General features: G+C 62.2%; 107 protein-coding genes, 2 tRNA genes and 3 pseudogenes (1 of these 112 cut by a window edge). 66 read left to right on the top strand and 46 right to left on the bottom strand.

Annotation, left to right across the window (positions count from 1 at the left end):
• On the top strand, positions 1–985 hold the 3' portion of the coding sequence (locus F758_RS0121360) for an ABC transporter substrate-binding protein (RefSeq protein WP_024509785.1). Its footprint begins 251 nt before the window's first position; only the last 985 of its 1,236 coding nucleotides appear in the window; the start codon falls outside the window, past its left edge; its stop codon occupies positions 983–985.
• On the opposite strand, the gene F758_RS0121355 is transcribed toward F758_RS0121360, so the two are convergent.
• The 5 genes from F758_RS0121355 to F758_RS49705 are packed head-to-tail and all read right to left on the bottom strand — an operon-like array spanning position 951 to position 6,580.
• On the bottom strand, positions 951–2,294 hold the full coding sequence (locus tag F758_RS0121355) for an O-antigen ligase family protein (protein WP_024509784.1): 1,344 nt from the start codon (positions 2,292–2,294) through the stop codon (positions 951–953). The genes F758_RS0121360 and F758_RS0121355 overlap by 35 nt on opposite strands.
• A gap of 23 nt (positions 2,295–2,317) precedes the next feature.
• Positions 2,318–3,745: a glycosyltransferase family 4 protein gene (locus F758_RS0121350; protein WP_024509783.1), complete on the bottom strand. Its 1,428-nt coding sequence runs from the start codon at positions 3,743–3,745 to the stop codon at positions 2,318–2,320.
• Positions 3,742–4,482 carry an ABC transporter ATP-binding protein gene (locus F758_RS0121345; protein WP_024509782.1) on the bottom strand — a complete coding sequence of 247 codons (741 nt, stop codon included), beginning with the start codon at positions 4,480–4,482 and terminating at the stop codon, positions 3,742–3,744. The genes F758_RS0121350 and F758_RS0121345 overlap by 4 nt, the downstream gene beginning before the upstream one ends.
• A 2-nt stretch (positions 4,483–4,484) precedes the next feature.
• On the bottom strand, positions 4,485–6,404 hold the full coding sequence (locus tag F758_RS0121340; protein WP_245286542.1) for a glycosyltransferase: 1,920 nt from the start codon (positions 6,402–6,404) through the stop codon (positions 4,485–4,487).
• Between the two features lie 17 nt (positions 6,405–6,421).
• On the bottom strand, positions 6,422–6,580 hold the full coding sequence (locus F758_RS49705) for a hypothetical protein (RefSeq protein WP_157450093.1): 159 nt from the start codon (positions 6,578–6,580) through the stop codon (positions 6,422–6,424).
• Positions 6,581–6,696: 116 nt separating this feature from the next.
• Here F758_RS49705 and F758_RS0121330 point away from each other — a divergent pair, with 116 nt between their 5' ends.
• Positions 6,697–7,569 (top strand): DUF6502 family protein, encoded by an 873-nt coding sequence (locus F758_RS0121330; protein ID WP_024509780.1) that lies wholly within the window; start codon positions 6,697–6,699, stop codon positions 7,567–7,569.
• Positions 7,566–8,804, top strand: a complete 1,239-nt coding sequence (locus tag F758_RS49700; protein WP_024509779.1) for a DUF5666 domain-containing protein — start codon at positions 7,566–7,568, stop codon at positions 8,802–8,804. The genes F758_RS0121330 and F758_RS49700 overlap by 4 nt, the downstream gene beginning before the upstream one ends.
• 61 nt (positions 8,805–8,865) lie before the next feature.
• On the opposite strand, the gene F758_RS0121320 is transcribed toward F758_RS49700, so the two are convergent.
• Both F758_RS0121320 and bcp read right to left on the bottom strand, forming a co-directional pair.
• Positions 8,866–10,227: a M23 family metallopeptidase gene (locus tag F758_RS0121320; RefSeq protein WP_024509778.1), complete on the bottom strand. Its 1,362-nt coding sequence runs from the start codon at positions 10,225–10,227 to the stop codon at positions 8,866–8,868.
• Between the two features lie 100 nt (positions 10,228–10,327).
• Positions 10,328–11,026, bottom strand: a complete 699-nt coding sequence (gene bcp / locus F758_RS44285) for a thioredoxin-dependent thiol peroxidase (protein ID WP_024509777.1) — start codon at positions 11,024–11,026, stop codon at positions 10,328–10,330.
• A 203-nt stretch (positions 11,027–11,229) separates the two neighbouring features.
• On the opposite strand from bcp, the gene F758_RS0121310 reads away from it, so the two are divergent.
• On the top strand, positions 11,230–14,949 hold the full coding sequence (locus tag F758_RS0121310) for a YhdP family protein (protein WP_024509776.1): 3,720 nt from the start codon (positions 11,230–11,232) through the stop codon (positions 14,947–14,949).
• Positions 14,950–15,177: 228 nt separating this feature from the next.
• Entirely contained in the window at positions 15,178–15,993 is an 816-nt protein-coding gene (locus tag F758_RS0121300) for a hypothetical protein (RefSeq protein WP_024509775.1), read from the top strand.
• A 111-nt stretch (positions 15,994–16,104) separates the two neighbouring features.
• Here F758_RS0121300 and F758_RS0121295 read toward each other — a convergent pair whose 3' ends face one another.
• The 3 genes from F758_RS0121295 to tyrS form a co-directional block, all read right to left on the bottom strand.
• Positions 16,105–17,799: a methyl-accepting chemotaxis protein gene (locus tag F758_RS0121295; RefSeq protein ID WP_024509774.1), complete on the bottom strand. Its 1,695-nt coding sequence runs from the start codon at positions 17,797–17,799 to the stop codon at positions 16,105–16,107.
• Between the two features lie 111 nt (positions 17,800–17,910).
• Positions 17,911–19,158 (bottom strand): MFS transporter, encoded by a 1,248-nt coding sequence (locus F758_RS0121290; RefSeq protein WP_024509773.1) that lies wholly within the window; start codon positions 19,156–19,158, stop codon positions 17,911–17,913.
• Between the two features lie 55 nt (positions 19,159–19,213).
• On the bottom strand, positions 19,214–20,467 hold the full coding sequence (gene tyrS, locus F758_RS0121285; RefSeq protein WP_024509772.1) for a tyrosine--tRNA ligase: 1,254 nt from the start codon (positions 20,465–20,467) through the stop codon (positions 19,214–19,216).
• A gap of 161 nt (positions 20,468–20,628) precedes the next feature.
• On the opposite strand from tyrS, the gene F758_RS0121280 reads away from it, so the two are divergent.
• The 3 genes from F758_RS0121280 to F758_RS0121270 are packed head-to-tail and all read left to right on the top strand — an operon-like array spanning position 20,629 to position 22,805.
• Positions 20,629–21,732 (top strand): anhydro-N-acetylmuramic acid kinase, encoded by a 1,104-nt coding sequence (locus F758_RS0121280; protein ID WP_024509771.1) that lies wholly within the window; start codon positions 20,629–20,631, stop codon positions 21,730–21,732.
• 58 nt (positions 21,733–21,790) lie between these two features.
• Positions 21,791–22,468 (top strand): glutathione S-transferase family protein, encoded by a 678-nt coding sequence (locus tag F758_RS0121275; RefSeq protein WP_024509770.1) that lies wholly within the window; start codon positions 21,791–21,793, stop codon positions 22,466–22,468.
• A gap of 7 nt (positions 22,469–22,475) precedes the next feature.
• Positions 22,476–22,805: a DMT family transporter gene (locus tag F758_RS0121270; RefSeq protein ID WP_024509769.1), complete on the top strand. Its 330-nt coding sequence runs from the start codon at positions 22,476–22,478 to the stop codon at positions 22,803–22,805.
• 18 nt (positions 22,806–22,823) lie between these two features.
• Here the strand turns inward: F758_RS0121270 and F758_RS0121265 are convergent, their stop codons facing one another.
• Positions 22,824–23,336 (bottom strand): DUF1697 domain-containing protein, encoded by a 513-nt coding sequence (locus F758_RS0121265; RefSeq protein ID WP_024509768.1) that lies wholly within the window; start codon positions 23,334–23,336, stop codon positions 22,824–22,826.
• A 16-nt stretch (positions 23,337–23,352) separates the two neighbouring features.
• Positions 23,353–24,000, bottom strand: coding sequence for an alpha/beta hydrolase (locus F758_RS0121260; RefSeq protein ID WP_006614822.1), 648 nt, complete (start codon positions 23,998–24,000; stop codon positions 23,353–23,355).
• Positions 24,001–24,314: 314 nt separating this feature from the next.
• Here F758_RS0121260 and F758_RS0121255 point away from each other — a divergent pair, with 314 nt between their 5' ends.
• The 8 genes from F758_RS0121255 to F758_RS0121220 all read left to right on the top strand — a co-directional run bounded on the left by F758_RS0121255 (position 24,315) and on the right by F758_RS0121220 (position 31,930).
• Complete coding sequence (locus F758_RS0121255; protein ID WP_024509767.1) at positions 24,315–25,481, top strand: cysteine desulfurase family protein; 1,167 nt, start codon at positions 24,315–24,317, stop codon at positions 25,479–25,481.
• Between the two features lie 84 nt (positions 25,482–25,565).
• A complete protein-coding gene (gene sufB, locus F758_RS0121250; protein ID WP_024509766.1) occupies positions 25,566–27,062 on the top strand; it encodes a Fe-S cluster assembly protein SufB in 1,497 nt (498 codons plus the stop codon).
• 72 nt (positions 27,063–27,134) lie between these two features.
• Positions 27,135–27,887 carry a Fe-S cluster assembly ATPase SufC gene (gene sufC / locus F758_RS0121245; RefSeq protein WP_024509765.1) on the top strand — a complete coding sequence of 251 codons (753 nt, stop codon included), beginning with the start codon at positions 27,135–27,137 and terminating at the stop codon, positions 27,885–27,887.
• A gap of 17 nt (positions 27,888–27,904) precedes the next feature.
• Complete coding sequence (gene sufD / locus F758_RS0121240; RefSeq protein WP_024509764.1) at positions 27,905–29,227, top strand: Fe-S cluster assembly protein SufD; 1,323 nt, start codon at positions 27,905–27,907, stop codon at positions 29,225–29,227.
• The gene (locus tag F758_RS0121235; RefSeq protein ID WP_024509763.1) at positions 29,224–30,471 is read left to right on the top strand and encodes a cysteine desulfurase; all 1,248 of its coding nucleotides are present in this window, start codon (positions 29,224–29,226) and stop codon (positions 30,469–30,471) included. Before sufD ends, F758_RS0121235 begins: the two co-directional genes overlap by 4 nt.
• Positions 30,468–30,848, top strand: coding sequence for an SUF system Fe-S cluster assembly protein (locus F758_RS0121230; protein ID WP_024509762.1), 381 nt, complete (start codon positions 30,468–30,470; stop codon positions 30,846–30,848). The genes F758_RS0121235 and F758_RS0121230 overlap by 4 nt, the downstream gene beginning before the upstream one ends.
• 76 nt (positions 30,849–30,924) lie before the next feature.
• A complete protein-coding gene (locus F758_RS0121225) occupies positions 30,925–31,320 on the top strand; it encodes a HesB/IscA family protein (protein WP_024509761.1) in 396 nt (131 codons plus the stop codon).
• Positions 31,321–31,465: 145 nt separating this feature from the next.
• Entirely contained in the window at positions 31,466–31,930 is a 465-nt protein-coding gene (locus tag F758_RS0121220; protein ID WP_024509760.1) for a TfoX/Sxy family protein, read from the top strand.
• Between the two features lie 67 nt (positions 31,931–31,997).
• Here F758_RS0121220 and F758_RS0121215 read toward each other — a convergent pair whose 3' ends face one another.
• A complete protein-coding gene (locus tag F758_RS0121215; RefSeq protein ID WP_024509759.1) occupies positions 31,998–33,065 on the bottom strand; it encodes a GGDEF domain-containing protein in 1,068 nt (355 codons plus the stop codon).
• Between the two features lie 106 nt (positions 33,066–33,171).
• On the bottom strand, positions 33,172–34,569 hold the full coding sequence (locus tag F758_RS0121210; protein WP_024509758.1) for a DEAD/DEAH box helicase: 1,398 nt from the start codon (positions 34,567–34,569) through the stop codon (positions 33,172–33,174).
• Positions 34,570–34,996: 427 nt separating this feature from the next.
• Between F758_RS0121210 and F758_RS49690 the strand changes: the two genes are divergently transcribed.
• The 3 genes and pseudogenes from F758_RS49690 to F758_RS0121195 all read left to right on the top strand — a co-directional run bounded on the left by F758_RS49690 (position 34,997) and on the right by F758_RS0121195 (position 36,334).
• Positions 34,997–35,146, top strand: a complete 150-nt coding sequence (locus F758_RS49690; RefSeq protein WP_157450091.1) for a hypothetical protein — start codon at positions 34,997–34,999, stop codon at positions 35,144–35,146.
• Positions 35,140–35,393: pseudogene (locus F758_RS51940) on the top strand (caspase family protein); the annotation flags it as partial. The gene F758_RS49690 and the pseudogene F758_RS51940, both read left to right, overlap by 7 nt.
• 167 nt (positions 35,394–35,560) lie before the next feature.
• A complete protein-coding gene (locus F758_RS0121195) occupies positions 35,561–36,334 on the top strand; it encodes an outer membrane protein (RefSeq protein WP_024509756.1) in 774 nt (257 codons plus the stop codon).
• Positions 36,335–36,414: 80 nt separating this feature from the next.
• On the opposite strand, the gene F758_RS0121190 is transcribed toward F758_RS0121195, so the two are convergent.
• From F758_RS0121190 to parE, 4 genes are all read right to left on the bottom strand, one after another.
• Entirely contained in the window at positions 36,415–37,185 is a 771-nt protein-coding gene (locus tag F758_RS0121190; RefSeq protein ID WP_024509755.1) for an SDR family NAD(P)-dependent oxidoreductase, read from the bottom strand.
• Between the two features lie 22 nt (positions 37,186–37,207).
• On the bottom strand, positions 37,208–37,393 hold the full coding sequence (locus F758_RS0121185) for a hypothetical protein (RefSeq protein ID WP_024509754.1): 186 nt from the start codon (positions 37,391–37,393) through the stop codon (positions 37,208–37,210).
• A 275-nt stretch (positions 37,394–37,668) separates the two neighbouring features.
• A complete protein-coding gene (locus tag F758_RS0121180; protein WP_024509753.1) occupies positions 37,669–38,457 on the bottom strand; it encodes an outer membrane protein in 789 nt (262 codons plus the stop codon).
• 248 nt (positions 38,458–38,705) lie between these two features.
• Positions 38,706–40,763: a DNA topoisomerase IV subunit B gene (parE, locus tag F758_RS0121175; protein ID WP_024509752.1), complete on the bottom strand. Its 2,058-nt coding sequence runs from the start codon at positions 40,761–40,763 to the stop codon at positions 38,706–38,708.
• 223 nt (positions 40,764–40,986) lie between these two features.
• Here parE and F758_RS0121170 point away from each other — a divergent pair, with 223 nt between their 5' ends.
• From F758_RS0121170 to F758_RS0121145, 5 genes are all read left to right on the top strand, one after another.
• Positions 40,987–41,517, top strand: coding sequence for a DedA family protein (locus F758_RS0121170; RefSeq protein WP_024509751.1), 531 nt, complete (start codon positions 40,987–40,989; stop codon positions 41,515–41,517).
• 141 nt (positions 41,518–41,658) lie between these two features.
• Entirely contained in the window at positions 41,659–42,645 is a 987-nt protein-coding gene (locus tag F758_RS0121165) for an MBL fold metallo-hydrolase (protein ID WP_024509750.1), read from the top strand.
• A 327-nt stretch (positions 42,646–42,972) separates the two neighbouring features.
• Positions 42,973–43,641 carry an FMN-binding negative transcriptional regulator gene (locus F758_RS0121155; protein WP_024509748.1) on the top strand — a complete coding sequence of 223 codons (669 nt, stop codon included), beginning with the start codon at positions 42,973–42,975 and terminating at the stop codon, positions 43,639–43,641.
• Entirely contained in the window at positions 43,638–44,687 is a 1,050-nt protein-coding gene (gene argC / locus F758_RS0121150) for an N-acetyl-gamma-glutamyl-phosphate reductase (RefSeq protein WP_024509747.1), read from the top strand. Before F758_RS0121155 ends, argC begins: the two co-directional genes overlap by 4 nt.
• A gap of 117 nt (positions 44,688–44,804) precedes the next feature.
• Positions 44,805–46,049, top strand: a complete 1,245-nt coding sequence (locus F758_RS0121145; RefSeq protein WP_024509746.1) for a threonine ammonia-lyase — start codon at positions 44,805–44,807, stop codon at positions 46,047–46,049.
• Positions 46,050–46,058: 9 nt separating this feature from the next.
• On the opposite strand, the gene F758_RS0121140 is transcribed toward F758_RS0121145, so the two are convergent.
• The gene (locus tag F758_RS0121140) at positions 46,059–46,457 is read right to left on the bottom strand and encodes an MAPEG family protein (protein WP_024509745.1); all 399 of its coding nucleotides are present in this window, start codon (positions 46,455–46,457) and stop codon (positions 46,059–46,061) included.
• A 97-nt stretch (positions 46,458–46,554) separates the two neighbouring features.
• Positions 46,555–48,360, bottom strand: coding sequence for a PHA/PHB synthase family protein (locus tag F758_RS0121135; RefSeq protein ID WP_024509744.1), 1,806 nt, complete (start codon positions 48,358–48,360; stop codon positions 46,555–46,557).
• 238 nt (positions 48,361–48,598) lie between these two features.
• Between F758_RS0121135 and F758_RS0121130 the strand changes: the two genes are divergently transcribed.
• The 5 genes from F758_RS0121130 (at position 48,599) to F758_RS0121110 (ending at position 53,629) form a co-directional block, all read left to right on the top strand.
• Positions 48,599–48,886 carry a hypothetical protein gene (locus F758_RS0121130; protein ID WP_024509743.1) on the top strand — a complete coding sequence of 96 codons (288 nt, stop codon included), beginning with the start codon at positions 48,599–48,601 and terminating at the stop codon, positions 48,884–48,886.
• Between the two features lie 195 nt (positions 48,887–49,081).
• Positions 49,082–50,302 carry an LL-diaminopimelate aminotransferase gene (locus F758_RS0121125; RefSeq protein WP_024509742.1) on the top strand — a complete coding sequence of 407 codons (1,221 nt, stop codon included), beginning with the start codon at positions 49,082–49,084 and terminating at the stop codon, positions 50,300–50,302.
• A gap of 79 nt (positions 50,303–50,381) precedes the next feature.
• The gene (locus F758_RS0121120; RefSeq protein ID WP_024509741.1) at positions 50,382–51,701 is read left to right on the top strand and encodes a homoserine dehydrogenase; all 1,320 of its coding nucleotides are present in this window, start codon (positions 50,382–50,384) and stop codon (positions 51,699–51,701) included.
• Between the two features lie 81 nt (positions 51,702–51,782).
• On the top strand, positions 51,783–52,784 hold the full coding sequence (glpX, locus tag F758_RS0121115) for a class II fructose-bisphosphatase (RefSeq protein WP_024509740.1): 1,002 nt from the start codon (positions 51,783–51,785) through the stop codon (positions 52,782–52,784).
• 125 nt (positions 52,785–52,909) lie between these two features.
• On the top strand, positions 52,910–53,629 hold the full coding sequence (locus tag F758_RS0121110; protein WP_024509739.1) for a haloacid dehalogenase type II: 720 nt from the start codon (positions 52,910–52,912) through the stop codon (positions 53,627–53,629).
• Positions 53,630–53,638: 9 nt separating this feature from the next.
• Here the strand turns inward: F758_RS0121110 and F758_RS0121105 are convergent, their stop codons facing one another.
• Positions 53,639–54,739: a methyl-accepting chemotaxis protein gene (locus tag F758_RS0121105; RefSeq protein ID WP_024509738.1), complete on the bottom strand. Its 1,101-nt coding sequence runs from the start codon at positions 54,737–54,739 to the stop codon at positions 53,639–53,641.
• 312 nt (positions 54,740–55,051) lie between these two features.
• Between F758_RS0121105 and recJ the strand changes: the two genes are divergently transcribed.
• Both recJ and F758_RS0121095 read left to right on the top strand, forming a co-directional pair.
• Positions 55,052–56,893: a single-stranded-DNA-specific exonuclease RecJ gene (recJ, locus tag F758_RS0121100; RefSeq protein ID WP_024509737.1), complete on the top strand. Its 1,842-nt coding sequence runs from the start codon at positions 55,052–55,054 to the stop codon at positions 56,891–56,893.
• 138 nt (positions 56,894–57,031) lie between these two features.
• Complete coding sequence (locus F758_RS0121095; RefSeq protein ID WP_024509736.1) at positions 57,032–57,844, top strand: SDR family NAD(P)-dependent oxidoreductase; 813 nt, start codon at positions 57,032–57,034, stop codon at positions 57,842–57,844.
• Between the two features lie 117 nt (positions 57,845–57,961).
• Here the strand turns inward: F758_RS0121095 and F758_RS0121090 are convergent, their stop codons facing one another.
• A complete protein-coding gene (locus F758_RS0121090) occupies positions 57,962–58,654 on the bottom strand; it encodes an AraC family transcriptional regulator (RefSeq protein ID WP_245286543.1) in 693 nt (230 codons plus the stop codon).
• On the opposite strand from F758_RS0121090, the gene F758_RS51935 reads away from it, so the two are divergent.
• Entirely contained in the window at positions 58,556–58,837 is a 282-nt protein-coding gene (locus F758_RS51935; protein ID WP_245286544.1) for a hypothetical protein, read from the top strand. The genes F758_RS0121090 and F758_RS51935 overlap by 99 nt on opposite strands.
• Before the next feature lie 188 nt (positions 58,838–59,025).
• A complete protein-coding gene (locus F758_RS0121085; RefSeq protein ID WP_024509734.1) occupies positions 59,026–59,655 on the top strand; it encodes an MSMEG_1061 family FMN-dependent PPOX-type flavoprotein in 630 nt (209 codons plus the stop codon).
• A gap of 4 nt (positions 59,656–59,659) precedes the next feature.
• On the opposite strand, the gene F758_RS0121080 is transcribed toward F758_RS0121085, so the two are convergent.
• The gene (locus F758_RS0121080; RefSeq protein WP_024509733.1) at positions 59,660–60,889 is read right to left on the bottom strand and encodes a lytic murein transglycosylase; all 1,230 of its coding nucleotides are present in this window, start codon (positions 60,887–60,889) and stop codon (positions 59,660–59,662) included.
• Positions 60,890–61,182: 293 nt separating this feature from the next.
• Between F758_RS0121080 and F758_RS47945 the strand changes: the two genes are divergently transcribed.
• On the top strand, positions 61,183–63,834 hold the full coding sequence (locus F758_RS47945) for an AMP-binding protein (RefSeq protein WP_084305543.1): 2,652 nt from the start codon (positions 61,183–61,185) through the stop codon (positions 63,832–63,834).
• Positions 63,835–63,972: 138 nt separating this feature from the next.
• Here the strand turns inward: F758_RS47945 and F758_RS0121070 are convergent, their stop codons facing one another.
• The gene (locus F758_RS0121070; RefSeq protein WP_024509731.1) at positions 63,973–64,569 is read right to left on the bottom strand and encodes a MarR family winged helix-turn-helix transcriptional regulator; all 597 of its coding nucleotides are present in this window, start codon (positions 64,567–64,569) and stop codon (positions 63,973–63,975) included.
• A gap of 53 nt (positions 64,570–64,622) precedes the next feature.
• Here F758_RS0121070 and F758_RS0121065 point away from each other — a divergent pair, with 53 nt between their 5' ends.
• From F758_RS0121065 to F758_RS0121055, 3 genes are all read left to right on the top strand, one after another.
• On the top strand, positions 64,623–65,096 hold the full coding sequence (locus F758_RS0121065) for a carboxymuconolactone decarboxylase family protein (protein ID WP_024509730.1): 474 nt from the start codon (positions 64,623–64,625) through the stop codon (positions 65,094–65,096).
• A 40-nt stretch (positions 65,097–65,136) separates the two neighbouring features.
• Positions 65,137–65,649, top strand: a complete 513-nt coding sequence (locus F758_RS0121060) for a cupin domain-containing protein (RefSeq protein ID WP_024509729.1) — start codon at positions 65,137–65,139, stop codon at positions 65,647–65,649.
• 154 nt (positions 65,650–65,803) lie between these two features.
• Positions 65,804–66,190, top strand: a complete 387-nt coding sequence (locus F758_RS0121055) for a YidH family protein (RefSeq protein ID WP_024509728.1) — start codon at positions 65,804–65,806, stop codon at positions 66,188–66,190.
• 340 nt (positions 66,191–66,530) lie between these two features.
• On the opposite strand, the gene efp is transcribed toward F758_RS0121055, so the two are convergent.
• A complete protein-coding gene (efp, locus tag F758_RS0121045) occupies positions 66,531–67,097 on the bottom strand; it encodes an elongation factor P (protein WP_024509726.1) in 567 nt (188 codons plus the stop codon).
• A gap of 138 nt (positions 67,098–67,235) precedes the next feature.
• Here efp and epmA point away from each other — a divergent pair, with 138 nt between their 5' ends.
• The 3 genes from epmA to F758_RS0121030 are packed head-to-tail and all read left to right on the top strand — an operon-like array spanning position 67,236 to position 69,683.
• Positions 67,236–68,288, top strand: a complete 1,053-nt coding sequence (gene epmA / locus F758_RS0121040) for an EF-P lysine aminoacylase EpmA (RefSeq protein WP_024509725.1) — start codon at positions 67,236–67,238, stop codon at positions 68,286–68,288.
• Positions 68,285–69,385 carry a lysine-2,3-aminomutase-like protein gene (locus F758_RS0121035; protein WP_024509724.1) on the top strand — a complete coding sequence of 367 codons (1,101 nt, stop codon included), beginning with the start codon at positions 68,285–68,287 and terminating at the stop codon, positions 69,383–69,385. The genes epmA and F758_RS0121035 overlap by 4 nt, the downstream gene beginning before the upstream one ends.
• Before the next feature lie 34 nt (positions 69,386–69,419).
• A complete protein-coding gene (locus tag F758_RS0121030) occupies positions 69,420–69,683 on the top strand; it encodes a hypothetical protein (protein WP_024509723.1) in 264 nt (87 codons plus the stop codon).
• A gap of 310 nt (positions 69,684–69,993) precedes the next feature.
• Here the strand turns inward: F758_RS0121030 and F758_RS0121020 are convergent.
• Positions 69,994–70,299, bottom strand: a pseudogene (locus F758_RS0121020) (zinc-binding dehydrogenase); the annotation flags it as partial.
• Between the two features lies 1 nt (position 70,300).
• Between F758_RS0121020 and F758_RS51930 the strand changes: the two are divergent.
• Positions 70,301–70,399, top strand: a pseudogene (locus F758_RS51930) (LysR family transcriptional regulator); the annotation flags it as partial.
• Between the two features lie 11 nt (positions 70,400–70,410).
• Here the strand turns inward: F758_RS51930 and F758_RS0121015 are convergent.
• Together F758_RS0121015 and F758_RS0121010 are read right to left on the bottom strand one after the other, a co-directional pair.
• Positions 70,411–71,496 carry a 3-deoxy-7-phosphoheptulonate synthase gene (locus F758_RS0121015; RefSeq protein ID WP_024509721.1) on the bottom strand — a complete coding sequence of 362 codons (1,086 nt, stop codon included), beginning with the start codon at positions 71,494–71,496 and terminating at the stop codon, positions 70,411–70,413.
• A 269-nt stretch (positions 71,497–71,765) separates the two neighbouring features.
• Positions 71,766–72,350, bottom strand: a complete 585-nt coding sequence (locus tag F758_RS0121010; protein WP_024509720.1) for an HdeD family acid-resistance protein — start codon at positions 72,348–72,350, stop codon at positions 71,766–71,768.
• A gap of 239 nt (positions 72,351–72,589) precedes the next feature.
• Between F758_RS0121010 and F758_RS0121005 the strand changes: the two genes are divergently transcribed.
• The 4 genes from F758_RS0121005 (at position 72,590) to F758_RS0120990 (ending at position 76,848) form a co-directional block, all read left to right on the top strand.
• Entirely contained in the window at positions 72,590–73,627 is a 1,038-nt protein-coding gene (locus F758_RS0121005; protein ID WP_024509719.1) for a 2-keto-3-deoxygluconate permease, read from the top strand.
• 29 nt (positions 73,628–73,656) lie between these two features.
• Complete coding sequence (locus F758_RS0121000) at positions 73,657–74,937, top strand: four-carbon acid sugar kinase family protein (RefSeq protein WP_024509718.1); 1,281 nt, start codon at positions 73,657–73,659, stop codon at positions 74,935–74,937.
• Positions 74,934–75,932, top strand: coding sequence for a 4-hydroxythreonine-4-phosphate dehydrogenase PdxA (gene pdxA, locus F758_RS0120995; protein ID WP_024509717.1), 999 nt, complete (start codon positions 74,934–74,936; stop codon positions 75,930–75,932). The genes F758_RS0121000 and pdxA overlap by 4 nt, the downstream gene beginning before the upstream one ends.
• 148 nt (positions 75,933–76,080) lie before the next feature.
• Entirely contained in the window at positions 76,081–76,848 is a 768-nt protein-coding gene (locus F758_RS0120990) for a DeoR/GlpR family DNA-binding transcription regulator (RefSeq protein WP_051386988.1), read from the top strand.
• 77 nt (positions 76,849–76,925) lie between these two features.
• On the opposite strand, the gene F758_RS0120985 is transcribed toward F758_RS0120990, so the two are convergent.
• Both F758_RS0120985 and F758_RS0120980 read right to left on the bottom strand, forming a co-directional pair.
• Positions 76,926–77,933, bottom strand: coding sequence for a PrsW family glutamic-type intramembrane protease (locus F758_RS0120985; protein WP_024509715.1), 1,008 nt, complete (start codon positions 77,931–77,933; stop codon positions 76,926–76,928).
• Between the two features lie 95 nt (positions 77,934–78,028).
• Positions 78,029–78,301, bottom strand: coding sequence for a hypothetical protein (locus F758_RS0120980; RefSeq protein ID WP_024509714.1), 273 nt, complete (start codon positions 78,299–78,301; stop codon positions 78,029–78,031).
• Between the two features lie 318 nt (positions 78,302–78,619).
• Between F758_RS0120980 and F758_RS0120975 the strand changes: the two genes are divergently transcribed.
• Complete coding sequence (locus tag F758_RS0120975) at positions 78,620–79,489, top strand: sulfite exporter TauE/SafE family protein (RefSeq protein WP_024509713.1); 870 nt, start codon at positions 78,620–78,622, stop codon at positions 79,487–79,489.
• Between the two features lie 182 nt (positions 79,490–79,671).
• On the opposite strand, the gene F758_RS0120970 is transcribed toward F758_RS0120975, so the two are convergent.
• Positions 79,672–79,950 (bottom strand): hypothetical protein, encoded by a 279-nt coding sequence (locus tag F758_RS0120970; protein WP_024509712.1) that lies wholly within the window; start codon positions 79,948–79,950, stop codon positions 79,672–79,674.
• Positions 79,951–80,146: 196 nt separating this feature from the next.
• On the opposite strand from F758_RS0120970, the gene F758_RS0120965 reads away from it, so the two are divergent.
• Positions 80,147–80,440 (top strand): hypothetical protein, encoded by a 294-nt coding sequence (locus F758_RS0120965; protein ID WP_024509711.1) that lies wholly within the window; start codon positions 80,147–80,149, stop codon positions 80,438–80,440.
• 28 nt (positions 80,441–80,468) lie between these two features.
• On the opposite strand, the gene F758_RS0120960 is transcribed toward F758_RS0120965, so the two are convergent.
• The 4 genes from F758_RS0120960 to F758_RS51925 form a co-directional block, all read right to left on the bottom strand.
• Positions 80,469–81,218, bottom strand: coding sequence for a hypothetical protein (locus F758_RS0120960; RefSeq protein ID WP_024509710.1), 750 nt, complete (start codon positions 81,216–81,218; stop codon positions 80,469–80,471).
• 256 nt (positions 81,219–81,474) lie between these two features.
• A complete protein-coding gene (locus tag F758_RS0120955; RefSeq protein ID WP_024509709.1) occupies positions 81,475–82,707 on the bottom strand; it encodes a Zn-dependent hydrolase in 1,233 nt (410 codons plus the stop codon).
• 100 nt (positions 82,708–82,807) lie between these two features.
• Positions 82,808–83,074, bottom strand: coding sequence for a DUF3551 domain-containing protein (locus F758_RS0120950; protein WP_024509708.1), 267 nt, complete (start codon positions 83,072–83,074; stop codon positions 82,808–82,810).
• Positions 83,075–83,173: 99 nt separating this feature from the next.
• The gene (locus tag F758_RS51925) at positions 83,174–83,335 is read right to left on the bottom strand and encodes a hypothetical protein (RefSeq protein ID WP_245286541.1); all 162 of its coding nucleotides are present in this window, start codon (positions 83,333–83,335) and stop codon (positions 83,174–83,176) included.
• A 612-nt stretch (positions 83,336–83,947) separates the two neighbouring features.
• Here F758_RS51925 and F758_RS0120940 point away from each other — a divergent pair.
• Positions 83,948–85,093 carry a fructose-1,6-bisphosphatase gene (locus F758_RS0120940; RefSeq protein WP_024509706.1) on the top strand — a complete coding sequence of 382 codons (1,146 nt, stop codon included), beginning with the start codon at positions 83,948–83,950 and terminating at the stop codon, positions 85,091–85,093.
• A gap of 253 nt (positions 85,094–85,346) precedes the next feature.
• Here the strand turns inward: F758_RS0120940 and F758_RS0120935 are convergent, their stop codons facing one another.
• Positions 85,347–86,264, bottom strand: a complete 918-nt coding sequence (locus F758_RS0120935; RefSeq protein ID WP_024509705.1) for a DUF2189 domain-containing protein — start codon at positions 86,262–86,264, stop codon at positions 85,347–85,349.
• Positions 86,265–86,822: 558 nt separating this feature from the next.
• Here F758_RS0120935 and F758_RS0120925 point away from each other — a divergent pair.
• The 6 genes from F758_RS0120925 to F758_RS0120900 all read left to right on the top strand — a co-directional run bounded on the left by F758_RS0120925 (position 86,823) and on the right by F758_RS0120900 (position 92,611).
• Positions 86,823–87,656, top strand: coding sequence for a cytochrome c oxidase subunit II (locus tag F758_RS0120925; protein WP_024509703.1), 834 nt, complete (start codon positions 86,823–86,825; stop codon positions 87,654–87,656).
• Positions 87,657–87,730: 74 nt separating this feature from the next.
• Positions 87,731–89,509: a cytochrome c oxidase subunit I gene (locus F758_RS0120920; RefSeq protein ID WP_024509702.1), complete on the top strand. Its 1,779-nt coding sequence runs from the start codon at positions 87,731–87,733 to the stop codon at positions 89,507–89,509.
• The gene (locus F758_RS0120915; protein ID WP_024509701.1) at positions 89,506–90,210 is read left to right on the top strand and encodes a cytochrome c oxidase subunit 3; all 705 of its coding nucleotides are present in this window, start codon (positions 89,506–89,508) and stop codon (positions 90,208–90,210) included. The genes F758_RS0120920 and F758_RS0120915 overlap by 4 nt, the downstream gene beginning before the upstream one ends.
• Before the next feature lie 16 nt (positions 90,211–90,226).
• Positions 90,227–90,949, top strand: a complete 723-nt coding sequence (locus F758_RS0120910) for a heme-copper oxidase subunit III family protein (RefSeq protein ID WP_024509700.1) — start codon at positions 90,227–90,229, stop codon at positions 90,947–90,949.
• A gap of 9 nt (positions 90,950–90,958) precedes the next feature.
• A complete protein-coding gene (locus tag F758_RS0120905) occupies positions 90,959–91,357 on the top strand; it encodes a cytochrome C oxidase subunit IV family protein (RefSeq protein WP_024509699.1) in 399 nt (132 codons plus the stop codon).
• A 66-nt stretch (positions 91,358–91,423) separates the two neighbouring features.
• On the top strand, positions 91,424–92,611 hold the full coding sequence (locus F758_RS0120900) for a 6-phosphofructokinase (RefSeq protein ID WP_024509698.1): 1,188 nt from the start codon (positions 91,424–91,426) through the stop codon (positions 92,609–92,611).
• Between the two features lie 252 nt (positions 92,612–92,863).
• Here the strand turns inward: F758_RS0120900 and F758_RS0120895 are convergent, their stop codons facing one another.
• Genes F758_RS0120895 through F758_RS0120885 form a run of 3 tightly spaced genes read right to left on the bottom strand, consistent with a single transcriptional unit; the run spans position 92,864 to position 94,842 of the window.
• Entirely contained in the window at positions 92,864–93,298 is a 435-nt protein-coding gene (locus F758_RS0120895; RefSeq protein WP_024509697.1) for a hypothetical protein, read from the bottom strand.
• Positions 93,285–94,094, bottom strand: coding sequence for a hypothetical protein (locus F758_RS0120890; RefSeq protein WP_157450090.1), 810 nt, complete (start codon positions 94,092–94,094; stop codon positions 93,285–93,287). Before F758_RS0120890 ends, F758_RS0120895 begins: the two co-directional genes overlap by 14 nt.
• A gap of 1 nt (position 94,095) precedes the next feature.
• A complete protein-coding gene (locus F758_RS0120885) occupies positions 94,096–94,842 on the bottom strand; it encodes a hypothetical protein (protein WP_024509695.1) in 747 nt (248 codons plus the stop codon).
• A gap of 158 nt (positions 94,843–95,000) precedes the next feature.
• On the opposite strand from F758_RS0120885, the gene F758_RS0120880 reads away from it, so the two are divergent.
• Positions 95,001–95,666 carry a recombinase family protein gene (locus tag F758_RS0120880; RefSeq protein WP_024509694.1) on the top strand — a complete coding sequence of 222 codons (666 nt, stop codon included), beginning with the start codon at positions 95,001–95,003 and terminating at the stop codon, positions 95,664–95,666.
• 68 nt (positions 95,667–95,734) lie between these two features.
• Here the strand turns inward: F758_RS0120880 and F758_RS0120875 are convergent, their stop codons facing one another.
• Positions 95,735–95,983, bottom strand: coding sequence for a porin (locus tag F758_RS0120875; protein ID WP_024509693.1), 249 nt, complete (start codon positions 95,981–95,983; stop codon positions 95,735–95,737).
• Positions 95,984–97,451: 1,468 nt separating this feature from the next.
• Between F758_RS0120875 and F758_RS0120860 the strand changes: the two genes are divergently transcribed.
• From F758_RS0120860 to F758_RS0120845, 4 genes are all read left to right on the top strand, one after another.
• Positions 97,452–98,279 (top strand): tail fiber protein, encoded by an 828-nt coding sequence (locus F758_RS0120860; RefSeq protein WP_024509691.1) that lies wholly within the window; start codon positions 97,452–97,454, stop codon positions 98,277–98,279.
• Positions 98,279–98,434, top strand: a complete 156-nt coding sequence (locus F758_RS49675) for a hypothetical protein (protein WP_157450089.1) — start codon at positions 98,279–98,281, stop codon at positions 98,432–98,434. Before F758_RS0120860 ends, F758_RS49675 begins: the two co-directional genes overlap by 1 nt.
• 320 nt (positions 98,435–98,754) lie before the next feature.
• Entirely contained in the window at positions 98,755–99,039 is a 285-nt protein-coding gene (locus F758_RS0120850) for a helix-turn-helix domain-containing protein (RefSeq protein WP_157450088.1), read from the top strand.
• A gap of 741 nt (positions 99,040–99,780) precedes the next feature.
• The gene (locus F758_RS0120845; protein ID WP_024509689.1) at positions 99,781–101,715 is read left to right on the top strand and encodes a DEAD/DEAH box helicase family protein; all 1,935 of its coding nucleotides are present in this window, start codon (positions 99,781–99,783) and stop codon (positions 101,713–101,715) included.
• 355 nt (positions 101,716–102,070) lie between these two features.
• On the opposite strand, the gene F758_RS0120835 is transcribed toward F758_RS0120845, so the two are convergent.
• The 3 genes from F758_RS0120835 to F758_RS0120825 all read right to left on the bottom strand — a co-directional run bounded on the left by F758_RS0120835 (position 102,071) and on the right by F758_RS0120825 (position 104,383).
• The gene (locus F758_RS0120835) at positions 102,071–102,337 is read right to left on the bottom strand and encodes a hypothetical protein (RefSeq protein WP_035722622.1); all 267 of its coding nucleotides are present in this window, start codon (positions 102,335–102,337) and stop codon (positions 102,071–102,073) included.
• 37 nt (positions 102,338–102,374) lie between these two features.
• Entirely contained in the window at positions 102,375–104,207 is a 1,833-nt protein-coding gene (locus tag F758_RS0120830) for a site-specific integrase (RefSeq protein ID WP_024509686.1), read from the bottom strand.
• 101 nt (positions 104,208–104,308) lie between these two features.
• Positions 104,309–104,383 (bottom strand) — tRNA-Glu (locus F758_RS0120825).
• 280 nt (positions 104,384–104,663) lie between these two features.
• Between F758_RS0120825 and F758_RS0120820 the strand changes: the two genes are divergently transcribed.
• On the top strand, positions 104,664–104,918 hold the full coding sequence (locus F758_RS0120820; protein WP_024509685.1) for a PilZ domain-containing protein: 255 nt from the start codon (positions 104,664–104,666) through the stop codon (positions 104,916–104,918).
• Between the two features lie 109 nt (positions 104,919–105,027).
• Here F758_RS0120820 and F758_RS0120815 read toward each other — a convergent pair whose 3' ends face one another.
• Complete coding sequence (locus F758_RS0120815; RefSeq protein ID WP_024509684.1) at positions 105,028–105,663, bottom strand: glutathione S-transferase family protein; 636 nt, start codon at positions 105,661–105,663, stop codon at positions 105,028–105,030.
• Between the two features lie 175 nt (positions 105,664–105,838).
• Positions 105,839–106,291 (bottom strand): VOC family protein, encoded by a 453-nt coding sequence (locus F758_RS0120810; protein WP_024509683.1) that lies wholly within the window; start codon positions 106,289–106,291, stop codon positions 105,839–105,841.
• Between the two features lie 1,113 nt (positions 106,292–107,404).
• On the opposite strand from F758_RS0120810, the gene F758_RS0120800 reads away from it, so the two are divergent.
• Both F758_RS0120800 and F758_RS0120790 read left to right on the top strand, forming a co-directional pair.
• Positions 107,405–107,752, top strand: a complete 348-nt coding sequence (locus F758_RS0120800) for a hypothetical protein (RefSeq protein ID WP_024509682.1) — start codon at positions 107,405–107,407, stop codon at positions 107,750–107,752.
• Between the two features lie 473 nt (positions 107,753–108,225).
• A complete protein-coding gene (locus F758_RS0120790; RefSeq protein WP_024509681.1) occupies positions 108,226–108,501 on the top strand; it encodes a hypothetical protein in 276 nt (91 codons plus the stop codon).
• 98 nt (positions 108,502–108,599) lie between these two features.
• On the opposite strand, the gene F758_RS50890 is transcribed toward F758_RS0120790, so the two are convergent.
• Complete coding sequence (locus tag F758_RS50890) at positions 108,600–108,764, bottom strand: hypothetical protein (RefSeq protein WP_198026534.1); 165 nt, start codon at positions 108,762–108,764, stop codon at positions 108,600–108,602.
• Between the two features lie 419 nt (positions 108,765–109,183).
• Here F758_RS50890 and F758_RS44275 point away from each other — a divergent pair, with 419 nt between their 5' ends.
• The 4 genes from F758_RS44275 to F758_RS0120765 all read left to right on the top strand — a co-directional run bounded on the left by F758_RS44275 (position 109,184) and on the right by F758_RS0120765 (position 111,680).
• Positions 109,184–109,447 (top strand): hypothetical protein, encoded by a 264-nt coding sequence (locus F758_RS44275; RefSeq protein ID WP_024509680.1) that lies wholly within the window; start codon positions 109,184–109,186, stop codon positions 109,445–109,447.
• A 132-nt stretch (positions 109,448–109,579) separates the two neighbouring features.
• Positions 109,580–110,338, top strand: a complete 759-nt coding sequence (locus tag F758_RS0120775) for an SIR2 family NAD-dependent protein deacylase (RefSeq protein WP_024509679.1) — start codon at positions 109,580–109,582, stop codon at positions 110,336–110,338.
• A 249-nt stretch (positions 110,339–110,587) separates the two neighbouring features.
• Positions 110,588–111,253 carry a cold-shock protein gene (locus tag F758_RS0120770; protein WP_024509678.1) on the top strand — a complete coding sequence of 222 codons (666 nt, stop codon included), beginning with the start codon at positions 110,588–110,590 and terminating at the stop codon, positions 111,251–111,253.
• Positions 111,254–111,603: 350 nt separating this feature from the next.
• Positions 111,604–111,680: transfer RNA gene (locus F758_RS0120765), tRNA-Pro, on the top strand.
• Positions 111,681–113,062 lie beyond the last annotated feature (1,382 nt).

The raw sequence follows: 113,062 nt of genomic DNA, 5'->3' as shown, positions 1-113,062 counted from the left end.
TGACGACGCCTACAGCCCGCCGAAGGCGATCGAGCAGGCGCGCAAGCTGGTCGAGAGCGACGAAGTCCTGCTGATCTTTCAGTCGCTGGGCACGCCCTCGAACTCGGCCATCATGAAATACATGAACGCCAAGAAGGTGCCGCAGCTCTTCGTCGCGTCCGGTGCAACCAAATTCGGCGATCCCAAGAATTTTCCCTGGACCATGGGTTTTCAGCCCAATTACCAGAGCGAGGGCCGGATCTACGCCAAGTACATCCGAGAGCATTATCCCGACAGCAAGATCGCCGTGTTCTGGCAGAACGATGATGCAGGGCGGGATCAGTTCAAGGGCCTCAAGGATGGACTCGGCGACAAGATCGACATGATCATCGCCGACAAGTCCTACGAGGTGAGCGATCCCTCGATCGACTCCCAGATCGTGGCGCTGCACGATTCCGGCGCGGATATTTTCTTCTCCTGGGCGGCGCCGAAGGGCTCGGCACAGGCGATCCGCAAGGTCGGCGAGCTCGGCTGGAAACCGAAATTCTTTCTTGCCAACACCGCAACCACCATTGCTTCCGTCCTAAAGCCGGCGGGCCTCGAATATTCCAAGGGGATCATTTCGACGGCCTATGTGAAGGACCCCACCGACCCGCGCTGGAAGGACGATCCCGGCGTGCAGAAATGGCGGGATTTTATGGACAAGTATTATCCGGATGGCGACAAGGCCAACGCCAATAACGCCTATGCCTATGTGGAATCACAGGCGATGGTGCAGGTTTTGAAACAATGCGGCGATAATCTCACGCGTGAGAACGTGATGAAGCAGGCCGCCGATTTGAAGAATTTCACCAGCGACATGCTGCTGCCGGGGATCACGATCAACACCTCGCCGGACGATTATTTTCCGATCGAACAGATGCAACTGATGCGCTTCAACGGCGAGAGTTGGGAACTGTTTGGTGACGTCATCACCGGTGAGGTCGGGCACGCGGCGAGCCATTGACTTCGGAATGCGTCGACCTTGCACTGAGATTTGGCTGGCTGGTGTAGCTGCGGTCCCGCAGCGATAAGCCGCCGGCGATGCCGACGCCCAGGACGTACATCCAGCCCTCGTGAAAATCGAACAAATGCGAGTTGAGCAGCGAGCTCACGAGATTCTGCACCACGACCACGAGCCCGATCCATGTCGCCAGATCTCGCCCGGAAAACAGCAGGAGATGGCTCAGCCACATCGCGTAGAGGACGATAACGCCGAGCAGCCCCCATTGCACCGCGGCGTTGAGGGTCTGATTGTGCGGATTGTTCACCACATCCGCGCGCAAGCCGGTCTTTCCGATCGCGTCCTGCTCGAACAGGTACCCGATCGAGCCGGTACCGTGGCCGAGCAGCGGGGCGCGGGCAATGAATCCGATGGATTTGCGCCAATAGGTCAGCCGTTGCGCCGTCGACGCCAGGGTGTTGGTCTCGTAGGCCTGATATTCGATCGTGATATCGCCGATCCGCTTGCGCAAGTAGGGCGACGTCGTCCAGACCAGCAGGCCGGCAGCGATGATCGCGGCGAGCAGTGCGTGAGCCGTGCGCCGATCGAGGTACCGCGCGGCAAACATCACCAGAAGCACTGGCATATAGATCAACGCGGTCCGGGCCGAAACGACGAACAGCATGTTGGCGAGAAAGGCCAGGATCAGCACGAGATGGCCGAGCAGAGTCGGTAAGCGTCGCTCGCGCGCGGCGACCAAGGCCGGATAAGCCAGGGCAAAGATGCAGAGCGCGAACTCCTGGCTTTGGTCGATGTAGTTCTTCACTGGAACACCATCCGACACGGTCGCTGCGATCTTCAGCGCCGGATCGAACAGCACGATCCAGGATAGAAGCAGCAAGAGGGCGCAGGAGGCGAGAAAGGCGATGAGGATCCAGAGGCCGCGGCGCGACCGCTGAAAAAAGTACAGCAGGAAAGGAATGAGCAGGAGCTTGGAAACCGGGTTGATGCCGTGCAGGCGTGCAGCCCATGCGGCGTCCGACCAGAGAGTGCCGATCGTGGCGAGCGCGAAGAATGCAAGTGGCAGGGCAGCGGTGGGATGCAGCAGGCTGCCGCCGAACGCCTTCCAATCCATGAGGGGAAGGACGAGGAACAGCCAGAGCAAAATGAAAACGGTTGGCGCAGTCGTCGACCACGGCAGCGAGGCCGCCGTCAGCACGACCAGCATATCGGTTGCGTAGAGATAGGTCGCCGAGCAGCGCCAAGCGCCGAACTGCTCAAGCCAGTGAGCCGGCGGGGCAGCGGCGCGCGACGGTCCAGGTTCGACGGTCATGGGCAGCCAGCGTCTCGGAAACCTCAAGTCCCATGCGTGGCGAGATCGTCGAGCGCGGCAGATGGCGCGGAGGTCTTGGCCAGAGCAATCACGTTTTCGGGGCCGGCGTGGTGTGCGAGGAAATCGCGGGCCTGGGTCTGGTAGCCGAAGCGCTGGGCCAGCTCCTCGCGCCGTGCCCGGATCTTGTTTCGCCATTCCGTCTGCTGCGCCAGGACCCGCGTGACGGATGCGCAGATCGATTCGGTCGAGAAGGGGTCGAAGTAGTCCGCGAGCTCGCCCGCCACTTCGCGAAACACCGGAATGTCCGAGCACAACACCGGCGTATTTGCGGCCAGAGCTTCGATGATCGGCACACCAAATCCCTCCGCGAAGCTCGGCATGATCAGGCCATGCGCCTCGGCGATCAACGCCGCTTTGTCCTGTTCGTCGACATAGCCTGCAAGCCGCACGTTCGGCGGCAAATTCCGGATCGGTTGTGGGGCACCGGTATAGCCGATCACGACTAGGTCGGCGTGCGGCAACTTCCGAAAGGCACGGATCACCGAGTTCAGGTTCTTGCGGGGCTCCGCCGACACGATGATGACGAAGGTAGGCTGCGCGGAGCGGGCTGCGGCCGGCATAGGCTGCATCGGGTCCGATGCATCAAAGCGCGTGCGCGGATAGACCACGCGGGCGGGTAGGTGCGCGAATTGCGGAAGCAGCTCCCTGAACCGGTTCATGCTGTAGTTCGAGACGAATGCCAGTTCGTCCGCCTGGTGCAGGCTGGTCAGCAGGCGCGACAAAAAGAGGCGCGTCGCGACGTCGCTCAGTCTGAGATCGGTCAGAGGCAAGAGATCATGGACGACGCAGATGACCCGGGTATCGGGATCGTGTGTGATCGCAACTCGCGTGGGCGTGTCCACCAGAACGATGTCGTAGCCGCGCGCATCGATCCGTGGCGCAGGCAGCCGCAGCAGCGCCGACATATCCTGATAGCTGTAAAATCCGGGCTCGAGCAGGAAATCCCGGAACCATTTGAGATGGCGCAGATCGGTCGGGATGTATTCGAGGCCGATGGTGTTGTTCTCGATCAGTCTGGCGCGCAGGCCCGACAGCCCGATGGCCCGCAGGAAGCAGGAGGCGAATTCCCAGGAGGTGGCGAGATGAATCCGCTGCCTGAACCAGGCGATCGTGCGGCGCAGGGTGCTCCGCATCATCGGCTCGGTCATGTTGGTCTCGTCCAGAAAGCGGTAGAGCGCCAACAGCTCGATCGCGCGCGAGTCCGCCGGAAAGAGCGGTGTTCGCCGCTGCCGCCGTCGCAGCCGGCGATAGCGGCGCGTGGTTTCGACCAGCAGGGTGAGCTCGTGGCCCTCGGCGGCCAGCGACCGGACCAGCTCGCGGGTGAAGTGAAAGATGCCGCGCTTGTGGTTCGGCTCGCCGAGCGCTTCGCTGACGACCAGTATCTTCTTCATGCGCGCTTCTCTCGCAGGTCTTTCTGGCGGGCGGGATTTTGATCGATCGGGATGGTGCTGACGATATGGCCGTGATCGAGCTTGATGATGCTGGTGCAAGTGCGCTGCAGCAGTCCCTGGTCATGGGAGGCGATGATCACGATGGCGGCCATCGAGACGAGTTTCAGGAGCCTCTGTTCGGCTTTGGCCGAAAAGTTCTCGTCGACCACGCTGAGCCACTCGTCGAGCAGGAGGATGTCGGCCGGAAACGCCGTGGCCGTGGCGAACAGAACGCGCATCAGCATGCCCGAAGAGAACATGCGCAGCGGCAATTGCCGCATGCGTTCTTCGAGCTCGGTGAAGGCCCATATCTCGTCGACGATCGCCGGTGTCGGCTTTCGCCCGCCGATGCGCAGCAGCAGGCTGATATTGTCCGCCGCGACGAAGTCCAGATTGGCGCCTGCGTTCAGACCGAGCAATGGCATGACGCTGCCGGTAACCTCGACCTGGCCGCTGGTCGCCGGGTAGACGCCGGCGATCAGCCTCAGCAGCGTCGATTTGCCGGAGCCGTTGGGGCCGAACAGGCCGATGCGCGCGCCGGCTGTCGCTTCGAGCGACAGATCGTCGATGGCGCGGATCGTTCGCGCGGTGCTTGTCTCCCCAATCAGCGGCGCGAGGAGGCGGCGCTTGAGCGAGAAGTCGTAGGCGCCATAGAGCGGGTAATCGAGACAGACGTTGCGCAAACGGATGCCGGGCATGGTCAGATCCAGAACGCGGCTCTGCGCAGGTGGACAACGGTGAGCCAGCCCGCGAGCGCAAGCGCGGCAAGGCACACCAGCACATAGGCGATGCTGATCATCGGAACATGGCTGTTCGCCAAGGGCTCGCGCCAGACAGCGAACAGGTGCGTCAGCGGATTGAGGCGCATGATGGAGGAACCCTGATTGACCATCGCCGGCGACCAGATGACCGGCGAGGACAGGAAGGCCAGCGTCAACGTCGATTCGGTAATCGGCTTCAGATCGCGGAAGCGCGTGGCCACGGCACCGACGACAAGGCTCAGTCCGAACGTACAGGCGACGAAAAGTACAAATCCTGGAAGGGCGGCGAGCACCGCTTTGAGATCCATCGGGCTCAGGACCAGCCAGAGGAGCAACGGCACGGAGAGATTGTGCAGGGCGAACAATGCCTGCCGGAAGCAGCACTGCAGCAGGAAAATGACCGGTGACAAGGCCCGATCCCTGATCAGGCTCGCCGAGTCCTGCAGCGCCGTGGTGGAATCGAGCACGACACTGTTGAGGAAATTCCAGGCGGTCAGGCTGAGCGCGAGCATGGGCAGGCGCGAGATGGTACTGCCGGCCGAGAAATGGCCGATCACCGATCCCAGCACCGCGACCATGATCGCCATCTGGATCGACATCCAGAACGGACCGAGCAGCGAGCGCACATAGCGGTGACGCATGTCGGACCAGGCCAGCGCCGCCGCGATCCGCATCGCGCCGAGCAAGCCGGTCGTCGGCGATCGCAAAGTGCGGGCCGGTTGCCGTGAGGCTATCGCTTGCCGATAAACCTCCTCGATCCCCTCTTGGAACGCAGCGGTGGAATATTTCGTCGCGGCGCGATGCCGTGCGGCATCGCCCATGCGGCGTCGGCGTTCCGGATCGGCGATCAAGCTGTTGATCGCCTCCGCAAGTCTCGTTGGATCGCGCGGCGGCACGGTGATCGCCTCGATGCCGTCGCGGGCGACATGCGGTACGGCGGTATCAAGCGAGGTATTGATGATCGGACGGCCTGCGGCCATCGCTTCGAGCTGCACCAGTCCGAAGGTTTCGGCATCAGTGACTGACGGCATAACGAACACATCCGCGATGCACATGAACTTTGCGAGTTCGTCATCCGGAACGGAGCCGAGCAGGCGCACACGGTCCTGAACACCGAGTTCGCGGATCAGCCGTTCGAGGCGCTCGCGCTCGCGACCTTCGCCGACAATCCACACCTCGAAACTCTGGTTGACCGCCGAACGCACCAGCACGTCAAAACCCTTGTAGGGAACGAGCCGGCCGCAGGCGAGCACAAGGCGTCCGCGACCATTGACGTGAGGAGGCCGCCGCGGTGGCCACTCATATTTGGAGATATCGATGCCGAACGGCACGACGTGGCATTTGTCGGCAAATTCGCGCAGCAGCGGCGTGCCGCTTGCCAGCGCGCGATCGGACACGATGATCGCGTTCGCCCGCTGCAGCGTTCGCCGCATCAACGGCTGCACCAGCCACCGCAGCGAGGAATGAGAGACGATGTCGGCATGCCAATGAACGACCAGAGGCCGCTTCCGCGCAAATCCCAGCGCGAAGACGAGATCGGCGAGCGGAAACGGCGCATGCAGCGCCAGTAGATCATGCTCTGCGATGCGGCGCCACAGGCGCAACGGATAGGTGGGAGCCAGAGGAAGCGACAGCACATCCCCGAACGAGCGCACGCGCTCGACCGGCACCTCGTTCACGATTAGCCGCCGTTGTCCGCCTGACTTGGAGCAGACGAGCACGTTGGCTGCGAATTTGTGCTTCAAACCCGCGCAGATAGCCCGGATGACGGAAAGCGTTCCACCAAACAGGTCGGGGTAATAGACCTTGAAGATGTGGAGCACCGACGGGCGGCGGGACAAATGGCGAAAGGTGATCACGATAGAGCTCGCGCCGCTCAACCGATCAGACAGCCGGCAAGATAGGGCAGGGCAAGCGCGAACATCAGAAGCGCGCCGAGCACGATGATGGAGAGCATGACCTCGACGACCGTGCCGCGTCGGGTGGAACCACTTTCTGCTGCTTTGGGAGAGTGAGCGGTGTCGTGACGAGGCATGCGTCGGGTTCCCCGTGGTTGATGGGCATCGTATATGTGGGAAAAATTCACACGTCAACCAAGTTCGCGAAAAAAGTGGGATTGTATCCCACGAAAGGGATCGCTACAGTTTCGCCATGAATGCCAAATCCCGGATCTCGAAGCCGGCCTCGCATCAACCGATCGCCGCGTCGAAGCTGCACGCACCGCTCGCGCGCCTGCTGCGTCCCTTGGTCCGGCTCTGCATTCGCAGCGGCATGACGTTTCCGGCGCTGGCGCAGCTCTTGCGTGAGCTGTTCGTCAACGTCGCCGAGCACGATTTTGCGCTCGAGGGAAAGGAGCAGACCGACAGCCGCGTCAGCCTGCTCACCGGCATTCACCGCAAGGAGGTCGCGCGGCTGCGCGGGGCCGGCGCGCCGGTGAACGAGACGCCGGCAACGCTGTCACGCACCAGCGCGATCATCGCGCGCTGGCTCGCGGCACCCGAGTTCACCGATGCCAAGGGCGAGCCGCTGCCGTTGCCGCGCACGGCGGCGGGCGATGCGCCGTCATTCGAATCGCTGGTCGGTTCGATCACCAAGGATGTGCGTCCGCGCGCGGTGCTTGATGAATGGCTGGACCGCAAGCTCGTCACCATCAACGACAATGACGAGATCGTCTTGGTAGAGACCGCTTTCGTGCCGCGCGGCGAGGACGATCGCAAGTGGCATTATCTTGGCCGCAACCTGCATGACCATATCGCGGCGGCCGCGGAGAACGTTTCGTCCGCGGCGCCGCCCTTCATGGAGCGTGCGGTGCACTATGACGGTCTTTCGCCCAAGCTGGCGAAACGGCTGGAAGCGCGCTCGCGCGAGCTTGCGATGGAGGCGCTGAAGACCGCCAACCGGGAAGCCAATCGCGCCCTCGCCAAGGACAAGGGCGGCAACAGCCGCTGGAATTTCGGCGTCTACGTCTATCGCGAAGATCCGGATGGCGGCGGCGAAGAGCCGGGCGAAGGCGACCAGTCGTGACGAAATGGCCGGTCATTTCGCGCAGGTCTCTGCTCGCGGGACTTTGGCTCGCAGGATCGTCGTCCGCTTGGGCGCAGAACCGTCGCGGCGGCGACCATGGCATCGGCGGGACCGGCATCAATGGAGATCACGGGATCGGCGGCACCGGAATAACCGGCGGTGATCATGGCATCGGTGGCACCGGCATCGTCGGCGTGATCCAGCGTTTCGGGAGCATTTACGTCAATGGCGAGCGCATCAGCTACGATCCCAACGTGCCGGTGCGGATCGATGGGGCGGCGGCATCTGCGAAGGCGCTGCGGATCGGACAGGTCGCGCGCGTGGTCGCCCAACGCAGGGCCGATGGCACGTTGACCACGCGCGGCATCGACGCAGTCAGCGAGGTCGTTGGACCGATCGAGAATGTGAGAGCCGGCGAATTGACGGTGCTCGGCCAGCGGGTGATCTCGGCCGGCAGTGAAAGCTGGCGTCGGGCCGGGACGCATGTCGCGGTCTTCGGGCTGCGCCGCACCGACGGGGCGGTTGTCGCAAGCCTGATCGAACCGCGCCGCGATAACGCGACACGCGTCGCGGGCCTGCTTGAACGGGAGCGCGGGGAACTGCGGATTGGCGGACTGCGCGTGAACGGCGTGAACGCCGCGCTGGTTGGGCGGCGCGTTCAGGCCGAGGGCCATCTCGCGCAGGGTGTCATGCAGGTCTCTCGCGCGCGTGCGGATGATCTTTCCGATCTCGCCGGAGCCAGCCGCCTGCTGATCGAGGCCTATGTCCGGCGCTCGGGCTCGGATCTGGAATTGGGCTCGGGCTATGTGGCGCGGGACGTGTCGCGCTTTTCGCCGACGTCGGGCGAAGCGCGCGTCGTCGTGAGCGCCGTACGCGACAGTTCGGGCGGCCTGCGGGTCGAATCCGTCCAGTCTGTCAGCAGTTTCCCGGGAGCGTCGATGCAAGGCCCGCGCGGTCCCGGCGGCGTTCAGGGTCCGATGTCCGGTCCTGGCGGTGGGCCCCACGGCTCCGGCTATCCGCCTGGCGGTCCCGGGGGCCCGGGTGGTCATGGGCAAGCCATCGGGCCGGGTGGCCCGTCTGGTCCTGGTCCTGCTCCTGCTCCTGGCGGTATGCCGCCGGGGCCGGGAGATTTAGGGCCTCCCGGCGGCGGCCCGGGTGGTCCGCTTCCCGGTGGGGGCCCCGGTCCCGGCGGATTCGGAGGCGGCCCCGGTGGATTTGGCGGCGGCCGGCATTAGCCGGTGCCGCGACCCCACGGCACTGGCCGCGATCCGATCGAGACTAGATGTGAAGGTGGCGTCAGCCTGCCGCGAGCCGCACGCCGGCGCGCAGGAATTTCTGCGGGTCGACAGCTTCTCCGTCGATCCGTGTTTCATAATGCAGATGCGGACCGGTCGAGCGGCCGGTCGAGCCCACTTCGCCGATCACCTCTCCAATCTTCACGTATTGGCCGACCTTGACGTTGATTTCCGACAGGTGGCCGTAGCGGGTGGACAGTCCGTTGCCATGATCGATCTCGACCATGCGGCCATAGCCGCCGGCCCAGCCGGCCGAGACCACTTTGCCGTTGGCGGTGGCGCGCACCGGATCGCCCATCTGGGCCCGGAAGTCGAGGCCGGTGTGCATCGCGGGCCGGCCCAGGAACGGATCGACGCGTACACCGAAGCCTGAGGTGAATTCGACCTCGCCGATGACAGGCTTCCGATAGGGCACGAGCGACAACGTCCGGGTCAGCCGTTCCATCTGCGCGCGGCCGATATTGATGCGATAGAGCTGGCGCTCGAAAACGCCGGCATTGGGCGAAAGCTTGACGGGAACGAAGGGCCCGCCCATCGGGGCGCGCGGGGCTGCAGCCTCGAGCTGCGCCATGTTGAGTCCGAGATCGGTGATGACGCCGCGCATGCGGCGCAGGCGCGATTCGATGCTGTCTTGATAAGTATCGAGCGCCGCCATCTGCCGGTTCTCCACCCGGTCAAGCGATTGCTCCAGGCGGACCAGCACATTGTCCACGCCCTGGACTTTCGCAAACTGGCTTGGCGGAGAGCTCGCGGCGACCGGCGCGCGCGATTCCAGCCGCGCTTCGCGGTCCGGCGGCGCCACGAAAATCACAGTATCGCTGATCGGCGACGGCTTGGGCGTCCCGGTGCCCGTCTCGGCGGGGAGGCCGGCACGCGCCGGCGGCTTGATCGAGCCGGTAACATCGGGGATGGCGCCGAGCGCGGTTGCACGCGCCTCAAGGGCCGTCTGCCGACGCATGATCTGATCGAGCTTCCGGTCGAATTGTTCCTGATCCAGCAATTGCCGGCTGGTGGTGCGGTCGACCTTGGCGCGCAGTTCGGCGATGCGGTCCTCATAGGCGTTCTGCATCTCGGTCTGACGCGCGATCAGCCGCGTGAGGACGTCGTCGCGAAAGGCGAAATACGTCGCGGTTGCGGCCGACCATAGGCCGAGCAGGGTGATGGTGCCGACCACGATCCAGAACGCGACGGGCCCGAACCGCACTTGCTTGCCGGCGTGCAGGATGGTGTAGCCGTTTTCGCTGTCCCGTTTCGAGGCCGGCGACGGCGCACCGCCAGGCGATGGCCGGCGGACGAAGCTCCGGCCATGGTCATGAGGATGGTGTTGGGGATACCCGGAATATTGACCTGACCGGTACGTCATCAGCACTCCCGCGCCGGTCGGAAGGCGATTCCGTACGGCTAAACTTGCAGGAGCGATTTGACCTGGCCATGGTTAATTTTTGGGAAATGGGTTCCGGCCGCTAAGCGGCGCGCGCGGCCGCAAGCACCTCGTCGGCGTGGCCGTCGACCTTCACGTGACGCCAGATCCGTTTGATGCGCCCATCGCCGCCGATCAGAACGGTGGTGCGGATGATTCCCATGAACGTCCGCCCGTACAGGGATTTTTCGCCCCAGGCCCCATAGGCCTCCAGCATCTCGTGCTTCTCATCGGAGATGAGCGGAACATTCAGCTTATGCTTGTCGCGGAACGCCTCTTGCGCCTTGGGTTTGTCTGCCGAGACCCCAAGCACCGCGGTTCCGCTCTCGGCAAAGGCTTGCGACAGCCGCGTGAAATCGATGGCCTCCTTGGTGCAGCCCGGAGTGTTAGCGCGCGGATAGAAGAACAGCACCAGCTTCTGCCCCGCGAAGTCGGAGAGGGACACCACCTCACCGCCGTCGCGCGGCAGGCGGAAGGGAGGAGCCTTGGCACCTTCCGCCAGTTGCGGCGATTTGCCTGCCGCCGATTCGGCTTTTGCAACCGCTGGGGTGTTGGCCTTTGGAGCGCTTGATGGTTTCGATGCGGACTTCGGCGATGGTCCGGAGACTGCGTTCTTCGTTGATTTCGCGGCCGGAAGGCTCCGTGTTTTCCCGGACTTTGCTCTCGCTGGGGCCGACCTTTTCGTGCCCGTCTTGGCTCGGGTCGACGATTTGAGGGATTTCTTGCGCGATTTCTTGGACATACGCCTTCCTTTCGTCGCTTTCGGCGGATCAATCATACGTCATTACGGGTCTTGCCCGGCGAACCGGAATCGCGCCTTTGGCTGGGCAAGTCTGACGGCCCCGGAGTATGGTTACAAGGAATTCGAGGCATCCACCGTCTGCTTGTTGCTGAGCCGATTGGCCCCTGATGACGAGCAACCGGATTAATCGAGGATTGGCGGCCATGCCGGCACAGGAGCGCTCGTTACCTGTCGACGGGTGCCGTGCCGGCGATCAATCCTCCAGTGAACGCCGCTACCGAGAGGCAATGGCAAGGAATACGTCGCCCCAGGGGCCTCACCAAGGCTCCAGTCCGCCTGCCGCTGCCGTGCAACAGGTGCATTGGGACGAGCAGGATTGGAATCAGGAGCACGAGGAGGCAGCCGGCCACCGTGCGCGGCGGCTGCTGTCCCGTTCCCGCCCGGGGTTCCACCGTCTGGCTGCAGTCCGGCGCTGGCTTGCCGGCGAACGTTGGGTGCGACGGCTCGCGATCACCATCGCGTCGCTGATCGTCATTTTTGCCGGATGCTTCGGCGCCCTGTGGTGGCGGCTCGGGGCGGGACCGATCAATCTCGACATGGCGACGCCGTGGCTTGCTGCGGCGATCGAGGACAATATCGGCAACGGCAACACGGTCGAAGTCGGCGGCACGCAGATCGAGCGGGCGGGACGGGTACGGATCGCCGTGCGAATCCGCGATATCATCGTCCGCGATCGCGACCATGCGGTCGTGGCGAGCGCGCCGAAAGCGGAGGTCAAGTTGTCCGGCGCAGCGCTGCTGATGGGGCAACTTCGCGCCGAGAGCCTCAATCTGGTCGATGCCGTGCTTTCGGTGCGCATCACGCCGGATGGTTATGTCACCGTCTCTGCCGGCGACACTGCAAAGCCGCTCGCGACCGGCGTTACAGCGCGGCCCAAAGACGGGGCGGGATTGGCGGTGCAGCCATCTTCATCTCTCGCCGCGCCGCCCACCGGCACTCCGGCGCCCGCGGCATCGTCGCCCCCACCATCGGCCGCCGCGCCCTCAAGCAATAGCGGTTTGCTCGCCGGCCTCGATTGGCTCGACAGCCTCAGCCTCACGGGGCTGGACGGCCAAAACCTCAACGAGATTGGCTTGAAGAACGGCAGCCTGGTGGTCGACGACCAGCAGCGCGGCAACAAGTGGAATTTCGAGAACATCAGCCTGAGCCTGCGGCGGCCAAGCGGTGGTGGCGTGGCCCTCAGCCTCGGCGAGGGGGGCGCGCATCCATGGTCGCTGGGTGTCACCGTCGGCGCTGCCGAGAATGGTGTGCGCAGCGTCGACATCCGCGCCGACAAGGTCTCGACCAGCAACATCCTTCTGGCGCTGCGCCTGAAAGACCTGACCTACAACGCGGACTTGCCGCTCAGCGGCGAGCTGAAGGGCGAACTGGGACGAGATGGCCTGCCGACCTATTTCCGGGGCAAGATCGTCGTCGGCAGCGGCACCATCATCGACACCGACACGCCCGATTATCCGATGGCGATCGACTCGGCGGAAATGAGCGTCGAGTGGGACGCCGGGCGGCGCGTGCTGGTCGCACCGCTCAAGATCGTTGCCGGCGAGAACCGGATTACCCTTTTGGCGCATCTGGAGCCGCCCAACGGCAACGACAACGACTGGCAGCTCGGCCTTTCCGGCGGCACCATCCTGCTCGGCGGTATCGACAGCGAACCGCCGCTGATCTTCAACCGCATCTCGATCGGATTTCGCTTCGATACCGAAAGGAAGCAGGTGTTGCTGACCCAGGCCGATCTCAGCAACGGGGAGATCGGCATCGCCGGCAGCGGCAGTATCGACTATTCCGGCGAGCCGCTGCTCAAGCTCGGCTTCGCCGCGACGCCGATGTCGGCTTCCGCCTTGAAGCGCATCTGGCCGGCGCTGATCGTGCCGGAGGTGCGCGAATGGGTGATCGAGCGCATCGAGCGCGGCTCGGTTCAGCGCATCGAGATCGGCGTCAACACCTTGGTGAAAAACCTGCCACGCAAGGGGCCGCCGATTCCCGACGACGGCCTCTCCATCAACATCGTGGCGAGCGGCGTGACCGTACATCCGGTGGACGGGTTGCCGTCGGTGCATGATGCCGATTTGAAGGCGCGTGTGACCGGCCGCACAGCGACCGTGACGATCGGACAGGCGAGCGCCGACACGCCGGGCGGCCGAAGGATCAACATTTCTGATTTTGTCTTCGAGGTCCCCGACACGCATCCGAAGCCGCCGCCGGCGCGAGTCAGAATGAAGGTAGACGGACCGGTTCCTGCTGCGGCCGAGATTCTCGCCTCCGATCGGCTCAGCGACCTGTCCGCAACACAGGTAGATCCGAATGCCAGCAAGGGAACGTTCTCCGCGCTCATCAATTTAGGCATGCCGGTGAAGGGTGAACTGACGGCCGACGACACGACCTATGCCGTGAGCGCCGATTTGAACGGATTTGCCGCCGACAAGCTGGTGATGGGCCAGAAGCTGGAGGCCAACACACTGAAGATCGTCGCCAACAACCAGGGCTATCAGGTCAAGGGCGACGTCAAGATCAACGGCCAGGCGGCGACGCTGGACTACCGCAAGCCGATCGACGGCGACGCAGATATCAAATTGCAGGCGACGTTGGATGATGCGAGCCGCACGCGGCTGGGTCTCGACCTCGGTCCTGGTGTGAGCGGCGCCGTCCCGATCAAGCTGACAGGCAAGATCGGCGGTCCCGACCATGACAGCAAGCTCGCGGTTGAGGCCGATCTCACTGCGCTGAAACTCGACAACGTGCTGCCGGGCTGGGTCAAGGCGACCGGAAAATCCGGCAAGGCCACCTTCAACGTGATCCCGAAGTCCCAATCGACTCGTTTCGAGGACATCGAGATCGCAGCCGGTGGCGCCTCGATCAAGGGATCGCTGGAAGTGGACCAGAACGGCGATCTGGTGAACGCCAACTTCCCGACCTATTCGCCCTCCGAGGGCGACAAGACCTCGCTGCGCGCCGAGCGCGGTCCGGACGGCGTCGTGAAGGTGACCATGCGCGGCGATGTATTCGATGGCCGCGGCTTCCTGAAATCGGCGATCTCGGGCACGACCAAGGAAGAGAGCAAGAGCAAGCTCAAGAGCATCGACCTTGACGTCGATCTCAAGCTCGGTGCGGTTGCAGGCTATAACGGCGAGGCGATGCGCAACATCGACCTGAAGTTCTCCCGGCGGAACGGTCTGATCAAGAGTTTTGCGCTGAGCGGCAAGATCGGCCGCGACACTCCTTTGAGCGCCGAGCTGAAGCCGCGTGGGCAGGGCGTTGGACGCGACGTCATCTACCTCGAGACCAACGATGCCGGCGCCTTCTTCCGCTTCAGCGACGTCTATTCCAAGATGATCGGTGGGCAGCTCGCGCTGGCCATGGATCCGCCGACGGTCGAACCATCCGCCAGGGAAGGCCTGATGAATGTTCGCGACTTCACGGTGAAGGGTGAGGCCGCGCTTGATCGCGTCGTGGCCGGCGGTCCCGGCGTGCAGAACGGCGTGTCGTTCTCGCGGCTGCGTGCGGAGTTTACGCGACACAACGGACAGCTCAGCGTGCGCGAAGGCGTGGTAAAGGGGCCGACGGTGGGTGCAACCATCGAAGGCAGCATCGACTACGTCGCCAATCAGGTCCGTATGAGCGGCACGTTCGTGCCACTCTATGGGCTGAACAACATGTTCGGTCAGATTCCGGTGCTCGGTCTCTTTCTCGGCGGCGGCAGCAATGAGGGGCTGTTCGGCGTCACCTATGAGGTCGTCGGCACGCCGGGCGCGCCGGTGGTACGCATCAACCCGATCTCGGCGATCTTTCCGGGCGTGACGCGCAAGATCATGGAATTCAACACCGGCAAGCAGCAGAACTCGATCGAGCTCCCGCCGAACAACTGATCGGCGATCGCTCGCGCGATGATCTAAATCCTTCCCATTCCTTCGGAACCGGCCGCCGCAGCGCGGCATCGCATTGCTTCCGACAGGAACCTTCCGAACAACTTGCGATTATCAGGCCGGAGAGGACTGGAGGAGGGTCAAATGAATCAATTGATCTATCTCATCGGCCTGATCGTCGTGATCATGGCCATACTTTCGTTTTTCGGTTTGCGCTAAAGGGCTTCGCACATGACAATCGAAGCCGGCACGCTTGTCGAAGACGAAGCGCTCACGCTTCCCGACGACAAGGCCTATCTGCACTGGACGCCCGTAGTTGCGGGCGCTTTTGCAGCCGCAGCATTTTCCTTCATCCTGGTGATGTTCGGCGTCACGATCGGACTCGGCGTAAGCTCGACGTCGCCGACGTGGCGCGATGCATCGGCCGCGCTATCGCTTCTGTCGGGCCTCTACCTGATCCTGCAGGCCATCGTCAGTTTCGGTATTGGCGGCTACATCGCGGGCCATCTCCGCCGCCGCTATGACGTGGCCGGCACGCCGGAGGCCGAAACGCGCGACGGCTTTCATGGCCTCGCGGCGTGGGCGCTCGCCGTCCTCCTCGGCGCGGCGCTGACGGCGGTGATCGGCGCGGCGACCGTACATGGCTCGTCATCGGCGTTGACCGCCAAAGACACGACCTCGGCCGAACCGCTGCTGAGCTACGAGCTGGACCGGCTGTTCCGCGCGCCGCGGCCGACGACAAATGTGGCTATGGGCGCCGAGCGAGCAGAAGCGGGCCGGATACTTATGACGTCGTCGAGCCATAACGGCGTGAACGGCGATGACCGCACCCATCTCATCCAGCAGGTCGCCACTACGACGGGACTCTCGGCAGGCGACGCCGAACGGCGGGTCGATCAGGCTATTGCCGCTTCAAGAACAGCCATTGCGCATTCGCGCCGCAGCACGATCATCCTGGCGTTTTCGATCGCCGCCGCCACCTTGCTCGGAGCGGTGAGCGCATGGGCGGCCGCCGCTTCCGGCGACCGCATGGGCACATGGCAATGAGCGCGTCAGGGGGTTTTGTAGAGCACGATCTCCGCGCAAACGCCTCGCAGTTGTCGCAAGGAAAACCGGCTTCCCTTGCGCTGAGGCGACCCTTCGGGTCGGGATCATGCTCTATGCCGCGCGCACTCCGGCGAGGAACGTGCTGACCTCGCCGGACAGTTGTTCGGCCTGCTTGGAGAGGTTGGAGGCGGCGGCGAGCACAAGGCCGGCGGCATTGCCGGTTTCGTTGGCGGCGCTGCTGACGCCGCCGATGTTGCTCGTCACGTCCTTGGTCGCCTGCGCCGTCTGCGTCACGTTGCGCGCGATCTCCGAAGTCGCCGCACCCTGTTGCTCGATCGCGGAGCCGATCGCGGTTGCGATGACGCTGACTTCCTCGATGGTCGCGGTGATGCCGCCGATGGCCTCGACCGCTTCCTTGGTGGCACCCTGGATCTGGCTGATGCGGGTGCCGATCTCCTTGGTGGCGTCTGCCGTCTGGCTTGCCAGCGTCTTCACTTCGGCCGCGACGACCGCAAAACCCCGGCCGGCCTCGCCAGCGCGCGCGGCTTCGATGGTGGCATTCAGCGCTAGCAGATTGGTCTGCTCGGCGATGCTGGAAATCAGCTCGGCGACATGCTCGATCTGCTTGGCGCCATCCGCAAGCGCCCGCACGATGGTGTCGGTGCGGCGCGCGCTTTCGACGGCACGGTTGGTGATGGCGGCGGATTGCGCGACCTGACGGCTGATCTCGGTGATGGACGAGGACAATTCCTCGGCGGCCGCGGCGACCGTCTGCACCCGCGTGCTGGCCTCGGTGGCGGCCGAGCTGACCACGGAGGCGCGATGATTAGTGTGTTCCGCCGTCGACGTCATGGATTGCGCGGTCGCTTCCAGCTCGTGTGATCCGGACGCCATCAGCCCGACGAGCTGACCCACCGATGCGTCGAACCGATCGGCAAGCGCGATCAAGGCGTCGCGCTTCTCTTTTTCGCTGCGCTGCTTGGTCGCGACCTGCTCGGCTTCCAGCGTGCGCGCCGTCATGGCAGTCTGGCGCAGCACTTCCAATGTTTCCGCCATGCGTCCGACTTCGTCGCCGCGCTCGGTCTCCTCGACCGGCTGATCCAGCGCGCCGCCGGCAATGGCCTGCATCCTGTCCTTCAGGCGGCCCAGCGCTCCCGCGACATCGTTCGAAATCAGCCAGGACAACAGTCCAAGCAGCAAGGTGAGACCGCCGCCGATGACGCCGAGACGCAGCATCAATGAGTTCACGTCCGCATCGATGTCGTCGACGTAGAGGCCATAGGTCACATAGATGTCCCACGGCTCGAAGCGGCGGGCGTAAGCCATCTTGCGAACTGCGACCGTCTGACCAGGGCGCGGGAACGTATAGCTCGCGACGCCGCCTTCGGGTCGTTCGCGCGCGGCCGTCATCTGGATATCGGCAATGACAAGGCCCGTGGCGTCCTTTGCGCCGGACGCGCGGCCCTCAACCTGAGGGTTGGCGATGTTCAAGAGGCTCGTCGTATCGGCATTGTAGACGATGGCGTAGCCCTGGCCGTTGTTGAAGGTCATCCGCCGCCCGCGCAGACGGAATTGGTTCTTCGCTTCGGCAAGCGTCATTTTGCCTGCGGCGACCTCGTCCTGCAGCGTCTGCGCCATGCCGGTCATCAGGTCGACCGCGGTGCGCATCTGCGCGACGCGATCTTCCAGCATGCGTTCTTTGCTGAGCCAGGCCGATAACGCGACGATCGCGAAGACTGTCAAGGCTGCGAGAATGAGGATGCTTGCGAGTTTGGTGCGGATCTTCAATCGGCTGAGCAGCATCATCGCGGCCTCTTCTAGGGGATTGTCACCACCGCGATACCAGCAAGCACCTTACCAATGGTGAATAGAGGCGGGACAAATCGGCATGAGGCTATGCGATTGCAAAGACGAGGCTTAGTGCCGCAGGGCGGGTACAACCAAGAAGGGAATCATCCCAAGCACCACAGCGATCAGGGCAAATACAATCAGCGGATTGTAGCTATGGGTGAGGTCGTGGATCAGGCCGCCGCTCCAGGAGCCGACCGCCGAGCCTAACCCGCTGCCGATGGAGATGCTGCCATAGATCGTGCCGACCCGATTGCCGCGAAAGATCTTCATCGCTGTAGCCGAGAGCAGCGGGCCGCGCGAACCGATCATACTGCCGAAGCAGACGACAAAGCCGGTGAGCAACCAGAAGTTCGGGTACCATTGCAGCGCCCACAGCATCACGATGCCGATGATGGACAGCGCGTAGCTGAACAGCACCGATGGTCTGCGGCCGATCAGCCCATCCAGCGAGGAGACACCCAACATTCCGAACAGCAATACGACGCCGGAAAAGCCCCAGGCGGTCGCTGCCTGCAGCGGCGGGAAGCCGGCTTCAACCAGATAGGCCACCACCTGTGGGGCGATGGCGTACATGCCGATCGCGGTGAAGAAGAACGTCGCGAACAACGCCCAGAAAGCGTGATGGCGCATCGCGCTCGCGAGCGTCCAGCCTTCGCCTTCAAAACTCTCGGCAGCTTTCTTGACCACATGCGGCGAGCCGCGGGAAAATAGCCGCCACGGCAACAGCAGCAACGGAATGAGCAGGATGAGCACGAGCGCGCCAAAAATCTCATAGGCGCCACGCCAGCCGAAGCGATCGATCAGGAGCTGCGAGGCGGGCAGCAGGATCAGCACGCCCGCGCCGGTCGCGGAATAGACCACCGCCATCGCGGTCGGCAATTTGGGACCGAACCAGCGGCCGAGCAGGATAGAGTTGGGCACATTGCCGATGAAGGCGATGCCGATGCCGACGCACAGCCCGACACTGAGTTGGAACTGCCAAAGATGAGTGGCGAAGGCGGCAGACAGGAACGCGCCGCCGAGCAGCGCGAGCCCCAGCGTATAGACCGTGCGCGGTCCCGACCGGTCGAATAGCCGTCCGATCAAGGGCGCCGCCAGGCCGCCAGCCAGAGCGCACAGTGAATAGACCGAGACCACTTCGGCGCGGTCCCAGCCAAAGCTTTCCGAGATTGGCTTGAGAAAGACCGTGAAGCTCTCGCCGAGGCCGCGGCCAAGCACGGAGAGCGCAAAGCACAGTGCGAGGACAACGAGCGCTACGCGCGCCGGCTTGGCCGGCGCAGTCAAGATGTCCTCCCGCGGCGCGTTCTGATCCATTGGTGACAGGGAGCGCGCTTTGGTGCGCTTGAGCAAGCGCGTTTCGCGAATACGCCTATGCAGGCCTGAGCAGGACGTGGCGCTTCCTGCCGAGCGAAAGCTTGATCACGCCCTCCGGCGCGAGATTCGCCGATGTCAGCATCATGCGCTCGTCGGTAACGGGCGCGTCGTTGACGCGCAGGCCGCCGCCTTTGATCTGCCGCCGCGCTTCGCCGTTTGAGGTGACGAGGCCCGCCTTCACGAACGCAGCCAGCACCCCGAACCCCGCCTGAAGTTCGCTTTGCGGAATTTCCACCGTCGGCAGATTTTCCGCGATCGCGCCTTCCTCAAATGTCCGTCGCGCCGTTTCCGCAGCTTGCCGCGCGGCCTCCGGCCCATGGAGCAAGGTCGTCGCGGCATCCGCAAGCGCCTTCTTGGCATCGTTGATCTCGGCGCCCTTCAGCGCGGCGAGTTTCTCGATCTCGCCGAGCGGCAGCGTGGTGAACAGTTTGAGGAAGCGCTCGACATCGGCATCTTCGGTGTTGCGCCAGAACTGCCAGTATTCGTACGGGCTCTTCATGTCGGCGTTGAGCCACACCGCGCCGCTCGCGGTCTTGCCCATCTTCTCGCCCGACGCGGTCGTGATCAGAGGGGTGGTCAGCGCATGCAGTTGCGGCGTACCCAAACGGCGTCCGAGATCGATGCCGTTGACGATGTTGCCCCACTGGTCGGAACCACCCATTTGCAGCCGACAATCGTAGCGCTGGTTGAGCACGACATAATCGTAGGCCTGCAGGATCATGTAGTTGAACTCGATGAAGCTCATCTCCTGATCGCGCTCGAGCCGGAGCTTGACCGAATCCATCGCCAACATGCGGTTGACCGAGAAATGCCGGCCGATGTCGCGCAACATTTCGATCCAGTTCAGCTTGGTCAGCCATTCCGCGTTGTCGGGCATGATCGCGTCACTCTTGCCCTCGCCGAAGCGCAAGAAATGCGAGAAGACCTGCTTGATGCCATCCTTGTTGCGCTCGATCTCCTCGATGGACAGAATCTTGCGGGTCTCATCCTTGCCGGAGGGATCGCCGACGCGCGTGGTGCCGCCGCCCATCAGGGCGATCGGCTTGTTGCCGGTCTGCTGCAACCAGTAGAGGCACATGATCTGCACCATCGAGCCGACATGGAGCGAGGGCGCGGTGCAGTCGAAGCCGATATAGGCGACGAGCTCGCGCCTGGCGGCCAGCGCATCCAGCGATTCGGGGTCCGAAATCTGATGAATGAAGCCGCGGTCCTGCAGCACATTCAGAAAATCAGATTTAAAAGCAGTCATTTGTCTGGGACTCTGATCATTCTTGTTTTACGGTAGTTGCAGCAAATTGCGGAACCGTGACCGGACAGGCTGCCGCGTCTGCAGGCGCTGTGGCATTATAAGATGTGCCCGTTTGGCACAAGCTGGGCGTCCGGGGTAGGACTCGTGAGGCTCGCTAAAGCATGATGTTGACGGCGATCGGTCTGATGAGCGGCACCTCGCTCGACGGGGTGGACGTCGCCATGATCGAGACCGACGGCAGACGGATCCAGGCCTTCGGGCCTTCCGGCTACCGGGCTTATACCGATCCGGAGCGAAAGCTGCTGCGGGAGGCGCTCGCAGGGGCCGTTCACCTGGCTGAGCGCGATGCGCGGCCTGGTGTGCTGTCCGAGGCCGAACGTGTCGTCACCTTGGCCCATGCGGAAGCGGTGAAGACCTTTACCGCCCAGCACCGGATTGCGCCCGAGGAGATCGACATTGTCGGCTTCCATGGCCAGACCGTGCTGCACCGGCCCGAACGCAAGCTGACCGTGCAGATCGGCGACGCTGCGGCGCTGGCCAAAGCCATCCATATCCCGGTGATGTCTGATTTCCGTGCGGCCGATGTCGCGGCCGGGGGGCAGGGCGCGCCATTCGTGCCGGTCTATCACCGCGCGCTGGTGCAGTCGCTGGAACGACAAGGGCCGATCGTTGTGGTGAATATCGGCGGCGTTTCCAATATTACCTATATCGATGGCGCCGATACGCTGATCGCCTGCGACACCGGGCCCGGCAATGCGCTGCTCGACGATTTCATGCAGCGGACGACCGGGCAGAGCTTTGATTGCGACGGCCGGATGGCGGCGCAAGGAACGGCGGATGAGACCTGGATTGCACGGGTGCTTGATCATCCGTTCTTTGCCAGGCGGCCGCCGAAATCGCTCGATCGCAACGATTTCGCGCATTTCAAGCTGGGCGAGATGGCACCGGCCGATGGCGCTGCCACGCTGACCGGGCTCACCGCGGCGGCGATCGCGCGGATCGTGCCGCTGCTGCCGAAGCCGCCGCAAGGTTGGATCATCTCCGGCGGCGGCGCACGCAATCTCACCATGATGCGGATGCTGCGCGAACGCCTCGCGCCGGCGCGCGTCGAAGCCGCCAATGCGCTCGGCTGGTCGGCGGATGCGATCGAAGCGCAAGCCTTCGGCTTCCTCGCCGTCCGGGGATTGAAGGGCCTGCCGCTAAGCTATCCAGCGACCACGGGTGTGCCAATGCCGATGACCGGTGGGGTGATTGCGCGACCTTGACAGGTTAATGCATTTGCATGTAATTAGATGCGAATGCATGAAAACTGCGAGGTTCGGGATGGCTGCCCCGCTGAAGCTGATCAGTCACAAACTTTGTCCCTACGTCCAGCGCGCGGTGATCGCGCTGTCCGAGAAGGGTGTGCCGTTCGAGCGGATCGATATCGATCTCGCCGAGAAGCCGGAGTGGTTTCTCAATATTTCCCCGCTCGGCAAAGTCCCCGTGCTCGTCGTCGCCTCGGATGATGGTGAGGTGGCGCTGTTCGAGAGCAACGTCATTTGCGAGTACATCGAGGATAGCCAGCAGGGAACCAGGCTGCATCCGCAGGATGCGCTGACGCGCGCCCAGCACCGCGCCTGGATGGAATTCGGCTCCGCCATCCTGGCAGACCTGTGGGGACTCGAGACCACCACGGATCCCGCGACGTTCGCGAATAAGCGGGCGGCGATTGCCGCGAAGTTTGCGCGCGTCGAAGGGGCGTTGGGCTTGGGCCCGTTTTTCGCAGGCGAAAGTTTCAGCCTCGTGGATGCGGTGTTTGCGCCGATATTTCGCTACTTCGATGTGTTCGATGAAATCGTTGACCTCAGTGTCTTCGATGAAACGCCGAAAGTCCGTCGCTGGCGCGTTGAGCTCGCGCGCCGGCCGAGCGTTCGCTCCGCCGTCGGATCCGATTATGCGAAATTGCTGCGCGACTTTCTGCTCCGTCACGACGCGCATCTGTTGAAGCTTGCCGCGTGATGGCGTCATGTCGAGTTCGCTTGCCTGGATGGCACTGATACTCGCGGGGCTTCTCGATATCGGCTGGGCTATCTCGATGAAGTATGCCGAGGGCTACACGCGAATGGGCTGGAGCCTGATCTCGCTCGCTCTACTTGCGGCATTCGTCTTCCTGCTTGGGCGAGCCCTGCAGGCGCTGGACCTTGGGCTTGCCTACGCGGTTTGGACCGGGATCGGTGCGGTCGGGACCGTGGTCATGGGCGTGTTGCTGTTTGGCGAGGCGCTGAGTCTCACCAAGGTCGCAGGGATCGGGCTCGTGATGATCGGCATCGTCGCGTTGAAGCTTGCCCCGGGATAGCCGTGCCTGATGCTCGGCCTATGAACCGCCGGCCATGCGGGCCAAGGTGGCAACCGTGTTCATGTTGCGCGCGGTACCCGTCTCTGCCGCGGCAATGGCGAGCTTCGATCTTCCCATACCTTGCGGATAATGGACGTAGATCTCGCGGAGTCCGAGGCGGATCTCTTCATCCTGCCGCCCGCGCACACTTGCGAGCGCATCGGCCGGCGGCGCATGATCGAGGAAGATGGCGACCGTGTAGTTTGGCTTGGCCTTCGGAAATGGATTGTCGGCGGCGACCCGCGCCATCTCCGCACCGCTGCGCACCAGCACGCCGACGGGCTTGCCGGCGTAGGTTTCGAGCCGCTTCTCAAGCGCGGCCTTGATCGCGGCTTCCGACTTGCGGGTTTCGAACACGACATTGCCGCTCGCGATATAGGTGCGCACGGCGGCGAAGCCGAGTTCTTCGCACATGGCCTTGAGTTCGCTCATCGGCAATTTGCCGGTGCCGCCGACATTGACGGCACGCAGTAGGCCGATGAACGCACCCATCGCCGAACCTCGCGCGTCAACGCACGTTGGCGAGCCGCATGTCGAGATAGGCCGTGATCGTCTCCATCAGCGGCTCGAGCTTGCCGTCGAAGAAGTGATTGGCGCCTGGGATGACCTGCTGGTCGATCACGATGCCCTTCTGTGTCTTCAGCTTCTCGACCAGCGTGTTGACATCCTTCGGCGGGACCACCGCATCCTTCTCGCCGTGCACGATCAGGCCCGACGAGGGGCAGGGGGCGAGGAAGGAGAAGTCATAGAGATTGGCGGGCGGCGCGATCGAAATAAAACCTTCGACCTCGGGGCGGCGCATCAGAAGCTGCATGCCAATCCAAGCGCCGAAGGAGAAGCCGGCGACCCAGCAAGCCCGCGCCTCGGGATTGATCGTCTGCGCCCAGTCGAGCGCGGAGGCAGCGTCCGACAGCTCGCCGGTGCCGTGGTCAAAGGAACCCTGGCTGCGGCCGACCCCGCGGAAGTTGAAACGCAGCACCGAGAAGCCGCGATGCGCAAAGGCGTAATAGCACTGGTAGACGATCTGGTGATTCATCGTGCCATGGAACTGCGGATGCGGATGCAGGATCATCGCGATCGGCGCGTTCTTCTGCTTGGCCGGGTGGTAACGGCCTTCAAGGCGGCCAGCCGGGCCGTTGAAAATAACTTCAGGCATCAGTGAACCCTTGGGTGAAGGTCAGCCAACTTCGTGCTTGCTTCATCTGGTCCCCGCAGACGAAACCTCGCAGTGAAAGTGGTTGATCGGGCGTCGGGCGATGCGCGGACGACGCTTTTGTGAACCGGAGGCGGCGTTCTAACATAAGGCGAGGGGCAAAAAGCAAGCATCTTGAACATCCGCCAATGCGTTCCAGACGTTGAAGTTTTATTGGTTGCCGGCGGGGCCCGAGATCACCAGTTTGCATCTGGTGCGAGGACACGGCAGACGTTCGCCTCGGCTTTCAATAGCTATTTAGGTATAATGGCACCTTAATGTCCGACCGGGTCTACCTCGACTGGAACGCGACAACGCCGCTTCGGCCGGAGGCGGTCGAGGCGATGGCTGCGGCTTGGCGGCTTCCCGGCAACCCGTCTTCGGTCCATGCCGAAGGCAGGCAGGCCCGCCGGCTGGTGGAGGACGCCCGGGCGGCCGTTGCCAAGGCCGTTGGGGCCGTGCCGCGAAACGTGGTGTTCACCTCCAGCGGAACGGAGGCGAATGCGCTGGCACTCAGCCCTGGCCTGCACCGCGGGACGGGAGCACCGGTGCAGCGGCTGCTGGTTTCCGCCGTGGAGCACGCCTCGGTTCTGGCGGGAGGCCGATTTTCGGCCGACGCAATGACGAAGATTTCGGTAACGCGGAACGGCGTCGTGGACCTAGATCACCTGCGGCGGCTTCTTGCCGAAAGCCCGCCGGCGCTGGTCTCGATCATGGCGGCCAACAATGAAACCGGGGCGCTGCAACCGGTCCGAGAGGTGGCCGAAATCGTCCATGCCGCCGGTGGTCTGCTGCACGTCGACGCGATTCAGGCGCTTGGAAAAATATGTTTTGATATCAATGCAATAGACGCGGACCTCGCCACGTTCTCTGCACACAAGATCGGCGGACCCAAGGGTGTGGGTGCGTTGGTGCTGGCGGAGGGCGTGAGCGGACTGGAGCCGCTCTTGCGCGGTGGTGGCCAGGAACTGGGGCGCCGGGCCGGGACCGAGAACGTGGCCGGCATCGCCGGTTTCGGCGCCGCCGTCAGGGCGGCGATGGCCGCGCGCGAGGCCGAGTCGGCACGGGTGCAGGGCTTGCGGAATCGACTGGAAAGGGGGCTTCGCCAGTCCGAGGGGCTGGCGGTGTTTTCGGAACACGTGCCCCGGCTGCCCAACACGACACTTTTTACGGCACCAGGGCTGAAAGCGGAAACCGCGGTAATTGGTTTTGACCTCGCCGGCGTGGCAGTGTCCTCCGGTTCGGCCTGCTCCTCGGGCAAGGTGCAGGCTTCGCATGTGCTGCAAGCTATGGGAATTGCTGAACAATTCGCTCAGGGCGCGGTGCGCCTGAGTCTGGGCTGGTCCACGTCGGAAGCAGATATTGATCGCTGCCTGGAGGCTTGGCGAAAGCTCTCAAGTACCCTACTTAAAGGGAGCGACGAAACACGGCTTGAACGTTTCTAAGCAGGTGATTTCCTCGCGAAAGCATCGTAATAGTCTTTCGAGACTAGTCCACCGCGGTCCTTGAAACCGCGAGCGGAGGATGGAATGCCAGCCGTACAGGAGACGGTCGACCGCGTCAGGCGGATCGACGTCGATCAATATCGATATGGGTTTGAGACGCTGATCGAATCCGAGAAGGCCCCAAAGGGTCTTTCGGAAGATACCGTCCGCTTCATTTCCGCCAAGAAGAACGAGCCGGAATGGATGCTGCAGTGGCGGCTGGAGGCCTACCGCCGCTGGTTGACCATGCGTGAGCCGACCTGGGCGCGCGTCGACTACCCCAAGATCGACTACCAAGAGATCTATTACTACGCGGCGCCCAAGCCGAAGAAGCAGGTCAACTCGCTCGACGAGATCGATCCGGAGATTCTCAAGACTTATGAGAAGCTCGGCATCCCCCTGCGCGAGGTGGCGATGCTGGAAGGCATCGAGCCGCGCGTCGGCGAGACCGATCCGGTCAAGAGCAAGATCGCGGTTGACGCGGTGTTCGACTCGGTGTCGGTGGCGACCACCTTCAAGGAAGAGCTGAAGAAGGCCGGCGTGATCTTCATGCCGATCTCGGAAGCGATCCGCGAGCATCCTGAACTCGTGCAGAAGTATCTGGGTTCGGTGGTGCCAACCTCGGACAACTTCTTCGCCACCCTGAACTCGGCGGTGTTCTCCGACGGCTCGTTCGTCTACGTGCCGCCGGGTGTGCGCTGCCCGATGGAGCTGTCGACCTATTTCCGCATCAACGAGCGCAACACCGGCCAGTTCGAGCGCACCCTGATCATCGCCGACAAGGGCTCTTACGTCTCTTATCTCGAAGGCTGCACCGCGCCGCAGCGCGACGAGAACCAGCTACACGCCGCCGTGGTCGAGCTGGTCGCGCTGGACGATGCCGAGATCAAATATTCGACGGTGCAGAACTGGTATCCCGGCAATTCGGAAGGGCTGGGCGGCATCTATAATTTCGTCACCAAGCGCGGCGATTGCCGCGGCAGGAACTCCAAGATCTCCTGGACGCAGGTGGAAACCGGTTCGGCGATCACCTGGAAATATCCGAGCTGCATTCTGCGCGGCGACAATTCGCGAGGCGAGTTCTACTCGATCGCGATCTCCAACGGTTTCCAGCAGGTCGATTCCGGCACCAAGATGCTTCACCTCGGCAAGAACACGTCGAGCCGGATCATCTCCAAGGGCATCGCCGCCGGGAAGTCGCAGAACACCTATCGCGGTCTTGTCACCGCGCACCGTAAAGCGACAGGGGCACGCAACTTCACCGCCTGCGACTCGCTGCTGATCGGCGACAAATGTGGTGCGCACACCGTGCCCTACATCGAGGCCAAGAACTCCTCGGCCACGTTCGAGCACGAGGCGACGACCTCGAAGATCTCCGAGGACGTGCTGTTCTACTGCACGCAACGCGGCCTGTCGGAGGAGGAGGCGGTCGGCCTCGTTGTCAACGGCTTCGTCAAGGACGTACTGCAGCAGTTGCCGATGGAGTTCGCGGTCGAGGCGCAGAAGCTGATCTCGATCTCGCTCGAAGGATCGGTCGGATAATGGTCGTCCCGCGAGCCCTCGACCGACGCGGCTTGCATCACACTGGACGGCATTTTTCAGGGATTAAGACGAATGGCGTTACTTGAAGTCAGAGATTTGCATGTCCGGGTCGAGGATCGCGAAATCCTCCACGGGCTCGACCTCACCGTGAATGCGGGCGAGGTGCACGCGATCATGGGGCCGAACGGCTCCGGAAAATCCACGCTCTCGCATGTGATCGCCGGCAAGCCCGGCTATGAAGTCACCGACGGTCAGATCCTGTTCAAGGGCGAGGACCTGCTCGCCATGGAGCCCGACGAGCGCGCCGCCAAGGGCGTGTTTCTCGCCTTCCAATATCCGGTCGAAATTCCCGGCGTCGCCACCATGAACTTCTTGCGCACCGCGTTGAACGCGCAGCGCAAGGCCCGTGGCGAGGACGAATATTCGACGCCGGACTTCCTGAAAAAGGTCCGCGAGGTCGCAAAATCGCTGAACATTCCGCAGGACATGCTCAAGCGTGGCGTCAATGTCGGCTTCTCCGGCGGTGAGAAGAAGCGCAACGAGGTTTTGCAGATGGCGCTATTCGAGCCGAGCCTGTGCATTCTCGACGAGATGGACTCCGGCCTCGACATCGACGCGCTGCGGATTGCTGCCGACGGTGTCAATGCGCTGCGTTCGCCGGATCGCGCGATGGTCGTCATCACTCACTACCAGCGGCTGCTGAACTATATCGTCCCGGACTTCGTCCACGTGATGTCCAGGGGCCGCGTGGTGAAGAGCGGCGACAAGCAGCTCGCGCTTGAGCTCGAAGCTTCCGGCTATGCGCAATTCGAGGATGCGGCCTGAGCCTTAAGGAATTTCCAATGAACTTGGTTCTGGCCAAAACCGATACCGAACGCGCGGTGAGCAATGTGTTTGCGACCGCGCGAGACCGGCTGCCCGGCGCAGGTGAGGTCGCGGAGGCGCGCCGCCGAGCCTTCGAGGCTTATGAGCGTGCGGGCCTGCCGCACCGGCGCATCGAGGAATGGAAATATACCGATCTGCGCGCGCTGATGCGCGAGGTGGCGCCGCTGGCGGGCCGGCCGGATGCGGCCGCGATCACGCGGGCGAAGGCTGCGCTCGAGCTCGTTGCGGTTGATGGCGCCGCCAAGCTGGTGCTGGTCGATGGCGTGTTCGTGCCCGAACTCTCCGGCATTGCCGAGCTCGGCGCCGGCATCAGCGTGCGGACGCTGCGCGAAATTCTTGAGAACGGCGCCAATGATGCGAGGAGCGATCTGCTGCTCACGTCGACCACGGATGCTGTGATCTCGCTCAATACCGCGATGGTGACCGACGGCGTCGTGATCAGCGTCGCTGACGGCACGGCGCTCTCCCGTCCGATCCAGATCGTGCATGTCGCGACGGCGTCCTCCGCATCGGCGTTCACGCGCTCGCACGTCAAGCTCGGCAAGGCTGCGCGTGCAACCTTCATCGAGAGCTTCGTGGCCGCTGAGGGCGCAAGCGCCTATCAGGCCAATGATGCGGTGATTCTCTGGGTCGGAGATGGGGCCGAGCTCTCGCATCTTCGCGTCGTGGCGGATGCTGCGGATGCCGTCAACATCTCCTCAGGGATCGTTACCGTCGGGGCGAAGGCAAAACTCAACCTGTTCAACATGACCCGGGGCGGCGCGGTCAGCCGCTACCAGGTTTTCATCACGCTGGCGGGCGAGGGTTCGGACCTTTCCGTCAACGGCATCAACTTGCTCAAGGACAAGCAGCACGGCGACACCACGCTGGTGGTCGACCATGCGGTGCCCCATTGTACCAGCCGCGAGAATTTCCGCGCAGTGGTCGACGACCGCGGGCATTCGGTGTTCCAGGGGCGCATCATCGTCCGCCCCGATGCGCAGAAGACCGACGGCAAGATGATGACGCGGGCGCTGCTCTTGTCCGATGAGGCCGAGGCCGACAACAAGCCGGAACTGGAAATCTTCGCCGACGACGTCACCTGCGGCCATGGCGCGACCTCGGGCGCCCTGGACGAGAGCCTGTTGTTCTATCTGCGAGCGCGCGGCCTTTGCGAAAAGGACGCGCAGGCGCTCTTGATCCAGGCGTTCCTGGGCGAGGCGATCGAGGAGATTGCCGACGAGAGCCTGCGTGAGTTCGTGATGGCGCAAGCCGAGCGCTGGCTGGAGGTACGGCGATGAGCACGCATCCGGCCGTCCTCAACGGAGCCTATGACGTTGCTCGCGTGCGCGAGGATTTTCCGGCGCTGGCGATGCAGATCTACGGCAAGCCGCTGGTCTATCTCGACAACGCGGCTTCCGCGCAGAAGCCGAAGGCGGTGCTCGACCGCGTGATGCAGGCCTACACCAGCGAGTACGCCAACGTCCATCGCGGCCTGCACTATCTCGCCAACGCGGCGACCGAAGCCTATGAGGGCGCCCGCACCAAGGTGGCGCAGTTCCTCAACGCGCGGCGGCCCGAGGAGATCATCTTCACCCGCAACGTCACCGAGGCGATCAACCTGGTCGCCTCCTCATGGGGCGAGCCGAATATCGGCGAGGGCGACGAGATCGTGCTCTCCATCATGGAGCACCATTCCAACATCGTCCCCTGGCATTTCCTCAGGGAGCGGCACGGTGCCGTGATTAAATGGGCGCCGGTGGACGACGACGGCAATTTCCTCATCGAAGAGTTCGAGAAACTGCTGACGTCCCGCACCAAGCTGGTCGCTATCACGCAGATGTCGAATGCGCTCGGCACGGTGGTACCGGTCAAGGACGTAGTCAGACTTGCGCATGCCCGCGGCATCAAGGTGCTGGTCGATGGCGCGCAAGGGGCGGTGCATCTTCCGGTCGACGTGCAGGCTATCGACTGCGATTTCTACGCTTTCACCGGCCACAAGCTCTATGGGCCGACCGGCATCGGCGCGCTTTACGCCAAGCATGATCTGCTGGTGGAGATGCGGCCCTATAACGGTGGCGGCGAGATGATCCGTGAGGTGGCAAAGGATTGGGTCACCTATGGCGATCCCCCGCACAAATTCGAAGCAGGTACGCCGCCGATCGTCCAGGCGATCGGGCTGGGTGCCGCGATCGACTATGTCAACTCGATCGGCAAGGAGCGCATTGCCGCGCATGAGCACGACCTCGTCGCTTACGCGGAGGACCGTCTGCGCGAAATCAACTCGCTGCGCCTGATCGGAACGGCGAAAGGCAAGGGGCCGCTGATTTCTTTTGAGATGACAGGCGCGCATCCCCACGATGTCGCGACCGTCATCGACCGACAGGGCATCGCGGTTCGTGCCGGCACCCATTGCGTGATGCCGCTTTTAGAGCGGTTCAACGTGACGGCCACCTGCCGCGCATCCTTTGCGATGTATAATACGCGTGAAGAAGTGGACCATCTGGCACGAGCGCTGATCAAGGCGCGGGAATTGTTCGCATGACCGATACGACCGACACGGCCGAAGCCCAGTTGAGCCACATGGAGACACAATCGGCGCTGCCGCCGGAAGAAACCGAGCGGCTGACCAAGGACATCATCGCGGCGCTGAAGACGGTGTTCGATCCCGAAATCCCGGCCGACATCTACGAGCTCGGCCTGATCTACAAGGTCGACATCAAGGACGACCGCTCTGTCGACGTGGTGATGACGCTGACGACCCCGAATTGTCCGGCCGCCGGCGAGCTGCCGACGATGGTGGAGAATGCGATCGCGAGCGTTCCCGGGGTCGGTATGGTCAATGTCAGCGTGGTCTGGGAACCGGTCTGGTCGCCGGAGCGGATGAGCGACGAGGCGCGACTCGTCCTGAATATGTGGTGAGGCGTTTCGCAAGAGTAAGGCCAACTGCAGCATGATCCGGCATTGATTTGCCGATGGGACTGACCACATGACTAATATGACACAGGCTTCTCCCAACCCAGCTTCCAAGCCGAAGGCGCGGCCGCGTCCGCAGGTTATGAAACTGACCGATGCCGCGGCGCAGCGCGTACTGGAGCTGACCAGGCGTGCCGATTCCGAAATCGTCGGCTTGCGTGTCGGCGTCAAGAATGGTGGCTGTGCCGGACAGTCGTACACAGTGGAATACGCCCACGAAATCCGCTCGACCGATGAGGTCGTCGAGGACAAGGGCGTGAAGATCCTGGTCGATCCCAAAGCTGTCTTGTTCCTCCTGGGGACCGAGATGGATTACAAGGTCGACAAGATGCAGGCGCAGTTCGTCTTTAACAATCCCAACCAGGTTTCCGCCTGCGGCTGCGGTGAATCCGTTCAGCTAAAGCCTGCGCAGGTTTAGCTTCGCCGAGCCCGAGCATGCTAGCCTCATGCTGAGGCGCCGCCCTGTGCGGCGTCTCGAAGTATGGCCGCGAGTGGGGGGCTTCATGGTTCGAGACGCACTTCGCGCTCCTCACCATGAGGGTTGACGTCGGGGTGAGGCGCCAATGGACCGCGATTTCCTGATCGATCTGTTCGTCGATTTCGGTCCTGTCACCATCCGGCGAATGTTTTCCGGCTTCGGTATCTCCGCTGATGGGACCAACTTCGCGCTGGCGCTGCGTAGTGGGCTTTATTTCCGGGCCGACGAAATCACGATCCCGCAATTCGAAGCCGAGGGCTCGCGGCCGTTTCAATACCAGACCCGTACCAAGACCGTGACGGTTGGCTCCTACTGGCAGTTGCCGGCGCGGCTGTTCGATGATTCCGAAGAACTCGCCGAGTGGGCGAGGGCGGCGCTGGCCGCAGCCCAGCGTGCGGCAATGAGGAAACGAGCGAAGGTGCGGAAGGCATCGGCCAAGAAGCCCGTGAAGAAGAAGGTCACGAAGAGCGCGCAGCGTAGGATAGGCAAAGCGATGCGTCCGCCGAAGCTCGGAGAGCGAAGGCGGAAGCGTGCCCACCGTTCGGGGTAACGGGCTGGAGAAGTGGTGGACACGGCGCTGTGCGGGCCTTTGCCCCCTTTCAGCGGCTGCGCCGATTTCACGCCACTTGGCCCCGCATCTCGGCGGTATATTCCGGATCGACTTCGCAGACCACGCGGTTGCGGCCGGCGCGCTTGGCGGCATAGAGACAGGCGTCCGCGCGCTCGATCAGGGAGTCCGTGTCGTCGTCCGGCTTGAGCATGGAGACACCGACCGAGATGGTTACGCGGCCGAGAATCTCGCCAGTCGACTTCTTCTTCAATTCCTTGGCCATGATCGCGCGGCGGATGTGATCGGCAACCGTCAGCGCCTGGCGCAACGCGGTATTGGGCAGCACGACCGCAAACTCCTCGCCGCCGTAGCGCGCGGTGATGTCCTGGCCCTTGATGGTCTGCTTCAGTGACATGCCGACCAGCCGCAGCACCTGATCTCCAGTGAGATGGCCGTAGGAATCGTTGAACGACTTGAAATGATCGATGTCGAACATGAGCAGCGACAGCGGCTGATTGTTCGCCAGCGCGTTCTGTACCTCGGTCTCGATCATGCGGTCGAAATATTTGCGATTTCCAAGTCCCGTCAGCGGGTCGGTCAGGCTTTCCGCCCGGATCGCCTCGAGACTCTGCTGCAGATTGCTGATCTCGGTTCGCGACAAGGTGAGCCGCTGTTCGAGCGCCATGTTGGTCTCGCGCATCTCGCGCGTCGACTTCAGCAGCATTTCCACGATCGGCTTGACCTGCGCGGCCGTACGCGCGGTCGAAAGTTTTTGCGCCGCACCGTCGAGGCAGACCTCATAGCTTTCGGACATGCCGAGGGCATCGGTGAGGAGCTTTAAGACCTCATCGATTTCCCCGATGACGCGCGCGCCGACCTTGTCGATGCGGTCGGTGGTTTTGATGTGGGAGAGATAGGTGTCGTAGATCTGCTCGAGATCGGCCTCGGTCAGCTTGCCATTGCGCGCTAGCGTCTCATTGATGATCTTGTTGAGCGGCGCGTTGTATCCGGTCGCGTAGACGTACCAGATTTCATAGTTGCGAGGGATGGCTGTCTGGCGGAGAGACCTGATCTGCCCAAGGGCGACTTCGGCAAACGCCATCGTGCGTTCGTGTTCGTCGAGCACCTTGACCACTGTTATGCCCCCATAGCAGGGCCGCGCCGCCCGCTTGCAGCAATCGCTCAAATTATAGCGGGCACGTTAATAGACGATCGTGAACGAGCGGTAAATAGGTGCTTCTTCAGACGCGGGCGCGCACCGGCCGCAGCAGGAAGGCCGGAAGATGGGAGTGGTCGGCCGGCTCGGAATCAATGTCGCGCGCGCGCCGCGGCTCGCCGCGTTGCGTGATCGACGGTGTGCGCTGTGCGGCCGGCGATTGTTGTCCCGGCGCACCGTGGTGGCGCCCGCCACCATGGCGCGTCTCGCGCTCTCGGCCACCCTTGCGTCCGCGGCGCGACGATTCGTGTGACCTGTGCTCGCGAGGATGCTCACTCTCTTCGGCGGTTTCGCTGGAGAAATCGCCTTCGGCGCGGGGAATGCTTTGCCCGATCAGCTTTTCGATCGCCGCGACCGACTTCTGGTCCACCGGCGTGACGATGGAAATCGCCGTTCCACTGCGGCCCGCGCGCCCCGTGCGGCCGATGCGGTGGACATAATCGTCGGGATGATGAGGGACGTCGAAATTGAAGACGTGACTGACTTCGGGAATATCGAGGCCGCGTGCAGCGACATCGGAGGCGACAAGCAGCGGCAGTTCACCCTTGCGGAATTGATCGAGCGCTGCCATGCGCGCCGGTTGATCCATGTCGCCATGTAGGGCGCCAACGGAAAAGCCATGCTTCTGCAGCGACTTGTGAAGGATAGCGACCTCGCGCTTGCGATTGCAGAAGATGATCGCGTTCTTGAGGTCCTTGGCTCCGCGCAACAGGCGACGCAGTAGCTCGCGCTTTTGGTGCGGTTCGCTGCTGGCGGGCACCTGCGATTGCGTGACCGTGGAGGCGGTGGTCGCGGGCCTGGAGACCTCGACCTTGACGGGATTGTGCAGGAAGGCCTCAGTGACGCGCCGAATCTCCGGCGGCATCGTCGCGGTAAAGAACAGGGTCTGGCGAGTAAACGGAACGAGCTTGCAGATGCGCTCGATGTCGGGGATGAAGCCCATGTCGAGCATGCGGTCGGCTTCGTCGATCACCAGGAGCTCGACCCCGGTGAGAAGCAGCCCGCCGCGCTCGGTGTGGTCGAGCAGCCGGCCGGGAGTTGCGATCAGAACGTCGACGCCCCTGGTCAATTTGGAGTCCTGATCGCCGAACGAGACGCCGCCGATCAGGAGCGCGACGTTGAGCTTCTGGCCCGCACCATAGCGATCAAAATTCTCTTTGACCTGGGCGGCCAGCTCGCGCGTTGGTTCCAGGATCAGGGTGCGCGGCATGCGGGCCCGGGCGCGACCTTTCTCCAGGATGGTGAGCATGGGAAGCACGAAGGCTGCGGTCTTGCCAGTGCCGGTCTGGGCGATGCCGAGGACGTCTCGACGGGCCAACACGTGCGGAATTGCCTGATCTTGGATAGGCGTGGGGTTGGTGTAGCCGGTGGCCGCAACGGCCGCTAACACCTTGTCGGATAGACCGAGATGGGAAAAAGACATTGAGCCTCTAGTCGAAACCGCCGTTTGGTATCGAGGGGGTAAAAGGCTGTCGCGTGCAACCCCGAAACGGCGCGCTTTCAAAAGCTGGGGGCGCTGACTTACGCTGACGGCGGCACTTCAGCGGAATCGCTTGTTCGATTACCTGCCGCTTCAAGCCGGAACATAGGGTGGAATCGCTGGAAGTCAATGGAGCAGGCGCGGGAAGCGCCGAAAAAACCTAACGTTTTCGCCTAAATACCTGTCAGCCCTGCGCTGCCACGATGGTTTCCAAAGCCTATCCTGGAGGTCGCGGCTCCGGGCAGGATGACGACGCGCTTCGCCACGCCGCACCGAGCGAGCGGGTAAGGAGGCTATCGCGGTTGGCGCGCCGAACTGCCGGTATCGCTGCATCGACTATCGTCAGGGTGATCCGAGACAGGGAATTTTCATGACGTGGATGTCGGAGGCGGTGCTGGGCTGCGCTGTTGCGGGCTGGCTGACGGTGCCGGCCGCGCCGGCGCAAGGGGAGAAGCGCATTGCGCTTGTGATCGGTAACAACGACGACAAGAACGTGTCGAAGCTGCGGAAGGCGATGTGACCGCGACGAGCTGGCATCGTTCCGCTGATTCAACGGGCTTGCTGGTCCATTGCACGCACTTGATGTCGTATCGCCGCGCGATCCGCGAGGTGCGCGTCGGCATCGATAGCGCGGTGCCGGATCGCCTGCTGAAGATGCCGCGCCCTGCGGATCTGAAGGATCCAGAGCTTGTGCCATTGGTTCAGTTCGCCTCGAGCCGACCTATCGCGATGGCAGCGTGTCGGAGATCAGGCGTTTTCGCGCATAATGCGACAGCACTATTGCCATTTCCGCGCGTATTTTGTTGCTCATATGCAACTTACGCGGTCAAAGTGACGCCGGTGGTCCGCCAAGCCAGGGTTCCATGTCGCTCGCCTTAAGCGTGTAGCGTACTATCACTCAACAATCTGCTCGCTGTGCTTTGGAGGGGCTTCCATGAAACGGCATCTTGGTTGGGTTTTCGCGTCTGTTATTTCGATCGCAGGCTTTGACGGCGCTTCGGCGGCCGATCTCGCGGCACGGCCTTACACCAAGGCGCCGCCGGCCCCCGCGCCCGTCCTCTACGACTGGAGCGGCTTCTACATCGGCGTCAACGGCGGCGGTGGCTCGTCGCGCAATTGCTGGGACCTTGTAGCGGATATCTTTGCCACTCTGCCCGGGCCGGAAGGTTGCCATAACGCAACCGGCGGCACGGCTGGTGGTCAAATCGGCTATCGCTGGCAGACAGCCAGTTGGGTGTTCGGTCTCGAAGGGCAGGGCAACTGGGCTGATTTCAGAGGCAGTAATACCAGCCTTCTCTTCCCGCCCGACTTCAACCGTTCGCGACTCGATGCTTTTGGGTTGCTCACCGGGCAGGTTGGCTACGCCTGGAACAATGTCCTGCTCTACGTCAAGGGCGGTGCAGCCGTAGTCGGCAATAGGTATGACGCGTTCAGTGGGACCGGCGCGTTGCTGGCCAGGGCGGACGAAACCCGTTGGGGCGGCACGGTCGGCGCCGGTCTGGAGTTTGGCTTCGCGCCAAACTGGTCAATCGGTGTCGAGTACGACCATCTGTTCATGGGCAGCCGCAACGTCAATCTCACGGATGCGGCCGGCGCGTTCTTCGAGACGGAGCATATCCGTCAGGAGGTCGACATTGGCCTGGTTCGCCTGAACTGGCGCTTCGGCGGCTTTGGCGGCTTGGGCGCTCCGGTCGCTGCCCGTTATTAATTTCGGTAGTCCGCAACCAGTTCAAGCCCCGGTCTTGGCCGGGGCTTGTCGTTTGGGCACGGGAACACCGGCGATCGCTTTTAGCCGGTGATGGAGTAGCCGCCGTCGACGGGTACCGCGGTGCCGGTGACGAAGTCGGAAGCGGACGAGGCGAGAAACACTGCAATTCCCGCGAAGTCGTCGATCGCACCCCAGCGTGCCGCGGGCGTACGTGCCAGCACGCGCTCATGCAGGCCGCCGATCTCGGCGCGGGCGCGTTTTGTGAGGTCGGTGTCGATCCAACCCGGCAGAATCGCATTGACCTGGATATTGTCGGCGGCCCAGGCGCAAGCGCATGAACGCGTGAACTGCACGATGCCGCCCTTGCTCGCAGCATAGGCCGGCGCGAAGCTCGCGCCGAAGATCGACATCATCGAGCCGATGTTGATGATCTTGCCGCCGCCGGCTTCCTTCATGGCGGGATGTACAGCTTTCGAACAAACAAAAGCGCTGGTGAGGTTGGTGTCGATCACCCGCTCCCATTCATCGAGCTCGAGTGCGTGCGGCGGCTTGCGGATATTGATACCGGCGTTGTTGACGAGAATATCGATGCGGCCGAACTCCCTTCCGACGCGCTCAACCATCTTGGCAACCGCGTTCCCGTCGGTGACGTCGGCGACAACAGAAATTGCCTTGGCGCCGCGGGCTGCGATCTCCGCTACCGCTTGCTCCGATTTCTCCGCATTGCGTCCGACGATAGCGAGCCTCGCGCCAGCATCGGCAAGTCCACGCGCCATGCCTAATCCAATGCCGCCATTGCCGCCGGTGACGATTGCGACCTTGTCGCCGAGATCGAACAGTTCGGATTTCATTGTGGATCTACTCCAAAAGATTTCAGCCCTTGGCTTGCCAGATGAAGATCAACCCGAGGGCGGCCAAGGCGACGCCATAGCCTGCCCATTGGATTTCATCGACCATGAAGCTTTCAGGCGGCCACCTGATAACGCCGGTGCCTTGGCCGATCCAGAGTAGGCCAACGGCAAGTGCCAATAGGCCAACGATCAGAAGCGCCCTGCGCATGGTGTTTCCTCCCAAGACGTTTTGAGGGCGGTCTCTTGTCGACATTCAGCCTTCGTCCGGCCGCGCAACGCTTCGGCGGCGACGAGGGAAACTTCCGCGAGCCTAAACACAGTCCAGGGGCGTGACCACCCGCGAGCGGTTCGAATCCGCCATGGGATATGGCGCGCAACAAGGCGAGCTTCACCCGATACGGCGCTTGTCCACCTGTTGTGGAATGCAGGAATCAAAAAGCCCCGGACTAGGCCGGGGCTTCTAGGTTTGACGTCAGAAAGCGATCAGTACTTCGCGACCACCGGGCCGGTCCAGTTGAAGCGGTAGACCAGCGAGGTGCTGACGGTCTGCACCAGGGGCTTGAAGGTGACTGAATCGCCGAACAGGACGTTGGTACCGTCGAAGCGCTCGTCGACAGCCTTCTTGTCGTAATAGGCTGCGCGGTATTCGGTCTTCATGAACCAGCCGGGCGCCGTGAGGCCAAAGATGTTCAGGCTGTTTTCGACACCGCCGCCGACGAACCAGCCATTGCGGTTGAAGCTGTCGGTGTGAAGGCCGACCGGGAGGCCGCTGAAATTATCGACCAGCGTCGAGCCCGACCAGTGCGAACCGGAGTAACCGCCATTGACATAGGAGAAGACGTTCGGCGCAACGAGATAGCCGAAGCGCACGCCGGCGGCCCAAGAGTCCTGCAGCTTGATCCGGCCGGTGATGCCGTTGAAGGCATCCGAGAGGCTGCCGCGCAGACTGCCGAACTGGCCGTCAGCGAACACGCCAACCACCCAGCTATTGTTGAACTGCCAGTCGTAGCCGAGACCGACGGTGCCGAACCAACCATCGCCGCCCTGGCGCTGATCAATCGTCAGCGGCACGGCGCCCACGGTCGTCTGCGTGTGCTGGTCGGCATCCCAGATGCCGCCGCCGCCACCGCCGAAGATGTAGAAGCCGGTCCAGTTATAAGCGGGCGCGACCGGCGGAGGAGCCTTGGTGTAAGGCCGCGCCGCGAGATCGGCCGCGTTGGCCGAGCCGGTGATCGCTGCCACAGCGGACAGAGCGAGCAGGAGCTTTTTCATTGTCATTCCTTCAGGTCTTTGAGCGTTCGAACTGACCGCGTTGAAATTCCAGGCGGGGCCTCGTCCCCAATTCGCAAACAATATAGCCGGTTCGACCCAAAATGCTGTTGCAGGGTAGGCACAGTCGCACCGAAAACTATCGCATAAGCACGGGAGAGCGGATTCTCTAAACGGTTGAAAATCAAAGAAAATCGCCTCCGGTCCGACCGGAGGCGATTTTCTTCGGCGCAACGGACGGTTGTAATCGCCTAAACGTCCAGCAGGTCTTCCCCGGCGAATTCGGCCTTTTCGGAGATGAAGGCGAATCGCGCCTCGGCCTTGGTGCCCATCAGGCGCTCGACCGAATCGGCGGTACCTTCGCGATCATCGGCGAGCAGCACCACGCGAAGCAGGGTACGCTTGGCCGGGTCCATGGTGGTTTCCTTGAGCTGCGCCGGCATCATTTCGCCGAGGCCCTTGAAGCGGCCGATATCGACCTTGGCGTTGGCGTTGAACTCGCTCTTCAGCTTCTTCGCCTTATCGGCATCGTCCCTGGCATAGACCGTCTTGCTACCGTGGGTGAGTTTGTAGAGCGGCGGCACCGCCAGATAGAGGTGGCCCTCATCGATCAGGCGCGGCATCTGCCGGTAGAAGAAGGTAATCAGGAGCGAGGCGATATGCGCGCCGTCGACGTCGGCGTCGGTCATGATGATGATGCGCGCGTAGCGTAAATCCTCTTCGCGATAATGCGCGCCGGTGCCGCAGCCGAGCGCCTGCACGAGATCGGCGAGCTGGGCATTGGCCATCAGCTTGTCCTTGCCGGCGGAGGCGACGTTCAGAATCTTGCCGCGCAAGGGCAGCACGGCCTGAGTCTTGCGATCGCGCGCAACCTTTGCGGTGCCGCCTGCGGAGTCGCCTTCGACGATGAAGATCTCCGAGCCTTCCTGCGCGCTATCGGTGCAGTCGGCGAGCTTGCCGGGCAGCCGCGCTTTCTTGGTCGCCGTCTTGCGCGCGACCTCCTTCTCCTGGCGGCGGCGGATGCGTTCGTCCGCCCGCTCGATCACGAAGTCGAGCAGCTTGTTGGCCTGTACGGGATTGGCCGACAGCCAGTGGTCGAACGGATCCTTCACCGCCTGTTCGACGATGCGCTGCGCCTCGGCCGTCGCGAGCCGGTCCTTGGTCTGGCCCTGAAATTCGGGCTCGCGCACGAACACCGAGAGCATGACGGCAGCACCGGCCATCACGTCTTCGGACGTGACATTGGCGGCGCGCTTGCTCTGGCCGACGCGTTCGGCGTGATCCTTCAGCCCGCGCAATAACGCGCTGCGGATGCCCGATTCGTGGGTGCCGCCGTCGCCGGTCGGGATCGTGTTGCAGTAGGAGGACATGAAGCCGTCGGCATCCGCGGTCCAGGCCACCGCCCATTCGCAACCGCCATGGCCGCCGACGCGCCCCGACTTGCCAGAGAAAATATCCGGATGCACCAACGTGTCGGCATGGATCGCGGCGGCGAGATAATCCTTCAGGCCGCCGGGGAAGTGGAAGGTCGCTTCCGCCGGCACGTCCTCGACGGCCTTGAGCAGCTCGGGCGCGCAACGCCAGCGAATTTCGACGCCGCCAAACAGATACGCCTTGGAGCGCGCCATCTTGAATAGCCGCTGCGGCTTGAACGCGACCTTGGCGCCAAAAATCTCCGGATCGGGCTTGAAACGAATCTTGGTGCCGCGGCGATTGCTGATCTTGCCCAGGTCCTCGAGCTTGCCCTTGGGATGGCCGCGTTCGAACGCCATGCGATACAGCTTTTGGCCGCGCGCGACCTCGACCTCGAGCCGTGTCGACAACGCATTCACCACGGAGATGCCGACGCCATGCAGACCACCGGAGGTCTCATAGACCTTGGAGTCGAACTTGCCGCCCGCGTGCAACGTGCACATGATGATTTCGAGCGCGGACTTCTTCGGGAATTTCGGATGCGGGTCGACAGGAATGCCGCGGCCGTTGTCGGTCACGGTGAGGAAGCCGTCTGCGGAGAGCTCCACCTCAATGAATGTGGCGTGGCCTGCCAAGGCCTCGTCCATCGAGTTGTCGATGACTTCGGCAAACAGGTGGTGCAGCGCCTTTTCGTCCGTGCCGCCGATATACATGCCCGGACGTCGGCGTACCGGTTCCAGACCCTCGAGGACTTCGATGTCGCGCGCGGTGTAGCCGTCTTCGGCGCCGGCGGCGCGCGCGGCTGTCTTGGCGGCGGGGCGGCGTTTTGAGTCCTCAGCCCCAAACAGGTCGTTGGGCGCTTTGGTTTTGGCAAGAGCTTTCAAAGGTTTGGCCATAGATCTTCATATAATACGCGCAAGTTCGCGCGGCGAATCAGGGTTCAGGTGACTATGCCACGGTCGGGCTTAAAAAGTGACGGCCGGCTCCGCAAGGGGGATTACCGCGCCCCATGCCTTTGTGACTTGAAGTCGCGCAAGCGGCCGGCTTACGTGTTTTCAGGCGTCTGGGCGCTAACTGGGTTCCGGGATTGGAACGGGGCGAGAAGGGCTTTTTTGGGACATGGAAGAGTTTGCGCGCGCCGTGGTCAGTTTCGTGCGCGACCATCAGGCCTGGGCTGCCCCAATCGTGTTTCTGCTGGCGTTCGGTGAATCGCTTGCGTTTTTCTCGCTATTGATCCCGGCCTGGGGCGCGCTGGTCGCGATCGGCGCGCTGATCGGGGTAAGTGGTATCAGTTTCCTCCCGGTGTGGATTGCTGGCGGTATCGGCGCGGCGCTGGGGGACTGGGTCTCCTATTGGTTCGGCTTTCGTTACAAGGAGCAGGTTGCGCAGATCTGGCCGCTCTCGCGCTATCCCGACATCCTGCCCCGGGGCGAAGCTTTCGTTCGGCGCTGGGGCGTCCCCAGCATCTTCATCGGTCGCTTCTTCGGCCCCTTGCGCGCGTCGGTGCCGCTCGTGGCCGGCATTTTCGAAATGCCCTACTGGGAGTTTCAAGTCGCCAACTTCGTTTCCGCCCTGATCTGGGCCGCCGTCCTGCTCTTGTTTGGCGACGTGATCGCGCGGGTGATGGAATGGCTCTGGCGCGCGGTTTAGCCGGAATAAACGCGAGATGGTGGGGGTTAGCGACCGGGACACCTGTCCTGTTCGCGCGGGAAACGCGATCCTGCTACGATCAACGCAAGACAGGCGAGGAGCGAACAACTCGGAATTCATTCTGTCGGTGGGAGGACAGCGATGCAACTATCACGACGGCAAGCACTCACGTCCGCCGCGGCGATCGCGGCTGCACCGTTGCTCGGATCGGCGCCGGCGAGTGCCGCTGCTACGCCGGCGGATAAACAGGCGCCGAGCTTCTATCGCTACAGGATCGGCGACATCGAGGTCACCGTGGTGTCCGACGGCAGGTTCACCTTTCCGCTGGAGGATTCCTTCATCACCAATGCCAAGAAGGAGGACGTCAGCGCGGCGCTCCAACGGGCGTTCCTGCCTGGCGATACAATGACGATCTATTTCGCCCCTCTCGTTATCACCACCGGCGGCAAGGTTGTGGTGATTGATACCGGCAACGGGTCATTGGCGCGGGAGAAGAACAAGACCAACGGACTGTTCGCGGAGAACATGGCGGCCGCGGGCTTCGATCCCAAGGCCGTCGACATGGTCGTGATTTCTCACTTTCACACCGACCACGTGAACGGATTGCTGACCGCCGAAGGCACGCCCGCCTTTCCGAATGCCGAAGTGCTGGTGCCGGCGGTCGAATGGAAGTTCTGGATGGACGATGGCGAGATGAGCCGCGCGCCCGCGGGTCGCATGCAGAGCCTGTTCAAGAACAACCGCAACATCTTCGAGGCCGGCCTAAAGCGAAAGGTGACGCCATACGAGTGGGGCAAGGAAATCGCGCCCGGCCTGCTTGCGGTCGAGACCGTCGGGCACACGCCTGGGCATACGTCCTACGTGCTGTCATCCGGTTCGGGGAAGGTGTTCATCCAATCGGACGTGACCAACAATCCCAATCCGTTCGCGACACATCCGGGGTGGCATGCCTTTTTCGATCAGGACGCGGATGTTGCGGAAAAGACGCGCCGCCGCATCTATGACATGGTGGTAACGGAGAGGCTGCTGCTTCAGGCATTCCATTATCCGTTCCCCGGACTCGCCCATCTCGAAAAGGACGGCGACGGCTATCGGGTCATTCCGATGCCGTGGAATCCGGCGATCTGAGATGGAGCGTCATTCCGGGGCGCGCGCCTCGAGCGCGCGAACCCGGAATCTGGAGGTTGCGGCGCGAGATTCCGGGTTCGCTTGCGTTGCAAGCGCCCCGGAATGACACCGTCGCATCTTGACCGCGCACAGGCGCCGGCTTATAGGCCCGCGCATGATCAGCGTCGCGACCATCCGCATCGCTCGCCGCCGCCGCGCCTGCGCGGCATGGGCGGTTGTCGGCGTTTGAGATCATCGCCTCTGCCGCCGGATTGGATCCTGCGGCATTCTCCTCAAAAGAAAACGCGCATCCGGTTCGGCGGCTCCTGGCTCAAATAGGAGTGAGACATGTACACGCCCCCGATGTTCAAAGCCGATCGCGCGGCCTGCCTGAAATTTGCCGAAGCGCGCGGATTTGGACTCATCTGCGCTTTCGACGGCGGCAAGCCGATCGCCTCCGCACTGCCGTTCTATCTGTCATACGCTGAGGACGGCACGCCGCGCGCGGCGTTTCATGTCGCCCGTCACAATCCGCTGGTAAAGCTCTCAGGAGGGACATCGTCGTGGCTCCTGGCCGTCACCGGCGCCGACGCCTATGTCTCGGCGGATTACTACGTCTCGCCCGACCAGGTGCCGACCTGGCTCTATCAGGCCGTGCATCTGACCGGTCCGGTGCGGGTGCTGACGGATGACGAACTCTCGGTGCAGGTCGATACGCTGAGTGCCAAGTTCGAGGAGCGGCTCTTGCCCAAGAGGCCCTGGACATCGGCGAAAATGACGGCGGGACGGTTTGAGGCGATGAAGAAGTTGATCGTCGGCCTGGTGATGACGGTTGAGGAGATCGAAGGCAGCTTCAAGCTCAACCAGCACAAGACCGAGGCGGATTACCGCGCAGTGAGTGCCGCGTTGGCCGCGAGGCCCGATGCGAACGCACAACAGATTTCGCATCTGATGCGTGAGGCCAGGCCTGCGGCATTTGCAAACGAAGCGGCGGGCAATGATGGGAGCGAGACATGAGCAGCAAGAAGAAAATCGGTGTCCTCGGCGCTTCCGGTTACACCGGCGCGGATGCGGTCCGCCTGCTGGCGCGGCATCCGCATGCCGAGATCACGACCTTGACCGCCAACACCCATGCCGGCCGGGCAATGGAGGACGTGTTCCCGCATTTCTTCATGCTGGACCTGCCCAAGCTTGTGGAATGGGAGAAGGTCGATTGGGAGCAGCTCGATGCCGTGTTCTGTGGCCTGCCGCACGGCACGACTCAGGAGATCATCGCCGCGGTCCTGAAAGCCAATCCGGCCATCAAGGTCCTGGATATGTCCGCGGATTTTCGGCTGCGCGACAGGGAGGTCTATGCGAAATGGTACGGACACGAGCACCGCGCGCCGGAACTGCAGGGTGAAGCCGTCTACGGCCTGACCGAATTCTATCGGAAGAAAATTGCATCAAGCCGGCTGGTGGCCTGCCCCGGCTGCTATCCGACGGCGTCGTTGCTGGCCCTGGTGCCGCTCGCCAAGGCCAAGCTGATCGACGTGCATGACATTCTCATCGATGCCAAGTCCGGTGTGACCGGGGCCGGGCGCGGGCTGAAGCAGAACACACTGTTCTCGGAGGCGGGCGAGGGGCTGTCGCCCTATTCCGTCGGCACGCATCGTCATGCGCCCGAGATCGAGCAGGAGATCGGCGCCGCCGCCGGTAGTGCCGTGACCGTGAATTTCACGCCGCACCTGATTCCGATGGCGCGCGGCGAACTTTGCACGTGCTATGTCAGACTCGATGGCGCGAGCGTCGATGATTTGCGCGATGCGCTCTCGAACGCCTATCGCAACGAGCCGTTCGTCCATGTTGCGAAAAAGGGCGTGATGCCACAGACCCAGAATGTACGCGGGTCCAACTATGTGCAGATCGGGGTGTTTCCCGATCGCATCAAGAACCGGGCCATCGTGATCTCGGTGCTGGACAATCTGGTGAAGGGATCGGCCGGGCAGGCGATCCAGAACATGAACCTGATGTTCGGCTTTCCGGAAACCGCCGGACTGGAGCAGATCGCGCTGTTCCCGTAAGTTCATTCACGCCGTCATTCCGGGGCGGCTCGCAGAGCCGAACCCGGAATCTCGAGATTCCGGGTTCGATGCTAACGCATCGCCCCGGAATGACGGCGCCAAAATTGGCCGCCGAAGATGCCGACCGATTCTAATAACAAGCGCGCAGACACGCCCAACTTGCCAGTCACGCCCGCCGACATCAACGCTGCAGCGACTGCCATCCGTGGTGCGGTGCTGGTCACCGCATGCGAGGAAAGCCGGACGCTGGGCGAGATGTGCGGCTGTCGGATCTGGCTCAAATTCGAGAATCTGCAGTTCACGTCCTCCTTCAAGGAGCGCGGCGCGTTGAACCGCCTTTTGGCCCTTTCACCCGAACAATGCGGGCGCGGCGTGATCGCGATGTCGGCGGGCAATCACGCGCAGGGCGTCGCCTATCATGCCAAGCGTCTCGGCATCCCCACCACCATCGTGATGCCCATCGGCACGCCGATGGTGAAGATCGAAAACACGCGGCGGCATGGCGCGGCGGTGATGATCTCCGGCGCCACGCTGGAAGAGGCGGGTGAATTCGCGCTCGCACATGCCAAGGCCCACGGCATGACGCTGATCCACCCTTACGACGATCCGTTGATCATCGCGGGGCAGGGGACCGTCGCGCCTGAAATGCTCGAAGCGGTGCCGTTTCTGGACACGCTTGTGGTTCCGATCGGCGGCGGCGGGCTGATCTCCGGCATCGCGATCGCGGCGCGCGCCGTGCGGCCGGATTTGCGGATCCTCGGCGTTCAGGCCGAGCTTTACCCGTCGATGTACAATGCGATCTACGACCAGGCGCTGCCGATGCGCGGCGATACCCTTGCCGAGGGCATCGCGGTCAAATCGCCCGGAAGGATCACGACGCAGATCATCCGCGGTCTGGTCGACGACGTCGTGCTCGTCAGCGAGGATCAGATCGAGCGGGCGGTGGCGAGTTTGATCTCGATCGAAAAGACAGTGGTGGAAGGCGCCGGCGCTGCTGGGCTCGCCGCGGTGATATCGAACCCTGAACGCTTTGCGGGTCGCAATGTCGGTCTCATCCTGACAGGCGGAAACATCGATACCAGGCTGATTGCTTCCGTCTTGACCCGCGAACTCGCGCGCGAGGGACGGCTGACTCAGCTTGCGATCGATCTTGTCGACCGGCCGGGGCAGCTTGCCGCGGTGTCAATCCTGCTGGCCGAGGCTGGCGCCAACATTATCGAAGTCTCGCATCAGCGCACCTTTTCCGATCTACCGGCCAAGGCGACCTTGCTCGAACTCGTCATCGAAACGCGCGACCGGGCACATCTGGATGACGTGATGGCGCGGCTCAGCGCGGCGGGGTTCATCGCGCGCTGTATGTGAGCGGCGAACTCAGAAAATCCCGAAGATCGCCAGCGCCAGCACCGCCTGGGCCAGAAAACCGACGGTGAAGGCGAGCGTGCGGAACACCGCCAGCCCCAGCGTGTAGACGATCAGATGCGCGACGCGGGACCAGAAATAGACCGCGCTGGCGTAGACGGTCCATTTGGTCGAGTAGTCGATCTCGTTGAGGATCAGCACCAGGGGTGCAAAGATCACCAGATTCTCAACCGCGTTGTCGTGGGCGAACATCAGCCGTGTCGCCCATGGCGCATGTGGCTTGGCGTCGCGGGCCGGATTGGCCATCGTGCCGGACAGTCCGCGCACCTGGGCACGGTTGACGATGTAGGGGATCCACAAGATGCCCGTCAAAATGACGGTCAAGGTCAGCCAGAACAACTCGGGTGTCAGCAATCCGGATGCCATCGTCTCCCCCTCTTACGCGCTTTCGAGATCAGTGTTGCTGGTGTGCTTATACCCGAGCGCAAGAAGCTTCGCCAAACCTTCGCTATGAGCGGACCCGGACGTAACTTCCGGGTGCGTCCTCGATGGGCGGCAAGGCATCGCTGCCGACGCTGCGTGCCGGCACTTCCTCCGCATCGATGCTGGCAAGCCATTCGCGCCAGTCCGGCCACCAGGAGCCCTTGTGTTCCTGCGCGGCGTTCAACCAGTCCTGCAGCGAGATGTCGCGAATCTCGTCATTGGTCCAGTACTGGTACTTGCTCGCCGCCGGCGGATTGACGACACCGGCGATATGACCGGAGCCGGAGAGCACGAATTTCACCGGCCCGCCAAAGAATTGCGAGCCGTAAAGCACGGAATCGGCCGGCGCGATGTGATCCTCGCGGGTCGCCAGATTATAGACCGGCACCTTGACCTTGGAGAGATCGAGCAAGGTGTTGTCGAGCACCATCGTGCCTGAGGACAGCCGGTTCTCCAAATAGCAGTTGCGCAGGTAATAGGAGTGGTTGGCCGCGGGCATGCGCGTTGCATCCGAATTCCAGTGTAGCAGATCGAACGCGGCCGGCGGCTGCCCCTTCAAGTAATTGCTGACCACGTAGGACCAGATCAGGTCGTTCGAGCGCAGCATGTTGAAGGCCATCGCCATCCTGGCGCCTTCCAGCACGCCGGCCTCCTGCATGTCGCGCTCCAGCGCCGAAATCTGGCCCTCATCGACGAACACGAGCAAATCGCCGGCATGGGTGAAGTCGACCTGCGCCGCCAGCAAGGTCGCCGAGGTCGTGCGCACGCGCCGCTTTTCCGCAAGCCAGGCCAGCGTGGTGGCGAGCAGGGTGCCGCCGACGCAATACCCCAGCGTATGCACCTTCATTTCGCCGGTGGCCTTTTCGATCGCGTCCATCGCCGCGAGCGGGCCTTCCTTCATGTAGTCCTCCCAGGTCTTGGCGCCCAAGCTCCTGTCGGGATTGACCCAGGAAATCACGAAAACCGTGATGCCCTGGTCGACGCACCATTTGATGAAGGATTTCTCTGGGCGCAGGTCCAGGATGTAGAATTTGTTGATCCAGGGCGGCACGATCAGAAGCGGCGTACGCAGCACCTTCTCCGTCGTCGGCTCGTACTGGATGAGCTGCATCAGCTCGTTCTGATAGATTACCTTGCCGGGCGTGACCGCCATGTTGACGCCGAGCTGGAGATTGGCGGGATCGGACTGACGGATTTTGAGGATACCCTTACCGGCCTCGATGTCTTCCGCCAGCATCTGCATGCCGCGCACCAGATTGTCGCCGCTGGAAGCCAGCGTCTCGCGCAACACTTCCGGATTTGTGAACACGAAGTTCGAAGGCGCCAGCGCATTGACGATCTGCTGGACGTAGAATTCGGCCTTCTTGCGCGTCTGCGGATCGAGCCCTTCCGCATTGCGCACGAGATCGTGGGCCCATTGTGCGCTCAGCAGATAAAGCTGCATCACGAAATCAAAGAAGTGATTCGATTTCCATTCCGGGTCGGCAAAGCGCTTGTCGCGCGGCGAGGGGGCGATCGCCGGCGCTGCCTCTTGCCCCGCGAGCCGCCGTACCGCCGAGCCCCAGAGGTCGAGGTATCCCTTGGCGATCCTGGTCTGCAGGTCGGAGGCGCGCTCATTGTCGGCCAGCCAATATTCGGCGACCGCGGTCATCGTCCTGATCACCTCGGCAAGCTCAGTGGGCGGATTGTCTTTGATTTCGCCGCTTTCGCGCGGCTTCAGATAGGCAGCCAGCGCCTTGCCGCCGCTCTCCATCGCGCGGGCCAGATTCATCGCAAAGGCCTCGGCGTCGAATGTCTTGGTTGGCCCGGTATCGATCTTCACGTCGTTCATGAGAAAGACACTACCGATTCATTTCGCTTGCGTCACCGCGAGATAGCGCTAGCAGTTTTCAAGTTAACTTTTGCGGCACGGTGCGTGTTGCACTGCGACAATCAATCTTGGTTCCGTCACATTGCAGCCCTATCGCTCCCGTCTACTGTTTCTGGCTCTAATCGTTTCGGGCGACAATGGTTTGAGCTGCGGCAGATTGGGCGCTGCTTAAATCGGCGAAATGGGATTGGCCAAAGCGATGTCGGTCGGACGGCACACAAGCGTGCTTGCATTGGGTATATTGGCGTTGTCGGCTTTTGTCCTGGCCGGCTGCTCCAGCCCCATTGCCGATCTGCCTTCGCTCGGCGCGCCGGCGGACGCCTCGGCGCACGCCAAGGACCCCGGCACCTATCTGCCTGTCCATGACCTGCCGCCGGACCGGGACGAGGCAGTGATCCCGCCGGACCAGCGCGCCAAGATTGAAGCTGAATTGATCAAAGCGCGAGACCGTCAGGCTTCGACCACCCAAAATTCCAACGCGAAGTGAGCGCTGGCGCGGGCGTCGGTCCGTGCTAAAAGAACTGTGCTCAACCGCAAATCAGGGCAACCGTTTAGAATTTTGCCGCTGAATTCGTGCTAGGTCGTTGATTCGGCACGATTTTCGGGCAAGTCGGATTTCCGTTTCGCAAATCCCCAATGGGATTGCGATTCTGCCCATGCCGGTTGCCGGAGTTAAGGAGCCATGGAAGAATTTTACCGCATCCGCCGTTTGCCGCCTTACGTTTTTGAGCAAGTGAACCGGGCCAAGGCGGCCGCGCGGAATGCCGGCGCCGATATCATCGACCTTGGCATGGGCAATCCCGACCTGCCGGCGCCACCCCATGTCCTGGACAAATTGAAGGAGACGCTGGGCAAGCCGCGGACCGACCGCTACTCGGCCTCCCGCGGCATTCCCGGCCTGCGCAAGGCCCAGGCGGCTTATTATGCGCGGCGCTTCGGGGTGAAGCTCAATCCGGAGACGCAGATCGTCGCGACGCTCGGCTCCAAGGAAGGCTTTGCCAATGTCGCCCAGGCGATCACCGCGCCCGGTGACGTCATCCTGTGCCCGAACCCGAGCTATCCGATCCACGCCTTTGGCTTTCTGATGGCGGGCGGGGTGATCCGCTCGGTGCCGTCCGAGCCGACCCCGCAATTCTTCGAAGCGGTCGAGCGCGCCATCGTTCATTCCATCCCGAAGCCGATCGCGCTCGTGGTCTGCTATCCCTCCAATCCGACGGCCTATGTCGCCAGTCTCGACTTTTATCGGGACCTCGTGGCGTTTGCGAAACGTCACGAAATCTTCATCCTCTCGGACCTCGCTTATGCGGAGGTCTATTTCGACGATCGCAACCCGCCGCCGTCCGTGCTGCAGGTGCCCGGCGCGATCGACGTCACCGTCGAGTTCACCTCGATGTCGAAGACCTTCTCCATGGCTGGCTGGCGTATGGGCTTTGCCGTCGGCAATGAGCGGATCATCGCGGCCTTGGCGCGCGTCAAATCATATCTCGATTACGGCGCGTTCACGCCGATTCAGGTGGCGGCGACCGCCGCGCTGAACGGTCCGGAGGACTGCATTCGTGAGATGCGCGATACCTATCGCAAGCGGCGCGATGCGCTGGTCGAATCGTTCGGTCGCGCGGGCTGGGAGATTCCACCGCCCGAAGCCTCGATGTTCGCCTGGGCGCCGCTGCCCGAAGCATTCAAGACGCTAGGCAGCATGCAGTTCGCGACCCTCATGGTGGAAAAGTCCGGCGTCGTGGTCTCACCCGGCGTCGGTTTCGGCGAGCATGGCGAAGGCTATGTGCGCATCGCCATGGTGGAAAACGAGCAGCGTATCCGCCAGGCCGCCCGCGGCGTGCGCCGCTTCCTTGAAAGCGGCATCGAAACGTTGCACAACGTGGTTCCTCTCGCCAACCGGCGGTAGGCATGATCCCGAAAAGTGGAATCCGGTTTTCGGATCAGATCATGCCTGCAGCATAAAGTCTTTCCAGGTCTTGTCTGTTATGGTCGCACCCCTGAGAGTGGGTATAGCGGGGCTCGGCACCGTGGGTGCTGAGGTCGTCCGTCTGATCGAGAGCCAGGGCACTAGCTTGGCGTCGCGTTGTGGGCGCCCCGTACGTGTGGTCGCCGTCACCGCGCGCTCAAAGGCGAAAAAGCGCGGCGTCGATCTGCGCGGCATCGCCTGGGCGAAGGATCCACAGGCGCTTGCGGAAAATCCTGAGGTCGATTGTCTGGTGGAACTGATCGGGGGGGCCGGCGAGCCGGCGCTCTCCGCAATCGAGACCGCGCTGAAAGCCGGCAAATCAGTGGTGACCGCCAACAAGGCGCTGATCGCCAAACACGGCCTGCGGCTCGCCAAGGCCGCCGAGGCGCACGGGGCGGCGCTGAATTTCGAAGCGGCCGTCGGTGCCGCGATCCCGGTCGTGAAGACCTTGCGCGAGGGGCTTGCGGGCACCGCGATCAACCGCGTCTACGGTATCCTCAACGGCACCTGCAATTACATCCTGACGCGGATGGAGCAGGAGGGCCTGTCTTTCGAAGAATGCCTGAAGGATGCGCAGCGGCTCGGCTATGCGGAAGCCGATCCGTCCTTCGATATCGATGGCCACGACACCGCGCAAAAGCTCGCCATCCTGGCGAGCCTCGCCTTCGGCACCAAGGTGGCCGAGAGCGCTATTTATGTCGAGGGCATTTCGTCGATTACGCCGGAAGACCTGCGCGCGGCGAGTGACCTCGGCTATCGCGTCAAGCTGTTGGGCGTCGCGGTGCGCACGGCCAAGGGCATCGAGCAGCGCGTGCATCCGACCATGGTGCCCAAATCTTCATCGATCGCGCAGGTAATGGGCGTGACCAATGCGGCGACGATCGACGGCGAAGGCATCCCGCCACTGACCCTGGTGGGGCCGGGCGCGGGTGGTGCCGCGACCGCGTCCGCCGTGGTCGCAGACATTGCCGATGTCGCCCGCGGTGCGCGGGTAAGCCCGTTCGGCCGCCCGGTCGACCGGCTCCGCGCGACCGAAAAGGCGCCGATGGAGCGGCATGAGGGCGGCTATTACATCCGCCTGATGGCGCGCGATTTCCCGGGCACCGCCGCCGCCATCGCCACCCGGCTCGCCGAGCAGAAGATCTCCCTGGAATCGATCGTGCAGCGCCACACCAACGGCGTTGACCTCGCGCGCACGGGAGGCAAGGCTTCGCAAGTGCCCGTTATTTTGATTACCTATGCTACCCATGAGGACGCGGTCTACCGAGCCTTGAAGGCGGTCCAGCGCGACAAGGTGATCAGCGGCCGGCCGCAGGTCATAAGGATCGAAAAGAATTGACGCCAAATCGAACCGATTACGCGTTAGGTGATTGACGGCGGGCCCAAGGGCCCGTGAGATAGTTTTCTAAGGAGTGCGCCGATGTCGACCCATATTTCCGTTCCGCCGCAGATGTTGCTCGAGCGCATCCTGACGCTCGAACTTGTGCGGGTGACGGAACGCGCCGCGGTCTCGGCCGCGCGGCTGCGCGGCCATGGCAACGAGAAGGCGGCGGACCAGGCCGCGGTCGACGCCATGCGGCGCGAACTCAACAAGCTGCCGATCGAAGGTACGATCGTGATCGGCGAGGGCGAGCGCGACGAGGCGCCGATGCTGTTTATCGGCGAGAAGGTCGGGCTCAATGCCGGCCCGCAGGTCGACATCGCGGTAGACCCGCTCGAGGGCACCACGCTGTGCGCCAAGAACATGCCGGGCGCAATCGCCACCATGGCGATAGCCGATGGCGGCACGCTGTTGCATGCGCCCGACGTCTATATGCAGAAACTCGCGATCGGCCCCGGCTATCCGAAAGGCCTGGTCGAGCTCGATGCCTCTCCTGCCGATAACGTCAAGCGGCTGGCTAAGGCGAAAGGCGTCGACGCTTCCGCTATCACGGTTCTGGTTCTGGATCGTCCGCGCCATGCCGACATCATCCAGAGCGTGCGCTCGACGGGAGCTGCGGTGCGTCTCATCACCGACGGCGACGTTGCCGGCGTGATCCATTGCGCCGACCCCGACAATACCGGCGTCGACATGTATATCGGTACCGGCGGTGCGCCGGAGGGCGTGCTGGCCGCGGTGGCTCTGCGCTGCATCGGTGGCCAGATGCAATGCCGTCTCGTGCTCGACAGCGATGAGAAGCGGGAGCGCGCCCACAAGATGGGCATCACCGATCCCAAGATGATCTACGGCATCGAGGACATGGCAAGGGGCGACTGCCTGTTCGCTGCCACCGGCGTTACCACCGGCTCGCTGTTGACTGGCGCCAAGTTCCGCAAGGACGGTGTGATCGAGACGGAGACCGTGGTGATGCGCTCGGTCACCGGCACCGTGCGCTACATCAAGGCCGAGCACCGCCAGCTCGAGAAGTTCCACCTGGACTGACCCCACGCACCGTCATTCCGGCGTGCAAAGCGGGAGCCTGGAATCCAGAAATTGCGGCGCGAGATTCCGGGTTCGATGCTTGCGCATCGCCCGGAATGACGAGAACAAGAAAAGGGGAAACGACCGTGTCAGATCTTTCGGCCGTCAAAGCGCTGGTGTTCGATGTGTTCGGCACCGTCGTCGACTGGCGCACCAGCCTGATCAACGACTTCACCAGGTGGGGCGAAACGCGCGGCCTCAAGGCGGATTGGGTCGCGTTGGTGGACGGCTGGCGCGCGGTCTACACTGCCTCGATGGACGAGGTGCGCAAGCATCCCGAGCGCGGCTATGTGATCCTCGACGTGCTGCATCGGCGCTCCCTGGAAACGCTGGTCGCCCAGCTCGGTATCTCCGGACTCACGGATGCCGATCTGCATCACCTCACCATGGGATGGCATCGCCTGTCTCCCTGGCCGGACAGCGTGCCCGGGCTCACGCGGCTCAAGAAGAAATACATCATCTCGCCGCTCTCCAACGGCAACGTGGCGCTGCTCACCAACATGGCGAAGTTTGCAGGCCTGCCCTGGGACCTCATCATGTCCGCGGAGTTGTTCGAGCACTACAAGCCCGACCCCGAAACCTATCTCGGCGCAGTCAAGCTGCTTTGCCTGCAGCCGGGTGAGGTGATGATGGTGGCGGCCCACAATTACGATCTGAAGAACGCGCAGAAGCACGGCCTGAAGACCGCCTTCGTGGCACGCCCGACCGAGTACGGTCCGTTGCAGAAGATAGACTTCGAGGCCACCGGCAATTGGGACATCATCGCCAAGGATTTCGGCGGCATCGCCGACCGGCTGGGGTGCTGAACCTCTGGCCTATCCCGCCCCGCTGATGATCACGCCAAACCAGCCGAGCCCCTTATAGGTCTCATAGCCCGGCGTGGCGTGGAAGGCGACCAGCGCGCCGGAGCGGTCGTGATAGAAGCCGCTGCGCCGGCCCTCGAGCGACAACGTTACGCGTTCGGTGAGCAGGCCCTGGCCGTCGGAGGCCGCGATTACCCGAAAATTGGAGTCGACCAGCAGCACGCGTGCCTTGTCATCGGCGCCGACGCGCACACCCTGCACGATGGCGCGGGCTTGCGGCTCCCAATCGAAGTGAATGGCGAGCACGCCGATCGGCTTGCCATGGGCCTTGCCGTCGGCGCGCACGCTCGCGCAATAGGTCGCGACCTGGGCATTGCCGAGCAGGGGCTGGCACTCGACATCGCCGGCGACGTAGTCGTCGCCCGAGGCGAGCCCGCGCGCTTGCGCAAACCATTTTGTGGCAGCGACATTCTGGCCTTTGACGCTGAAACGGTTGGGCCGTCCACTGGCGATCACGTTGCCATCGAGGTCGCAGAGCCAGAGGTCGAGATAGACGGTATAGGCCGACAGGATCACGCCGAGCCGCTCCGAAACGTGTGCGACCGCGGCCGCTTCGGGCGCCGCCGCGCATTCGACGACGGCCGAGTCGGTGGCCCACCAGCGCACGTCGCAGGTCCGCTCGTACAGATTGCGGTCGATCAGTTCGATGGCGTTGAGCGACAGGTCGACCAGGCGCTCGCCGCGCGAGCGCTCGACCATGCGCTGGATCGAGGTCATGAGATTGGCGGTGCGCTTGGTGAGCTGGGTTTCCAGTTCGCGCGCTATCGCCTCGACCTGCTGGCCGACGCCGCGCACCTCCTGCGCGACCACCCCGAACCCGGCGCCTTGCGCGCCCGCACGCGAACTCTCGATCAGCGCGTTCAGCGCCAGCATCTTCATCTGGTTGGTGATCTGCTGGATCGATTTGGTCTTGTCGATGGCGATCTGATTGACCTCGGCCGTGAGCCGGCCGATCAGCGCGGAAATGTCGGAATCGTCGTCTTCTGCAGCGCCAGGCTTGGCCTGTGTGTTGGCAAATGGTTTGGCTCGGTTCTGTTGAAGTGCAACAGACATTGGCGAATGTCCTCGTACCGCTGGTCCCCGCAATTACAACCAGGGCGGGAATCGGGATCAAACAGCTTTTGAGTTAAATCGTCCGCGCATGGTCGCGGATGAGAGCTAACGCGCATTTAATTTCGCGGTGCTCTCGCCCCGCTTTAGGTGTCGGAAACTGCACGTTTATTCGGCAGTTCGCTGCTTTTTTCGGCGATTCGGGATAAGACCACGGAACCTGTGTGATTCGCAGCTCCGGCCGGTGCACGCCAAAACGCAGTCCATTACACTTCCGCGTTGCGCGACCCGCGTGCTTGTTTCCGATCTCGCATCATGACCCTTCCCGCAATCGTACTGCCCATCGAATCGCCGCCGGCCTTTCTCGGCGTGAGCCAATCGCTGACCGGAAAGTTTTGGCGCGACCGCCTGGACGCTCGCGGCGCGGCGCGCGCGCTTGCGATCGCGCAGCGCCATGACCTGCCGGAACTGCTGGCGCGCGTTCTCGCCGGGCGCGATATCGATATCGACGCGGTGCCGGATTTCCTGGATCCGACTATCCGCAAATTGATGCCCGACCCCTTCACGGTGACGCAGATGGAAGCGGCGGCCAAGCGCATCGCCGAGGCTGCCGCGCGTGGTGAAAAGGTGGCTATCTTCGGCGACTATGATGTCGACGGCGCGACCTCGGCCGCGCTGCTCGCCTGGCACTTGCGCCATTGCGGGCTCGATCCCTTGATCCACATTCCGGACCGGCTGTTCGAGGGCTATGGCCCCAACACCGAAGCGGTGCGCATGCTGGCGGGCAAGGGCGCGACGCTCCTGGTCACGGTCGATTGCGGCACCACCAGCATCGAGCCGTTGGCGGAGGCCAAGCGCCTCGGCATGTCCGTCGTCGTCATCGACCATCATCAATGCGGCACGGAATTGCCCGAGGTGGATGCGCTGGTGAACCCGAACCGGCCAGATGATCTCTCCGGGCTCGGCTACCTCGCGGCCGTCGGCTTGACGCTGGTTACGCTGGTGGCGGTCAACCGCGAATTGCGTAAGCGCGGCTTCTGGACCAGCGAAATGCCGGAGCCTGATCTGCTCAGCATGCTGCATCACGTGGCGCTCGGCACGGTTGCGGACGTCGCGCCACTGATCGGGCTCAACCGCGCGCTGGTCGCCAAGGGGCTGATCGCGATGCGCCGGCGCGATCATGTCGGTCACACCGCATTGATGGATGTCTCCAGGCTCAACGGTCCGCCGGAGGCCTGGCATCTCGGTTTTCTGCTCGGGCCGCGCATCAATGCCGGCGGGCGCATCGGACGCGCCGATCTCGGCGTGCGGCTGTTGCTCGAGGGCGATGTATCTGAAGCCGCGCGGATCGCAGTCGAACTCGACCGGCTCAATACCGAGCGGCGGCAGATCGAGCAGGATGCCGAAGCGCAGGCCGAAGCGGAGGCGCTCGCCTCGCTCGGCCTCGAGGATAAGGGTTCGGTGATTGTCACCGCATCCGAGGGCTGGCATCCCGGCGTCGTCGGCCTCGTCGCGGCGCGGCTGAAGGAAAAATTTGCGCGGCCCGTTTTCGCGGTTGCGCTCGAACCCGGCGGTATCGGCACCGGTTCAGGTCGCTCCATTCCCGGCGTCGATCTCGGCAAGGCGGTGCGCCAGGCCGTCACTGACGGCTTGCTCATCAAGGGAGGCGGCCACGCGATGGCCGCGGGCGTCACGCTGCGCAAGGAAAAGCTTGCGGAGTTTCGCGCCTATCTGGAAAGCGCGTTGGCCCACGACGTCGCGCAGGCGCGGCATGTCAACGAGCTGTTGATAGACGGCGCGATCTCGGCACGCGGCGTTACGGCAGAGCTCGCGAAAACCCTCGATCGCGCCGGCCCGTTCGGCAGCGGCAATCCCGAGCCGCTGCTGGCGCTGCCGTCGCATCAGTTGATCTATGCGGATGAAGTGGGACAGGCGCATCTGCGGCTGCGCTTCAAATCCGGCGACGGCGCGATCGTCAACGCCATGGCGTTCCGCTCGGTTGGACAAAAGCTCGGCAACGCGCTGACACAGAATCGCGGACAGCCACTGCATGTCGCCGGCTCGCTTGCCATCGACCGTTTCCAGGGAACGGAGCGCGTGCAATTGCGCGTGCTCGACGTCGCGCTGCCCGATCAGGGGCCGGCCGTGATCAGATAGAGCATGATCCGGAAAAGTGTGCAGCGGTTTTCCGAAAAGATCATGCTTAAAAGAACTTAGAGCGCGATGACGATTCAACCTGATCTCATCGCGCTCTAGGCTGTTCAAACCAACGAAGAACAAGCGATGGGAGAGAAAATGGCAGGGCAGGTTGCAGGCAAGGTCGCCTTGGTCACGGGCGGTGCGTCGGGCATTGGGCAAGCGATTGCCGAGTTGCTGGCGCAGGAGGGCGCGTCCGTCGTCGTCACGGACATCGATGAGCTGAAGGGACCGGAGGTTGTGGCCGGCATTCGCAAGTCAGGCGGCGAGCAGGCGATATTTCTCCAGCAGGACGTGACCAGCGAACCGCGTTGGGCGGAAATCGTGGTCGAAATCGAGCAGCGCTTCGGCCGGCTGGATGTGCTTGTTTCCAACGCAGGCATCGGGATAGGCGTGCCCTCCATTGTCGAGATGTCGCTGGCCGATTGGCGGCGGCAGACCGCGATAAATCTCGACGGTGTGTTCCTGTCGGTGAAGCACTGCCTGCCTCTGATGCGCAAGGGCGGCCGCGGCGGCTCCATTATTATGATGTCGTCGCTCGCTGGTCTGCGGGGATCGGCGACGCTGGCGGGCTATTCCGCAACCAAAGGCGGCGTGCGCCTGTTCGCCAAATCGATTGCGATGGAGTGCGCCTCGTTCGGCGACGGCATCCGCGTCAACTCGGTGCATCCCGGAATCATCGACACCCCGATTTGGGGGAAGATTCCGCCGGGAGCGTCCAGCGGCCAGAATGCGCCGATCGATCCGCAGGAACTCGCACGCCTCGCGACTCCATTGGGGCGCGCCGGCGAGGCGCAGGAGATCGCCCAAGGCGTGCTGTACCTGGCCTCCGACGCATCGAGCTATATGACCGGGACCGAACTCGTCATTGATGGCGGTATGTTCGCGGGGACCGCGGTTCGCCGGTCATGAGGGAGGGCTGGCTGCCTTGGCGCAATCGCGCCGGCGGTCCTGCAATCAGTGTGGGCGATCGCCGTCCTCAACAGGCCCTTGTGATTGCACGACTGCGAGCCCGCGTTACCGATAGTATCAGTCCGGTCTCGTCGACTTGGCTGCGAGCCCGCCCAGCTTTGCCCAGTCACGCAGATACTCGCCGGGCGTGATGCCAAAGGTCCGTCGAAACAGGGATATGAAAGCGCTGATGCTGCTGTAGCCGAGGTCGAAGGCCACCGTGGTCACGGGTACATCCGCCGCCAGCATGTCGAGCGATCGCATTAATCGGGCGCGCTGTCGCCATGCGGTGAAGGTAAACCCAGTCTCCGCGACGAAGCGGCGGCTCAATGTGCGCGGGCTGATCGCCGCCCAATCGGCCCAGTCGTGCAGATGACGCCGGTTCGCAGGCTCATTGAGCAGTGCGCGCGCGATCATCTGCAGGCGAGGGTCCCTTGGGTGGGGAAGCCCGAACGGCTCGACCGGCAGACTGCGGATCTCGTCGAGGATGACCGAGGCAAGCCGCAGATCGCGCGCATTGAGCGGCCCGACGTGCCATTCGGCGGCGCGCCGCATCGCGGCGTGCAGCAAGTCGGAGGTTCGCAGCGTGCACGGCCGTTTCGGCAAATCTCGGCAGGCGTGCTCGGCGATGTACGCGCTCCAGCCTTGAAATGGGCCATGCGAACGGGCCGAATGGACATGATGGGGCGGCAACCACACCGCATGGATTGCAGGCACAACCCAAATCCCGTCCTCAACGCCGACCGACAACAGCCCGCGCGTCGACGCCAGCAGTTGACCGCGCGCGTGCCGATGGGGCGCCGCAACGCGCTCGTCGCGGTCACGTCCCGCAGCGACGATAAGCAACGCTCCGTTCGGGCGGTCTATCGCGGAAGGATCGAGCGAGAAGTCGGCCATGGCGTCATCGAGCAACTGAATGGCGCCGACAGCTTAGCGAGGCAAAATCTGCGCTGATAACATTCTGTCCGTTGTAGCGGAGTTTGAGATGCGCGAAGGGGAAATTGTTCCAGACCGTTTGACCGGAGGCCGGCGGCATGTCGGGATCCGACGCTACACTATAGACGCTCCACGGAAGCCCGGGGCGCTGGAATTATTAGAAGCTTTCGAGATTCAGAAGTCCTCGCCGCGAACGGAGTGCGCTGATGCCATCTGATCCGCCCAATGTCGTCGCCTCTTCCGACACGCTTGACCAGCTCTATGCGGCGCCGTCCGAGCATGTGCAGAAGGCGGTCACGCGTGAACTGTTGGGATTTCACAAGGCTTATCTCGCGGCAGCTTCGTTTTTTTGCCTTGCGACCGCCAGCTCCCGCGGTCTCGATGCCACACCGCGTGGCGGTCCGCCGGGCTTTGTTCGCGTCATCGATCAGCGGACTCTGGTTTTCGCCGATTGGCCGGGAAATAACCGCATCGAGTCGTTCCGCAATTTGCTCGACGACGACCGGGTCGCACTGCTGTTTCTGTTTCCCGGCCTGGAAGTATTCCTGCGCATCAATGGACGCGCAAAGATATCGACCACGCCATTGCTTCTTGCTGAGCTTGCGGAGGCAGGACGCACACCAAAGGCCGCGACGGTCGTCACAGTCGAGGAAGTGTTGTTCCACTGCGGCAAAGCCATCAACCGGGCGAGGCTTTGGCAAGCTTCGGCCCAGCTTGACCGCACGAAGCTACCTAGCGTCGGAGCTATGATGGTTGCACTTGCAGGCATAAACAACGCATCCGCCGACGAGTTGGATGCGCACTACGATCACGCGGTCAAGACCGAGCTCTATTGAGGCGTTATCCACCTTGTCGCAAGCGCGCCAGCACCTTCAACCCGCCATAACCGTCCGCGGGCAGGATACCCATCTTGAGCTGGTAATCGCGGACCGCCTTCATGGTATCGTTGCCGACGCGGCCGTCGGTGCCGCCGGTGTCAAAACCGGCCTTGGTCAGCCGTGTCTGCATCTCCTGCACCTCGGCTAGCGTGAGCGCGCGCTCCGAGCCCGGGAAGGGCTGGATGAAGGGGCCGGCGCCGAGAATGCGGTCGCCGAGATGACAGATCGCGAGTGCGTAATTCATCGAGGGATTGTAGCTGCGCACCGCATAGAAATTCGGCCCCAGGAGGAAGGCCGGCCCGCCCGGCACCGGCACCCACATCTGCGCCGACGCATTGGGCTGCGGGAACGGCTGGCCGTCGGCGCGGGTAACGCCGGCACCGGCCCAGGCCGCATAGCTGCGGCTGCCGCTCATCGCGCCATCGGGGCTTTTCACCTCGTAACCCCAATGTTCGCCGCGATGATATTTGCCGCGGTTGACCAGGAATTTTGCGGTCGAGCCCAGCGCATCATCCGGCTTGCCGAAGGGCGAGATCTTGCCGTCGCCGTCATAGTCGATGCCGACATGCAGCCAGACTTCCGGCATCCATTGCGTATGTCCCATGGCGCCGGCCCATGATCCTCGCATCTCCTCCGGCGTGCTCCAGCCCCGATCGACGATCCGCAGCGCGTTGAGGAGCTCGCCTTCCCAATAGGCCTTGCGGCGCGGTTCGTTCCAGGCGAGCGCAGCCAGCGAAGGGAATACGGGACGCATGTGGTTCTTTTGCACGATCGGATCGCCATAAGCGGATTCGACGCCCCACAGCGCGAGCAGCGTGCCGCGCTCGACGCCGAAATCTCGCTCGATCCGCCCGAACAGCGCCGCGTTTGCTGCGAGCGCCTCCTTGCCGTGGATGATGCGCCACTCGGAAACGCGGCGATTGACGTATTGCCAGATCTGCTCGTTGAACTCCGGCTGGTTGCGGATCTCCTTGAACACGGTCATATCGGGCTCGACATGCGCCATCGCGCGATCCCAGGTCGCCTGCGAAATGCCCGCCGCGAGCGCGCGCCGGTGGAAATTCTCGCGCCACTGCTCGAAGCCGGGCGGGGCCGCGAGCACCCTGGCGGGCAAGACCAGGGCGACGGCGGACACGACGGCGCGCAGCAGGGCGCGCCGTGTTGGCAGGTTCCAGGAATCAGGCTGTCTCATCGGCCTAATCTAGTGTGCCGCGCGGTATCGGCTTTTGGACGTGGAAGAGAAGTCATTTGCTGTATCCGAGCCTTACCGGTTGTGACCCAAAGGCGACCTCCCGACGGGGAAATAACCTAAGGTAAGATTTACTGCCATTCCGAGGTACTCATTATTGCCAGTTGCCCGGTTTGGAGGGAAGCGGGCGTAATGTTTCCGATCGGCAATTGCGGTGGCTTTGTCTAGCCGCCTGAGGTGAGAGGGGCTTCTGTGACGAATTCGCTCCGAGAGATCGCGAAGTCGCCTCGCGTAATCTGCTCCAAAAAAACTCGTTCGCCCCCGATCGTGCAGAGTCCAAAGCGCAACGCACACTGGGCCAAGTCATAGGTCGAACTGCGAGCCGTTTCCCGCACCAGCCTGCGATCGTCTCCAGCATGTTTGCGCCGCTGAGGTACTGCGATCTCCAGCGCCGGTTGGACGACATCCGCGGGCAGTTGCGTTTGGGTGGGTTCGATTGCAGCGCCCGGATCGGCGTGCTCATGCCGTACGGTCCGGAGGCGGTTCTCGCCATCGTGGCAGTAGCCTGCTGCAGCATCGCAGTTCCTCTTGATCCGCGGCTGTCCCCAGCGGAGATCAATCAGCGCCTCGACATGCTACGCCTAAACGCTCTTCTCGTGCCGCAAGGCAGTGGTTCTGAAGCTCGGCAAGCCGCTGAGCGGAGCGGGATTGCCATCATCGAAGCCGTTCCGGTCGGACACGGCCAGCTTGGATTCGATGCCGCCGTGCGGGCCGACTTCGCTGCGATCGACGCTGAACCTGATCCACACTCGCCCGCCTTCATCCTGCAGACGTCGGGCACGACCGCGCAGCCAAAGCTCATTCCGTTCAGCCACAGCAATATGCTGGCGGCGGCCGCACGTCTTCAGGACTGGTTCGGCCTCACGCCCCAGGATCGCTGCTTGAGCGTGTCGCCCCCTTTCTATTCTCATGGGCTCAAAGTAACGGTCTTCACACCGCTGCTGACCGGCGGCAGCATTGCTGTCCCGGCGAACAATGCCATCCTGGCGCTGGATGAGTGGCTCGATGTCCTTCGGCCGACTTGGTACTCGGCAGGGCCCGCGTTTCACGCTGCAGTGCTGGACAAAGCACGACGTCTCGATGATGCGCGGGCGGCGCACACTTTGCGGTTTGTCGTATCGGGCGGCGCACCGCTGCCTACAGACGTACAGGATGACCTGCAGCGAATTTTGGGCGTGCCTGTGCTGGAGCATTACGGCTCCAGCGAAGCCGCGCAGATCGCCGCCAATTTGCCGCCGCCCGGCCCGAATAAGCCAGGGACCTGCGGCCAACCTTGGCCTGATACTCTGGCCATCGTTGGTGAGGATAGACACCTCCTATCAGCCGGCGAGCGCGGTGAAATTTGGATTCGTGGCCCGACCGTGTTCTCCGGCTATCTCGACGCGCCGGAACTCAATCAAGCTGCTTTCATAGATGGTTGGTTTCGCACGGGCGATATCGGCAGCCTCGACGAAGACGGCTTTCTTTCGCTGCATGGCCGCCTAAGCGAATTGATCAATCGGGGCGGTGAGAAGATTGCCCCCGCGGAGATCGAATCCGCGCTACTGCGCCATCCGGCTGTAGCCGAGGCTGCCGCCTTTGCCATCTCTCATCCACGTCTTGGCGAGGACGTCGCGGCCGCAATCATTGCCGCTCCTGGGGCGCAGACGACACCTCGGGAGCTTCGCGAGTTTTTGCAAGGTGAGTTGGCATCCTTCAAGGTTCCGCGGCGCATCGTCATCCTCGACCAACTGCCAAAGGGCGCGACGGGAAAAGTTCAACGCCGACGACTGCGCGAGTCGCTCGACGGCCTATCGGATGATCAGAAGGCGATGCCTGTGCCTGTTGTGCGCAAAGGGTCGCTGGACCTGGAAGGCGAATTGCTGACGCTATGGCGGAGGCTGCTCAAGTCCGACGCCGTGACGCTAGACGATGATTTCTTTGCGAGCGGAGGTGACTCGCTGCTGGCAACGGAGATGCTGATTCAGCTCGAACAGCTTGTCGGCCAATCCATACCGGCAACGATCCTCTTCGGCGCGGAAACCATCCGGCAACTCGTCCAAAAGATTGACGCGCAAATCGACACACAAGCGACGCCGTTAGTCCAGTTTCACCCTGACGGCAATCGGCCTCCACTGTACTTTTTCAATGGAGACCTTAGAAGCGGCCACACGGGCGTGCGGCGGATCGTTGAACTTCTCGGTCCCGATTATCCAATAATTTCCATCAATCCCCACGGTCTTCGTGGAGAGCCGATCCCGCCCTCGATCGAGCAAATGGCCGCTGATCGCCTGCCGCTTATCCTGGAACGGCAGGCCAGCGGCCCTTTCTTCCTAGGCGGCAAATGCAACGGCGCCATGGTGGCGTTCGAAGCCGCCCGCCAGCTGATGGCTGCTGGACACAAGGTTCACATGGTAGCGATGGTCGACCCGCCGACCGTCAACGCCCGTCCGGTGACGCGGGCGATCGTCGGGTTGATGAAATCCGTGGTTCCATCTAACCTCTTGCGCCAGACGTTTGAACGAATGGCACAGTGGGAGCGGTACGCCAAGCGTTCGGCGAGCGAGCCGATTGTGATCGCCAACTCCGAAATCCCACGGTTCTTGTGGGACGCTTATTCAATCGCAATGGCGCGATATCTTCCGGCACCGCTCGAGGTCTCCGTCGTTTTTTACGCGGCCCAACACGAGGGTCGCGGATGGCGGCATCTCTGTTCTCAACTGGAAGTCGTCCAGGTGCCTTGGGGACATGATGGCTGCCTCGCAATCGGCGCGGAACGTCTGGTTGATCATCTGCGGCAAAGAATCGACACTCTGGCTGACGGCGGGCCCTCTGCCATTGAACCGCACACGTCGCCAATTTTCTCTCAAGGAGAGCAAATCGGCGGCCCTATGAGGATCGAAACTTGAGTCGGACGTCCACATCACGAAAGGTTCGCCGCCGAACGGCTCAATCAGATATCTCGCGGACTTCCGGTATGTGCCCGACTCCGACTTCCGGTGACGTCTGCCTTCGCGCCGCCGCAAAACCGGCTTTGCCAGGGAGCTCTAGCTCTCCTGCTGCAGCCTCACGGCGATGTTGGCAAGCCACTCCCGGATGATGCGCTCGTCTTTGGCCGTCAGGCCCGCCGCAAGCCGCTGTTCCAACGCCATCGCCCGCTTGCGGCATTGCTCGAGCAGGGTAATGCCGTGCGCCGTTAGCGTCCATTGCAGCATCCGCCCATGCACTGGATGCGGCGTCTTTCTGATCGCGCCGTCACGCTCGAGATTGCGGATGATGACGCCGATCGTTTGCGGCGTGAGCAAAGCGACGCGGGCGAGATCGGCGCCGGATAGGCCCGGATAGGCCTTGAGCATGGTGAGCACGATGAATTGCGGCACCGTTGCACCAAATTCGGCAAGCGAGCGCTCCAAGGCGAGGCGCGATGCCGCCTGGGCTTGGCGCAGTAGATAGCCGAGATGGCCGCTTTCGCCGCGCTTGCCCTCGCCCACCGGCGGCGGCCGCACGGGGACGGGCAGCCTCGTGACGGCGACACCTTCCTTGCTGGGAAGTGATGTTTTCGAGCGCGCCTTCGGACGTGGTTTTCGAACTCTGCCCGGCTCCTCGTGCCGCGGCTCTCGCGGCTTCATATCCAACTTGCGCATGAGATAAGAGCTCTTATAATCGATCAGAGCTCTTATATCACGAGGTGATCGACATGTCACACGCCCGCAAGGACTATCCGGATTTTAGGGCGCTCGCGCCCGACATCTACGAGCGTGTAGCGGCGCTGAGTCAGCTCGCCGGCAACGCCGGCCTGGAGAAGGAGCTGTTGGAGCTGGTGAAGATTCGCGCCTCCCAGATCAACGGCTGCGCCTTCTGCGTGCAGTTTCATCTCTTCGAGGCGGAGCGGCTCGGCATGTCGATCGACAAGCTCAATCTCCTGGTGGTCTGGCGCGAGGCGCCGCAGTTCTCAGCCCGAGAGCGCGCCGCATTGGCGTGGACGGAGGCACTGACCTTGCTGCCAAACGGCGTGAGCGATGAGGTCTACGGGCAAGCCAGCGCGCAATTTTCGGAGAAAGAGCTGGTCTATCTCAGCTCGGCTGTCGCGGTGATCAATGTCTGGAACCGGTTCGGCGTCGCCTTCCGCTGGACGCCGCCGGCGCGACAGGCCACGCGCGCCACAAGCTGAGGCGGAGGGCAGGGGAGGGACAACAATCCAGGAGAGAAACATGATATCGATCCCAGCAATATTCGCTTTCGCGCCGGTGCGGTCCGCTGCGCGGCCGATCTCGCTGTCCGTGTTTGCGGGCTTGGCCTGCGCGCTCGCTCTTGGAAAGGCGCTGCCTGTGACGATGGATGCAATGTCCGGTCTCGTGGCGCCGATTTGCGGCAGCGCCGCCGCTGCGGGATCGCCGCTCGACAAGGTCGAGCCGATCGCCTCGTATCCGCTGCCTAACGTGCCGGGCAAGCGCGTCACCATCGTACGCGTCTTCTACGGTCCCGGCGGCTTCTCGCGTGCGCATCGGCATGCCGGTTCGGTGACCGCCTACATCACCAGGGGCGAAATCCGCTCCCAACTCGGCGGCGGTTCGCTTGAGACATTCAAGGTCGGCCAATCCTTCTTCGAGCCGCCCGGTTCGACGCATCTTGTTTCGGCCAATGCGAGCAATACCGAACCGGCCGAGTTGATTGCCGTGTTCGTGGCCGACGAGGGCGCGCAACTCACCACCTTCATCGAGTGAGGCAAACCAAAACGGGCCTTTAGGGAGCGGCGGTCGTAGAACTCCGCGGTCAGGGATCGGGCGCGGAGCAAGCAGGTTGTGGCGCCGTGCATTGCTCACCAGCTACAATCTCCTCGCCCCGCAAGTCCCGTTTTTGTCCGCTCATGAGGTCTCAATGATAGAGCGATATTCAGATCACGCCGCGAACGAGCGCACCTTTCTCGCTTGGGTGCGCACCGGCATCGCGGTTATCGCGTTCGGCTTTGTGGTCGAAAAGTTCAATCTGTTTGTGCGGACGATGGCGGAGGCGAACGCGTTCGGCACTTCGAAGAATTTGCGCCTGGAAGCGCTGTCCGGCGCCTTCAGCCATTACGACGGACTGGCGCTGACCCTCGTCGGCATCGCCATTATCGCCACCTCGCTGCTCCGCTTCGTTCGCACGAGTCGGTGGATCGACGACCAGCAATCGCATTCGGCGCGCGGCGTCAGGGCCGAGCTCATTCTGTCGGTGGTACTGGCGCTGATCGTGATAACGATGATCGCTTACTTTGCGCTCTATTGAGAATTTCCCCGCCTGGCGTTGGGTCGGACGCTGCACCTCGTCCGGGCGCGCATGCGCCACTGGGCATTCCGCGATCCGCGGTCAGATACCGTGGCCGCGGCCGCGGATCAGGCGCTCATAGGGATTGACCCAGATCCAGCCGCAGCCACGCAGGCACGAGGCGACGTAAGCCACGCCGAAACCAGCTGAAGGCTGCACTGAGATAGTCGGCGTCCGGAACTCCACGGCAGAAAGGCCTAAGCCGCCGACGGGAACCAAGGCGAGAGCTGCCGGCGAGCCTGCGACAAACCGGACAGCCTTTCGGCCCAACCTGTGGTCCCGGAGCGAAATCGCTCCGATGTCAGTCCTTCGCGCGCTCGGCGTAAGAGCCGTCTTCGGTCATCACCACGATCCGGGTGCCGACGGTGATGTGTGGGGGCACCTGGGTGCGCACGCCGTTGGAGAGCACGGCGGGCTTATAGGAGGAAGAAGCGGTCTGGCCCTTGGTGACCGGCTCGGTTTCCACCACTTCCAGCGTTACCCGCTGCGGTAGCTGCATGGCCACGGGGGTGGTGTCGTGCATCAACAGCTTGACGGTCATGCTTTCCTGCAAATACGGGGCCGAACTGCCGACGATCTCCTTGGGCACCTGGACCTGGTCATAGGTCTCGGGGTTCATGAAATGGTAGCCGTCGGCGTCTTCATAGAGGTAGGTGAAGTTGCGCTCCTCAACGGTCGCCTTTTCCACCTGGTCGGTGGTCTTGTAGCGCTCCGAGACCTTCACGCCGTCGCTGATTCGGCGCATTTCGATCTGGCTGACCGGGGTTCCCTTGCCGGGATGGATGTTCTCGGCGCTCAGAACGACATAGAGCTTGCCGTCTTGCTCGATGACGTTGCCTTTGCGAATAGAGCTGGCGATGACTCTCAAAGCTGCTTTTCCTGATATTTTGGCCCGAAACGGCGACAAATGCCGGTTTGGGGGTACGAACGGTGCGGTTTCGGGCCGCAACATACTGATTTTGTCGCGGGATGCCAGCGTTTTGCCGCCACAAGGATGGCAAGCCTGATGGCCGAAAACGTCCCGTCTTCGCCTTGGTGGTCGGCCTCACGCCACGCCGATGCGCGGCCGTTCCTGGCCGCGCGCGTTGCGGTCACCCGCGCGTTGCGGGCGTGGTTCGAGGCTCAGGGATTTACCGAGGTGGAGACCGGGATTTTGCAGGTCTCGCCGGGAAATGAGACCCACCTGCACGCGCCGCGGACCGAAGTGACCCGCAGCAGTGGCGAGCGGCTGACGCGGTTCTTGCGCACCTCGCCCGAATTTGCCTGCAAGAAGCTGCTGGCCGCGGGCGAAGACAAGATCGTGGAATTCGCCCGGGTGTTCCGCGACCGCGAGCGCGGCGATCTGCACCTGCCGGAATTTACCATGCTGGAATGGTACCGCGCCAACGCGCCTTACGATGTGGTGATAGGCGATTGTGCCGCGGTGATTGTAGAGGCCGCGAGGGCCACCGGGATCCGGCAATTCTCCTTCCGCGGCAGGGCTGCCGATCCCTTCGCCGCACCGGAATTCTTGACGGTGGCGGCGGCCTTCGAGCGCTATGCAGGGATTGACCTGCTCATGACGATCAATGGCGCCGAGGGCGATCGTGCGCAGCTCGCGGCCGCGGCGGGGCAGAAGGTGCGCGTCGCCGACGATGACACCTGGTCCGATATTTTCAGCAAAATCCTGGTGGAGCATATAGAACCCCATCTGGGGCAGGGACGTTTGACGGTCTTGTTCGAATACCCGGCGCCGGAAGCCGCGCTGGCGCGCGTGAAACCTGCCGACCCCCGCGTTGCGGAACGCTTCGAGGTTTATGCCTGCGGCGTCGAGCTCGCCAACGGGTTCGGCGAATTGACCGACGCGAACGAGCAGCGCCGCCGTTTTGGGCTTGCGATGGACGAGAAGCAGCGCCGCTATGGCGAGCGCTATCCGCTGGACGAGGAGTTTTTAGCCGCTCTGGCCCGGATGCCGCCGGCGAGCGGGGTTGCGCTCGGCTTCGACCGGCTGGTGATGCTGGCGAGCGGGGCCTTGCGCATCGACCAGGTGGTGTGGACGCCGGCGGCCTTTGACAGATGAGCAGAATGAATTTTGCAACCACCCTCCGCGATGCCGGCGAACTCGTCGCACACGGCCTTGCGCCGGAATCCGATCTTGCCGAGCTGCAAAAGGTTGCGGCGCGCTATGCGATCGCCGTGACGCCCGATATTGCCGCGCTGATCGACGCCAATGATCCCGCCGATCCGATTGCGCGCCAATTCATCCCGAGCCGGCAGGAGCTGTCGGTCACCGCGGGCGAGAATGTCGATCCGATCGGCGATGATACACATTCGCCGGTCGCCGGCATCGTGCACCGCTATCCCGACCGGGTGCTCTTGAAGCTGGTTCATGTCTGCGCGGTCTATTGCCGCTTCTGCTTTCGCCGGGAGATGGTCGGTCCCGGCAAGGAGAGCGCCTTATCCGATGCGGCCTATGCGGGAGCGCTCGACTATATTCGCGCCCACAGCGAAATCTGGGAAGTCATCCTGACCGGCGGCGATCCGCTGATGCTGTCGCCGCGGCGGCTTGCGCAGGTCATGACCGATCTCGCTCAGATCGACCACGTCAAGATCCTCCGGATTCATACCCGGGTGCCGGTCGCCGATCCCTTACGGATCAGCGAGGATCTCGTGAGCGCGCTGAAAGTGCCGGGCGCCACGGTCTGGCTGGCGCTGCATGCCAATCATGCCAGGGAATTGACGGATAGGGCGCGCGCCTCTGTCGCGCGGCTGATCGACGCGGGCATTCCGATGGTGAGCCAGTCGGTGCTTTTGCGCGGCGTCAATGACAACCCCGCCGCTTTGGAGGAATTGATGCGAGCCTTCGTTGAATGCCGCATCAAGCCCTATTACCTGCATCATGGTGACCTCGCGCCCGGGACGGCGCATCTGCGTACCACGCTGGCTGAGGGACAGGCGCTGATGAAAGGCTTGCGAGGGCGGGTGTCCGGATTGTGTCAGCCGGACTATGTGCTGGACATTCCGGGTGGTGCCGGTAAATCGCCGGTTGGACCGAACTATCTCGCGAGCGAAGATTCTTCTGTGAGTGAACGTGATGCAAATAGGGAAACGCGCTATCGTATCGTCGACTATTGTGGCGAAGTGCATCTCTACCCGCCCGAGCCGCGATCACGATAGCTTGCATTTCTCAATTCTTCGACGGAGGAGCAACATGAAGGAAAAGATTGGTTTGGTAGCGCTCATGATTCTCCTCAGTGGGACCGCCGCTGTTGCGCAGAGCGGCAACAAGGGATCATCGTCACCGTCGGTAGGCCAGACGATCCACGGTGGCATACCGGAGGCGCCAGTCGGTCATCGTCAGCCGCGGGCCGGCGACGTGCCCAGCGAACAGAATTTGAGCAATCCGAACGATCCCGCGAACAAGGAAGACGCAGCGCTCGACAAGAAGATCAAAAGCATCTGCCGCGGCTGCTGATCACCAGCGCTCGGCGGAGAACCTTGCCGCGAGCGGGAATGCCCCTGTTTGCGCTTGCCGGTGCGGGCGGTGCTGTCGTCGCGCCGATCGCCGGCCGCGCTGGCGATCGCGGCTGATCGGCGCTGTGGGGATTCGCATGCGCGAGCCACGGCGGTTCGATGGTTTGCCTGCTCGCGCTGCTGTTTGCCGGCGCGGCTTTACGTCTCGGCCTGTGGGATGGCACCGTATCGACCAAGAACTCGGAGTTGCTGGCTGAAACGAATTGTTAGCCGTGCTGAACGGCGCCGCGAAGTAAGCATCGCATAATCGGTCAAATCGTCACGACGACCTTGCCGAATTGCTGGTTCGATTCGAGAAAGCGATGCGCTTCGACGATCTGCTCGAATCGAAAGGTCTTGGCGATGACCGGCCGGAGCGCACCCGATTCCAATCCCTCGAGAATGAACGCTTTCGCAACCTCCAGCCGCGTCGGATCTCCGGTAATCTCGTGGACGAGGTAGCCGCGCAGCGTCAGGCATTTGCTCAGCACCGTGAACAGCGGAAAAGGCGTCGGCTCCGGGCTCAAGCCGCCATATTCGATCAGGATGCCGCCGCGCGCCATCGCGGCGGTCAGGGGAGCGCTATGGCTGCAGACGCCGCGCTTGCCGGGGAAAGTTCGCGTCGCCGTGGACGCGCTGGCGGCTGCATTGCCAAAGTTGATGACCACGTCAAGCTGACGCCGAAGTCTCTAGGCCGAACACTCCCGCACGTCGCCGCGCTGGCTCTGCCGTCGCGCCGCGACCGCGTCGGCCAGGAGGTTGAGGGCCGGCACCGTGGTCTCCCAGTCGATGCAGCCGTCGGTGATGCTCTGACCATAGGCGAGCGCCGCACCAGGCCGCACGTCCTGCCGCCCCGCGAGCAGATTGCTCTCGATCATGACGCCCAGGATGCGGCGCTCGCCTTCGGAGAGCTGGCGAGCGATATCGGCGACGACTTGCGGCTGATTCTCCGGTTTCTTGTTGCTGTTGGCATGGCTGGTGTCGATCATCAGACGCGGTGCCACGCCTGATCGCGCGAGCTCGGCCGCGGCCGCCTCGACGCTGGCAGAATCGTAATTGGGCGCGCGGCCGCCCCGCAGGATGATATGGCAGTCGTGGTTGCCGCTGGTCGCCGCGATCGCCGAGCGTCCGCCCTTGGTGACCGCCATGAAATGGTGGGGATGCGAGGCCGCCATCACCGCTTCAGCCGCGATGCGGACGTTGCCGTCCGTGCCGTTCTTGAAGCCGACCGGGCAGGAGAGGCCGGAGGCGAGCTGGCGGTGAATCTGGCTTTCCGTGGTCCGCGCGCCGATCGCAGCCCACGACACCAGGTCGGCAATGTATTGCGGCGTGGTCACATCGAGGAATTCGGTCCCGGCCGGCAGGCCGAGATTGTTGATCGCAGAGAGGACGGAGCGCGCCAGCCGCAGGCCCTTGTTGATGTTGAAGCTGCCGTCGAGGTCGGGATCATTGATCAGTCCTTTCCAGCCGACCGTCGTTCGCGGCTTCTCGAAATAGACCCGCATGACGATCTCGAGCCTGTCGGAAAGCTGTTCACGCATGGCGGCGAGCCGTTCGGCATAGTCGATTGCAGCCGCGGGATCGTGGATCGAGCAGGGGCCCACGATCACCAGAAGTCGATCATCTGTGCCATTGAGGATGCCGTGAATGGCATTGCGCGCGGCCATGACGACGCGTGTCGCAGTCAGGGTGCGCGGGACTTCGCGCATCACCTCTTCCGGCGTACTCAGCTCCTTGATTTCCTTGATCCGAAGATCGTCTGTCGTACTCAACACGGCGGGCTCCTGTGACTCTTGATTGAGCATGATCTTCTCGGAAAACCGGTATCCACCTTTCCGGACCATGCTCTTAAGGACCTGCCGGCAACAAAAAAGCCGCCAGGTCTGGCGGCTGTTCGGACGTCTGCTGCAATTCTTCAGATTGAGCGCGATCCTCCCGCCGCCAGCGAGCTGTCGTAGCTAAAGTACCAAAAATAGCTGGTGGCGAAGGTGATCATGGCCGCCCTCTTAGCGCAGCAGTTGCCCCTTGTCATCCAAAAAAAGCATCAGGCCTGCCGGGCGGCCAGCGCCATTCCAATCAGCGTGGTCCCGCCGAAGACAAGGTTAATGCCGACCAAAATCCCGATCGCCCATACCGCTGATCCCGGCAGGCCCGAGATGATGATGAAGGCAATCACGATATCGACGAGACCGGCGACAAGCAGCCAGCCCCAGCGCTCCGACAATTCGCGTCGATGCTCCAGCGCATACATGATGGTGGCGACACCCTCGGCCAGGAAATAGACGCCGATGACCAGAGTGAGGGCATAGGTACCCTGCGCGGGCTGCGCCAGCAGGATGACACCGGCGATGATGGCGAGGATCGCCGAGACCAGCGACCACCAGAAGCCTGGCATGGCGCGGGCCCAAAAGGTCAGCACCAGGCCGGCGATGCCGCTGATCAAGAACATCCAGCCGAGAAAGATCGTGACCGCAAGGCTGGCGAGAGGCGGAACGATGATGGCGGCAAGGCCCAGGATCACCAGCAGAATGCCTTCGATCAAGAAGGCCTTCCAATGGTCGCGGACCGCGGCCCTCATTTCGGATTGCAGCCGACGGATGTCTTCGCTGGTGTCTCGAGGAAGGGTCATCTCGGGTCTCCGGACCGACATTGCAGGCCAATCTCTGGCGTTCCTATCTCGCAATCAATCGCATTCTGAGCGAGTCCCATTTTTGGTCGTTGATTGCCCATACAACTTTATTGCGTAGAATGCGCAGAAAATCTTGAATATCGCGCGATTAGCGCATAAATGAGCGGCGTTTGCTCGTTTTTTTTGGCAGAAATGCGCAAATTGGTTGAATGTGCGCGGTGCGCGGGAGGAAAACAGAAATGCAGCTTCCAATTAAGCGAGCAATCGAGAAGGTGCCTGGCGGGATGATGGTGGTCCCGCTGTTGGTTGGGGCGCTTATTGCGACCTTCTTTCCCGATACCCCGAAGTTTTTTGGCTCCTTCACCGGCGCACTGTTCTCTGGCGCACTGACAATCCTCGCCGTGTTTTACGTTTGCATGGGCGCAAGCATCGACTTCCGCGCGACCCCCTACATCATGAAGAAGGGCGGCACCCTGCTGATCGTGAAGGTTGGCGCTGCCGTTGTCCTCGGCCTGATCTTCGGCCGCATTTTGGGAGAAGCGCCGGTCGCAGCCGGGATGTTCGCGGGTGTCTCGACGCTCGCGATCGTCGCGGCCATGAACGACACCAATGGCGGTCTCTATATGGCGTTGATGGGCCAATATGGACGTCCGCGTGACGTCGGCGCCTATACCATCATGTCGCTGGAGAGCGGTCCTTTCCTCACCATGATTACCTTGGGCGTCGCTGGCCTCTCGGCATTTCCATGGCAGACCCTCGTGGGCGCTATCTTGCCTCTGGTGCTGGGCATGATCATCGGCAATCTCGATCGCGAGATGCGCGAGTTCCTGGGCCGCGCAGTGCCTGTGATGATCCCGTTCTTCGCCTTCGCGCTCGGCGCCGGCCTCGATCTGTCGAAGGTCTGGCAGGCCGGTCTACTCGGCCTCGGCATGGGGGTGGGCGTGGTCGTTGTGACCGGCATCCCACTGTTCTTCGCCGATCGCATCACCGGCGGGAATGGCGTCGCAGGTGTTGCGGCGGCCTCGACGGCTGGCAATGCGGCGGCCGTCCCGGCGATTGTCGCCGCGGCCAATCCGGCCTATGCGGACGCGGCACGGCCTGCGACGATCCTCGTCGCGGCGTGCGTCGTGGTTACCGCAATCCTCGTGCCGATCGTCACCGCCTGGATGGCCCGCGTCGTTGGTGGCGACGTCGAGCAGCCTGCAGAAGAGAACGTGGCTTCTGCCGGCAAGATGATCCCCGCAGCGCGCTCGGCCGTTACCGAGGCAGGTCACTGAAGATGGCCCCTAAAGCGTTTTCGAGCGAAGTGAGTATCAGTTCGCGTCAAGAAAATGCGTCAAGCCAGAGCTGGCTGATCGTCGCTGACGATCTCACCGGTGCCGCGGACTGTGCAATCGCCTTCGGTAGAAGGGGGCGCGCGGCTGCGGTGACGTGGGGTGAGGTGACCGACGCGTCGGGTTACGAGCTGCCCGTCCTGGCATACGATGCAGCGAGTCGCGGCCTTTCGGCCGAGGCCGCTGCAGCGCGCCATGCCGACGTGCTGGCGCGCCTGTGCGAACCCGGACGTATTCTTTTCAAAAAAATTGACTCGACGCTGCGGGGGCAACCTGCGGCCGAGACTGCCGCCGCGCTCGCGCATCTCAAGTCACGGTCGGGGCCGGCCCTCGGCGTGTTTGCGCCGGCCTTTCCGGCCACCGGCCGCACTACCATTGACGGGCGCATCCTGGTCAAAGGCCGCCCTCTCGAGGAGGCCGAGGTCTGGCGGCGCGACCACACCTATCCGAATGCCGATCTCGTCGAGGTTCTCGCGACCGGGGCCATTCGCGGTGAGAAGGTCAAGCTCGCTGCCGTGCGCGGTGGCGATCTCAAAGCCACGTTCGCGAGGCTCGCCGGGGAGGGCGATGTGGTCGCGGCTTGCGACGCCGAGACTGACCACGATCTGCATTTGATTGCGGAGGCGAGCCTGCATGCATCGCCCGCAACCTTCTTCATCGGCAGCGCCGGCCTCGCGCATGCGCTGGCCGGCCTCGAAGTCAGACATGCCGTCGAGCCGCCGCGCATTCCGACGAGCGCATCCGGCACCCTGATCGTAGTGGGCTCGCTCGCCGGCGCATCTCGCGTCGCCGCGCGCGAGCTGGAGGCGACCGGCACCGTGGCGCATTTCCCGATCGCGCCGGAGACGCTGCTCAACGATAGTGCCGGCCGGGCGGCGCTCGCCGCGGACGTGATGAAACGACTTGCCGGCGGCGGCGATGCATTGGTTGAGATCATGATGGATGATCACCCCGACATGTCGCTGGGCCCGGAGCTCGCTAAGGCTCTCGCCCACGCTCTGGAGGCCGTCGCACCCATGATCGGCGCCTTTGCTGCGACCGGCGGCGAAACCGCCGCGGCGATGCTGTCGCGCTTCGGCGTCAACGGCATCCGCCTTGCCGACGAAATCGAGCCGGGCGTGTCGCTCGGCCTCACCCTTGGCCGATTGTCCGTTCCGATCGCCACCAAAGCGGGCGCGTTCGGTGACGAGCAAAGCCTCATCCACATCAGCGAGCGCCTTCGCGCCGTCCGAACCAGAGGAAGTTTCATATGACTCGTCCCACCATTGCGATCACCATGGGAGATCCGGCCGGTATCGGGCCCGAGGTGATCATGAAGGCGCTGGCGCAGCCGGAGGTGCACGCGATCTGCAATGCGCTGGTGATCGGCGATGCCAACCGTCTTCGAAACGCCGGTCAGATCGTCGGCGTGTCGCTTAAGGTCGGTGCGTTGAGCGACGCGAAGGAGGCGAATTTTGCGTCGAAGGCCGTGCAGTGCGTTGACCTGAAGCTGGTACCGGACGATCTGCCGTTCGGCAAGGTGTCGGCGACGGCAGGTGAGGCGGCCTATCGCTATATCGAAAAAGCCGTGCAGGTGGTGCAGGCAGGGCTCGCGCAGGGCATCTGCACCGCGCCGCTCTCGAAGGAAGCGCTGCATGCGGCCGGCCACAAATATCCCGGCCATACCGAGCTCTTGGCGCATCTGACCGGCACGCCGGAAGTGTCGATGATGCTGGTGTCGCCGAAACTCCGCGTCATTCACGTGACCACGCATATCGGCCTGCTCGATGCGATCGAGAAGATCGAGCCCGGTCTCGTCGAGCGTGTCATCGCACGCGGACATGACGTGCTGACGCGCGCCGGCATCGCCAATCCGAAGATCGGCGTCTGCGCCATCAATCCGCATGCCGGCGAGAACGGGTTGTTCGGTCGCGGCGAGGAAGCCGCGAAGATCACGCCGGCCGTGGAAGCCTGTCAGCGCAAGGGCTGGGATGTGCGGGGCCCCCTCCCTGCCGACACGCTGTTCTTCCTGGCTGGCCGCGGCGACTACGACATGGTGGTCGCGATGTATCACGATCAGGGCCATGGACCCATCAAGGTGCTCGGGCTGGAAGCCGGCGTGAACATCACCGTTGGCCTGCCTGTGATCCGCACCTCGGTCGATCACGGGACCGCCTTCGACATTGCGGGGAAGGGTATCGCTGACGAGCGCAGTCTGATCGAGGCGCTGCGGCAGGCGGTCGATCTCGCGCCGAAGAAGGCGGCTTGAGGGGGACACCCGCCATGCGGGCTCCTCAGGACGAGGGGCGAGATGTGAGTTAAGTGCTTATATGGCACGGCCGATGCATCGTGATATCCATCGGCCGTGCCGCGAGGCCGAGTTCGGCTGACGGCAATGAATCTGGGGCTGAGGTTCGATGTCGATGCGCAGCAAGGAGCGTCACGCTCGTCTGTTGGAAGCACTGAACGCGGGAGAGATCGACGTCGACGATCTCGCGCGGCGCTTCGACGTCTCCGCCTCCACCGTGCGGCGGGACCTGCAGCACCTCTCCAAGAACAATGCTGTGCGCCGTACCTATGGCGGCGCCATCCTCACCGCCCACGCGAACGAGACGACGCTCGAGCAGCGCCTTGCGGTTCAGGGCAAACAGAAGCAGGCGATCGCGCGCGCGGCGATCGATCTGATCGAGGACGGCGACACCCTGATTCTCGATGCCGGCTCGACGGTCGCAGCCTTCGGCCGACTGCTGCTGCAGCGGCGGCTGCGCATCATCACCAACAACCTTGCGCTGCTGCCCTTCCTCGCGAAGGCTCCGACCATAGAGCTTGTTGTGCTGGGCGGCGCGCTGCGCACCAACAGCATGAGCACCATGGGGCCGCTCGCCAATGAGGCGTTGCGGCGCATGACCGCGGATCGCGCCATCATGAGCGCCGACGGCGTGGTGAATGGCCGTGGCCTGTGCGAGGCGGATCTCGAGCAGGTCGCACTGAAGTCGTTGATGATGCAGCAGTCGAAAGAAGTCCTCGTTCTCGCCGACGCCAGCAAGCTCGGCCGAGCCGAACAAATGGCCTGGGCGCCGCTGCCGCAGCGCTGGACTCTCGTGACCGATGTCGGCGCATCTGAGGAGCAGTGCAAGCGTCTCGCCGATGCGGGAGCGCGCGTGATTGTTGCTGGCGTCCGCTGAGCCGGCATCGCAATCTTCCTCGTGATCGGAGAAAACATCCGACCGAGGTGGGGGGCGCGGTAAAAAGAATCGCTGATTTAGATGGTGGTGCGCAGCCGGCTGCGGCCGAGAAGATAGATCGCGGTCGTGACAACCAAAAGCATGCTGCCGAGCAGGATGGAGGTGAACCCGACGGGAACGAGCACGATCGTCATATTGCGCTCGGGGTTGAGCAGCCAGTGGTGCACCGAGGTCAGCACGAAAGCGAGCCCGGCAAATCCGGCGCCCCCGCCGATCATTAGCAGCGCCCACATCCGCCGCAATTGGCTCAAACGCTCCCGTGCGACTTTGGTCCGGGGTGCATGATGACGGGCAACCCGCCGCACGAGGCGCGCGGCGAACGCAATCGATGAAAACCCGATCAGCATGCTCGTTGCGCCAAACCATAGCCTCGCCGGCGGGGCGAGATCCGGATATTTCTGCAGCATAAGCAGCGGGAAATCGAAGGCGGCGTGCAGCGCGAGCGGTCCGATCAGCATCAGGATCCAGCTCGACATCCGCGCCCAATCACGATGGTAGCGGTGGGCACCGAGCGCGGTGCCGGTGCGTGCGATCGCGAGATAGGCGCCGGCGATAATGCCGAGCGCGCCATGGAAGGGCACCGTGAGCACGCTGCGCAATGCCGCGAGCGACCGCCACATCTCCGCGTGCTGGACGAGATAGGCGAGGTTTTCATAGGCCGCAAAGCCCAGTCCCGCGGCCGCACCGTACACCACCGTATCCATGGGATCATCGAGCGGCCGGCGTCGCGCCGAGACGGCGAAGATGACCAGGATCTTGACCGTTTCCTCCGGCAGCGCGACGCCGAACAGCGAATGCACGATCTGCGCGAGCCAAGGGTTGTCGGGCGCTATGACAAGATCCCGAAACGGCGCACGCAGGATACCCAATAGCGAAATGCTGCCTGCGCCAAGCAGAAAGGCGCCCCACACTTTGGCAGGCGACCCCGGGCGCTCGCCGGCGGCGATCACAAGCCACAGGATCAGGAGCGCGGGCGCGACCGCAGCGGTACCGATGGACGTGGGGAGCGAGGCAAGTAGGTTCATATGGGTGGCAAAATAGGCCATATTTTCGGGTTAGCTACCCCGGTGGTGCGACCTTATGCCTCCGTCGGGCTGTACGGGTGCCCGTCAGGCCGCCCTTAGCAACCGCGGCAAATATTGCGCAGTTGCGCCCTGACCTGCGCATCATCGTCATTTTGCGGGTCGCCATAGCCTGTCGCGTCGGGGCTGCTGGTCGAAATCGGGCGCGATGGTTTCGGTAACGGAATGGGGTAGGTGGCGATCGGCGGGTTGATTTTGTCGTAACAGGTGAGTCGCAAGGCCGGATCTGTAATAGTCTTGCAGTCCTGCGTCGCGGCCTGCGCGGCCTGTGACAACGCGCAAAGCGCGATCAGCGCGGTTGGAAATCTCATCAGCGGACCTTCCTTCGGCGTCAGGCGTGCCGGCTGGTCGCCAAATCCTGATTAGCCAGTCAAATCAATGATTTTGGAGATTGTTTGAAGAACAAAATGCATGACTTCGCGCGTTCTGTCTATAAGTGAATTCTTGGGAAGGCGGAACCGCGGCTCGCAGATTCGCTTTGAGCATCTTCCGAATGGCCGCGCGGAACGGACGAGTTCGAGACGTTCGTTGGTAGCGTTGAGCTGAACCCGATATGGATCGACGCCGGCTGATGGACGTGCGAGCAACATCGATGCGAACGACGGCTCGCCGCTGATTGGAAAACGACGATGCATTCCCTCGACACTGCCGTCATCGTCCTGGCCGGGGTCGCGCTGTTTGCGGCCTTCGTCAATGGCGCGATCGGTTACGGGTTTTCATCGCTCACGGTCCCGCTTGCGCTTATGTTCTACACAAATCGCATCCTCAATCCGGCCGTTGTCGTCGTGGAGGTGCTGATCAATTTCTATGTGCTTTTGATCAACCTGAAGGGTGTGCCGAGCGTCTGGAGACGGGTGTTTCCGATTCTGGCGGGGCTCTTGCCCGGCATTGCCGTCGGCTCCATCGCGCTTGCCTCACTGCAGCCCGGCTGGGTCAAATTCGCGACCTACACGATCTTCCTGCCGCTGATCTTGATCCAGGCCGCAGGCTGGCGCCGCCCCATTCAATCGACCTGGCTGGTCGGTTTGCCGTTCGGCGCAATGTTGGGCGTGCTGTATTCGGTCACGACCATCTCAGGGCCGCCGCTGGCGATCCTGTTCAACAATCAAGGCCTGGTCAAAAACGAGTTTCGGGCCGGCCTGGCCCTGGTCCGCGCCGCCGAGTCGAGCGTAACCGCGATCGCCTATTACAAGCTCGGCCTCTTCATCACCGAGAGCGCGCAACTGCTCTACGTGTTCATTCCGAGTGTTGCAGTCGGCATCCCGCTGGGCGCCCTTCTGATGCGACGGGTTGATCCCGAGACCTTTCGCCGGATCTGCATGAGCTTTGACGCCTGGGTGGTCGGATTTGGTCTTTCGCGGACTCTGATCGAGCTCAACTTGATGCAGAGCCCGTGGGCTTACGGCGTCATGTTGGCGACGATCCTGATCGACGCCTGGTTGTTGTACCTGTTCTTCGCCAGGCGGGCCGCCGCCAGGAGGGCACAGGACAAGCTGTAAGCCTTCGCGTACCCGGAACGCTCGTCGCGAGCCTGGTGTTGTGTCTCTGACATCTGATTCACTCGGTGTCATTCCGGGGCTCGCGAAGCGAGAACCCGGATCTCGCGCCACAACCTCTGGATTTCGGGTTCAGCCCTGCGGGCTGACCCGGAATGACGGAATGGATTGTCAGAGCCACAACACTAGTTGTGGGCCGCGCCGGCCTTGGCGTTCGCCTTCGACGACTTGGCCGTAGCGGTCTTTGGGGCATCAGTCGTACGCACCGTGCCCCAAGGATCGCTTGGACCCCGGTCTGGGATATTGCCGAGAGATCGCTGATAGGCGCGATCAGCTTCTTTTTCGGCCTCGATATCGGACTGCGATCTCTCCTTGTCCGTTTCCCCATAGCGCGGAACGTGCTGCTGGGCGAAGGCCGACGTGGCCGATAGCGCGATCATCGCGGCGGCAATAAACATGCGCATGAATGGCTCCCCCGATCCTGACCAACTCAAGGCTAGACAGGGGTTGTGTCTAAAGCACGATCACGCCAGCAGCGAAATCCCCAAAACCACGGCCGTGCTCGCCGCGGCAATTGTGCGCTGCATACAACCCTGCGTGATGCCCGGAACCCCTTGTTAAACTGGCCGTTGCCCCGTCTGAAACAGGAGGGATCCTGCCATGAACAAGTTTTCCATCCTTTGCATCGTGCTTTGCGTAAGCCTTATGGGCGCGGCTGCGTCCGCGCGCGGGCAGGGTGGTGGTATGGGCATGCACACTTCTTCCACGTCCGGCGGTGTGTTCGGCAGCAGCGCGGCTGCGCCCGGCACCAACTCGCTGGGCACGGCGCTACCGTCATCCGGTCGCGGCAACGGTCGGATGAAGGGGCCAGCCCTCGGGACCGGCAATCCGGCCGTCGATCGCGAAGACGCCAGGGTCTCCAAGATGGTGGAATCGATCTGCCGCGGCTGCTGACGAACGGCTTGTTGAGAAGCCCGGTTTCTCAGAAACCGACGTGTTCGTTGATATAGAAGGTGTTGAGGATCGTGATGCGCGGCTGGTCGGTCTGGATGGTCGGACGGCCGTGCCAGCTCATTTTCTTCAATGTGTGATAGGCCTTCAGCACCACGAAGGCGTATCCGACATTGGGCAGGAACGGGATCGTCTTCACTGGCTCCAGGCAATAGGAGTCGGGGTGCAGCAGGCCTTTCAGCGAGGCCCGGTACAGCGTTGTCCCCAGCGCCTGTTGGCTCGCATCGGTCGGACAATAAAGCTGCATCGTCACGACCTTCTTGCGCGTGTCCGGGTGCGGCTTGATCTGGTAGCCGTCCCGGTCCCTGTAGACGACCGGCTTTGCCACCAGCTTCAGCTCGTCGGGACCGGCGACCTTGTCGCCGCGGGCGCGAATTTCGAGCCCGTCATGAAGCCTGGCGCGGATCGCGTTCTCGACCTCTTTCGAGGTCAGCATGGTGGAGACCGCAGCCCAGGCCTCGCGCAGTTCGGGATCGATCTTGTCGACATTGTCGCCATAGAGCCGCAGCGCCATGCGCGTGCCGGTCCCGGTGATCGGGTCATAGCCTTGGGTGGGAATGTGCCGCACCAAATCCCGGTAGAAATCGGACGGGAAGAAGTCCCGAAAGACGATGTGCGGAAAGGGCAGGGCGAAGTGATCAGCGGCCTTGATGCTGGCGACCGCGTGCGCGGTGAGTTCGTCGGCGAGGTCGGATGGTGCCGCTTTCGCAAGTGCAGGCATGGAAAATCCCCCAAAGACGCCCCCAAGGCGCAGTTTGCCCTCTGGGCCGGTCGAGCGTCAACGAGCTTCGTGACGCAAGTGGATGGAACTGCTCTATAGCGGAGCCGGACCCGCGAGAGCGCCCCCACGGCGGTTCCCGCTCAGCCCGGCGATGAGCCGGCGCAGCTATATCAGCCGCGGCGATCCTTGTCGCCCAAGGCGAGGCCGTCCGGGATCAAATCTGGTTGCATCCTGTTAGCTTGCGCCGCTTGCGCGGTCACTTCGCGAGCAACCGCCGGCACGCGTCGACAAAGACTTGAGCGCCCGTAACGATGTCCTCGTCCGCCGTGTTTTCATGCCAATGATGGCTGATGCCGCCGATCGATGGCACGAACAGCATGCCGGCCGGCATGATGGTGGAGAGCACCTGTGCGTCGTGACCGGCGCCGCTCGGCATGCGCAAGGATTTGCCGGCGGCAAAGGCGTTGCTCGCGTCCTCGATCGCCTGCTGAAAGGCGGAGTCCATGATGGCGGGAGCGCCTGTGCGGATGCACTCCACGACCGCGCTGCAGCGACCCTGCGCGTTGACCTCGTCGGCCATGCCGTGCAGGGCCGCCTCCAGGCGCGCGACCACGGATGAATCATCGTCGCGAATCTGGAACAGCATTTCGGCCCGGCCCGGGATGATGCTCGGCGCGCCCGGATCGAGCGTGATGCGGCCGGTGGTCCAGACCGTGCGCGGCCCGCACAGCTTGGGAAAGCGCTCGTCGATCGCGACGCAGAACCTGGCGAGCGCCAGTCCCGCGTCCTTGCGAATGGCCATCCGTGTGGTGCCGGCGTGGTTCTGCTCGCCGCTGAAGGTGATGCGGTATTGCCAGATGCCGACGATGGAGGTGACGATGCCGATCTTGAGGCCGGAGCTTTCCAGCGTTTCGCCTTGCTCGATATGCGCTTCGAGATAGCCGATATGGCGTCTTCGCTCGGCCGTGACGCGCGCACGTCCGGCAAGCCCGACGGCGGCAAGGGCATCCCGCATCGTGCGGCCGCTGGTGCGGTCGCGCGCGGCATCGATATCGGCTTCCGTGACGCCGCCGACATAGGATCGGCTGCCGAGGAAATGGCCGAAATGACCTTCCTCATCACACCACGCCGCTACCTCGACCGCGCCCTTGATGGCAGGATCGGGATTGAGAACGCGCGCCGCTTCCAGCGCATAGACGACGCCCAGTGGACCATCGAGCCAGCCCGCGTAATTCTGGCTTTCCAGATGCGAGCCGGCGAGCAGCTTGGCTCCGGCTTTCGCGCTGGTGCTCACCACATTGCCAATGCCATCGATCGAAGCGGTCAAGCCCGCAGCCGGCAATTGCTCGACCAGCCAGTGAAGCGAACGCATATGCGCGTCCGAAAAGGTCGGCTTATGGACGCCGGTCTTGTAAGCGCCGAGCGCGCGCAGCGCGTTCAGATCGGCCAGAACGCGGGCGCCATCGACGGGCGGGGACGGGGCGGGCATGAAGCAGCACCTCTGCAAATTTCAGGACCGGTGCAGCATTCCATTCAGACCGCGCGACGGATGCAACCGCCATCATGCGCCACACGCCGCGGTCCCGTGCTCACCGGCGATGATGGGGTCGAAGCAGTGGCCGGCGCCGCGGCCCCTGGGGCGTGAAAAACGGATTGATGATGCATTGCGCCGAGCGGCCCGAGGCCGACGCTTGACACTGCGCCATCGAAGTATAGCCGCAGGCAACGTAGCCGCCATTGATGCCGTAGACCTGCAGGCAAACCGGATAGCTCGGGTCATACATCTGAGCTCGCGCCGGCGCCGCGGCAGCGAGAACGGCGGTCACTGGGATCACCATGGCCAGGATGGTCTTCACAGATGGGCTCGCAGAGTCGGCTGTTCGATCGACACTGGGCCTGAGTGCGAATCTCAGGCCCGCATCATCTTACGATCCTGGCTAGTCGATGGAAGCCTGTCAGGCCAGGACGCTTTGGCTGGACGTGTTCTGGGTCCCCGTGCTGGCCGTGCCTTTGGCGGTGTAGCCTTGGCCGCTCGCTGTTGCGCTGGCCGTCGTTTGGACCTCGGTCGTGCCGTCGGAATAGGTGATGGTCGTGGTGGTGATGCTGTTCACGGTCACTGAGACCTCGCTGACGATGGTCTTGCTGGAGGATGATGAACCTCCACCCGCCGCTCCGCTTCCAGCGGCGGATTGCGACGATGAGGCAGACTGGGACGACGCGGTCGCAGACGGAGACGATGCGGTCGCAGTTGTGACCGAACCAATGGCAGAGATGGACATGGAGACCTCGGGAAGACCGATGAGGGGCAAGCGCGGTTTGCGATCCGCTCGATGCTTGAACGCAGATCTCCGACAAAGCAGGCGGGGCAATCTGGATGTGACGGGATTTACGGCCGGGGTATTGGTGTGTAGGGGGACGTCGAAGCGGGCCACCCTCACGATCTTTGCCCAAATGGCTGAAGGCTGGCGCTCCCTGGCGAAGGGCGATATGCGAACGAAATCAACTAGTTTGCCACTTCTTGAACGCAAATTCGCGCATTAGACTAGCCCTATTTCGGCTCTTGGCAAACTTTGCAAAGGGCAAGGTCGCTCAGTTGCAAAGGGCGATCAACCCCAGCTGGAACCGATTGCACCGTCAGAGGTTCTTGCCATCCATGAGCAGCGCCGTCGCCCCGGCGCAGCAAGCGCCGAGGCCTGAGGCGCTGAGCTGTGCTGCTGGGAGGGACGCCCATGAGACTCACTCTTTCGGTCATCAAGGCTGACGTTGGCTCCATTGGCGGGCATACGAAGCCGTCTTCACGCATGATGGCAGCTGTCGAGGGCGAGGTCGCGAAAGCGATCTGCAATGGTCTACTGATCGACGGTTTCATCTGCCACACCGGCGACGACATTGCGATCGTCATGACGCACACGCGGGGCGAAGGCAGCTCCGAGGTTCATCAATTCGCCTGGAAGGCCTTTCTCGCGGCCACTTCGGTTGCAAAGATGTCCGGTCTCTACGGCGCCGGCCAGGATCTTCTCGCGGACGCGCCTTCCGGAAACATTCGCGGTGCCGGCCCGGGCGTCGCCGAACTCAGCTTCGACCACAGCCTCTCGGGCCCGAGACCCGCAGAATCCTTCATGGTGTTCGCCGCCGACAAATGCGGCCCCGGCGCCTATAACCTGCCACTCTACCTTGCTTTCGCCGATCCCATGTATTGCGCCGGGCTGATGCTGCCCCCGATGATCAAGGGATTCCGTTTCCATGTCATCGATATGGACCACACGGCGGGCGACAGCGTGATCGAACTCGACGCGCCTGCGGACAACTACCACATTGCTGCGCTGCTCCGCGACAACGAGCGCTTTGGCATTGATCGCATCGTTTCTCGCACCCATGGCGAGGTCGCCGTCGCCGTCTCGGCGCAGCGTCTGCACTCGATCGCAGGCAAGTACACCGGCAAGGATGATCCGGTCGCGATCGTGAGGAACCAGGGGATCTTCCCGGCGCCCGAAGAGATCATCTCGCCCTTCGCCAAGGCGCATTTTGTCGGCGGCGATGCGCGCGGCTCGCATGTGATGCCGCTGATGCCCGTTCCACTCAACACACCGGTGACAGGTATGTACTGCCTGCCGATCGTTTCGTGCGCCGGCTTTTCGATCGACAAGGAAGGCCGGTTTTCCGAGTCGTATACCGACTTCTTCGATAACCCTGCGTGGGACGAGGTGCGCCGGCGCGCGCAGCGCAAGGCCATCGAGATGCGCAGCCAGGGCTGGTCCGGCGCCGCGATGCTGCCTTACTCCGAGCTGGAATATGGCGGCTTCCGCGACACCGTGTCCGCACTGCTGAAACGTTTTCGGCTGCGCGAGGAGCGCAAGCCGGAGGCGGCCGAGTAGCGGCCGCTTACGACCAGAAAGAAGCGGGGTGGGTGCAAGCCGGGACCGGCCCCATGTCCCCGACTGATGAGACGTGAATAACGTTCGAATAGCCCGTAGATGTGATAAGGGGCCAGGCCTCGCACGCTGCTCACGCGCTACGGCGCCGTGCGGTTGCGTCCCCGCTCGCGGCTTGCTGGCAGAGGTGGCCGTCCCTCAGATCGATGGTGTCAAAAAATGGAGTCGGACAAGTCAGCTCCAAGCATCTTCGGCGTTACGGCTCGCGCTCACGGCTCCATGGGAAGAGATTGGCCGGAAAATCTGCCGCATAGCGGTGCCCCTCTTTCGGGGGCCGAGGTCGTTCGTGGACAGGATTGGAGTCAGGCTCCAAAGCCCTCCGATACAGATGCCAGGTGGCATGACCGAGCACTGGCAAAACGACCGCGAGGCCGACGAAGAATGGCAGCGACCCGAGCACCAGCAGCGCCGCGACAATAAGTCCCCATGCGGCAATGGGTACCGGATTTTTCAGCGCAACCCGCAGCGACGTTCGGACTGCGTCGATCGCAGTCGCATGTCGGTCCAGCATCAAAGGAAACGAGACGACGCTGACACATAGGGCCACGACCGCGAACAGGCAGCCGACCCCGCAGCCAATGATGATAAGCGACCATCCTTCGGGTGTCGTCAGCACGCGCCTTGCGAAATCGGGGATGCTTGCAGCCGGTGCGTTGCCGAAGATCGCAATGTAAATGGCATCTGCGGTGGCAATCCAAATCCCGAACAGAACGAGCAGCAGAATGCCAAGTTCGAGCATGGCGCCAAAAGACGGCGCGCGCAGCACGTAAATCGCATGCCACGCTGCGGCTTCGTCGCCCCGCTCGCGGCGGCGGCTGAGCTCGTAGAGGCCAAGCCCGGCAAAGGGGCCGATCAGCGCAAAACCTGCTGCCAGCGGAAACAGCAACGGCAGCACCGAATAGCCCAGAACCAGTCTGAACAGGACGATTCCGAGAACCGGATAAATCACACACAAGACAATGGCGTGACTTGGTATGGCCTTGAAATCGTCCCAGCCCAGACGCAGCGCGTCGCTCAAATCGGATAGGCTGATCTTTCGAACGACGGTTGGGGTGGTGTTACCGAACATTCGTGGTTCAGGCCTTGCGATGTTATCGAGATATTGGGTGGCCATGGCCGCAGTCTCCCTTGCTCGTGCCGCAGGCTCTGAGGACGGCGCGCTCTTGTTCCACGCAACCGCCTCTCACCTCCGGAGATCGCGGGGGCGCCGAGTGCGGCAAATCAGGTTCAAAGGAGAAGGAGCTTTGCCGGACGACACCTGTCGCAACCGGTCAGCATAGTTTACTGCGACAGACGCGCATTAGTGCTCACGGTTGGGTGAATTGTGCGTTTGCACAGCGATCGGGCTTGTTGCGGTGCATTACCAATTGAACGGCGGATGGCTGGCAGGGTCGGATCAGACGTGGCACGTGCATTGGTCTATTGACTCTATTGACGCCGGGCTCGGCGGGGACCATTTTTCAATCGCCCAAGCTCTGATCTGGTTGGCGGTTGTAACGTGCGCGCCAGGTCTCAACGTCGCGACCGCTGGAGTGGGCGAGGCAAGAGACACGCGGGCGAATGTGAACTCAGCCATCGCGCGATTGGCGTGAGCGTCGCCCTTTAAAGATTGGCGTGAGCGTCGCCCTTTAAAATTGTATCCGTGGCCTGCAACGGCAAGGATGCATGAGGGATGGCCGTAGCACTCATTCTGCTTTTGATCTTGATCGGCTCGGTGGTGTTTCACCTCTTGAGCCCTTGGTGGTTGACGCCGATCGCCACCAACTGGAGCTACATCGACGGCACGGTCTACATCACGTTCTGGATCACCGGCGCGGCTTTCTTCGCGGTCGTCGCGTTCATGGCTTATTGCGTCTTCCACTTTCATCACAAGGAGGGAAGGCAAGCGGCCTATAATCCAGAAAACAAAAAGCTCGAATGGTGGCTCAGCGTCGGAACTGGAATCGGCGTCGCAGGCATGTTGGCGCCCGGCTTGGTTGTCTGGCACCAGTTCGTAACGGTCCCGGCGGACGCCACCGAGGTCGAGGTCATGGGTCAGCAGTGGCAATGGAGCTTCCGCCTCCAGGGCAAGGATGGTCGGTTGGGTACGACCGATGTGCGCAACATCAGTCCCGACAACCCTATGGGCCTGAATCGCGACGATCCGTATGGGCAAGACGATGTCGTGATCGAAAACGGCGACTTGCATCTCCTGTTGGGGAAGCCTGTCAAGATTCTGCTGCGCTCCGTTGATGTCTTGCACGACTTCTATGTGCCCGAGTTCCGCGCCAAGATGGACCTGGTTCCGGGCATGGTCACCTATTTCTGGATAAAGCCGATCCGAACTGGCACGTTTGATGTTCTCTGCTCTCAATTATGCGGCGCTGCGCATGCGGACATGCGGGCCAAGGTCATCGTCGAGGAAGAGAGTGAATATCATGCCTGGCTCGAGAAGCAGAAGACGTTTGCAGAATTGTCAGGCCGAAAGGCCGTTGTGAGGGCGACGTATAAATCCGGCGGTGAGTAAGAGAGTGCCGCTCAAAGAAAGCTGGGCGTGTAAGACCTCATCGCCCCGGTGGAAACGACCGAGGAGGCATTTCGATGGTCGACATCCCGTATGAAGCGATTGCGGACGTTCCGCCTGCCGAAGTCCCTGACGTTGAACTCTATCACCCCAAAAGCTGGGTCACCAAGTACGTCTTCTCGCAGGACGCCAAAGTCATCGCCGTCCAGTACGCGCTCACGGCGTCGGCAATCGGGCTCGTGGCCCTGGTGCTGTCATGGATGATGCGACTTCAACTGGGATTTCCAGGCACCTTCTCCTTTATCGATCCAAACCAATACCTCCAGTTCATCACCATGCACGGCATGATCATGGTGATCTTCCTGCTCACGGCATTGTTCCTGGGAGGCTTCGGTAATTACCTCATCCCGCTGATGGTCGGTGCCCGGGACATGGTGTTCCCCTATGTGAACATGCTGAGCTACTGGGTCTACCTGCTCGCAGTCCTTGTGCTGGGCTCGAGCTTTTTCGCGCCTGGGGGGCCTACCGGCGCCGGCTGGACGCTCTACCCACCGCAGGCGATTCTCTCCGGCACGCCTGGAGGGCGGGACTGGGGCATCATTCTCATGCTGGTCTCCCTGATCCTGTTCATCATTGGCTTCACCATGGGAGGGCTGAATTATGTGGTGACGGTACTGCAGGCGCGCACGCGCGGCATGACGTTGATGCGTTTGCCTTTGACCGTGTGGGGCATTTTCACGGCCACCATCATGGCGCTTTTGGCCTTCCCGGCGCTGTTTGTTGCCTCGGTGATGATGCTGTTTGATCGCGCCCTGGGAACCAGCTTCTTCATGCCCACACTCATCGAGATGGGTTCGCTTTCGAAATATGGCGGCGGCAGCCCGCTCCTGTTCCAGCATCTCTTCTGGTTCTTCGGCCATCCCGAAGTCTACATCGTCGCCTTGCCGGCCTTCGGCATCGTTTCTGATCTGATCAGCACCCACGCGCGAAAGAATATCTTCGGCTATCGCATGATGGTTTGGGCAATCGTGGCGATCGGCGCTCTCAGCTTCGTCGTGTGGGCGCACCATATGTATGTGAGTGGCATGTACCCATATTTCGGGTTCTTCTTCGCCACCACCACGCTGATCATCGCCATCCCGACCGCGATCAAGGTCTACAACTGGGTACTAACCCTGTGGCGCGGCGACATTCATCTCACGGTTCCGATGCTGTTCGCCCTCGGCTTCATCATCACGTTCGTGAACGGCGGCCTCACCGGCCTCTTCCTCGGCAACGTTGTCGTGGATGTCCCGCTTTCGGCTACCATGTTCGTCGTCGCGCATTTCCATATGGTGATGGGCGTGGCGCCCATCCTGGTTGTGCTGGGAGCGATCTATCATTGGTACCCCAAAGTCACGGGGCGGATGTTGAACGAGGTGCTCGGCAAGTTTCATTTCTGGGTCACGTTCCTCGGTGCCTATATGATCTTCTTTCCCATGCACTATCTTGGGCTGCTCGGAATTCCGCGCCGGTACTACGCACTCGGCGACGCGGCGTTCATCCCGCCATCGGCCCATACGCTGAATGCCTTCATCAGCGTGGTGGCATTAACGGTAGGCGTGGCCCAGATGGTCTTCCTGTTCAATCTGGTCTGGAGCCTGTTCAGGGGCAAGCCGTCAGGGGGCAACCCATGGAGGGCAACAACTCTCGAGTGGCAGACGCCGGAGACGCCGCCCGGGCACGGCAACTGGGGCAAGGACCTCCCGGTGGTTTATCGCTGGGCGTATGACTACAGCGTGCCGGGTGCCAAGGAGGATTTCATTCCGCAGAACCAGCCGCCGGTACCCCGAGGTGCTCACGGAGCTGGGCCATGAGCGCTATCATCCTGTTCTTGGCTGTGATAGCGATCATCGTCGGTTGGTGGCTTTCGCAACAACGACTGACAGCCAAGCCCTGGCTGGAGGAAGGTCCAATCGATGACTTCCCCGGAACGGGCGCAATGACCTTGCCGGCAGCGAAGATCGGACTGGGGATGTTTCTCGCTGTCGCCGGTTGTTTGTTCACGCTCTTCATCAGTGCTTACTCCATGCGCATGAACATGGCTGACTGGCGCGCGTTGCCGGTGCCCAAGCTGCTCTGGTTTAACACGGGCGTTTTGGTCTTGAGCAGTGTCGCGCTGCAATGGGCGCACCTGGCCGCGCGCCGCAACGACATGGACGGTGTCATCCTCGGCCTGCTCGCAGGGGGCGCAGCTGCCGTTACATTCCTGGTTGGGCAGCTATTGGCGTGGCAACAGTTGATCGTCGCGGGGTATTTCGTGGCGTCCAATCCTGCCAATTCTTTCTTCTACCTGCTCACCGCGGTGCACGGGCTACATCTGATGGGTGGTTTGGCGGCTTTGGGCAAAACGACTGCCAAGGTGTGGCGGAGCACAGAGGTGACGGAGGTGCGGCTGAGCGTGGAGCTGTGCACCATCTACTGGCATTTCCTGCTGTTGGTCTGGCTGGTCTTACTTGGTCTCCTGACGGGCTGGACCGACAATTTCATCGACATCTGTCGTCATTTGCTCAGTTAGGAAGGGACGAAAACAGATGGCAGAAACTGCGCTGACAGCCACCGGAGAATCGTCCGCCCGGATCGCGGGCTGGCGAGGCATCGCCGCCGACTGGTCCTCCGATCAGCGGGCTTTCAAGAATGTCTCTTGGGGGAAGGCCATGATGTGGATCTTCCTGCTGAGCGACACCTTCATCTTTAGCTGTTTTCTGCTCTCCTACATGACGACGCGAATGTCCACGACCGTGCCCTGGCCCGATACGAGCGAAGTCTTCGCTCTTGATATCGGGGGCAAGCACATCCCAATGATCCTTATCGCTATCATGACGTTCGTCTTGATCAGCAGCAGCGGAACAATGGCGATGGCGGTCAATTTCGGCTACCGCCGCGATCGCGTCAAAACCGCAGCCTTGATGCTGGCCACGGCGGCATTTGGGGCAACGTTCGTCTCCATGCAGGGCTTCGAATGGACCAAACTGATCATGGAGGGCGTCCGGCCCTGGGGCAATCCCTGGGGCGCGGAACAGTTTGGTTCATGCTTTTTCTTGATCACCGGCTTCCACGGCACTCACGTGACGATCGGCGTTATTTTCCTGATCGCCATCGCGCGAAAGGTGTTGAGGGGAGACTTCGATGTCGAAAGACGCGGCTTTTTCACCAGCCGGAAGGGGTATTATGAGATCGTCGAAATCACCGGCCTGTACTGGCACTTCGTCGATCTGGTGTGGGTCTTCATCTTTGCCTTCTTTTATCTTTGGTGAGGTCGGCACATGACGAACGCCGCGGTACATGTCGAAGGACCACAGCCCTCGTTGCAAGCTCATGTGCATGACGCAGCCGCGCCAGCAGCGCACGCGAAGGGCCAGCAGCACCCGATCAAGCTCTATCTCGTGGTCTGGGGCTGGCTGTTCGTCCTCAGCACCTGCTCCTTTCTGGTCGATTACTTTGGGATACAGGGCAATCTCAGGTGGTCCCTGATCGTGCTGTTCATGGTGTTGAAGGCCGGCCTGATCGTCGCCGTCTTCATGCACATGGCGTGGGAACGCCTGGCTTTGGCCTACGCCATCCTGCTTCCGCCGGTGTTGGTCTTGGTATTTGTGACGATCATGGTGCTTGAATCTGACTACACGCGCCTTATCCGGCTCTTGTTTTTCGCGTCATCGACATAGGTACCGGGACGCATTTGATCGACAGATGCAGGCGTCACTGCGATATGCCAATCCCGGGAGGTGGGCATGGCGAGAAAACGCATCGGCATTCTCACGGGCGGCGGCGACGCGCCCGGCCTCAACGCAATCATCAAGACTGTGACCTATCGCGGCAGCGAGGACGATATCGAGGTCGTCGGTCTGCGCCGCGGTTGGGAGGCCCTCACGCACCTGAACCTCGACGACCCCGCCAGCAAATCGCACTACCTCATCCCGCTCAACCGTGAAAACACGCGCATCATCGACCGCCGCGGCGGCACCGTGCTGCACTCGAGCCGCACCAATCCCTCCAAAATGAAAAAGCTGCCTGATCATCTCGCTGGCCAGGACTTTCCAGTCTCGGAGAGTACCAAGGGGGGGATCGCAACCAGGACCTGGGACCTCACGGGCCAGATCCTGGCGAACCTGTCGGGGCTTGGCATCGAACACCTGATCGCCATCGGCGGCGACGATACGCTTAGCTATGCGGACAAGCTCAACGGGCTCGGCGTCAAGATCGTCGCTATCCCCAAGACGATGGACAACGACGTCCGCAACACGGAGTACTGTGTCGGCTTCTCGACCGCGATTACTCGTGCCAGCGATGCCATTCAGCGGCAGCGCACCACGATCGGCTCGCACGAGCGCATCGGCATTTTCCGGATCTTTGGCCGCGATGCCGGATTTACTGCACTCTATACCGCATACGCGACCTCGATCCGATGCGTGATACCGGAGTACAAGGTCAATCTCGACAAGCTGATCCAGTTGCTGCTCCAGGATAAGCGCGTCAACCCAAGCAACTACGCGCTGATCGTGCTGAGCGAAGGCGCCGAGTGGGAGGGCTACAAGGTGCAGGAAATTGGCGAACCGGATGCCTACGGTCACCGCAAGAGAGTGAGCGTGGCTGAAGCGCTTGCCGATGAGATCAAGCGGCGCGCCGGCGAGGAAACCACCGTCTCCGATCTCACCTACGACCTGCGATCGGGCGATCCGGACTTCATCGACAAGCTCGTCGCCCTGACTTTCGGTAACATGGCTTACGATGCCATCCTGGAAGGCAAGACCGGCCTTATGTCAGCGCTGGTCGATGGCCGCTACGACCTCGTGCCCATCCCAGACGCCAAGCTCGGGCCGCGCATGTTGGACGTTGCCAGCACATACAATACGGAGCGCTACCGTCCTCTCTATTCCAACAAGCGGGGGCTGCCGATCTTTCTCAACCGTGCGTCTTAAGAGTGGGGCGACATCGCTTGACGGTTTCAATGCGCCGTGACGGGCTGCCCTCAGCCGCGGTTTGCCAAATAAAGCAAAAAGCCAAATCGAATCAACGATGCTGGAAATTTTTGGCGCTCCCTAGCGGAGGGCGCGGGCTTCACCGGAAGCAACTGAAAAACAAGCGCAAATCGGCTTCGCTGCTTCGGTGTTGCTACCACGAGCTGCTACGACCAAACAAGCACGGATCGAACCGCGTGCTGGATTATTAGACTAGCCGTCGTTTTTCGAGTTGATCGGTGCTTGGTGCCAAGCGGCTTGCATCGCAAGCTGAAGTGCGTGAGCGGTCTGGATGACAAAGGCCTGTTCAGGCTCGATTGGCTGAGCAAAGGGCAGCAGGATGTAAGCGTGGCAGAGCTGATCGGGCGGAATGGGGTCTGGATGGACCTGCCTTCCATTCTCGGCAGCGGCCTCCACCAAGAGCTTTGCCCAGCCTCGGCACGGGCGCCCTCGCAGATTTCCTTGGACCTCGGCAGCTTGTTCAAAATCGACGTAATCAAGCCGATCTACAGAGAGCTCATTGACGCCTTGTTTCTCAAGGAAGACCTTGGGCGGGATAAGTCCACGACCGGCTGCCTTGACGTGCTTGCTATCAAATATAGCCCTTCCGAGTGTTTCCCCGGATTGAAGCTGATTAGGCGGCGGCATCTTCTCTCAATGGTTGCAAATAGAAGTTCAGATGCGAACGCCAGGTTTTACCACTGAGCCCGTAGTTGCTGCTGAAACTTTCACCCTTTGAGTTTCCGAAAAAGTGAATGGTGCGATCCGCCCTGATTACCACAAGCAAGCCTTCACCACCTTTCTTCCAAAACAAGTGAAGGTTTCCCTGATGGTCTATGTCGATTGCGGGCGCGTCAACGCCTGCCTTCGCTGCCTGCTCAAGCGCTGCGGCGCCTAAGCCGAACATCATTTCTCGCTTTTCAGCGTCTGGTTCGGCGCCTTCATCTAACGTCTCCGTCAATTCTTGACGTGCTTCCTCAAGCCACGAGTGTTGGGCGGCCTCCTTTGTATCGGACGCGCCCAAAACAGCGACGTTCTGCTCGAGGGCAGCGCGTACAATGGCCCATTCCTCCGCGACCGGGACGGGCTCCACTAAACCTTGCACCGCCTGTAGATAGCGGACAAACGGCCCCTCATTGAGTTGGTCCATCGCAGCAGTCATCAGGTCTAATTCTGCAGCGCAGATTACTTGCGTGCCGCTCAAGCCAGCAAAGCCGCTCGCCGAAATTTGGCTGGACGTGCCTGCATCCTTGGTGGTTGTGACGACGACCGTGCCGTGATGGCGCGTCCGCCGCGTAATGCTCCCATGCAAAGCCCGTCTGTACGCGCGCGCCTCAGCTTTAGCCTGGTCCCGATCCGATGCTCTATTCTCGTATTCGTCGGCAGGACCAGCGAGTATGCGACTGGCGAGCATTCCTTCCAATCCTGTAACGGTACTACTCATCTCAAATTACCTCGCCCTGCTTGAGGTTCTCTTCTAACAATCCCCGAAGAAACTGGAACTCTGATGTAACTTCTTCAGGTGTAAACCGTACCTCAGGATCGGGGGCTGTGTTGAAGTCGAACTCAAAACTTACGTAGTGATTTTCAGACAAAATGGCAGAGCCTGTCGGAGCCTCACCAAGCCCCTGAGCCGAGACCCTTGCCGTCATAGATCCCCACGCCCCCATTCGATTGACTACTCTACCAGCAGTGTCTTGGGTTGGCCAGTTCACCCGATAGATGAGGTCCCTCATCCGCGCAGGATTTACCGAAACGGACTTGAGGAGCACCTTTAGCTCTTCGTAGGCCTCATCGCGGGATGTCACCGGCTTAAGGAGCGTCCCCGCCAGCGCGACGCGGTTAACTAGCTTCAGCCTTTCCGAGACTGCCCGGAGGCGGCTGAACAGCTTGTCAAAAAGAGCTTCTGCTGGGCCGACGCTCACGGTTGGCAAGGTCTGGCCGTCGAGAGGATTTATTTGATTTGGAAGCAGCGGCTGAAAAACGACGTCGACGCGACCTATCCCGCTGCTGATCGAGAGAAAGGCGCCTTCGAAAGCACCACTCACGACGACGATGGCGTCCTTTGGCTGCCTATTCTCGTTGTCAGGCTGACTACCCGTGAATTCCTGCCACCACTCGGCGGCTACGGCTGTCGCTTCGGTCGGGAAAAAGGTGGCCCGTAGAGCCTGAGCTTCCCATTTGGCCGTCACTTTGTGTCCTCTGCCTGAGCTAAGCCCGTTTATCGAATTTTCCTTAAGCAACCGCAACCGGCTTGCACAAAATTGTGAGCGGGCCTTGTAAAAGATCTAAACGGTCAATAAGGTTCTTTACAGGCCGCTTCGTAGTGGCCCTGAGGAGACCAAAGGCCATGCAACAGCTCATCACCTATATCCGCGTGTCGACCTCGGGGCAGGGCCGCTCGGGGCTCGGCATCGAGGCCCAGCGCCACACACTCGCTCAGTTCGCCCAAGGGGAGGGCTTCGAGGTCGCCCGGGAGTTCGTGGAGGTGGAGACGGGGAAGGGGGCTGATGCTCTAGACCGACGACCCCAGCTCAAGGCCGCTCTCGCCGCTGCGCGCAAGCTCAGGTGTCACGTTGCCGTTGCCAAGCTGGATCGCCTCAGCCGCGACGTTCACTTTGTCTCGGGGCTAATGGCCCATAAGGTGCCCTTCTTGGTCGCAGAGTTAGGACCTGACGTGGACCCCTTCGTCCTGCACCTGTTCGCTGCGTTAGCCGAGAAGGAGCGCGCGCTCATCTCCACGCGCACTCGGCAGGCCCTTTCAGCCGCCAAGGCTCGCGGGGTGTCCTTGGGCAACCCAAGGCTCCACGTGGCCCGCAAGAGCGCCGTGGAGGCTGTGAAGACCGAGGCTGATCGATATGCGGCCAACGTGCTCCCAGTCATCCGCGAAGCGCAGAAGGCCGGCGCGCGTACCCTCAGGGAAATTGCGGAAGCGCTGAACGCCAGAGGGATTGCCACGGCCCGTGGTGGCCAGTGGCACGCGCAATCGGTCGCGAACATCCTAGAGCGGGCATAGGAGCACCCACGCAGGCCCGTCGCAGTTCTGTTCGCTGCGGTGAGAACGGTGGCAACGCATCCGAGGAATCATCGCGCCCCGGCCGCGCCGCTGACATCAACGCTAAACGCGCCTCCGACCTTCACGCAGGTATCGGTGCCCGCGACTCTCACAAATCCAGCACCGAACGCGGCACAGGGATTGGCAGCAGTGCTCTTCAAGGGCGGAAGCCGATCACGAGGCGTGGCGTAGTTCAGTTTAGTGCGGTTGGCCGGATCAGCCAGAGCCGCTGAACCCGACAACGCGGCGATGATCATCGCGAAGAAGAAAGTCCGCATCGCTTTTTTTATCGGCCGCCGGCGCATTTTGCTAGGCGGGCTGTGCGCGCTTTTGGGTCCCCTTTTGGATGGACCTACGGTTCTATGCGGGCGGCCCATCCCGATTTCAAAATGTCGACTTAAAGGGGCGGGCCGCCGCCGAGGTACACCGGGACGTGTGTCTCCCCCAGGATTTCCCGGGTGTCCCATGTCGCGCTTCGGTGCCGCCAAGTGGGTCTTTGGACCTCTTTTGCAATGAAATCGCGGGCTTACGACATTTTCACGCCCACTACCGTACGGAAGGAGCTGACGCCCGCGCTCCCCTTTGGGCGGCTTTGGTGCTCTTAGGTGGCCGGCGTCCCATTGAAATCTAACGACAATTCCGAACTGATCAATAACTTAGCCAGCCTACCTAGCCCACTCTTCCATGAAGGCGGCGCCCTAAAGGGCCAGTCCCACCGATGGACGCACCGGCCGCCCGCTTCGATTGAGCACGCGCGTCCCACGATGGACACACCAAGTGCTCGCAAGCTCACCAGCCGATTGGCCGCCGACCTACGGCGCGCCTGGCAAAACGCCCGCGAGCGGCTTGCTTCACTTCCGCAAAACCAGAAGGGGGGTCACTTCTTCATGTCGCTACGGGGTTAAATCCGGACGTCGCTTGACACCAACGCAGGAAATTAATTGATAGACCAACCTCACGACATCACCGCAGCACCCTCGCTGCCATCAGCGCCACCATCAGCCTCACCACCGCAGGCCCCCGATTTCAAGCAGGTGCGTCGCTATCTTCGCACGATCCAACAGCGGGAGGCTCTCGGCCAATTCATGAAGGCCGGCTGGACGCCCGGTGAACTCGCGGAATACGCACGCAGCGTGTACCTCGTGCCGGGCCAGACGAAGCCCACAGCAGCGTCCTACCGGCTCGCGATTGAGAAAGGTCCAGACCACGAGTGGGCTCAGGAAGCCTTAGCACGCATGCGGGCTCCTGGTTACGTGATGCCTCCGTTTGATCGGCCCGAGCCCAAACACTACGAATGGGAAGATCACGACAACCCCGCGCATCCCGAAGGGGTTCGGGAAGCAGTTGAAACACTCGCACGCGGGTACATGGCCGCATACGATGACAAACTGCGCCGGCCAAGGCGAGGGCCTGACACCCCGATACGCAAAGGCCTTCTGCGAAAGTGCTTCCGCGAGCTGTATGACGCTGACGCTTTCGGCTTGCGAACCCGCGCTCGGTAATGGGCGCGCTCCCCAGGCCCACAGCGACCATCAACACCGAGATCGATCTCTACACCGACCACAAACACACTGACCGCGACGCACTCCGCGTCTAGCACTGGCCATCGCGCCAACGCACGTAACTCTCGTAGCTGAACTTCTTCCAAAGAACTCCAAATTGCCTTTAGAAACTGCTACCTACATCTCTGACCTTGTCACGTCCAACCCGGCCCACAGCGACGGCCTGAACACCGCTGACGCCCACATGCGTCTCATCAAGGCGGTGTTGCAGAACACTTTCGCTGGTCTGGTCGGCCCGCTCACGAGTGCATCGGGCCTGATCCTTCCTGCTGAAGGCACCGCATCAGCCCCCGGCCTTTACTTCAAAACCGAGAACACGCTGGGCCTCTACCGCGCCGCTGCGGGTGAGATTGGCATCGCAGGGCGGCTTGTTGGACAGGGCGCGCTGCCTATCGGAGCCATCTTCGACTTCGCAGGCCCCACACCGCCTCCGGGCTCCATGACCTGTGATGGCCAGGCGCTGTCGACTACGCAATACCCAGAGCTGTTTGCAGCTATCGGGTATACCTGGGGAGGCTCAGGGACAACGTTCTACCTGCCGAACCTGATGGACCGCTACCGGCGCCATCGCAGCACTGCAGCGAACCCTTACGGCGGCGCGCTCGGAACGCTGCAGAGCCCTTGCAACCTCAGCCACTACCACAACGTCCAAGGTGTGACCGGCAACGAGAACCAAGGTCACCAGCACGGCTTCTCTGGCACCACGCAGGGCATGAATGCGAACAACCCGCACGCTCATCCGGTGCAGAACCAAACCAACATCGTGACCGGCAATAACACCGGATCAGGTGTAGGCGGTGGTGGTGCGTACGGCCCATTCCAGGCGCCGTCTGTCGCCTTCAGCATTGGCGCGACCGATATCAACCACGGGCACTCCTTCAGCGGCGTGACGGACTACGAGAACGCCAATCACAACCACAACTTCAACGTCAACTCTGGCGGTGGCTCGGCTGACAGCAACGAGGCACGCCCGTACTCGGCGACCGTGTTGACCTGCATTCGAGTGCTGTAGTGAAGCTCCTCAAGCTCTTCGAAATCCCCCACGTCATGACCTTCAAGCGCCGTTGGGTGCGTAAGGTGATGATCATCGCGGCCTTCCCGCAGGAGGTGGTGCGCGCTGTCTATCAGACCTACCAGAACGCTGCCTATTGGTGGCGTCAGGCTTAAGGGAGGGCCTATCGCGTCCACCTAAGACTCAAGCAAACCGAACGTAACCGGGAGGCGTCCACGGTGGTTCCCTAGGGAGCACTCAGGGACGCCTCCTCTGCGCAAATAGATGCAAATAGATTACTTGGTGAAGATAGTCCCCGCTCTGGCACCCATTGGACCGGCTCATCGGCGCCTGTGCTTTACTCAGGTCTCCAAGGCAACGAGGGGTCGTCATGTCAGAGCCAGTGAATTCTCACTTAACGCGCGGGGATCGTATCATCGCGATGAGGCTTGGAAACGGTCTAGTGGGGCTTCATCGCCTGAACAGGAACATGCCCATGCGTGCCGTGGCCATGTTTCTACTGATTGGGCACCAAGAAGGTCTCACCGTGAGCGAGTTGGCCAAGCGCTTTGGCGTGCGGAAAACTGTTGCCTCCCGCTACTTGAGTGACCTGGGCGCCGTCAACAGGCACGGTAAGCCGGGGCTTGGTCTCATTACGCTGGTGCAAAGGGTCTATGGCGACCGACGAGAACGACGTGCGTATGTGACCGAACGCGGGCTGGAAATTATCCGAGAAATGCGTGTTGCCGCAACTGAGGTGCGCCCGCGACAGCGGTTTTGACACAGCTCTCATGATCGTGACTCTCCGCACCCAAGTGGCTCCAGGACAGGCCCTTCAGATCCCTAAGGTCTACACAGGGGCCCAGGGCACGTGAACGGCCGAAGAACACCCGTGGTGCTCCTCGTGCGGCCTCGGGTGACATAGGGAGACCTGAGGACCCTCAGGCTCGATACACCGAGATTGATCTACACCGACCACACTCTGAGAAGCCCTTAGGAATCTTTAGGAGTCCCGGGGTGCCGACCGTGCTCCTTCGTCCCTCCGGTGTCCCGCCTTCGCCCCACATAGGACCGTGTGAGGACAACACGCGCCCCTTGGGAAGGGACACAGTCAGGGGCTGGGCGGCACAGGTCGGCTCAGGGGAAACCCTCAGGGAGAATTACAGCAAGTTAATTTAGACTGACTTCACAACAGTGGGCCCTGAGGACTCTTAGGAGACTCTGTGGTGCGTCTTACACGACCGCCTAGAGGGGGGCAGCTCCGTGTCGGGCTGAGAGCCCCTGAGTCTGCTGTGGACTCCTAAGGCCGCTTTCCTGACAGACAGAGGCTTGTCCCTCCCGCTCTGAAACGTTTTCGGTTCTGGTCCTCCAAGGGCTGGTCCTAAACGCCCCCCTTTCGTTCCTAGAAGAACATCCTCTTAGGAGGGAAGGGGGTGCATTACTTCCCACCCAAAGGCCGCCTAAGCCGTCCTCATTGGCCGGAACTCTCAGGCGCGCCCAAAATCCAAGGATAGTCTGCCCTATGCAGAACACCATCGGCTTACGCGAGCCTACTTTGGCCCTCGTATCGCCGCAGGACTTTCTGGACCGCATGACGCGCTTATGGTCCGCCCCGCCTTTCAATATGAAAACCACTCCAGCCCTTCTGGGTGGATGGCGTGTTCTCGTGGATCACTTCCACCGTGTCGCATGCAGTAACTTGACTGGCACTGAGCAAAAGCTGTCCTACGCACTGCCGCTGCCTACGGGCTCCGGAAAGACCGAGGGGACCTGTGTGTACGCGGCGCTCCAGGCCGAGAGAAACCTAGGCCATCCCAACCCGGTCGGCATGCTGATCGTAACGCGGCTCATTGTCGACGCCAACAAGGTTGCTGAAAACATCAACGCAATGGCAGGGCGTGTGGTCGCTGCCGCTCATCACAGCGAGCACAAGCTGACCGCCTCCGAAATGGCAGAGTTCGACGTGCTGGTGATCACGCATCAAGCGTTCATGAACGCCGCTGAGGCTTTCGCGGCACACGCACCCGAAAGGTGGGACGTGTTGCACCAATGGTCCAAAGGGACGCGTGCGTTGATCGTGGTGGATGAAGCGCTCGCCAACGCGGTCGACCACAACGAGGCTACGAGCGCTGATCTTGATCTGGTGTTACGGGCTGTCCCGTACGAGCTGCGGGCTGAGTATCCGCTTGCGCTCAAGGACCTGGAAACGCTCAAGTCCTACTTGGAGCGCAAGGAGAAGGATCAGGCGCCGGGGCGGGACATGTCGCAGATGCTGTGGGGCGAGGGTGCGCCGGAACATGTACGGCAAATCAGAGGGCTTCGCGGTGCCATGCGGGAGGCGGCCTTTGACCCCGCGCTGTTCAATGAAGAAGCGCAGGAAACCGTGGATGCCATCCTCGAGGATGTCGAGGTGATGTTGGATGGCTACGCCTATTACTATCGAAGCGGCGCGCAGCATTCCCTGAACTCCTCTCGCTATCTCATCCCGCGCGGCATGCCCGGGCTCGTGATCCTTGACGCCACCGCGAACAGCAACGTGCTTTATGAGCTGCTGGAAGGAGACGTGTATGTGGTCCCGGTGCCTGGGGGCATCAGGGACTACGGTAACGTCACGCTCCACGTAGCGCGCACCACCGCAGGGCTGGGCAAGAGTAAGATGAAGGAAACGAAGCACCTGCGTATTCCCCGGCTGGTCCGAGAGGTGGCGAACGAAGTTGGCCCGGGCCGAAAGCTGTTCATTTGCGTCCATAAGGGATCCAAGGACCTCCTAGCAACCTTCAGCACACCGGAGATGCCGCTAAATGTCGGCTGGTGGGGCGCGGTGGATGGCAAGAATGATTGGGTCGCCTGTGATGTCGCGGTGATATTCGGGTTGGCTTACATGGACCCACGCCGCGCTATCGGCAGCGTCTTGGCTGTGAACGGGCCTCAGGACAACGCGTGGCTTCAGTCACCACCCGCTTACAATCAGCACGCCAACCTGCCCGAAATGCTGGCCATCAGAGATGTTGCCGCGTCTGTCGTTCAAGCAATCAACCGCGTGCGGTGTCGGCGGATGGCGGACGCCTCGGGGCGCTGCGAAAAGACCGACGTGTACATTGTGCTCCCGAAGGATTGGCGCGGCGATACGGTGCTGGAGCACATACACCTCAACATGCCTGGTATCCACGAGGTGCCCTGGGATTTCGAGCCTGATGGTCCGAAGGTGTACGCGCCGCGCAGCAACTCAGCGGCCGAAGCCGTCATCGGCCTAATGCGTGACCGCAAGCCTGGAGCGGTGCCGTTGCCTCACGTACAGCGAGAGCTATCGTTGACCAAGAGACAGCTGGCTCGACTGAAGGAGGAGTTGGCAAAGGCCACAAGCAAGATCACAGCCGCGCTGCGTGAGATTGGCGTGATCTACAAGGTGGAAGGTAGAGGCAGGGGGGCAAAAAGCTACCTCGTGAAAGCCGCGTAGCCTCACGAGCAAGACATAGGCCGCACACAGGTATCCCTCGGGAGCCCGCGTGCGGCCTTTTTTCATCTCGGTGGCAGCTGGCAGGTGAACCTGTAGATACCGCCGTTCGCTTCCTGAAGGACGGCCACTTTCCCGACCTTCCCGCAGTGCTCCGACGCGATTGAGCCGGGGTTCGCGTAATTGCCGGCCTTAACCGAGACCTGTTGCGCGTTGCCAGATATGATTTCCGCGCTGTATCCGGGCGGTGTGCACTGGGCCAAACTTAATGCTGATAGCATTGCGCCAACGAAACGGAGTGCACCCGGTGCCTCCGCGGCTCTCGTGGTCTGCTGCGCACGTTTCATGACTGCTCCGCTCAACATCCGAGACGCGCAGCGGCAATGGGGGCCAAGACGTCGAGAATATCAATCCCGAGGCGCTCGGCCGTTCTCTCGGTCCATCCCTCGAGCGCCTGGCCACCCAACAGCAGGCATTCGTACAGCCGCGACATGGCCAGCGGGCCCCGACTTTCGTGGCCCTGTTGACCGACGCTGATTAGCCCCCATGCGAGTTTGACGCTCTCCGTCAGCAGTGCGGTGGTGAAGTTCTTTGTGAAGCTAGTTCCAGACATATAGCGCCCCATTGTTTTTCCCCAGTGAGCCCAGCGCCCCCGGGTCACCTCAGGTTGTCTTGGTGCCACGTATACGCGCTATACTGACCGGCGCTTGGACACGCGACAGGTCCAATCCGGGGTAGGAAATTTTCTCAACAGCTTCTTTTAGAACGCGCGCGCCCCAGCGCATCAGCATGTTCTTAGCGCCATACTCGCCACTAACAGACGGGTCAGCATGCCCCATGAGGGCCTTGCGGACTTCTGCTTCCACCTTCGCTGCGCGCGCTCGATCCGTGAACCCGTGCCGGAAAGAGTGGAACACCATGTCGCGGTCTTTGATGCCAATGTGTTCGCGCAGGTAGTAGCCCCACCATTTGGACCACGCCTTGATGGCGCCGCGCCCTTGGTCAGGCGCGATGGCGGGGAATAGCCACGCCTTCTCATCCTCGCGTCTGCGGCTTGCGGCGTATTCCAGAAAGCCCAAGGCGATGAGCTGCGAGTGTACGGGCACCACGCGCTCTGATGTCTCTGTCTTAACCCTCCGGCCGGCCTTCTTATCTGGAACGATCCACAACAACGGAGTGCCGGTGTCAGGGTCTTCCCGGACATCCGATGCGCGCAGGCCCGCGAACTCCGATTGCCGGCCACCTGCGAACAACGCGAGAAGCGGAAGCCACACCGCTGCAGGCCCTTTGCCACCCTCAGGAATCTCTTGTTGGGTGAAGAGGGGTGCATCGAAGATTGCTTGGAGACCGCGTGCGTCGAAGGGGCCGCGTGTGGAGCGCTCCTCCTCCAGCCGCATGTCCTTGAACGGGTCGGACCAAGGTACTTCATCAGGCACAAGGCCGTTTCGCTGCCCCCAGCCCGCGATGGCTTGCACGGCGCCCAGCTGCTTGTTCACGGTGCCTGCAGAGACCTTGGGTGTGTCGGGGTGCTCACGGCCCCATTGGCTCAGCTCAGGGAGACCGGCCTTCAACAGCGCACCCTTCCGTGTCCTAGGGACCAGCTGGAGGGCTTCTCGAAACGTGCGCGCGTGCGAGCGCTTGATGTTGGCCACCGGGAGGTTTCCGTGGAGCTGTATGAACATCTCGACAGCACGCGTGTACTCATGGACGGTGTCTTCCGGCCGCGCGCGCTCTTTCTTCCAGCCATCCAGCGCGTCCCGCAGCGTGCCTCCTTCGTGGGCCGCAGGGATTCCTGAGGGCGTGTAGGTCAACTGCGGGGTCTCGATGGGCTCGCCCGCGTTTCGCCGCTCGATGTCCTTCAAGCCGCGAACGTGCGCGGTCAGCACCGCCATTCCCAGCTTGCGGTATGAAGGACTCTTACGGTCTAGATTGCACTGAAACGCGTAGAGCAGCTCGTCCAATTGCTCTCGGATGACGGTGATGTCGCCTCTGGCCAGCGCCGCTGAGGCTGCGGGCAGGAGCAGCTTTACCAGCTCCACCTGCTTCACAAACTCACGCTCTGACATCCCAGTCTCGGGTAAGGCACCTACAGCGAACGCTGTTTCGTATTCGACGCCCGCCGCATCGAGCTGCTTGGCAACCTTCTGGAACACAGGTTCCGAGCCGGTGCCCTCTCGCCGCTCTTGTTCGTCTTCGGCCAACAGGGTTGCGTAGTAGCTTTCGGCCATGCGCTTGATCTGCACATCGGTTAGCACGGTGACCACTGGCTGTTCCTTGAGGAGCGCTTCGGCCTGTCCAATGATCCGGCCGAACTCGGCCAGCACGTGGGGCGCGGCGGCCTTGGCATCCTTCAGGTTCTTCGTGCCAAGCGATTTCTTCAGAAAGACGCGGCGGGGTTCGTCGGCATCGAGGACACGCGCGACCGCCTCCTGAAGGCGCTCAGGCACCCTCTGCTGGACGTAATAAGTCCCATGCCGGTCTTTGACTATGTTCATCGACACGCGAACCAAAAGCTACGTCCTTCTGCTACCACCTGCAGCAGGAAAAAGCCAATGATTGCGCTATGTTACTGGGTTATCAGAGCTTCTTAGGATGCTGGCGCTCCCTAGCGGAATCGAACCGCTCTCTCCACCGTGAAAGGGTGGCGTCCTGACCGATAGACGAAGGGAGCAAAACGCCCTGCCACGACTGAACGCTCGTGGCTTCGCGCAAAGCCTTGCAAACTGCCGGTAAATCGTTGTTTTCAGGCGAAGATCGACCGGGCCGGACCGGCGGAGGGCGGCTTTCGCCACGGCTCGCCGGCCGGCGAACGTATAGAGGCGTTTGCGCGGTGGGGCAAGACTGCGCGGCAACCATCTTGGTCGCCGCCCACAAAGCGGTTTTTGCTTTGAAAAATCAACAGTTTTTAAAGATTGAGGTGGTTAGCCCTAGCGCTTCGGGAGAGCCGGACGATGGCGCCGACGAAAAAACGAGACAGCCGCAAGCTTTTCGGGCAACCCGCCTGGATCACCCTCGAGGGCGGATTCGCGGCGCGCCAGTGCGTGATCGCCGATATCTCTTCGTCCGGCGCGCGGCTCGTGCTCGACGACATCAATATCTTGCCCGCCAGGCTCCGCCTTGCCTTCGCCCGCGACGCCCGCACGGGGCGGACCTGCCAGGTGGTCTGGCGCCGCGGCAAATCGGTGGGCGTCAAATTCGTGCGATAGCCGCCGCAACGTCATTCGCGGGGTGCGCGCAGACGCGAACCCGAAATCTGGAGATTCCGGGTTCGATACTGTCGCATCGCCCCGGAATGACGGCCGATATAGGCGGCCCTCACGACATCGGCGGCGCGACGTATTGCTTAAATCCCGGCCGCTCGGCAATGAGTGCCAGCCAGCGCTCCAGATGCGGCTGCCTGGGCCGCGTGATGCCCTCGACCCCGAGCCAGCGCCGCGCATAGGCGCCGAGCGCGATGTCGGCGAGGCTGAAGTCGTCGCCTTCGATATAGCGGCGCGTCGACAGATGATGCTCAGCGACCCGCCAGACCTCGGCGGCCGCATCGGCATCCTTTTGGATCGCGGCCATGTCCCGGCTCTCCGGCGGCGTCCGCACCAGGGCCCAGAACACCGGCCGATCGACCGGCTGCACCGTGGAAAGCGTCCAGTCCAGCCAGCGCTCGACCGCGGCGCGCCGTTTCGGCTCCTTCGGATAGATGGGCGAATCCGGCCGATAGGCGAGGCAGAGATAACGCATGATGGAATTGGATTCCCACAGCGCATAATCGCCGTCGACCAGCGTCGGCACGCGCGCATTGGGGTTCATCGCAAGATAGTCCGCTTCATGCGTGCGGCCGAACTGCATGCCAGCATCGATGCGCTCGAAGGCGAGGTCGAGCTCGGCGAGGCACCACAGCACTTTCTGCACATTGACCGAATTGGCCCGGCCCCAGATCGTCAGTCCCTGACTCACGGCGCGCTCCCGTCGAATACGCTTTTTACTCAGGCAACCGTCTTAAAGCGCGCGGCGCCAAAATGCAAAAGGCTCTGCGGTTGACGCGGAGCCTCTTGTGCCGTGCGGCGATCACAAACTCAGTGGCAGGACAGGCGGAAAGCGGGCGACCTTCCGGCTGTCGCCACCAAGACGGCTACCAGTGGCCGGTATTCGGCATCGAGGCCCAGGGCTCGGCCGGCGGCTTGGGCTCGCCCTTCTGCAACAGCTCGATGGAGTGCAGGTCAGGCGAGCGCACGAAGGCCATATTGCCGTCGCGCGGCGGACGGTTGATGGTGATGCCCATCTTCATCAGCTTCTCGCAGGTCGCGTAGATGTCGTCGACCTCATAGGCGAGGTGGCCGAAATGGCGGTCTTCGCCGTATTTCTCCTCGTCCCAATTATAGGTGAGCTCGACCAGCGGTGCGCCGCGCGTCGGCGGCAGCGACTTCAGCGCTGCTTCGTCCTCGGGCGCGCACAGAAACACCAGCGTGAACCTGCCTTTGTCGTTTTCGATCCGGCGGACTTCCTTCAGCCCGAGCGCATCGCGATAGAACTTCAGCGCGGTATCGAGCTTGTGGACGCGCAGCATGGTGTGGAGAAAGCGCATGTTCGTTGTCCTCCCTTGAGGGCCGGTTGGTTGCGGGAGGGTTCTTAGCAGCAAAACCATGCCGAGGGCAGGGTCGCGGACCTGCAACGGCTCGCTTGTTGCGATCAAATTCGCTCCATTGGAGGGGCCTTTGCGCCGCAAGATGCGCAGAAGCTTGCCGCGGCTGATCCTTCGGTTCCTCCGTACTTCTCCGGATATATGTGTGCCCGGCAAAGCACAACCGGATGGCTGCGTTGGCTTGATCGTGAGGCCGCGATTGCGGCGGAATCAACGAATCAACTAGACCCCGAGGCGGGGCTGGGAAGCGGAGAGTAAAGAATGAGAGTCGCTTCCTTGGAAAGTGTATTGGCGGCGGCCACGCTGGTGTCGGCCATCGTCGTCGTGCTGTGGGGAATCAAGATTCTCCACGGCGCGTGAACTGACAGGAGCCTGCGTCGAACAAGAAACCTTCATTCAAGAGGTCCGCGACTGAGGCGTCTTCCGCGGCGGCGGAAGCCTGCAGTTCAGGCAGAAAGACGGAGCGTTCGGCAGGCGTTCGACTTTTCTTACGTCGCGCCGGGATGATCGCGTTTCCGTTTACGCCCCAGGATTCACGCCTTCGATTTACGGCCTAATTTACGATCCAGGCGAAGCGCCGCAGCGTTCAGTCGCATGGACGCGTTGCAGAAAAGAGTCACGTCGTCACGACGACAACAAAGCCTGCGAAAGTCGTTGACGACGAATCGATTGCGGCTCAAAGCTTGCGCCATCACCAATGCGTATTGAGTTCGTTATCGGCCGCCGCTGATGCGCGCGGGCCGGAAGGAATGTTTGGTCCAAGGGTCTCATGCATTTTGGCTTCTACATGATGATCGCAGCACTCGTTCTGATGGGTCTCGAGGTCGTTTACGCGCTTTATCAATTGGCAACTTTCGTGCTCTGAGTCCTTCGATCAGGGCTGCCTGTCGCGTGCCGGGATGTAGGACTTCGTCGTGCGACCAGTGATACGTGCGCCGATCTAGACCGGCAGGCCGAACTGGACCGCAGGCGAACGGCCGGCAATTGGAGGCGCTCGGGTCCGCTCGACGCGGCCGCCGGCCGGCTGTATGTTGTGGAGGAGGGGGCACTGATCCGATGCGGAACGGGCTCTATTCCATCCACATCCACATGCTTGACGGTGTGGAGGGCCGCGACAGCGGCATCATCATCTTGCGTGATGGCAAGCTGATCTCGGGCGGCCCGTATTTCTGGTCGGTCGGTACCTATACGAGCGGTAACGGAACCTGGAAGGGCCAACTCGCCACGAACCAGCACACGGAATTTCCGGATCCGTTCGTTCGCCCGCTGTTCGGCGGCAAAGAAGTGACCAGCGGTTTTTCAGGGACCTTTTCGGGCGATCATGCCGAAGTATTCGGCACGACGCTCGTGGGCACCCGCAGCCTGAGCTTTCATGCAACTTTAAAGCGCCTCGCGGATATCTGATGCGCGGCGCTGCGGCTCATCTTGGGCGGTGGGCGGTCTCGTTATCGTCGCCCGGCGGCTTGTGGTGGATCGCAAGCACGACGAAGCCGGCATAGCCGATGAGATTGATCAGAACTTCCATCCAGGCTGGCACGGGCACACTCCTAAGTTGATAACAAGTGCCGAAGGTCGGACTTGGTTCCCGGTCACCCGACGGATGGAAGCTGGTGCGCATTCACTTGGCGCGAGCTGGTTGTGGCGACCATTCAAAAGAAACAACCCGCCGACATCCTGAAAAGATGTCGACGGGCCTTCACGTGCTCTAGCCTCTCCAACAGCTCGCATAACGCTGCGCGCATCGCTTCGTTCCCGGCAGCTCGATTTTTCGGATGCTCTGGTGGCGTTGCGGTTCCGCTTGCACGCAGCAGTTCCCCGAAACCATCGCATGCGGTTTGCGTTGGGAGCGCAGGGCCACAAGCGAGGAGGAGATGGGTATGAAAAGAGCTCTCGCGATCTTGGCGACAGCCGCAACGTTAGGCGCGACCACGATGGCCGCGCCGGCACAGGCGCGCGGCTGGGGTCCGGGATTGGCTTTCGGTCTCGCCGCTGGCGCCTTGACCGCAGGCGCGATCGCGGCAACCAGCCCCTATTACTACGGACCGGGTTACTACTACGGCCCGGGTCCGGTCTATTATGGTCCGGGCCCTTACGCCTATTACGGCGGTCCGTACTACCATCGGCACCACTACTGGCATCGCTATTACTGGTGATGCAAAAAGCCCGGAAGTATCTGCTTCCGGGCTTTTTCAGGCGCTCAACTGCTTTGGGCGTTACTTGGCGCGCGAGGCGCGCTTCGCGGCCATAAGCGTCACGGCCAAAATGAGGGGCGGCCACCCTTGCGCGCATTTTCCATGGTCGTCGTGAAATATTCTTCGCGCTCGCGCTCGAATTTTTCCTGTGTTGCGCGGAAGCTTGCGATGCGCGCGGCGATTTCTTCGCGTTCTTTCGCGAGGCGGTCCTTTTGTTCGGTCATGCCGATCCTTTCTTGTTGGAGTCCTCCGCGCCACGGCATCGGACTCGTGTACTCGACGGGAGTTTGAGTCGTACATCATACATTGCTTACGCGATTGGGGCGCGATTTGGGAAAGAGCGACACGGCTTTGTGATGCGTGCAGACGCGATCTGCGATCTGTTGGGAGCAGCGCACGCTTGGTGGTGGATAAGACGCAAGCCGTCCTTGTCGCAAACGTGGCTTCTCGATACGCAAAAAGAATATCGCAACGCGCGATGTGACCTTCCGTCCGGACCGGTCAAAGATCGGCTGAAGATCGGGAGCGTGCAATCGATCAGCGGCGCGAGGATGGCTGTTGCGTACCCTTTGCGTTCGCCAATGCATGCAAGGGTGCCGCGGTGCACGACGAACAAGACATGATGAACAAGAGGGGAGAGCAGATGGCAAAGATCGATCTTGATGCAATGAGCATCGAAGAACTCGCGAACCTGCGCGACCGTGCAATCGAAAAGCTCGCGGAGAAGGTCGCGGCCAGGCAAGCGGAGCTGGAGGCGGAACTCGAGCGCTTGTCGCAATATGGCGGCAAGGCGGCAAAGAAGAAGGAAGCCGCGCCTCCGGTCGCGCGTCCAAAGAAGAGCGAGAAGAGCATCGAAGCCGAGCAGGCCAAGCCGGAAGGCGAACCGCCGGTGGCCGAGGCGGCCTGATTGCGGATGGGCGCACGCCAATAAAGACCGGCTAACGAGCTTTACCGACCGGGAGACCTTGCAAGGCGCGGAAGACGACGTCCTGCTGGCCGTGCTAGATTGAGCGCGGCCAGCACAATCGGTTCATCGCCTATGATCGCATCGGATCTTCGTAGCGGCGTGGAGCGGCTCGGCGAGATGATCGCCGAAGCGTCGATCATCGTTCCCTTCACTGGCGCCGGCATCTCCACCGAATCTGGCATACCTGATTTCCGTTCGCCGGGCGGGTTGTGGACCCGCAACCGGCCGATCCCCTATGATGAGTTCGTCGCAAGCCAGGAGGCTCGTGACGAATCCTGGCGGCGGCGCTTTGCCATGGAACCGACCTTTGCCGCGGCGAAGCCGGGGCGCGGCCATCGCGCACTCGCCGCGCTTTATCGCGCCGGCAAGGTTCCCGCCGTCATCACCCAGAACATCGACAATCTCCATCAACGCTCGGGTTTCGCGCCCGATCATGTTGTCGAGCTGCACGGCAACACGACCTATGCCCGCTGCATCGGTTGCGGCAAGATTTACGATCTCATTTGGGTCAAGCAGCGCTTCGATGAGAACGGCGCGCCTGATTGCATCGAGTGCGATGAGCCGGTGAAGACCGCCACCATCTCCTTTGGACAAGCGATGCCGGAAGATGCAATGGAGCGCGCGAGCGAGCTCGCACAGGCATGCGACCTCTTTATTGCGATCGGATCATCGCTTGTGGTCTGGCCCGCCGCCGGCTTTCCAATGATGGCCAAGGATGCCGGCGCCCGTTTAGTCATTATCAATCGCGAGCCGACCGATCAGGACGATATTGCGGATCTGGTGATCCGACACGATATCGGAGAAGCGCTAGGCCCCTTTGTGGGCAACTAGAACCCGCGCCCGCAAAGCTGCGTTAGCGCAAGGTCGCCGGAGTGGCGCAAGGTCTAAGGCTCGATTGATTCGGCCTGTGCAAGCTGTTCATAGGTTCCGACAATTTTGTTTTTTTTCTATGCGCCGCAAGCCGGGATGTTATCTTTTGTTTTGAGAGATTCGCGCGGGTTCATCAGAGAGCATCGTTGATAGCGCGAGTTCGGGTGCCGTCGCGGGTGGCGGACGGCGAAGGTTGTGAGGTCCGGATTTATGGGGTCGGACAGTTTTGAGTCCAAGAAGGGCGGAGGTCCCCTGTCGAGCGGGACCGGGGCAAACCGGCTTGGACCGAGTGAATTTTCAAGCACTGGGCGTGACCGTGATCCGGCGATCGACGCGATCTCCGGATTGGGGGACACCGCCAACCTGGTCGAGATCAGCGGAACCATCAAATGGTTCGATGCCTCGAAAGGGTATGGTTTCATCGTACCAGATAATGGCTGGCCCGACGTGCTTCTGCATGTCACCGTGCTGAGGCGCGACGGCTACCAGACCGCCTATGAGGGCGCTCGCCTGGTGGTTGAATGCGTGCAGCGCGCCAAGGGCTATCAGGCCTTCCGCATCCTCTCCATGGATGAATCCACCGCGATCCATCCAGCGCAGATGCTGCCGCCGAGGACCCATGTCACGGTTACTCCGACGAGCGGGTTGGAGCGGGCGCAGGTCAAATGGTTCAACCGCCTGCGCGGCTTCGGCTTCCTCACCATGGGTGAGGGCACGCCGGATATTTTCGTGCACATGGAAACGTTGCGCCGGTTCGGCATGACGGAGTTGCGTCCCGGCCAATATGTGCTGGTCCGCTTCGGGCCCGGAGCCAAGGGCATGATGGCGGCCGAGATCCATCCCGAGACCGGCTCGCCCGCGCTGTCCTCGCACTAACCGAACCATCGTCAACGGGCGGGAGAGGCCATATCTAACCCGTCTTCCTGAGGCGCGAGCCACCGGGTCCGCGCGGAGCGCGGCCCGATGACAGGCTCCGCGAGCCTCGAAGGATGCACGGTCCCGCTGCAGCCACCCGGGCCGTGGCCTTCGCGACAACTGCGTCGTGGCCTCCTCTCGGGGAGACGGATCTAGCTTGGTCTCAGGGAGACGGATCTAGCATGGGCGCCCGGTGTCGATCTGGGAGGCTTTGGAGTCGGCTGCGGGACCCTCAAAATGGCGAGCCGCGCATAATCGCTTCCATAGCCTTGCTGCCGCCGCCCTGAGCGTGTATCTCGCATGGCGAGAAGCGGGGTATAGCGCAGCCTGGTAGCGCGGCAGTTTTGGGTACTGCAGGTCGTTGGTTCGAATCCAGCTGCCCCGACCAAAAATCCTTTTTATTTCAATAGATTGCAGGACGCGTATTTGAGGCCGGGTTAGTTGTGAATTTCCGCGCCGAGACCGTCGATCACACAACGCCGCTCAGCCTCCGCGCTCCTCGTCGGCGTGATACCGCATGGATCGGAGGCCTTTGCAAAGAAGGCAAACCACGACGATGACGGCAGCGACTCCAAGCCGATGCCCGTCGCCCCTCCGATGTACCTGGACATGAGAATGATCTGCGGCACCGTGCCCGCTGGCTCCTTGCTCGCGCTCGCCAGCGGCAACAAACATGCGAGGCAGTTCGAACAGCCGCCTCGCATTCGCTTTCGATGCACGGGCCTGCCGCTTCGGCCGCGCGTCGTGGATTCGCTCTTGTCAACGAAGGCCTGATTGACCGACACCGGTGAGGTCGGGGCCTGCATGGCGTGACGCCGAATTGTTGGCCGCCATTTCAGACAGGCAAGGGCACCTGACGGCCTCTGGATGGATCGGCTCATAGCGAGAACGACCGCAGCCCAGAGGAGCGCCATCAGAATCATCGGCAGCAAACCTTCGACGTGACGACATTTCTTATGTGCCGCTGGATGCGACGGAGGCGCGCTCGCCGGTCATTCTCGGCTACAGGAAGAATCATCCGTCGACGCTTCTGCGTCGGTTTCTGGCGATCGTTCGCGGAATATAGGCTTCGAGCAGGGATAGCTTCGGCTTGCAGGCCTGTCGTCTGGCCATGCGCTGCCTGTGGCGTCAGGCAATCAGTTCGATTCTTCACATGTCGTCTCGGTCTCTCCGCCAAAAGGCAGCAAAAATCATTGCGCGTAAAAGCCAGTTTCATGAGGCGCTTCAAGCTGATTTGGGTCGTCCAGTCCCCTGCGAAAAAATATTTTGCTTTCGTTTTTTCCGAAGTTGAGGATTAATGACCGCCGTTCCGCTCCGGCACGAGGGGCGTACGCGTCGTCACGAACGCGGAGCGGGATGCGGTGGACGCGGATGTGTCGAAGACGAACGACACGTGACGCGGACGGCGAAGTCGTGTGGTCCTGGCGCGCCCATGCAGGCGCTAAGTTCGCAGGTGATGCGTNTCGCATCGCGCGGACGACGGTGGCAAACAAGCTGGTTCACCGAGGAGAGCTCGAAGTAAGCCGTAAAACCACTGCGCAGGGAAGGCCGGAGTGTTCTCCGCCTACACCTGTGGTCTTCGCGCTCTTGCGCGTACTTTTTCGCGCGAGGGCCCACGGGTGCCGGCGGGCACCCGGTCTTCCCTGCGCCCTCTGATTTCAAAGAGGGTGGCTATAAGCAAAAGCTCGGGCGCGAAATGCGCCGCGGGAATGCGAACGCGTATCCTAATGCTGTTTGAAAATTGAATCCGTGTACGTCGCGACCCATAAG

This window comes from Bradyrhizobium sp. ARR65 (genome assembly GCF_000472385.1).
Taxonomy (GTDB): Bacteria; Pseudomonadota; Alphaproteobacteria; order Rhizobiales; family Xanthobacteraceae; genus Bradyrhizobium.
The sequence above is the reverse complement of the archived record's forward strand: the minus strand, read 5'-3'. Positions and strand labels throughout refer to the sequence as shown.

Bases quoted from the DNA above. Each gene is read 5' to 3' on its own strand.
- F758_RS0121080 (WP_024509733.1), bottom strand. From the start codon at position 60,889: ATGAGACAGCCTGATTCCTGGAACCTGCCAACACGGCGCGCCCTGCTG.
- F758_RS44275 (WP_024509680.1), top strand. From the start codon at position 109,184: ATGGCAAAGATCGATCTTGATGCAATGAGCATCGAAGAACTCGCGAAC.
- F758_RS0120915 (WP_024509701.1), top strand. From the start codon at position 89,506: ATGAGCGCTATCATCCTGTTCTTGGCTGTGATAGCGATCATCGTCGGT.
- F758_RS0120975 (WP_024509713.1), top strand. From the start codon at position 78,620: ATGCATTCCCTCGACACTGCCGTCATCGTCCTGGCCGGGGTCGCGCTG.
- glpX (WP_024509740.1), top strand. From the start codon at position 51,783: ATGTCGACCCATATTTCCGTTCCGCCGCAGATGTTGCTCGAGCGCATC.
- F758_RS0120960 (WP_024509710.1), bottom strand. From the start codon at position 81,218: ATGCCTGCACTTGCGAAAGCGGCACCATCCGACCTCGCCGACGAACTC.
- F758_RS0121010 (WP_024509720.1), bottom strand. From the start codon at position 72,350: ATGACCCTTCCTCGAGACACCAGCGAAGACATCCGTCGGCTGCAATCC.
- F758_RS0121195 (WP_024509756.1), top strand. From the start codon at position 35,561: ATGAAACGGCATCTTGGTTGGGTTTTCGCGTCTGTTATTTCGATCGCA.
- F758_RS0121135 (WP_024509744.1), bottom strand. From the start codon at position 48,360: ATGAACGACGTGAAGATCGATACCGGGCCAACCAAGACATTCGACGCC.
- F758_RS0121280 (WP_024509771.1), top strand. From the start codon at position 20,629: ATGATGTTGACGGCGATCGGTCTGATGAGCGGCACCTCGCTCGACGGG.
- F758_RS0120850 (WP_157450088.1), top strand. From the start codon at position 98,755: ATGCGTGCCGTGGCCATGTTTCTACTGATTGGGCACCAAGAAGGTCTC.
- F758_RS0121155 (WP_024509748.1), top strand. From the start codon at position 42,973: ATGTACACGCCCCCGATGTTCAAAGCCGATCGCGCGGCCTGCCTGAAA.
- F758_RS0120875 (WP_024509693.1), bottom strand. From the start codon at position 95,983: ATGCGGACTTTCTTCTTCGCGATGATCATCGCCGCGTTGTCGGGTTCA.
- F758_RS0121210 (WP_024509758.1), bottom strand. From the start codon at position 34,569: ATGTCTTTTTCCCATCTCGGTCTATCCGACAAGGTGTTAGCGGCCGTT.
- F758_RS0121170 (WP_024509751.1), top strand. From the start codon at position 40,987: ATGGAAGAGTTTGCGCGCGCCGTGGTCAGTTTCGTGCGCGACCATCAG.
- F758_RS0121125 (WP_024509742.1), top strand. From the start codon at position 49,082: ATGGAAGAATTTTACCGCATCCGCCGTTTGCCGCCTTACGTTTTTGAG.
- F758_RS0120775 (WP_024509679.1), top strand. From the start codon at position 109,580: ATGATCGCATCGGATCTTCGTAGCGGCGTGGAGCGGCTCGGCGAGATG.
- F758_RS0121320 (WP_024509778.1), bottom strand. From the start codon at position 10,227: ATGACGTACCGGTCAGGTCAATATTCCGGGTATCCCCAACACCATCCT.
- F758_RS0120935 (WP_024509705.1), bottom strand. From the start codon at position 86,264: ATGGCCACCCAATATCTCGATAACATCGCAAGGCCTGAACCACGAATG.
- parE (WP_024509752.1), bottom strand. From the start codon at position 40,763: ATGGCCAAACCTTTGAAAGCTCTTGCCAAAACCAAAGCGCCCAACGAC.
- F758_RS0120845 (WP_024509689.1), top strand. From the start codon at position 99,781: ATGCAGAACACCATCGGCTTACGCGAGCCTACTTTGGCCCTCGTATCG.
- F758_RS0120940 (WP_024509706.1), top strand. From the start codon at position 83,948: ATGAGACTCACTCTTTCGGTCATCAAGGCTGACGTTGGCTCCATTGGC.
- F758_RS0121055 (WP_024509728.1), top strand. From the start codon at position 65,804: ATGATAGAGCGATATTCAGATCACGCCGCGAACGAGCGCACCTTTCTC.
- F758_RS0121185 (WP_024509754.1), bottom strand. From the start codon at position 37,393: ATGCGCAGGGCGCTTCTGATCGTTGGCCTATTGGCACTTGCCGTTGGC.
- bcp (WP_024509777.1), bottom strand. From the start codon at position 11,026: ATGTCCAAGAAATCGCGCAAGAAATCCCTCAAATCGTCGACCCGAGCC.
- F758_RS0120905 (WP_024509699.1), top strand. From the start codon at position 90,959: ATGACGAACGCCGCGGTACATGTCGAAGGACCACAGCCCTCGTTGCAA.
- F758_RS0121120 (WP_024509741.1), top strand. From the start codon at position 50,382: ATGGTCGCACCCCTGAGAGTGGGTATAGCGGGGCTCGGCACCGTGGGT.
- F758_RS0121355 (WP_024509784.1), bottom strand. From the start codon at position 2,294: ATGACCGTCGAACCTGGACCGTCGCGCGCCGCTGCCCCGCCGGCTCAC.
- F758_RS0121145 (WP_024509746.1), top strand. From the start codon at position 44,805: ATGCCGACCGATTCTAATAACAAGCGCGCAGACACGCCCAACTTGCCA.
- F758_RS0121190 (WP_024509755.1), bottom strand. From the start codon at position 37,185: ATGAAATCCGAACTGTTCGATCTCGGCGACAAGGTCGCAATCGTCACC.
- F758_RS0120955 (WP_024509709.1), bottom strand. From the start codon at position 82,707: ATGCCCGCCCCGTCCCCGCCCGTCGATGGCGCCCGCGTTCTGGCCGAT.
- sufD (WP_024509764.1), top strand. From the start codon at position 27,905: ATGAACTTGGTTCTGGCCAAAACCGATACCGAACGCGCGGTGAGCAAT.
- F758_RS0121345 (WP_024509782.1), bottom strand. From the start codon at position 4,482: ATGCCCGGCATCCGTTTGCGCAACGTCTGTCTCGATTACCCGCTCTAT.
- F758_RS0120800 (WP_024509682.1), top strand. From the start codon at position 107,405: ATGCGGAACGGGCTCTATTCCATCCACATCCACATGCTTGACGGTGTG.
- F758_RS0120770 (WP_024509678.1), top strand. From the start codon at position 110,588: ATGGGGTCGGACAGTTTTGAGTCCAAGAAGGGCGGAGGTCCCCTGTCG.
- F758_RS0121005 (WP_024509719.1), top strand. From the start codon at position 72,590: ATGCAGCTTCCAATTAAGCGAGCAATCGAGAAGGTGCCTGGCGGGATG.
- F758_RS0121130 (WP_024509743.1), top strand. From the start codon at position 48,599: ATGTCGGTCGGACGGCACACAAGCGTGCTTGCATTGGGTATATTGGCG.
- argC (WP_024509747.1), top strand. From the start codon at position 43,638: ATGAGCAGCAAGAAGAAAATCGGTGTCCTCGGCGCTTCCGGTTACACC.
- F758_RS0121255 (WP_024509767.1), top strand. From the start codon at position 24,315: ATGTCCGACCGGGTCTACCTCGACTGGAACGCGACAACGCCGCTTCGG.
- F758_RS0121300 (WP_024509775.1), top strand. From the start codon at position 15,178: ATGACAATCGAAGCCGGCACGCTTGTCGAAGACGAAGCGCTCACGCTT.
- F758_RS0120980 (WP_024509714.1), bottom strand. From the start codon at position 78,301: ATGAGATTTCCAACCGCGCTGATCGCGCTTTGCGCGTTGTCACAGGCC.
- F758_RS0121070 (WP_024509731.1), bottom strand. From the start codon at position 64,569: ATGCGCAAGTTGGATATGAAGCCGCGAGAGCCGCGGCACGAGGAGCCG.
- F758_RS0120965 (WP_024509711.1), top strand. From the start codon at position 80,147: ATGAACAAGTTTTCCATCCTTTGCATCGTGCTTTGCGTAAGCCTTATG.
- F758_RS50890 (WP_198026534.1), bottom strand. From the start codon at position 108,764: ATGACCGAACAAAAGGACCGCCTCGCGAAAGAACGCGAAGAAATCGCC.
- F758_RS0121030 (WP_024509723.1), top strand. From the start codon at position 69,420: ATGAAGGAAAAGATTGGTTTGGTAGCGCTCATGATTCTCCTCAGTGGG.
- F758_RS0121230 (WP_024509762.1), top strand. From the start codon at position 30,468: ATGACCGATACGACCGACACGGCCGAAGCCCAGTTGAGCCACATGGAG.
- F758_RS0121105 (WP_024509738.1), bottom strand. From the start codon at position 54,739: ATGTCTGTTGCACTTCAACAGAACCGAGCCAAACCATTTGCCAACACA.
- F758_RS0121180 (WP_024509753.1), bottom strand. From the start codon at position 38,457: ATGAAAAAGCTCCTGCTCGCTCTGTCCGCTGTGGCAGCGATCACCGGC.
- tyrS (WP_024509772.1), bottom strand. From the start codon at position 20,467: ATGACTGCTTTTAAATCTGATTTTCTGAATGTGCTGCAGGACCGCGGC.
- recJ (WP_024509737.1), top strand. From the start codon at position 55,052: ATGACCCTTCCCGCAATCGTACTGCCCATCGAATCGCCGCCGGCCTTT.
- F758_RS0120790 (WP_024509681.1), top strand. From the start codon at position 108,226: ATGAAAAGAGCTCTCGCGATCTTGGCGACAGCCGCAACGTTAGGCGCG.
- F758_RS0121290 (WP_024509773.1), bottom strand. From the start codon at position 19,158: ATGGATCAGAACGCGCCGCGGGAGGACATCTTGACTGCGCCGGCCAAG.
- F758_RS0121350 (WP_024509783.1), bottom strand. From the start codon at position 3,745: ATGAAGAAGATACTGGTCGTCAGCGAAGCGCTCGGCGAGCCGAACCAC.
- F758_RS0121165 (WP_024509750.1), top strand. From the start codon at position 41,659: ATGCAACTATCACGACGGCAAGCACTCACGTCCGCCGCGGCGATCGCG.
- F758_RS0121085 (WP_024509734.1), top strand. From the start codon at position 59,026: ATGCCATCTGATCCGCCCAATGTCGTCGCCTCTTCCGACACGCTTGAC.
- F758_RS0120830 (WP_024509686.1), bottom strand. From the start codon at position 104,207: ATGAACATAGTCAAAGACCGGCATGGGACTTATTACGTCCAGCAGAGG.
- F758_RS0121275 (WP_024509770.1), top strand. From the start codon at position 21,791: ATGGCTGCCCCGCTGAAGCTGATCAGTCACAAACTTTGTCCCTACGTC.
- F758_RS0121065 (WP_024509730.1), top strand. From the start codon at position 64,623: ATGTCACACGCCCGCAAGGACTATCCGGATTTTAGGGCGCTCGCGCCC.
- F758_RS0121235 (WP_024509763.1), top strand. From the start codon at position 29,224: ATGAGCACGCATCCGGCCGTCCTCAACGGAGCCTATGACGTTGCTCGC.
- pdxA (WP_024509717.1), top strand. From the start codon at position 74,934: ATGACTCGTCCCACCATTGCGATCACCATGGGAGATCCGGCCGGTATC.
- F758_RS0120920 (WP_024509702.1), top strand. From the start codon at position 87,731: ATGGTCGACATCCCGTATGAAGCGATTGCGGACGTTCCGCCTGCCGAA.
- F758_RS0121330 (WP_024509780.1), top strand. From the start codon at position 6,697: ATGAATGCCAAATCCCGGATCTCGAAGCCGGCCTCGCATCAACCGATC.
- sufC (WP_024509765.1), top strand. From the start codon at position 27,135: ATGGCGTTACTTGAAGTCAGAGATTTGCATGTCCGGGTCGAGGATCGC.
- F758_RS0120985 (WP_024509715.1), bottom strand. From the start codon at position 77,933: ATGAACCTACTTGCCTCGCTCCCCACGTCCATCGGTACCGCTGCGGTC.
- F758_RS49690 (WP_157450091.1), top strand. From the start codon at position 34,997: ATGACGTGGATGTCGGAGGCGGTGCTGGGCTGCGCTGTTGCGGGCTGG.
- F758_RS51935 (WP_245286544.1), top strand. From the start codon at position 58,556: ATGGACATGATGGGGCGGCAACCACACCGCATGGATTGCAGGCACAAC.
- F758_RS0120810 (WP_024509683.1), bottom strand. From the start codon at position 106,291: ATGCGCTTTCTCCACACCATGCTGCGCGTCCACAAGCTCGATACCGCG.
- F758_RS0120860 (WP_024509691.1), top strand. From the start codon at position 97,452: ATGCGTCTCATCAAGGCGGTGTTGCAGAACACTTTCGCTGGTCTGGTC.
- F758_RS0121035 (WP_024509724.1), top strand. From the start codon at position 68,285: ATGAGCAGAATGAATTTTGCAACCACCCTCCGCGATGCCGGCGAACTC.
- F758_RS0120900 (WP_024509698.1), top strand. From the start codon at position 91,424: ATGGCGAGAAAACGCATCGGCATTCTCACGGGCGGCGGCGACGCGCCC.
- F758_RS0120990 (WP_051386988.1), top strand. From the start codon at position 76,081: ATGTCGATGCGCAGCAAGGAGCGTCACGCTCGTCTGTTGGAAGCACTG.
- F758_RS0120820 (WP_024509685.1), top strand. From the start codon at position 104,664: ATGGCGCCGACGAAAAAACGAGACAGCCGCAAGCTTTTCGGGCAACCC.
- F758_RS0120880 (WP_024509694.1), top strand. From the start codon at position 95,001: ATGCAACAGCTCATCACCTATATCCGCGTGTCGACCTCGGGGCAGGGC.
- epmA (WP_024509725.1), top strand. From the start codon at position 67,236: ATGGCCGAAAACGTCCCGTCTTCGCCTTGGTGGTCGGCCTCACGCCAC.
- F758_RS0121295 (WP_024509774.1), bottom strand. From the start codon at position 17,799: ATGATGCTGCTCAGCCGATTGAAGATCCGCACCAAACTCGCAAGCATC.
- F758_RS0120835 (WP_035722622.1), bottom strand. From the start codon at position 102,337: ATGGGGCGCTATATGTCTGGAACTAGCTTCACAAAGAACTTCACCACC.
- F758_RS0120895 (WP_024509697.1), bottom strand. From the start codon at position 93,298: ATGCCGCCGCCTAATCAGCTTCAATCCGGGGAAACACTCGGAAGGGCT.
- F758_RS0121095 (WP_024509736.1), top strand. From the start codon at position 57,032: ATGGCAGGGCAGGTTGCAGGCAAGGTCGCCTTGGTCACGGGCGGTGCG.
- F758_RS0121270 (WP_024509769.1), top strand. From the start codon at position 22,476: ATGTCGAGTTCGCTTGCCTGGATGGCACTGATACTCGCGGGGCTTCTC.
- F758_RS0121310 (WP_024509776.1), top strand. From the start codon at position 11,230: ATGCCGGCACAGGAGCGCTCGTTACCTGTCGACGGGTGCCGTGCCGGC.
- F758_RS0121220 (WP_024509760.1), top strand. From the start codon at position 31,466: ATGGACCGCGATTTCCTGATCGATCTGTTCGTCGATTTCGGTCCTGTC.
- F758_RS0120910 (WP_024509700.1), top strand. From the start codon at position 90,227: ATGGCAGAAACTGCGCTGACAGCCACCGGAGAATCGTCCGCCCGGATC.
- F758_RS0121060 (WP_024509729.1), top strand. From the start codon at position 65,137: ATGATATCGATCCCAGCAATATTCGCTTTCGCGCCGGTGCGGTCCGCT.
- F758_RS0121225 (WP_024509761.1), top strand. From the start codon at position 30,925: ATGACACAGGCTTCTCCCAACCCAGCTTCCAAGCCGAAGGCGCGGCCG.
- F758_RS0121260 (WP_006614822.1), bottom strand. From the start codon at position 24,000: ATGCCTGAAGTTATTTTCAACGGCCCGGCTGGCCGCCTTGAAGGCCGT.
- F758_RS0121265 (WP_024509768.1), bottom strand. From the start codon at position 23,336: ATGGGTGCGTTCATCGGCCTACTGCGTGCCGTCAATGTCGGCGGCACC.
- sufB (WP_024509766.1), top strand. From the start codon at position 25,566: ATGCCAGCCGTACAGGAGACGGTCGACCGCGTCAGGCGGATCGACGTC.
- F758_RS0120925 (WP_024509703.1), top strand. From the start codon at position 86,823: ATGGCCGTAGCACTCATTCTGCTTTTGATCTTGATCGGCTCGGTGGTG.
- F758_RS0120890 (WP_157450090.1), bottom strand. From the start codon at position 94,094: ATGAGTAGTACCGTTACAGGATTGGAAGGAATGCTCGCCAGTCGCATA.
- F758_RS49705 (WP_157450093.1), bottom strand. From the start codon at position 6,580: ATGCCTCGTCACGACACCGCTCACTCTCCCAAAGCAGCAGAAAGTGGT.
- F758_RS0120970 (WP_024509712.1), bottom strand. From the start codon at position 79,950: ATGCGCATGTTTATTGCCGCCGCGATGATCGCGCTATCGGCCACGTCG.